This window comes from Leisingera sp. ABD4_442, assembly GCF_056160905.1.
In genome coordinates this window covers 1-112,142 of sequence record NZ_JBSWYB010000001.1, presented here as the reverse complement: position 1 = coordinate 112,142, position 112,142 = coordinate 1, and the positions used below count along the sequence as shown (strand labels likewise).

The window sequence follows — 112,142 nt, the reverse complement described above, 5'->3', positions numbered from 1 at the left end:
TTCTCGCCCATCTGGGGGCGGACAAGGACAAAGGCAGGCTGGGGCGTATCGGTGGGCATCGTGTTCTCCGGCAAAATCGGCCCTGCTGTACTGCCCGCGTAGCGGCGGGGCAAGGTCCAGTACGGGTTTGAGCTGCATTTACCGGGGCTTCACCCCCGCAAATCCTTGCGTCCTGCCGGAAATCGGCTAAACACCGTCCAATCGCCTGAACAATGGAGCACCGCCATGGGAAGCCCTGCTGACACACCAGAGCAGCCGCAGATCTATCTGATCTCCCCGCCGAGTTTCGAGCTGGGCAAATTCCCCGATCAGCTGGCCCGGGTGCTGGATGAGGTGGACGTGGCCTGTGTGCGCCTGGACCTGGCGAGCCGCGATCAGGACACGCTCAGCCGTGCGGGCGATGCGCTGCGTGAAGTGACCATGGAGCGTGACGTGGCGCTGGTGATCTCTGACCATCAGATCCTGGCAGAGCGGCTGGGGCTGGACGGCGTGCATCTGACCGATGCGTCAAAATCCATCCGCACCGCTCGCAAAGCGCTGGGGCCGGATGCGATTGTCGGCTGTTTCTGCGGCGCCTCGCAGCATGACGGCATGGTGGCCGGCGAAGCGGGTGCGGATTACGTGAGTTTTGGCCCGGTAGGCACCTCCGGCCTGGGCGACGGCGCGCAGGCGGAAGCGGACCTGTTCCAGTGGTGGTCGCAGATGATTGAGGTTCCGGTTGTGGCCGAGGGTGGCCTCACTGAGGACTTGGTGCGTGGCATTGCACCCTTCACCGACTTTTTTGGCATCGGTGATGAGATCTGGCACGCGGAAGACCCGCTGGCGGCGCTCAAGGTGCTGATGCGGGCGATGGACTAATGCCCTAGCGGGTGTTTACAGAAACACCCGCTCCACAAACCAGTAGCCGCCGATCATCGCGATGGTGACAGAGGCCGGGATAGCCACCCGGCCGCGGTATTTCGGGTGCCGCCCGAACCATAGGCGCACGCCCACGTAGGCAGCGGCAATCACCGCCAGCTGACCCAGTTCCACCCCGACGTTGAAACCGATGAGCGCGGGCAGGAACTGGTTAGGCGGCAATCCGAACGCCCCCAGCACAGAGGCAAAGCCCAGCCCGTGCAACAGCCCGAAGCCAAAGATCACAAAGCTGCGCCAGGTGTGCAGCTTGCGGGCAAAGATGTTCTCCACCGCAACGAAGACGATCGACAAGGCAATCAGCGGCTCGACAATCGCGGGGTTCACTTTGACCATGCCCAGCGCGCCCAGCGCCAGGGTGATGGTATGGGCGACGGTGAACAGGCTCACCTGCAAGAGCAGCGGTTTCACCCGCGGGCTGAGAAAGAACAGCCCCAATACGAACAGAATATGGTCCAGCCCCTTGGGCAGGATATGGGTGAAGCCGACGGGGATGTACTCCACAAAAGCCTCGACCGGCGTTTTGGCTGCGCCGCCATTCACTGGGATCGGCGGAGAGGTCTCCCCGCCTTGCAGATAGCCGGTATAGGGCTCCGCCACCCCGTTCTGCCGCAGTACTACACTGCCGGACCCTTTGGGCCAGGCAATGCGCAGGGTGCGTGATCCGGGTGGCACTTCGCCAGCCAGTTCCAGAAAGGAGGCGCGCGGCAGGCTTGCATCGCCAACTTCGGGGATAGTGACCCTGGTGACTTCCAGAGCAACCGGGCCGCCTGCGTGAATCGAGAACGTTTGCAGCCAGTCCTCTGCAAACAGTTGCACCATCGGTTCCAGTTCCCTCCGGTCCAGGGCCCGCAGCTCGTCATAGTCCGCGGCTTGAGCGGTCTGGTTGGTGTCAGAGAGCCCATCGAGGTTGATGCCCGCGACAAAAGCCTCCACGTTCAGGCGCAGCTCCAGCGTGATTTTGCCGTCCCTCACCATGAAATCGGCAATCGCCGGGGTGACCTCATGCGCGCGGGCAGGTTCGGGTGCTATTGCAACCACGCAGAACAGCAGCGCAAATAGTGTCCGCAGCCAAGTCACACTGCGCTCGACAGCCAAGGAACCCTTCATGCAATACCGCCTGTTCTGCTCAATTCTCTGTGCCGGGCTGACCCTGGGGCCCGCGCCGGTGTTATCCCACGAGTTTTGGATTGAGCCGCAGAAATATCAAGTGGATTCCGGGAACAAGGTGGTGGCGCGGCTGCGCAACGGGCAGGAATTCAACGGGGCGGAGCAGCCCTACCTGGATCACCGTATCGCGCGCTTTGAGGTGTTCCAGGCGGAAGCGGAGTTACCCTACCTCGGCCGGATGGGGGATATGCCCGCCTTTGCGGCCGAGACACTGCAGGATGGTCTGGCCGTGCTGATCCACCAGACGCAGCCGCAGACCATCACCTATGACAGCTGGGAAGAGTTCCAGGCTTTCATTGACCACAAAGCATTTGGCGATATTCGCACACCGCATCAGGCGCGCGGGCTGGCGGATGCGGGTTTCATTGAGCAATACACGCGCTATGCCAAGGCACTGGTGGCAGTTGGCGATGGCAGCGGGGCCGACAGCGCCACCGGTTTGGAAACGGAGATCATCGCCTTAACCAATCCCTACACGGATGATCTGACAGCGGGGCTTCCGGTCCGGGTGCTGTATCAAGGGACACCGCGTCCCAAGGCGCAGGTTGAGGTCTTTGCCAAGGCTCCGGACGGCACGGTGACCATAAGCAGTCAATTGACCGATCCCAATGGAGAGACTGTCGTCAACGTCATCCCGGACCATGCCTATCTGCTGGATGCGGTGGTCCTGCGCCCTGCCCCGGATGGCAAAGATTACGTTTGGGAAAGCCTTTGGGCTTCCTTGACCTTCGCGGTGCCCGCGCCGTGATGCCGCTTGCAGAGGCCCGTCAAAGGCGGCAATAGGTCATTATGACACAAGCCCCTAACTCTCAGACACCCGCCATCCTGTGCATCGGATCGGTCCTGTGGGACATCATCGGCCGCTGCACCAGTGAAATGCAGCGCGGTTCGGACATGCCCGGGCGCATCACCCGTTTGCCCGGCGGCGTCGCCATGAACATCGCCATGACCTTGTCGCGCTTTGGCGTGAAACCTGCGCTGCTGACCGCCGTGGGCCGCGACCCCGAGGGCGACGAGCTAATCCATGCCTGCGGCCACTTCGGCCTCATTACTGATCACATCTACCGCTCAGAGGATCTGCCCACCGACCGTTACATGGCGGTGGAAGGTGCCAACGGGCTGATTGCCGCCATTGCCGACGCGCATTCGCTGGAAGCCGCGGGCGACAAGATCCTGCGGCCGCTGTCCGACGGCTCACTGGGAACCGAGGCCGCGCCCTATGAGGGCCAGGTAGCACTGGATGGCAACCTGACCCTGTCGCTGCTGGATGACATCGTTGCCAGCCCGGCCTTTGCCAAGGCGGACCTGCGCGTGGCGCCTGCCTCGCCGGGCAAGGCGGAACGGCTGCGACCCTTTCTGACCCGCACCCGCGGCACGCTCTATGTGAACCTGGAAGAGGCCGGCATCCTGTGCCAGGCCGAGTTCACCGACAGCGAAACCGCGGCAAAAGCAATGCTGGATCGCGGTGCTGCGCGGGTGCTGGTCACCGATGGCGGATCCTCTGCCACTGTTGCTGATGCCGAGGGCACAATCACCCTTGTCCCGCCCCGCGTTACCGTCGCCCGGGTCACCGGAGCAGGCGACACTTTCATGGCCGCCCATATCGTTGCCGAGGCACGGGGCGAAGACCGCAAGACCGCTTTGGCCTCAGCCCTCAAGGCTGCGGCAACCTACGTTTCAGGAGAACCCCCGCTGTGATCGACATTCAGTATTCATCCGAAGTCCAGGCCGCCAAGGCCGATGGACAGGCTGTCGTTGCGTTGGAAAGCACCATCATCACCCACGGCATGCCCTATCCGCAGAATGTCGAGGTTGCCGCACAGGTGGAGCAAGACATCCGCGATGCCGGTGCCGTGCCTGCCACAATGGCGGTGATCGAAGGCGTGCTGCATGTGGGGCTTGAGCCTGATCAGCTGCAGGCGCTGGGACAGGCCAAAGGAGTCGCCAAGATCTCCCGCGCGGATATGCCCGCCTGCATCGCCACTGGCGGCACCGGGGCCACCACGGTTGCAGCGACCATGATCGCGGCGCGGCTGGCGGGCATTTCCGTCTTTGCCACCGGCGGCATCGGCGGCGTGCACAAGGGGGCAGAGACCACATTCGACATCTCCGCCGACCTGCTGGAACTGGCGCAGACCCCGGTGACCGTTGTGGCCGCGGGCGCCAAGGCAATCCTCGACCTGCCAAAGACCCTGGAAGTGCTGGAAACCCAGGGTGTGCCGGTGATTGCCTACGGGCAGGACAGCTTCCCTGCCTTCTGGTCGGCCCAGTCGGAGCTGAAAGCACCGCTGCGCATGGACACCCCTGCTGATATCGCCCGCGCCCACGCCACCCGTCAGGCGATGGATCTGCCCGGCGGCCAACTGGTGGCCAACCCGATCCCGGCAGATGCCCAGATCGCGGCAGAGGATCTGGCCCCGGTGATTGCCCAGGCCCAATCCGAAGCCGATGCCCAGGGTGTTGCGGGCAAGGATGTGACCCCCTTCCTGCTGAGCCGTATCTTCGAGCTGACCGAAGGCCGCTCGCTCACCGCGAACATCGCGCTGGTGCGCAACAATGCCCGGCTGGCGGCAAAGATCGCACAGGAACTGAACAAACTGACACAATGAGTTGAAATTAGGGGCGGAAGCCATTGCTCCGCCCCGAAACAGTGCCTAGGTTCCAATCGAAATTTCCGCAAAGCAGACACATGACCACGCCTTTCGACGAAGAACCGCACCGCCGCCCGGGACTGTTTGCCAGCCTGCGCGCTTCTTTCTTTACCGGCATCGTGGTTATCGCCCCTGTCGGGCTGACGGTCTGGCTGTTGTGGTCGGTGATGGGCTGGATCGACAGCGTGGTGCTGCCGCTGGTGCCGCATACCTTCCGGCCTGAGCAGTATATCGGCATCAACCTGCGCGGCGTCGGGCTGATCATCTTCCTGCTGTTTACCATCATCGTGGGCTGGATCGCCAAGGGCATCATCGGACGCTCGCTGATCACCTTCGCCGAAAGCCTGGTCGACCGGATGCCGGTGGTGCGCACGGTCTATTCCGGCATCAAGCAGATTTCCGAAACCGTCTTTGCCCAATCAGAGCGCAGCTTTGAAAAAGCCTGCCTTGTACAGTACCCGCGCAAAGGCATCTGGGCGATCGGCTTCATCTCCACCAACGCCAAGGGGGAGATTGCCAAGCGGGCCGAAACCAGCGGCGGGCTGGTCAGTGTCTTTCTTCCGACCACCCCGAACCCCACATCGGGCTTTCTGCTTTTCGTGCCGGAGGAGGACGTGATCGAACTGGAGATGTCGGTCGAGGATTCCGCCAAGCTGGTGATTTCCGCAGGTCTGGTCTACCCGAACCCCAAGGACCCGACCAAGCCGTTGGAAAACGGCAAGGCCGCAAAGGAGCTTGAAAAAGAAGACGCCTAGCCGAACATTTCAGGCAGATCTGCTGAGGAACGCACGCCGAGGTTTTCCCTGTTCTGCGCCAGAAACACTTCGGCCGCGTCCCGGCCTGCCTCTTTCAGCCGCGCCAGGATCTGCGGCACCGGGAACAGCTTTGTGGTGACTGACAGCTGAGTCATCAGATCATCGTCAGCGATCATGTGCACCCGCACCTGTTTCATCCGCCCCTGCTGAATGGTGCCATCGGCCAGCAGCCGTTGCACGAAGTTGATTGCCCTCAGTTCCCGCAGCAAGGATGAGTTAAAACTGATCTCATTCACCCGGTTGCGGATCTGCTGCGGCGTCTTGGGTATCTCGTCGCGCTCCAGCGGATTGATATTGACGATCACCACATCGCCCGGCAGCGCGTCGCGAAACAGCGGGAACAGCGCCGGGTTCCCGGTGTAGCCGCCGTCCCAATAGGCTTCCATGCGGCCGGTTTCCGGGTCTTCGATCTCCACCGCTTGAAACAGGTCCGGCAGGCAGGCAGAGGCCAGGACCGCGTCGGTGCTGATTTCCTCCCCCTCGAAAACGCGGATCTTACCGCTGCGCACGCAAGTGGCGCAGATGAACAGCTCTGGGCCTTCGCCCGCACATACCTCGGTAAAATTGAACTGCTCGACCACCTCGCGCAGCGGGTTTTTGTAAAACGGCCCGTAGTGATAGGGGGAGATTACCTGACTGAGGTTTTCCAGCGGCGAAAACGGCATTGCCGCCTCCAGCGCGCCCGCCCAGGCCACCGCATCAAACCGCGTCAGCCAATGATTGAACCGCATGTCGCCCACGGCGCCCATCCGCTTCCACAGCCCGTCCAGCGCCGCCTTGGCACCGGCGTGCCCGTCCTGCACCATGCCCGCCTTGAAAGCAGCCCCGTTCAGCGCCCCGGCGGAGGTGCCAGTGATCCCGGCAACCTCGATCCCCTCCTCCTCCAGCAGCCGGTCGAGCACGCCCCAGGTAAACGCCCCATGCGCGCCGCCGCCCTGCAGGGCCAGATTAATCCGTGTCACCAAACGCCACCTGCCTATTTCACCTTTGTGAAAATACTCCGGGGGTGAATTGCCCCGTCGGGGCAAGAGGGGGCTGGCCCCCTCCCGCCGTCACCGCACGCGTTTACAGCGCGGTCCAGCCGCCATCGACGCTGATGGAGGTGCCGGTGATCTGCGCTGCCGCGTCCGAACACAGGAACACAGCCGTGCCGCCCAGCTGCTCCACCGTGGCAAACTCGCGGCTCGGCTGGCGCTCCAGCATCACCTTTTTGATCACCTCTTCCCGGCCCATGTTGTATTTCTCCATGGTGTCGGGGATCTGCGCCTCCACCAGCGGAGTCAGCACATAGCCCGGGCAGATCGCATTGCAGGTGATCGGCTCCTCCGCGGTTTCCAGCGCCACCGTCTTGGTCATGCCCACCACCCCGTGTTTGGCGGCCACATAGGCGGCCTTGTAGGGCGAGGCGGTCAGCCCGTGCGCTGACGCAATATTTACGATCCTGCCCCAGCCAGCCGCGCGCATCCTGGGCAGTGCTGCCGCCATCGTGTGGAAGTTTGAGTTCATGTTGATCGCGATGATCGCATCCCATTTATCCTCGGGAAACTCATCAATCGGCGATACGTGCTGGATACCTGCGTTGTTTACCAGGATATCACAGGCCCCGGCCTTCTCGATCAGTGCCCGGCAGTCCGCGCCCTTGGACATATCGGCCTGGACATACTGGGCATTGACGCTGAATTCACGGGCGAGCTCTGCTGCCAGCGCGTGATCTTCCTCCCGGTCGGTGAAAGAATTCAGCACCACGTTCGCCCCTGCCCGCGCCAATTCGCGGGCCACCCCCAGGCCGATGCCTGAATTCGATCCGGTGATAACGGCGGTCTTGCCTTGCAATGTCATCGCTTTCTATCCCATGGCTGAATGAACCTGCCGCCACTGTGCCATGCTGCAGATGCAAAAGAAACGCGTAAGACTACGGATAACCCGCCCTTGTTTTCACAGGCGCATTCATCCAGAGGCTGCGGAGCAGTTTTGCAGAAAAAAACGCCCGCACAAGGCGGGCGTTAGTTATTGAGGCAGGTTTCATACAGGCAAGAAACCTATCGAGCAGTGACCCCTTTATAAGCAATTTCCGGCTTTCGTCCAAGCTAAAAGTTTGAAAAGACGAAAAAGCGCACGTAGCGTGCAGAAGCAAGAAAATAAGGGCAGAGCGGGATTGTTGTGAAATTGCGAAAAGAAAATTTCCGGAGTCTGGGATCGGCGCTGGCTGGAATCACCCTGGCTTTTGCCGCGAATTTTGCGCTAGCAGAATCGACCCATGGCATAGCTATGTATGGCGCCCCTTCCCTGCCACCGGATTTTGTGTCTTTACCCTATGCCAACCCCGATGCCCCCAAGGGCGGCAAGGTCGTATTTGGCAATACCGGAGGTTTTGACAGCCTCAACCCGTTCACCCTTAAGGGGACCTCCCCGTGGCAGCTCCGGTTCTGGGGATACGAGAGCCTGATGGGCCGGTCCTGGGACGAGCCGTTCGCGCTTTACGGTCTTTTGGCCGAATCGATTGAGGTGCCTGAGGACCGGTCCTGGGTCGAATTCACCCTTCGGCCGGAGGCCCGATTCTCTGATGGCAGCCCGGTGACGGCCGAAGATGTGGTCTGGTCCTACAGAACGCTGGGCACCAAGGGCCATCCACGGTACCGCGGGTTCTGGACCAAGGTAGAAAAGATTGAACAGACCGGACCGCGCCGCATCCGCCTGGCCTTCAATGTCGAAGACCGTGAATTGGCGCTGATCGCCGGCCTGCGCCCGATCCTTCAGAAGGCTCAATGGGAGGGCAAGGTTTTCGGTACGGACGAGATCGAAGGTGCCCCCATCGGCACCGGTCCTTATGTGGTCAGCGCCTTTGAACCGGGCCGCCATGTCACCCTCGCCCGTAACCCGGACTATTGGGGCAAGGATCTGCCCTTTCGCCGCGGCACCCAGAACTTCGACGAAATGCGCATCGACTTCTTTGGCGATGCAACCGTTCTTTTCGAGGCCTTCAAGGCAGGCGAGCTGAGCGCGGTGCGTGAGTTCAACGCCGACAAATGGGACAGCGCCTACAGCTTTCCAGCCATAACCCGCGGCGATGTGGTCAAAAGCGAGATCCCCCATCAGCGCCCGTCAGGCATGACCGGGCTGGTCATGAACACCCGCCGCGCGCCGCTCGACGACTGGCGGGTGCGCGAGGCGCTTCTGCTGGCATTTAATTTCGAGTACATCAACGGCACCGTTACCGGCGGCACCCAGCAGCGCATCACCTCCTATTTCTCAGGCTCGGTGCTGGGAATGCGCCCCGGCCCGGCGGAGGGCAAGACACGCACGCTGCTGGAACCTTTTGCGGACAGCCTGCTGCCCGGCACGCTGGAAGGTTACAGCCTGCCCCAGGGCGACGGCAGCAAGCGCAACCGCGGCAACCTGCGCAAGGCGATGAAACTGCTGGAAGAGGCCGGCTGGACCGTCAAGGGTGGCGTGCTGCGCAATGCGGAGGGCACCGCACTGGACCTCAGCGTTCTGATCCGCCAGGGCGATGGCGAGATGAAGACCGTCACCGAAATCTACGCCCGCGCGCTGGAGCGGCTGGGCATCACCCTGACGGCTGAAACCGTGGACAATGCGCAATACGCCGAACGGGAAAACGCCTATGAATTCGACCTTACCCGGTTCCGCCGGGAACTGTCGCTGAGCCCCGGTAACGAGCAGCGCTACTACTGGGGCAGCGAGGGCGTGGTTCAGCCCGGCAGCCGCAACCTGATGGGTATGGACAGCCCGGCGGCCGAGGCGATGATTGACGCCATGCTGACGGCAACAGAGCCGGAGGATTTCACCGCCGCGGTCCGGGCACTGGACCGGGTGCTGACCGCCGGTCGCTATGTCATTCCGTTCTGGAGCTTCGACACCGGCCGTATCGCCCATATCAAGGAAATGCGGTTCCCGGACAGGCTGCCGATTTACGGAGATCGCACCGGCTTCATGCCTGACGTCTGGTGGTATCAGGCCGACTAACCTGATGAGGCAGCGCTGCAACCGGTGTTAAGATCTGTTGACAGCAGTTATGTATTTCAGTATTTCGCGAATTATGGAAATAGAACTTTCAGATAAACTCGCCGCCCTGGCACACCCGAACCGTTTGGCGCTGTTCCGGCTGCTGATGCGGCGCTATCCGGACGGCGTGCCGGCAGGCGAAATCGCGCAGGCACTGGAGTTCAAGGCAAACACCGCCTCTGCTTATCTGTCAGCTCTGAAGAAAGCCGGTCTGATCACCCAGCAGCGCACCGGCACCTCGCTGATGTATGCCGCGGACTTGCCCGGCCTGCGCGGCATGTTCGACGGGCTGCTGTCCGGCTGCTGCCGGAACCGCCCCGGTATCTGCAGTCCGGTCATGAGTGAAGAGAAGATCATGCCAACGCCTGAGCGCCCGTTTAACGTCCTGTTCATCTGCACCGGAAACTCTGCCCGCTCCCTGATGGCCGAGGCCATTGTGAACCAGGAGGGCGGCGGCAGGTTCCGCGCCTTCTCTGCCGGAACGCAGCCCGCTGCGGGGCCGCGGCCTGAGGTGATGGCCTTGCTGCAAGCCAAGGAGATTGAAACTAGCGGCCTGCGCTCCAAGGAGCTGGATGAATTTTCTGCGCCGGATGCGCCGCAGATGGATTTCATCTTCACGGTCTGCGACCATGCCGCCAACGAGGAATGCCCGGCCTGGCCCGGCCAGCCGATGAGCGCCCATTGGGGCCTGGCCGATCCGGTCAAGGCCGAAGGCACCGACGCTGAACGGCGGCTCGCCTTCCAGCAGGCCTACGGGCTGCTGCGCAACCGGATCAGGGCCTTTGCGGCGCTGCCCTTTGAAACACTCGACCGCTTGTCGCTTCAGCACCGCGTTGACGGCATCGGCCGCTTGAACTCATCCGACTAAACCAAAGCACGGACATATAAAATGAATATTCTGGTCCTTTGCACCGGCAATTCCGCACGCTCCATCCTGCTGGAGTCGATCTTCAATACACTGGGGGCCGGCCGCACCCGCGCCTATTCTGCCGGCTCCAACCCCACCGGCAAGGTGCATCCGCAGTCGCTGATGCTGCTGGAGGAACTGGGCCACGACACGGCCGGCGCCCGCTCCAAGAGCTGGGACGAGTTCGCCGAAACTGATGCCCCGGAGATGGACCTGGTAATTACCGTCTGCGCCTCTGCCGCTGGTGAAACCTGCCCGGTCTGGCCCGGCGCCCCGGTGCGCGCCCATTGGGGGGTTGAAGATCCGGCAGCTGCAGATCAGCCGGAATGGGACAAGGCATTCCGCACCGCATATGCCGCGCTGGAAAAGCGCGCCAAGGCACTGCTGGAACTGCCATTTGAAACCATGTCCCCCGCCGAGCTCTCCCAGCAGCTCAAGCGGATTGGAGAAATCGTATGACCGCGCAGAAACTGCTGGCCGAGGGGCTGGGCACAGCCATGCTGCTGATTGGCGTCGTTGGCTCCGGCATCATGGCGGAGACGCTGGCGGATGGGAATGTGGCGCTGGCGCTTTTGGCAAATGCGATTGCCACCGGCTGCATGCTCTATGCCATCATCACCACGCTTGGCCCCATCTCGGGCGCCCATTTCAATCCGGCGGTCACGCTGGCCTTTGCCCTGCGGGGGGATCATTCCTGGAGCGCTGCAGCGCCCTATGTCCTGGTTCAGATCGGCGGCGGCATCCTGGGTGTCTGGGCCTGCCATGTGATGTTTGACCTTGCAATTTTGCAAAGCTCAACCACCATGCACCGCACCGGCACCGCGCAGTGGTTTTCTGAAATTCTGGCCACCTTCGGCCTATTGTTCGTGATCTTCGGGGGGCTGCGCTCGCGCCCCGAGGCGGTGCCTGCGCTGGTTGGCCTTTATATCACCGGCGCCTATTGGTTCACTTCCTCAACCAGTTTTGCAAACCCCGCTGTCACCATCGCCCGCGGCTTCAGCGACACCTTTGCCGGCATCTACCCGGGCCACATTCCGATGTTCATCGTGATGCAGGTGATCGCAGTTGGCATTGGCCATCTTGTTCTGCCGCGCCTGTTCGCGCGGCAGTAAGACCCGGCAAAATCCTGCCGACGGAGGCGGCCCCGGGTCCAGTGCCCTTGGCCGCCGTTACAAAAATGCCCGGAAAGTGTTACCATGAGGGTCCGAAAACCATAATCCGTTTGTCAGGGAGGCCCCCAATGCCTGTACAGACAGCAGCTGCCAGCTGGATTGACAGGATGCCCCGCATCAAACAGCGCTTTCCGCACCTGAAAGCCTCCAATGCGCCGTCGCTATTGGATGACCGGGACAAATTCGTCGCCTATCTGGCGCGCACCCACCACCTCACCTTGAATGAAGCCAAGGAAGAGGTTGACGATTTTCTCTATATCGAAAGCCTGCTGCGGGAACTGGACGGCCGCAAGCATTAGCCAATCACATCAGGCAAGCGACGTGACCCAGAGGATCATCGCGTCCTCGGGGCTGGTTGAGATGACATTGTGGCCCATGGCCGCATCGTAATAGGCGCTGTCGCCGCGGCGCATCTCGATTGGTTCGTAGAATTCCGTATAGAGCTTGACCACGCCGGTCAGCACATACAGGAACTCCTCACCGTCATGGCGGACCCAGCCGTCAAATTCTTCCATCGACCGCGCCCGCACACGCGCCCGGTAGGGCAGCATCTGCTTGCGCGACAGGCCATCGGCCAGCAGCTCATGCTCGTAAGTGGCAGTGGCATGAGCAGAGCCATCGCCGGATTTGGTCACGGTCATGCGGCCGTTCACCTGATCCCGCTGCGGCGGCGTGAACAGCTGCGGCACCGAGATTTGCAAACCCTCAGCCAGCTTCTTGAGCGCCTCGTAAGTCGGTGACATCTGGCCGTTTTCGATCTTGGACAGCGTCGAACGCGCCAGCCCCGCCTGGTTGGCGGCATGTTCCAATGTCCAGTCCCGCGCCTTGCGCAGCTCGCGCACGCGCGCGCCAAGGTCCAAGGGTTCAGCGTTATCCTCACCACCGTTTGCACGGGCAATGGTGATCAGGGATTTCGGGTCACGGGTCTTCATAGCCACTCTATAAGCCGCAGCCGCGCCGCTTGCAACGCAGGACGGTGCGGGATAGCCAATTGCCATGCTGTCGATATTTGATCAGGGGCCTTTCGAGCCCTGCCCTGCCCCCTTCAATCTTGCGGCCCATGTGCTGCGCCATGCTGCGAGGCTGGCGGACAAGACCGCGCTGTCTGTGCTTGATGGCGATGGATGCGAGGATTGGAGTTTTGCCCGGCTGGAGGCCGCCGTCCGCAGCACTGGCACCGGGCTGCTGCAGGCCGGGCTCAGGCCGGGTGGCATCGTGCTGATGCGGCTTGGGAACACGGTGGAGTTTCCCATCGCCTATCTTGGCGCCATTGCCGCAGGCCTGGTGCCAGTGCCGACCTCTGCCCAGCTGACAGCGCCGGAAACGGCCCGGATAATCGCCGATCTGGAACCGGCGGCTGTGCTGCGGGACCCGGCTGTCCCCTGCGCGAGTCACCGGTTGCAGATCAGCACGGCGGACCTGTTGGACATGCACGGACTGCCCCCTTGTGAGTACGCCTTTGGTGATCCTGAACGGCTTGCCTATGTGGTCTATACTTCCGGCACCAGCGGAAATCCGCGTGCGGTGGCCCATGCCCACCGGGCTGTCTGGGCGCGGCAGATGATGGTGGACGGATGGTACGGGCTGACAGAGGACGACCGGCTGCTGCATGCCGGCGCGTTCAATTGGACCTACACCCTGGGCACCGGCCTGATGGACCCCTGGGCCGCGGGCGCAACGGCATTGATCCCGGCCCCCGGAACCCTGCCGGAGGCGCTGCCAGACCTGCTGCGCAGCCACCGCGCCACGATCTTTGCCGCCGCCCCCGGAGTCTACCGCAAGGTCCTGCGCGGCGGAGCCTTGGTGCTGCCGGATCTGCGGCACGGGCTTTGCGCAGGTGAAAAGCTCTCCCGCCACTTGCATGAAACCTGGGAGGCTGCGACGGGACGCGGCCTTTATGAGGCCTTCGGGATGTCGGAATGCTCGACTTTCATCTCATCCTCGCCTGCGCACCCGGCGCAGGACGGCGCCCTGGGCCGGCCGCAGCCGGGCCGCAGAGTAGCGATTGCTGGCGCGGATGGCCCGGTGCCGATGAGCCAGGAAGGCACCATCGCCATCCACCGCTCCGACCCGGGGCTGATGCTGGGCTACCTGAACGCATCAGAGGAAACCGCGGCCCGCTATCAGGGTGATTGGTTCCTGACCGGCGATCAGGGCGCAATGTCTGAGGATGGCCAGATCCGCTATTTGGGGCGCAACGACGACATGATGAATGCAGGCGGCTACCGGGTCTCACCGATTGAGGTCGAAACGGCCCTCGCCGCCCATCCCGGCATCACCCAGGCCGGCGCCGCTGCAGTGGAGGTGAAAGAGGACACTTACATCATTGCCGCCTTCTACACCGGTCCCGAAGAGTTGAACGCAGCAGAGCTGCAGGCCTTTGCATCCCGGCGCTTGGCCCGTTACAAGCAGCCCCGCGCTTATGTCCACGTGGACGCTCTGCCCGCCGGCGCCAACGGAAAACTGCTGCGCCGCGCCCTGCCTGCCCTGTTCAAAGGATGACCCAAATGGCCACTGTCAAGCTCGACATCCTGTCCGACCCGATCTGCCCCTGGTGCTATATCGGCAAGACCCATCTGGACAAGGCGCTAGCGGAGGTGCCGGACCATCCATTCGTCATCGAATGGCACCCCTTCCAGCTGAACCCCGACATGCCGCGCGAGGGCATGGACCGGCGCGAATACCTGGAGCGCAAGTTCGGCGGCAAGGAGGGCGCGGTGAAGGCCTATGCGCCAGTGGTGGAGCACGCGGAGAAAGCCGGGCTGACGATCAATTTCGAAGCGATGCAGCGCACCCCCAACACGCTGGATGCACACCGGCTGATTCATTGGGCCGGGGTCGAAGGCAAGCAGACGCAGGTCGTGGACGCGCTGTTCAAAGCCTATTTCGTGGACGCCCGGGATATTGGCGACCACGCCGTCCTGGCGGATGTTGCGCAAGAGGCAGGCATGGAGGCGGATGTTGCCGCCCGCCTGCTGGAGGGCGACAGCGATGTGCAAGCGATCCGCGACCGCGACGCGCATTCCCGCAAAATGGGGGTGGGTTCGGTCCCGACCTTCATCGTTGCCAATCAGCACGCAGTGCCGGGTGCCCAGCCGCCAGAGCTGTGGAAACAGGTTATCGAAGATATCCTGCAGCAGTTGAAAGCAGCCGGGACTGAGTAAGCCGCCGCGAATTGCTTAGCATCGCAACTATGCACAGATTCCTGTGCAGCCGGGCGCTGGCCCGGCTGACGCATTTGTGATAGCGGATGCGGACGGCGCACAGACCGGCCCCGATCCCCGGGGGACCGCTTGCAGTGCCGCCCGAGGTTTCAAATGTCCCAATCCCAGGCCCAACACCCGGCCCACGGCATGGCCAAGGCCGAATTCATCGCGCTGATTGCGATGATGTTTGCCACCATTGCGCTGTCGATCGACGCCATGCTGCCTGCGTTGCCGGAAATCGGTCAGACTCTCAGCCCGGACAACATCAACCGGGCGCAGCTGGTGCTGACCTCCTTTGTGCTGGGCATGGGTCTTGGCACATTCTTCACCGGACCGTTGTCGGATGCCTTTGGCCGCAAGCCGGTGGTGGCTGCGGGCTGTGCCCTCTATGTGCTGGCCGCACTGACCGCCTGGCTGTCACCCTCGCTGGAGATCCTTCTGATCTCCCGCGTTCTGATGGGAATTGGTGCTGCCGGTCCGCGGATCGTGGGCGTTGCCGTTGTCCGCGATCTCTACTCTGGTCGTGAGATGGCGCGGCTGATGTCGATTGCCATGATGATCTTCATGATTGTTCCGGCCATTGCCCCCCTGATGGGCGCAGGCATTATCGCGCTGTCCAGCTGGCGCGCCATCTTCCTGCTGTTCGCGCTGTTTGCAGCGGTCATTGTCCTGTGGACCAGCTTCCGACTGCCGGAGACGCTGGCACGTGCAGACCGCCGTGCCTTTCGTGCACCGCTGCTGATGGCTGCAGTCAAGGAGATGCTGACACACCCGACAGTGCGCCTGTCGATCATGGTGCAGACGCTCTGCCTGGGCATGCTGTTCACCATGCTGACCATGGTGCAGCCGGTCTATGACATTATCTTTGGCCGCGGCGACAGCTTTCCTTACTGGTTCGGGCTGGTCGCAGTGATTTCCGGCACCGCCAGCCTGTTGAATGCCGCCATCGTGGTACGGATCGGTATGCGCCGCATTGTTACCGTTTCACTGGCCGCGCAAATCCTGATCACCGGCACGATGCTGCTGATCAGTGGCTGGAGCTTGCCGGATCCGTGGATGTTCGGCCTGTTTGTGGCCTGGCAGGCCAGCGTCTTTTTCATGGTTGGCACCACCGTCGGCAACCTCAATGCCATGGCGATGGAGCCGATGGGCCATATCGCCGGCATGGCAGCATCAGTGATCGGGGCGATCTCGACCGTTTTGGCCGCCGCCTTTGCCGCGCCTGTCGGGCTGCTGTTTGACGGCTCGCTGGTGCCGCTGGCTGCTGGGCTTTTGATCATGGCCTGCATTGCTTTCCTTCTGATGCTGCAAATGGCCAAAGCCGAGGCGCGTCTGCCCGCCGAATAACGGCCTTGTCCGGATAACGCCCTCTGCCTAACCTTCCCTTAAAAAAGGGGGAGGTTCTTCATGGGGTATGACTACGATCTTGGCAGCTACTCCTGCCCGGTTACCACGGCGGTGCCGGAGGCGCAGGTGTGGTTCGACCGCGGCCTGGTCTGGACCTATGGCTATAACCACGAGGAAGCCATAGCCTGCTTCCGCCGTGCGCTGGAGCACGACCCGGACTGCGCCATGGCCCATTGGGGCGCCGCCTATGCGGCAGGTCCGAATTACAACCTGCCCTGGGACCTGCGCGACGCCAAAAGCCGGGCTGAGGCGTTGGCAGAGGCCTATGACGCGGCACAATCCGCGCTGAAGTGTATCGACGGCTGCACCGAACCCGAACAACTGCTGATCCGCGCCATACAGGCCCGATACCCGCAGCGTGAACCAGGTGAGGACATGCACTCCTGGGATTATGATTTTGCCGAGTCGATGCGTGCCGCCTTTGCCGCCTGCCCGGATCATTTGGACCTGCGCACGGTCTATGCCGAGAGCCTGCTGAACCTGACGCCCTGGAAGATGTGGGATCTTAAAACCGGTTTGCCCGCCGAAGGCGCCGCCACGCTGGAAGCACAGGAGGTGCTGGAATGGGCAATGGAAAACGACCCTAACGCCATGCAGCACCCCGGCCTGCTGCATCTTTATGTGCACCTGATGGAAATGTCGCCCGCGCCCGAAAAGGCGCTGAAGGCCGCCGATGCCCTGCGCACGCTGGTTCCGGATGCGGGTCACCTGGTGCATATGCCGACCCACATCGACGTGCTGTGCGGCGATTACCGTAGCGTAGTCCATTGGAACCAGAAGGCAATCGAGGCAGACCTGAAATTCTATGAGCGCGAAGGCGCGTTCAACATCTACACCGGCTACCGCCAGCACAACTACCATTTCGTGATCTACGGCGCGATGTTCCTGGGCCAGCTGGAACCGGCGCTGGCGGCCAACCAGGGCATACTGGACACCACCCCGCCGGAAATGCTGCTGGTCGAAAGCCCGCCCATTGCGGATTTCTTTGAAAGCTACCTGGCGATGCACCCGCATATCCTGGTCCGCTTCGGGCGCTGGGAGGAGGCGATGGCGCTGGAGCTGCCGGAGGATCAAGACCTTTACTGCACCCTGACAGCCAACACCCATTACGCCCGCGCAATTGCCTATGCCGCCACCGGCCGCGTGGCAGAGGCCGAGGCCGAGGAGCAGGAGTTCCTGGCCGCCACGGCCCGGGTGCCGAAGTCCCGGCGGCTGCACAACAACAAGGTCGTTGATCTGCTTGAAATTGCAACGGAAATGCTGCGTGGAGAGGTAGAGTACCGCAAAGGAAACTATGACACAGCTTTCGCCCATCTGCGCCGCTCGGCTGAGTTGGACGACAACCTGCCTTACGATGAGCCTTGGGGCTGGATGCAGCCCACCCGCCACGCGCTGGGGGCACTGCTGTTTGAGCAGGGCCATAATGCGGAAGCCGAGGCCGTGTACCGCGCCGACCTCGGGCTGGACAGCACTCTGTCGCGCGCCTCTGTGCATCCCGGCAATATCTGGAGTCTGAAAGGGCTGCACGACTGCCTGAAGGCCCGCGGCGAAAGCGTTGAAATCCGGCACATAAAACAGCAGCTGGATCTGGCGCTGGCACGGGCGGACCGGGCCGTGGGCGCCTCCTGTTTCTGTGCTCAGGCAGCGATGAAGCCCAGCCCCTGCTGCGGCTGAGCAAATTTCTTGCGAAGAAATTTGCCAAGGAAATTCGAATTTCCTTGGCACCCGGGATCAGGCCTTGGCTTTCTTCTTCTCGGCCACAACCTTCTCTGCCAGGTCGCGGGCAATGGCGAAGGCGCCCTTGATCTTGTCGGCGTCCTTTTTCCAGTCGCGGCGCACGACGATCTTGTTGTCCTTCACCTTGGCCAGGCCGTTCTGGCCCTGGATGAACTCCACCAGCCCCTGCGGCGAGGCGAATTTGTCGTTATGGAACTGGATCGTCGCGCCCTTCGGCCCGCCATCCATCTTGGCGATGCCTGCGCGTTTGCACATCGCCTTGATCCGCACCACCAGCATCAGCGTGTTCACTTCCTTCGGCAGCTTGCCGAAACGGTCGATCAGCTCCGCCGCAAAGCCCTCCAGCTCCACCTTTGTCGACAGTGATGACAGGCGGCGGTAGAGACCCAGGCGCACATCCAGATCCGGCACGTAGTCCTCCGGGATCAGAACCGGAACGCCCAGGTTGATCTGCGGCGCCCATTGGTCGTCTGCATCAGAGAGGCCCTCCATCTCGCCCGCCTTGATCTTGGCAATCGCCTCCTCCAGCATCGACTGGTAGAGTTCATAGCCAACATCTCGCATCTGGCCCGACTGTTCCTCGCCTAGAAGGTTGCCGGCACCCCGGATATCAAGGTCTTGCGAGGCAAGGGTAAAGCCCGCGCCCAGCGTGTCGAGCGATCCGAGTACCCGCAGCCGCTTCTCTGCCGCCGGGGTCAGGCGCTGGCGCGGTTTGGTGGTGAGATAGGCATAAGCGCGGGTTTTGGAGCGGCCGACGCGGCCCCGGATCTGATAGAGCTGCGACAGGCCGAACATGTCGGCGCGGTGCACCACCATGGTGTTGGCGGTCGGAATATCCAGCCCGCTTTCCACGATCGTGGTGGCCAGCAGAACATCGTATTTGCCATCATAGAAGGCGTTCATCCGGTCGTCGAGTTCGCCCGACGCCATCTGCCCGTGCGCCACCACAAAGGTCAGTTCGGGCAGCTGCGCCTTCAGGAACTCTTCAACGTCCGGCAGGTCGGTGATCCGCGGCACCACATAGAAGCTCTGGCCGCCGCGGTAATGCTCGCGCAAGAGCGCCTCGCGGATGGTGACAGTATCAAACTCGCTGACATAGGTGCGGATCGCCAAACGGTCCACCGGGGGCGTGCCGATGATCGACAGATCCCGCACGCCGGTTAGGGACAGCTGCAAGGTCCGCGGGATCGGCGTGGCCGTCAGGGTCAGCACATGGATGTCGCTGCGCAACTGTTTCAGCCGTTCCTTATGGGCCACGCCAAAGTGCTGTTCCTCGTCGATGATCAACAGGCCGAGGTTCTGGAACTTGATATTCTTGGCCAGCACCGCATGGGTGCCGACCACGATGTCGACGGTGCCCTTGGCCAGCCCTTCGCGGGTCTGGCTCGCTTCCTTGGCACTAACAAAGCGCGACAACTGCCTGACCTGCAACGGGAAACCGCGGAACCGTTCAGCAAAGGACGCAGCGTGCTGGCGCGCCAGCAGCGTGGTTGGCGCAACCACCGCCACCTGCAAGCCTGACATGGCGGCAACAAAGGCCGCGCGCATCGCTACCTCGGTCTTGCCAAATCCCACATCACCGCAGATGAGCCGGTCCATCGGCTGGCCGGAGTGCAGATCCTCCATCACGTCCTCAATGGCGCGCAGCTGGTCGTCGGTCTCCTGATAGGGGAAGCGGGCGGAGAACTCCTCCCACGCGTGCGGCGGGGGATCCATCACTGGCGCCTTCCGCAACGCGCGCTCCGCCGCGATGCGGATCAGCTTGTCCGCCATCTCGCGGATGCGTTCCTTCAGCTTTGCTTTCTTGGCCTGCCAGGCACCACCGCCGAGCCGGTCCAGAAGACCCTCGTCGTGGCCGTATTTGGACAGCAGCTCGATATTTTCGACCGGCAGGTACAGCTTGGCTGCTTCGGCATATTCCAGCAGGATGCATTCATGCGCCGCACCGGCGGCAGTGACCACTTCCAACCCCTTGTAGCGGCCGATGCCGTGGTCCACATGCACGACCAGATCGCCGGGGCTGAGCGATTGAGTTTCGGTCAGGAAGTTCTCTGCTTTGCGGCGTTTCTTGGGTGCCCGGATCAACCGGTCGCCTAGCACGTCCTGTTCCGCGATCACCGTCATATCCGGCGCCTCGAAACCGTGCTCCAGCGCCCAGACCGCCAGATGAAGGCCGGACTTGCCGATGCGGGTGCCATCCATCACCGGGATGGCCACGGCCAGGCCTTCATCCTCGATCAGCCCTGTCAGACGTTCCCGCGCGCCTTCGGAGTAGGAGGCGATAAGGACCGGCCCCTCTTGCATCCGGGCCTTAATGTGGTCCGCCAAGGCACGAAAAAGGCTGATGTTTTCCTGCTGGCGCTCCGGCGCAAAGTTGCGCCCGATGCGCCCGCCCGCATCCGCGACACCGGGGCCGGAGGCCTGCGGCAGCGGGTGGAACTGAACAACGCGCATATCCGAGACCGCCGCCTCCCAAGCCGCATCGTCAAGGTAAAGCAGGCCCGGCGGTGTCGGTTTATAGACAGTGTCGATCCGCCCCTTCTGCTCCAGCGCGTGTTTGCGGGTGCCGTACTGATCCTCGATGCTATCCCAGCGCGCCAGCCGTGCGGGCGTAAGTTGGTCGTCCAGCGTAACGGTCGCCTGCGGCAAGTAGTCGAACAGCGTCTCCAGCTTCTCGTGGAAAAACGGCAGCCAATGCTCGATGCCCTGATGCTTGCGGCCTGCGCTGACGGCCTCATAGAGCGGATCATCGGTTCCAGCCGCGCCAAACTCAATCCGGTAGTTCTGGCGGAAACGGGTGATCGCCGCCTCGTCCAGGATCACCTCGGAAACCGGTGCCAGTTCCACCACTTCCAGCTTTTCTGTGGTGCGCTGGGTGGCGGGGTCAAAGCGGCGTGCGCCATCCAGCACATCGCCGAACAGATCCAACCGCACCGGGCCGCTTTCGCCCGGCGGGAAGATGTCGATGATACCGCCGCGAATGGCGTAGTCGCCCGGCTCCATCACCGTGGGGCTTTGGGAAAACCCCATGCGGACCAGGAAGTTGCGCAGCGCCTCTTCATCCACCCTTTGATCGACACGGGCGGTAAAGGCCGCCTCGCGCAGCACCTCGCGCGCCGGCACCCGCTGGCTGGCGGCATTAAGCGTGGTCAGCAGCACGAACTGGCTGGGCATCTGATGCACCAGTGCGGCCAGCGTCGCCATCCGCGCCGCGGAGATGTCCGCATTCGGCGACACCCGGTCATAGGGCAGGCAGTCCCAGCCGGGAAACACAAACACCGGCATGTCCGGCGCAAAGAAGGCCAATGCTGCCCGCATCGCCTCCATCCGCTTGTCATCGCGGGCTACATGCAGAACCGGCGCGCCGGATTTCTGCACTTCCTGCAGGATCAGCCGGGCGTCAAACCCTTCGGGCGCGCCGCCCATGGTGATTGCACGCTGTGCCATGCGTTGTCCTTTCCGGGAGAGTTCCTGGGGCCGTATTCCGGCCCGTCAAAAGGCTCCGATCGTGAGGTTCTGATACATGCCCCAGAAGGCCGTGACCACAATGGAGATCACACCGACAAACTGCACATATAGGCGGCAAAATGCCAAACGCTTGCGCAAGGTTTCCCCCGAGGCGCCCTCCCGTGCGATCCCCCGGGCGGTCAAATAGCTGATCAGACCGACCACGGACATCGGGAATGCCAGCAGGAACACCGCCTGCGCAATCTCAAGCAAATAGACAAAGCCAAGGGTCGCCAGGGCGGACAGCAAAAAGCAGGACAAGGCCACCAGCCAGGGGCCGGACACATCTGCAATATACAATAGCCGGTTCACATTGACCCGGGCGATATCCTCCAGATCACGCTCAGCCTGCCCGCCTTTGCGCTGTGCCCGGTGGACCATGTCATACGGCACGCCCAGAATCCAATGGCTGGCCGTCGACCACAGCACGGCCAGGGAGATCCAGTACCACAGGTTGGAGAATGACCGCAGCTCAATCATCTCATAGATTATGTGAAGTAGATCCACACCTGCCCCCTATTCCGCCTGCCCGATTGCAGACCCTCAGTCCTCAACCGGCCCTATATCAACCGGGACGCCCGCGCAGGCAAGCCCCGGCTGCGGCGCGGTTTTCCCGGCGCGGCGAATGTCCCCCTTGTTCCCGGGACCGCTTCCATGCCACCCATGGGCCAGACGAAACCCGGAGACCCGTATGAAACCGACCGTTGCGCCCTTTCCCGCCGCCCGCCTGCGCCGCACCCGTGCCACCCCGGCGATCCGCGATCTGGTGCGGGAAAACACCCTGACGCCCGCCGATTTCATCTGGCCTGTCTTTGTGCGCGACGGTGAAGGCCAGGAGGAACCCATTGCCTCGATGCCTGGTGTGATGCGCCGCTCAGTAGACAGGATTGCCGAAGCCGCAATTGAGGCGCAGGCGCTGGGGATTCCGGCCATCTGCCTGTTCCCCTACACCGATGCCGCGCTCAAGACCGAGGACTGCGCCGAGGCCTGGAACCCCGAAAACCTGACCAACCGCGCTATCCGCGCAATCAAGGACGCGGCGCCGGACATCGCGGTGATGACCGACGTGGCGCTGGACCCCTATAATATCAACGGCCACGACGGCTATGTGGTGGATGGCGAGATCGTCAACGACGCCACCGTCGAAGCGCTGGTCAAGATGACCCTGGCCCAGGCCGATGCCGGCGCCGACATCATCGGCCCCTCCGACATGATGGACGGCCGCATCGGCGCCATGCGCACGGGATTGGAACAGGCAGGCCATCACAATGTGGCGATCCTGTCCTACTCAGCCAAATACGCCTCTGCCTACTACGGGCCGTTCCGCGATGCGGTTGGCGCGTCGGGCGCGCTGAAGGGCGACAAGAAGACCTATCAGATGGACCCCGCCAACAGCGACGAGGCGCTGCGGCTGATTGAACGCGACCTGATGGAAGGCGCAGACATGGTGATGGTGAAGCCCGGCATCGCCTATCTGGACATCTGCCAGCGGGTGAAATCCGCCTTTGGCGTGCCGACCTATGCCTATCAGGTCTCCGGCGAATACGCGATGGTCCAGGCCGCGGCGCAAAACGGCTGGATCGACGGCGAAAAGGTGATGATGGAAAGCCTGATGGCCTTCAAACGGGCGGGCTGCAACGGCATCCTGACCTATTTCGCGCCAGCTGCCGCCAAGCTGCTGAACGGCTGACAGCCCCGCCGCGCCGGAACCCGGTCACGTCAGCGAGAAGCCGCCAATATCCACGCTGCAACGGATGACAGGCAGCGGTTTTCCGCGTATACACAAGGCCAGAGCCGGAGCATACCGGCCTTGGAGCAACCCATTACAGGCACCCGAAAAATGAGCAGTTCTTCCTCTTCCCGCATGACCCGCCGCGGCTTTGCCCTGGCCGCCCTGGCCGGTGCGGGCGTTACCGCAGCCTGCGGCAATGGCGTCGGCAACAGCAATGCGGCCAAGATCGACGCCCGTGTCGATGCGACGCTGAATCAGATGTTCAGCCAGTATCCCAACACCCGCACGCTGGCCGACAAGGCCACCGGCATGCTGGTGATGCCGCTGGTCACTGAGGCCGGCTTTGTCTTCGGCGGTGCCTTCGGCCGCGGCGCGCTGCGGATCAACGGCGTCACCGTCGACTATTACTCCACCCTCAAGGGCAATGCCGGCCTGCAGATCGGCGCGCAGCAATACGCCCATGTGCTGTTCTTCATGACCCAGGATGCGCTTGCAGGTTTCCGCCGCTCCACCGGCTGGGCTGCGGGTGCGGACGTGGAATATGTGATCCGCGACGAAGGCAACGCGCTGACCGCTGACACAAACACGCTCACTTCGCCGATCCTGGCCGTGGTATTCGGCCAGGCGGGCCTACGCGTCGGCGCGACCCTTGAAGGCACCAAATACACCCGTATCATCCCCTAAGGGCAGGCGGGGCCGGCCTCTGCGCGCGCCCCGGCTTCTTTCTGATCAAAAATACTCCCGCCGGAGGCATGGCCTTTCCACTAGGAAAGGCCATTTTTCTTGCGCCCTCAATCAGATGACAGCCCATCCAGTGCGCGCAGGCGCTTGAACAGCGACGACGTATCCCAGCGCCCGCCGCCCATTTTCTGAACGTCCTTGTAATACTGGTCGACCAGTGCCGTGGCCGGCAGGGTTGCACCATTGCGGTTTGCCTCATCCAGGCAAATGCCCAGATCCTTGCGCATCCAGTCGACCGCAAAGCCGTGGTCGAAATGATCCTCCAGCATGGTTTCATGCCGGTTCACCATCTGCCAGCTGCCCGCCGCCCCCTGGCTGATCACCTCCACCACCGCGCGCCCGTCAAGCCCTGCCTTTTCCGCAAAATGCAGCGCCTCGCTCAACGCCTGCACCAGCCCGCCGATGGCAATCTGATTGCACATCTTGGTCAGCTGGCCTGCCCCGCTTTCGCCGATCCGGCGGCAAATTTTGGCGTAGGCGCCGATCACAGGCTCAGCCCGCGCATAGGCGCCTTCTTCACCGCCGCACATCACTGACAGAACCCCGTTTTCCGCCCCGGCCTGACCGCCGGAAATCGGCGCATCAACAAAGAACACACCGCGCTGTTCGGCGGCAGCGTGCAGCTCCCGGGTGACGATCGCCGAGACCGTGGTGTGATCCACAAACACGGTGCCTTCCCCCATGCCGGCAAAGGCGCCGTCCGGCCCCAGGCAGACAGACCGCAAGTCGTCATCATTGCCGACACAGGCCATCACAAACTCCGCACCCGCCGCGGCTGCGCGCGGTGTCGCCGCGTAGTGGCCGCCATGCTGTTTGGTCCAGGCCTTAGCCCTGGACTCAGTGCGGTTGTAAACGGTGACCTCATGGCCCGCGGCCTGCAGGTGCCCGGCCATTGGATAGCCCATGACGCCAAGCCCCAGAAACGCGATTTTTGCCATCTGCTTTTCCCCTGATCTGTCTTCGCATATGTTGGCGGCAACCCTACCACCGCCGCCGCCGGGCGCAATCTGCCTTGCGGCTGGAAATGACAAAACCCAAGGGAAAACAACCGCTGATGGGACATCTTTTCCGCTGGCTGCTGCGCCTCGCTGCGGGGCTGATTCTGCTGAGCCTTATGGCCGCCCTGCTGGTCTACTACCTCGCCTCTCAATCGCTTCCGGAGTATGACAAAGAGATCGCCTTGCCGGGATTGTCCTCGCCGGTGGAAATCGTCCGCGACAACGCCAATGTGCCGCATATTTTCGGCAGCTTCGGCGCCAGCGACGAGGACGTCTACTTCGGGCTCGGCTATGCCCATGCGCAGGACCGGCTGTGGCAGATGGCGGTAATGCGGCGCACGGCACAGGGCCGCTTGTCAGAGATCTTCGGCACCCGCACGATAGAGACTGACACGTATTTGCGCCGTCTGGACCTGTACCGTCTGGCGCAGCAATCGGTGGCCGTGCAAACGCCTGAGGCGATCACCGCGCTCAAGGCCTATGCTGACGGGGTGAACGCCCGGCTGCAGGAAATCAACGAGGAGGCACTGGGGCGCGGTGCGCCGGAGATGTTCCTGTTCAACATGCCGGTTGCCCCCTGGCAGCCCGCCGACAGTATCGCGATCATGAAGCTGATGGCGCTGCAGCTCTCCGGCCATATGCGGGAAGAAATCCTGCGTGCCCGCACCTCGCTGGCGCTGAACGACGCGGACCGCATCAGGGACATTTTGCCGGATGCCCCCGGCAAAGGGCTGACGGCATTGCCGGAATACGCAGAATTGGTGCCCGGCGCCCGGCACTATGCGGCAGCGGCCCCCGCAGAGGAAGACAGCCTGCTGTTTCCCGTTGCCCCCCGCGGACTGGCCGGGGCCTCTAATGCCTGGGCAGCCGCGCCCAGCCGCTCTGCGGCAGGCGGCACGCTGCTGGCCAATGATCCGCACCTCGGCCTCAGCGCCCCGGGCGTCTGGTATCTGGCGCGGCTGGAGCTGGGCACAGGCGGGGTGATCGGCGGCACTATTCCGGGCATCCCTGCCGTGATCACCGGACGCTCCGACGTGCTGGGCTGGGGGGTCACCTCCTCTTACCTCGACGATCAGGACCTTTTCATTGAAAAGCTGAACCCGGAAAACCCGCAGGAATACCTGGGCACCGATGGGTACAAGAAATTCATCTCCCGTCCGTCAATCATCAAGATCAAGGATGAGCCGCCCGTCACGTTGACCCTGCGCTGGACCGATAACGGGCCGGTGCTGCCGGGCTCCATGTTCCGGCTGGCGGAAATCACGCCACCGGGCCACGTGGTGTCGCTCAGCTGGACGGTGCTCAGCCCGAAAGACACGTCGATGAGCGCAGCCCTGGAGCTGATGCGCAGCGCGTCGGTTCAGGAAGCCATTGCAGCAGGCGAAGGTTTCATCGCGCCTTCGCAGAACCTGACACTGGTGGACAAGGAAACCATTGCGCTCAAGACCGTCGGCGCCTTTCCGTTGCGCGATGCCGCCCATCAAAGCAAGGGCCGGATGCCCAGCCAGGGCTGGCACCCGGAAAACCACTGGCAGGGACGTGCGCCTTATTCGGAAAACCCGGAGTTCCTCAGCCCCGCAGGCGGCATTCTCGGCAATACCAACAATAAGATCCTGGACCGCCCCTTCCCGCAGCATGTGTCCTTTGACTGGGGGGATACCCAGCGAATCCACCGCTGGCAGAAGCTGATGCAGAACCGCGAAGTTCACACCCGCGACAGCTTCATCGAAGCCCAGCTGGACACCGTGTCCTATACTGCCCGCACCCTGCTGCCGCTGATCGGCGCCAACCTTTGGTTCACCGGTGAGGCAGCCCCCGCAGGCACCCGCGAGCGCCAGCGCCAGATCGCCCTGACTCTGCTGTCGGAATGGAACGGCGAGATGAACGAGCACCTGCCGGAGCCGCTGATCTACGCTGCCTGGCTGCGCGCGCTGCAGGCGCGGCTGATCACCGATGAGCTGGGTCCGGTTGCCAAGTCGTTCCGCCATGTGGAGCCCCTGTTTATCGAGCGCGTCTACCGCGATGTGGACGGAGCCTCAGCCTGGTGCGACGTACGCCAAAGCGCGCCGCAGGAAACCTGCACGGACATGGCCCGGCTGGCGCTGGATGACGCGCTGATCTGGATCGAAGAACGCTATGGCACCGCGCTTGAATCCCTGCGATGGGGGGACGCGCATCAGGCCACGCAGGACCACCCTGTGCTCGGCAAGGTGCCGGTCCTGCGCTACTTCGTGAATATCCGGCAGTCCACCAGCGGCAGCGACAATACCCTGCAGCGCGGCAAAAGCTCCGGCAAGGATCCGGATCCGTTTCAAAACACCCATGCTGCCGGCTACCGCGGGGTCTATGATTTCGCCGATCCCGACAGTTCTGTTTTCATCACCGCCACCGGCCAGTCCGGACACCCGCTATCGCGTTATTATGACGATATGGCCCAGCTCTGGCGCCGCGGCGAGTACATTCCGATGTCGCTGGACGAAGAATTGGCCCGCGCTGCTGCCGTGGGCGTAACAAGGATCACACCACGCTGACCAGGAAAGGGGGACAGCATTTAATCCATCGGTTTCCGGCCGCATTTCCGGCCGACAGCTTACCCGTTACCAGAGATTATTATTATGAAATTCCACACCCTCTCCGTCTCGCTGCTGGCTGCAGCCGCTGCCATCTATTTCCTGTCTCCTCGGCAGCCAGCGGCAGAGCGCCCCACTGAAAGCCTGCAAACGATGCCCGCGCCAAAAGGCGCACCCGCAGCAGGAGGCTTTGCCCGGGTCCAGCGCCAAGGTCTGCAGCATCCGGACCCCGCCAGCTACGAATACGCTCCCTCAGCCCAGGCCCGGCAGCTGGCCCGCGAACATAAGGACCTTGGCCAAACCTGGTACAGCTTTACCCCTCCCGGCGACGGGCCGGCGGCAACTGTCATCCTGCTGCACGGCTCCGGACGGTCCGGTCTGTCGATGATCGACATTTGGAAGGAGGCAGCCCAAAAACACGGCCTGATCCTGATCGCACCGAACGCCAAGGCGAAAAACTGGCAGCCGGACGATTTTTCGCAATCCCTGCTGGACAGGATGCTGTCAGAACAGGCACTGGGCCGCCCGGCTGGTCCTGTCTATCTATTCGGCCACTCGAACGGTGCGATCTTTGCCTCCATGCTGGTGAACCGTTTCGAAGGCCCCTGGCAAGCGGCCGCTCTTCACGGCGGCTTTGCCGATGCGCAGATTTTCAAACCAGCTGCCGATCCCAAGCCCGTCCGCCTGTACCTGGGGGATCGCGACCACATCTTCAGCAGCGAGGCCGCAGCCGCAGCAGGCAAGGCCATGGCCAGGGCCGGCCACAGTTTCACGCTCCAGCTGATTCCCCGCCACACTCACTGGGTGTATGAAATCGGCCCCAGAATTGCAGAGGACAGCTGGGCATGGTTCCGGTCACTTGGTGAGTGACCGGAATACTCAAAGTTTTTGGAACTTGGCCTTTTGCCGCTCCGTCCATAGCACGGTGATGGCGAAACCGCTCTCGGTCTGCTCCTCGCGCTGCACAAGGTCCTCCTTGAACAGCCAGGCGCGCTGCTTGCCTTGCGCGAAGGTGAGGTGCAAAACCTCCTCGTGACGCACGCCTTGAAGCTGCTCGGCAATATCAGTCAGCAGTGCCTCAAGCCCCTCGCCGGTCAGGGCGGAGATTGCATGAATGCCCTGCTCGCGCGCGGCACGCTGGCGGCGGGCATCAGCATCATCTTCCGGCAGCTGGTCCAGCTTGTTCCAGACCTCGATCCGGGCCCGGTTTTCATCCACGCCCAGCGAGGCCAGGATCGCTTCTACGTCTTCGGCCTGCTCTTCGCTTTGGTCATGGCTGATGTCGCGCACATGCAGGATCACATCCGCAGCCAGCACCTCTTCCAGAGTGGCGCGGAAGGCGGCAACCAGCTCAGTCGGCAGGTCCGAGATGAAGCCCACCGTATCGGACAGGATCACCTCCGGCCCGTCGGGGATCTGCACCCGGCGCATGGTCGGGTCCAGGGTGGCAAAGAGCATGTCCTTGGCCATCACCTCCGCACCCGTCAGCCGGTTGAAAAGCGTCGACTTGCCGGCGTTGGTGTAGCCCACCAGCGCGACAATCGGGTATGGCACCTTGGCGCGCGAGGCGCGGTGCAGCGTCCGGGTTTTCACCACCTTGTCCAACTGCCTGCGCAGCCGCACCAGCTGGTCATCAATGGCACGGCGGTCAGCCTCGATCTGGGTTTCGCCGGGTCCGCCGACAAACCCCAGGCCGCCGCGCTGGCGTTCCAGGTGGGTCCAGGCCCTGACCAGCCGCGTCCGCTGATAGCTGAGCGCCGCCATCTCGACCTGCAGCACGCCTTCCCGCGTCGCCGCCCGGTCCGAGAAGATCTCCAGGATCAGCCCGGTCCGGTCGAGGATCTTGACCTTCCAGGCCTTTTCCAGGTTGCGCTGCTGTACGGGGGAAACCGGCCCGTCGATCAGGACCAGTTCGATCTCATTCGCCTTCAGGGTGCCCGCCAGCTCTTCGATCTTGCCAGAGCCAAACAGCATCCCCGGATGCGCCTTGGGCAGGCGCACCACGTTTGAACCGATCACGTCAAGATCGGGCAAGGCCGCTGCCAGCGCAACGGCCTCCTCTAGCGCGGGAGCAGCCTCGCGGCGCCCGCTGTCTGATTTGATTTCCGGATGCAGGACCCAGGCGCGGGTCTGCTTCCTGTCATGCTCCATCAATTGGAGTCTTCACCCTCATAGAGACTGATCGGCTGGGCCGGCATGATGGTCGAAATCGCGTGTTTGTAGACCAGCTGCGACTGTCCGTCGCGGCGCAGCAGCACGCAGAAATTGTCGAACCAGGTGATCACACCCTGCAATTTGACCCCGTTGATCAGAAAGATTGTAACTGGAACCTTGGTTTTGCGAACGTGATTCAGGAAGGCATCCTGAAGATTCTGTCTGTCCGAAGCCATTTTTTATTATCTCGCCTTTGTTCTTGCCACGCGCTGCGGACCAGCACGCACGTTAAAATTCAGTATGGAGAAAGAAAAAATAAGTTTCCACCAGAAAAACACTTTTTCCCGTCAGGGCAGTCAGGCCCGCCAAAGGTTCGGCGATAGCAGCGCAATGAAGGCCAGCGTTTCCAGCCGCCCCAGAACCATCGCAACGCAAAGGATCAATTTGGCGGGCGCAGTCAGCAGTGCCAGCACAATGGGCGCGCTGCTGGCGGTTTCGGTCAAAGGCCCGGTTGTCGACAGTGCTGCAACAGCAAGAACCAGGGATTGTTCGAAATCCGTGCCTACCGCAGCCAGCGCCGTGCTGATCACCGCCAGCGACAGCGCAAACAGCATGAAAAAGATCCAGGCCACAAAGGCACCGTTCTTTTGCAGCCGCCTTGTTCGCCCGCCTTCGCCGCTGACAGAGCTGGGATGAACCAGCCGCTCCATTTCGCGCAGCCCGTTCAGGTACAGCGCATAGACCCGCAGCAGTTTGACCCCGCCCGCCGTGGTCGCAACTCCGCCGCCGAACACCGCCAGCCCCAGCAGGATCATGCCCGGCGTTTCCAGCCCGGACCAGGCCCGTGCCGCTTCCCAATGAGTGCTCTCGAACCCGGTGGTGGACAGGAAGGACAAGACGGTGAACAGGGTTCCCCAAAAGGCACGCAAGGCCTGCAGAATATCTTCGCCGGCATCCACCTCATAGGCCGCGAACCAATGGCGCAGAAACAAAAGCAGCGGCACACCGAAGACAATCAGCAGGCCGGTGCGGAACTCGGGGTCCTTGTCCAGCCGCCCCTGCCCGGCCGTCACGGTGTCGCTGGAGAAGGTCAGCCGCGACAGGGCAAAGAACATGAACAGGAACATCACCATTTCGCCGGCAATGCCGCTGGCTGCATCCTCCACCCCGCCGGTTGCGGAGATGCCCGAGGTCGCCATCACTGACATCGCGTGGCTGAGCCCCTCCAGCGCCTGCTCTCCGGTGATCATCAGCAGCAGCCACAGGACCAGTGTCAGCCCGGCATAGACCGGTGCCAATGTGCGGGTGACCAGCACCAGCTGCCGCCGCGGGTCGGCTTTCTCCATCTGCGCAGGGGCAAACGAACCGCCACCCGGCTCGCCCTTGGCTGTCACTTCAAATCCGCCCAGCGACATCGGCGCCAGCACGGCCGAGGCCGCGACCCACATCAAAAGCCCGCCAAGCCAGCCCACCATGGCCCGCCACAGGTGCACGCTGGGCGGCAGGCGGCCGGGGTCGGCCCAGATATCAGCGCCAGTGGTGGTGATGGCGCTCACCATATCGAAATAGGCGTTCAAGAACCGGGTGCTGACCAGTGCATCCTGCACCGGAACGGCCAGGAACAGCGGCAGCACGGTGAAGGTTGCCAGCAGCGACAGCAGCTGTCCCGGCATCCCGTAGCGGGGAACCTTGTTGCCCATCGACAAACCAATCAGCACAACCAGGATCAGCCCGGCCAAGCCGGCATAGAAGAAACTGCGCGAGGTGTGGTGATCGTCCAGCACCAGCGCGTGCACCGCCGGCAGCCACATTGCCAGCGCGGCAATGCCCCAGATCAGCAGGAACAGCGGCAGGCGCAGCACGCCGGCGGAGGCTTGGACCGGGCGGCGCATCTAGAAATAGTCGATCGACACCTGCAGCAGGCGTTCGACCTCCGGCACGTCATCCGCCATTGCAAACAGCGCGATCACATCGCCTTCTTCAATCCGCGTCTGGCCCGAGGGGCGCAGCATTTCGCCATTCTTCAGCACACCGCCCACCAGCACGCCTTCGGGGAAATCTGTTTCCCGGATCATCTGCCCGGCAATCGGCGAGGTCGACAGCACCTCTGCTTCGATCATTTCCGCCTCCGCATCGCCCAGCGAATAGACCTGCCGCACCCGGCCATAGCGGATGTGGCGCAGAATCGAGCTAACGGTGGTTGAGCGCGGGTTGATATAGGCGTCGATGCCGAGGTGCGGCAGCAGCGGCACCAGGGTCGGATCGTTGATCAGCGCAATAGCCAGCGGGCAGCCCTCGGCCTTGGCGCGCACAGCGGCCAGCATATTGGTTTTGTCGTCGTCGGTGACCGCCAGCATCGCGTCTGCCTTGTCGATGCCCGCTTCAATCATCAGCGACCGGTCCAGACCGTCGCCGTTCAGCACGATGGTGCGCTCCAGTTCTTCGGCGGCGCGTTCAGCGCAAGCCCGGTCCCGTTCAATCACCTTGGCCCGGATCCGCGCGGTGCTGCTTTCCAGCGCCTTGGCCACTTCCAGCCCGACGTTGCCGCCGCCCACCACAACAACCCGGTCCTGGCGCTTTTCATGCTTGCCGAAAACCTCGATGGTGCGGGGCACGTCATCGGCATGGGAAAACACATAGCAGCTGTCGCCCACAAAGAGCTGGTCGCCCGGTTCCGGCGCAAACAGGGTTCCGTCGCGCCGGACTCCCACCACAATGGCGCGCAGGGTCGAGAACAGGTCCGTCAGCTGGCGCAGCGGCGTGTTCACCACCGGGCATTCGGCGTCAATCTGAATGCCCAGCAGCTGCGCCTTGCCGCCCATGAAAGTCTCTGTGTCAAAGGCGGCCGGCGCCGACAACCGCTGCATCGCGGCCGCCGCCACTTCGCGCTCCGGGCTGATCACCACGTCAATCGGCAGATGCTCGCGCTGGTACAGATCGGAATAGATCGCCGTCAGATAGCTTTTGGCCCGCAGGCGCGCAATCTTGCGCTGGATCTTGAACACTGAATGCGCCACCTGGCAGGTCACCATGTTGACCTCGTCCGAATGGGTGGCCGCGATGATCATGTCCGCATCCCGCGCCCCGGCCCGGTCCAGAACATCCGGATAAGAGGCAAAGCCATGGATCCCCTGCACATCCAGCGTATCGGTCGCCCGCCGCACCAGCTCCGGGTTATTGTCGACAACTGTGACGTCATTGTGCTCGCCGGACAGGTGCCGGGCAATCTGCCAGCCGACCTGGCCTGCACCGCAGATAATGACCTTCATTTGCGTATCCCCTGCAGGCTCCTCTGGCGGCGTTTCGTCCAACGTGAATGACAGAAGCCGCTTTCACGGTCAATTTAATTGTAACTTCTTCAGTTTGCGGCCATTCTTGGGCCATGTGCCGCCATCTCAAATTCCGCGCAGGCCTAGCTTTAATGCTGGGCATGGCCGCCTGCGGCCCCCTGCCGGTCTACTACAAGCAAGGCGCGGAGGTTTCCCGCCTGCAATCGGATGAGCTTGGCTGCCAGACCCGGGCATTGAAGGATGCGCCGGTCGCCAATGAAATTCGCCAGCGTCCGCCGGTTTTCTATCCCGGACGCCAAGTATGCCACAGCGGCAAGTGCTACTACCGGCCCGGCTATTGGGTTGATGGCGGCATCTACACGGTGGATGTGAACAAGCCCCTGCGCCAGCGGCTGGAAAAATCCTGCATGGCATCCAAGGGCTACCAGCAGGTTGCCCTGAAACGCTGCACGCAGCGCGGCCCGGCGGTGCCGGCAAACGCCCGCCTTGCTCCTCTGTCAGAGAGCTCCTGCGCCCTGCGCAACAGGGATGGGACCGTCAGTATCGCCACTGGCGGCTGAGACCGGACGTTTCCGCTGGAAACCATTTTGCGGCGGGATATCTTTGATTTGCGGCGCCCCTTCAAGTAAACTGGGTTCCGGATTGTTTGTTGATCAGTTTTTTCGAAAGAAAGGTACCCCATGCGGATACACTTCCTGTTTGCCGCACTGCCCCTGGCCGCAGCGACGGCAGCATGCGACCCGTTGACCCCTATTGCCCCGCCGCCCTCAGCTGCTCCGGCTCCAGCCGCAGCTCCGGCACCAGCTACGTACACGGCTCCCGTGACGCGTCCCGCATCCACCGCGCCTGCACCGGTAATACCAGCCGAAGAAGCGCCTGAACCCGCGTATCAAGGTGGCGGCGGCGGCGGTTCGGGTGGCGGCGGCGGCGGCTCCGGCGGGGGTGGAGGCTGGGGTTAAACCCGGGATACCGTCATGACTTCCTCCCCCCGAACACCCGCTTTCCTCGCAGCCACCATGCTGGCCTGCACAGGATCCTTGACGGCACCGCCTGCTTTCGCCGCATATGAAACCAGCGAAGGCACGGCAGCCCCGGAAACCGCCATCGTTATTGGCATTCAGGATTATGACCATGTCACCGACCTGACCAACACGCGCAAAGACGCTGAGGCGATGGCGGATATGCTCAGGTCCTTCGGCTATACGGTCTATGAAGGCTATGACCTGGACAAGCGCGGGTTCGAGGCGCTGCTGCGCCAGGCCGCGCTCAATATCCGCGATGGCAGCCAGGTGTTCTTCTACTATGCCGGCCATGGCATTCAGCTGGGGCGGCGCAACTATCTGCTGACCAGCGATGCAGAACTGTCTGGCATCCACGACCTGCCCTTCCAGTCGGTTACATTGGACCGGGTATCCGCGATCATTGGCGGCAAGGCCGGCAGCCAGATCCTGATGCTGGATTCCTGCCGCGACAATCCGGTGCCAAACGTTAAGCTGAACGCCGAGGTTGGCGCGCAGCTGTATGAGGCCCGCGAAGGATTTGACGTGTTCCGCCCGCCGCTGAACACGCTGGTGGCCTTCTCAACCTCGCCCGGAGCCACCGCGCTGGACGGGGAGCCGGGCAGCAACAGCCCCTATACCGCCTCTGTGGTGCGCCATTTCCCCGACCGCCCGGATGAGGACGCGATGACCGTGCTCGCGGAGATCCGCGGCGACGTCTATGCTGCCACCGGCAACACCCAGGTTCCCTGGGAAAGCTCGACCCTGATGCAGAAAATCTACCTGCAGCCCCCGGAACGCTCCCTGAACATTGCCCAGGCGGCGCCGGCCTCTGCCCAGGCCAGCCTGGATCAGTTGCCAGCAGAATTGTCCGTCAAGGTTCCGCTGGGCCGGTCACTGGAACTGGCGCCCGAGATCAGCCCCTACATCCGTTCCGGAACCACCGTAACGATTGTTGAAACGCCGTCCTCCGGCGTCACCTCTCTGCAAAGCGGCGACGGTAGCGCGCTCAGCCTCAGCTATGCTCCGAAACTGGCAGAACTGCCAGCCCGCAAGGATGGCGGTCAGGTGCGCCGCGACCGGATGGTGCTGCGGCTGGCCCAGGCGGACACGGTGCGCGATGTCACTGTGAACCTGGAGATGATCGCCCGCCAATGCGACCTTGAGGCCGGTGACCTGCTGGATCCGCAGGGGGTCGGCCTGTTCCGCTACCCCAATGAAATTGACCTTAATGCCGCAGAGACAGCCTGCCGCGAGGCGGTGCAGGCTGCCCCGGACCTGGGCCGCCTGCATTACCAGCTGGGCCGCGCCTTGCAGGGCCAGGGCCGCTTGATCGAGGCGTATGAAGCTTTTGAACAGGCGGCCGGACTGGGCCACGTCCGCGCCTATAACGCGGTTGCCTATCTGCATGTGACGCCGAATGTGGACCGCGAAACGGTGCCGATCCCTTATGATCCCGACAAGGCCTTTGCACTCTGGGACAGGGGAATAGACGCTGGCGACCCCTTTTCCATGCACGCACGCGGCAAGCGTCTATTGCGCAAGAGCAGCACGCCAGAGGAAAAACAGCGCGGCTTTGACCTGCTCAGCCGCGCGGTGGAGCTAGGCCATACGTATGCGTTGAATGAGCTGGGCGTGTTTTTCCTGTGGAGCGGCGATGAACTGGCGCAGCCGGAACGCGGGCTGTCCTATCTGGAAGCCTCCGCAGGACGCGGCGACATCTATGGCACCGCAAATCTGGGTTATGTTTACCGCGACGGCGGCGCTGGGAAGGCAGTGGACAAGGAAAAGGCCCGTACCCTGTTTGCCGAGGCAGCAACGCTGGGCCATCCGCACGCCCCGGGTGAGATTGGCCGGATGATCATGAACGGCGATCTTCCGGGCAGCGATGCGGCAGAGGCATTGGAATGGTACGACATGGGGCTGTCCCGCGGCGATGCCTGGAGCGGCGCCAACGGTGCCTGGGTGGCATTGAACCGGCTGGCAGACCGGATCCCTGTCCATGCAGCAGCCGCCCGCGCGGGCAAGGCGATGGCACTGAACGATCCGGAGGCACGCGCGGCTGCGCGGGATCTGCTGTCCGGCATGCCGCAAAAAGACGTTGCAGCAGGCACCCAGTACATTCTGCGCCAGCTCGGTTCTGCAATTGCAATTGACGGGCAATTTGGCCCCGCTTCGCGCAAGCAGCTTGCCAATTGGGCGCGGCAGGCCGGGCTGCCGGCAACGGTCCCGCAGGACGCCGTCAGCCAGTTGCGGCTGGCAGCCCAGGTGCATTTCGCCTTGAACCCGATCCGTCAGGACCTGTTCTGACCTCTCCCCGCCCGGGGTCCTCCCGGGCGTGCGGGCAGGCTTTGATCAGGCCTGTTCTTCCTCGGCTTCCACATGCGCCACCCGGGCGCCTGCCTTGTTGGAGGTCACCACCCCCAGCGATTTCAGCTTTCGGTGCAGCGCCGAGCGCTCCATGCCGACGAAAGACGCAGTGCGGCTGATATTGCCGCCAAAGCGGTTGATCTGGGTCAGCAGGTATTCCCGCTCGAATGCCTCCCGCGCCTCGCGCAAGGGCAGCGTCGCCAGGGCGCCGGACAGAACCACCCGGCCCTCTTCCTGCGGCTTTTCCTCCTCCCGCGGCAGGTCCTTGGCCTCAATCGGGCCGCTGCCGTCGCCCAGGATCAGCACCCGTTCCACCAGGTTCTTGAGCTGGCGCACGTTGCCCGGCCACAACATGGTCTGCATCAGCGCCACCGCCTCCTCGGTCAGCTCGCGCAAAGGCAGGCCCTGGGCCTCGTTGAATTGTTCGATGAAATGTCCCGCCAGCAGCGGAATATCCTCGCGCCGGTCCGCCAGCGACGGCACCGCCACCGGCACGACATTCAGGCGGTGATACAACTCCTGGCGGAAAGTGCCTGCCTCGATCTCCGAATCCAGATCCTTGTTGGTCGAGGACACCACCCGCAGATCGACGCGGATCTTGTCCGAACCGCCAACCCGCTGGAACTGCTGATCCACCAGCACCCGAAGGATCTTGGACTGGGTGCCCAGCGGCATATCCGCCACCTCATCAAAGAACACCACCCCGCCATGGGCCTGTTCCAGCAGACCCGGCTCCACGCCGCGCTCAGCCGACTCGCGGCCAAACAGGACCTCTTCCATCCGGTCCGGTTCGATGCTGGCACAGTTCACCGTGATAAAAGGCGCCGACGCCCGGTTGGAATTGGCGTGGATGTAACGCGCAGCGATCTCCTTGCCGCTGCCCGCCGGGCCGGTCAGCATCACCCGGCCGTTTGATTTGGTCACCTTGTCCAGCTGGCCAACCAGGGTACGGAAGGCCGCTGAGGTGCCGATCATCTCGGCCGGGCCGGTGTCCTTGCGTTTGAGGTCGGTATTCTCGCGGCGCAGGCGCGAAGTTTCCATCGCACGCCGTATCACCACCATCAGCTGGTCGATGTTAAAGGGCTTTTCGATGAAGTCATAAGCCCCCTGCTTGATCGCGGCGACCGCGATTTCAACATTCCCATGGCCCGAGATGATCACCACCGGAATATCCGGCGTGTCGCGCTTCACTGCCTTCAGAATGTCGATCCCGTCCATCTGGCTGTCCTTCAGCCAGATATCGAGGATCATCAGCGCGGGTTCGCCCGCCTCCAGCTGCGCCATGCATTCATCGGAACTGCCCGCCTTGCGGGTGGCATAACCCTCGTCCTCCAGGATGTCCGAGATCAGCTCGCGGATGTCGCGCTCGTCATCTACAATCAGAATATCACTCATGTCAGACCTGCTTTCACTGTGCTCTTGTTTGGCGCCGCCATGCGGTTCGCAGCCGGCAGGCGGATGACCGCCATGGCGCCGAAATGCGTGTGCCCTTCAAACACCGGGGCATCTTCCAGCGTCAGCGTGCCCCCGTGCTCTTCGATGATTTTTTTGACGATCGGCAGCCCCAGCCCGGTGCCCGCATCCCGCGTGGTCACATAAGGCTCAAACAGCCGCGCCCGGTCCTCGGGCAAACCGATGCCATTGTCGGCAATCCGGACTTCGTAGAAATTCCCCGCCTTTTCCGCTGACACCCGGATTTCCGGCACCAGCCCCTGCGGGTTTTCTTTATTCTGCAGGCTTTCAATAGCTTCACCTGCGTTCTTGATCAGATTGGTCAAGGCCTGACCAATCATCGTGGCATCCAGATCCGAGGGCATCGCCGCCTCTGGCAGCGTGGCCTTGATCCGGACGCCGGGCTGGCCCTGCTGCTGCAGGATCACCGCGTCCCGCACCAGCTTGGCCAGATCCTCCTCGCGCCGCTCTGGTTCCGGCATACGGGCGAACTTTGAAAACTCATCCACGATCCTGCGCAGATCATTGGTCTGGCGCACAATTACATCCGTCATGGACTGCAGCTGATCGCTGTTCTCCTCGCCCAGCTTGGGCGCGAATTTTCGTTTGATCCGCTCAGCACTCAGCTGGATCGGGGTCAGCGGGTTCTTGATCTCATGGGCGATGCGGCGGGCCACATCCCCCCAGGCCGCCATCCGCTGGGCGCTGACCAGGTCGGTCACATCGTCAAAGGCCACCACATAGCCTTCCAGCCCGCCCTCCTCCGAGCGGCGCGGCGACATCCGCACCAGCAGGTTTTCCAGCCGGCCCTGGCGGGTCACCTTGATCTCTTCCTGCACCACCTCGCCGCCGGTCTCGATCAGCTCGTCAAACAGCGGCCCGAATTCCGGCACTGCAACCGCCAGCGCCAGCGACTGCTGATCCTCCTGCCAGTCCAGCAAGCGTTCCGCCGAGCGGTTCACAAAGGTCACCCGCCCGTCCGCGTCCAGGCCAACGACCCCGGAGGTAACCGAGGACAGAACCGAGTCAAACAGCCTGCGGCGGCGTTCGATTTGCCGGGTATTGTCGATCAGCCGCCCGTGCTGCGCCTTCAGCTCCCGCGTCATCTGGTTGAAATACTGGCCCAACTGGGCAATTTCGTCGCCGTCGCGTTCAACCGGCACCTGCACATCCAGATTGCCAGCGCCAACCCGCTGCGCCGCCACCGTCAGCCGCCCGACCGGGCGCGACAGGCGTTCGGCAAACCACATCCCCAGCCACATCGCCGCCAGGATCAGGATCACCGCAAAACCGATATAAAGCAGCGCAAATTCGAACAAAACCCTGCCGCGCTCGCTCTCCAGCTGCTGATACAGGTGTGCGGTTTCCTGGGTGTCGTCCAGCAGGTTCAGCAGCTCGCCATCCACATCCCGGCTGATGTACAGGAAACGGTCAACAAAGGCATCCAGCCGCACCAGCGCGCGGAACTCGCTGTTGTCCCAATCCTCGATCAGCAAAAAACCATCGTCGCGTGCAGTTCCGATCTGCCCGTCGCTCGGCTTTTCAAAGTCGAACTCATAGGAGCGCTCGCCCCGGGCCCTAATCAGCCCGGCGCTGTCAACGATATAGGCCTCGCGCAGGCCGCGCTGGATTTGCAGCTGCCCCTGAGACAGCACCAGCCGAAGCTCGGCATCGTTGATGAAGAAACTGCGCGCGCGGCTGTTGTCCAGATACCGCGCCAGCGCGCGGGCATCCTCTGTCAGATCGCCCTTCTGCTGCGACTGATAGGCCTCTGCCGCTGCCAATGAGCTGCCAATCACCTGCCGGACACGCTGAGAAAACCACCCCTCCAGCCCCACATTCACCGTCAGCACGGCAAATACCGCGACGATCACCGTCGGGATCAGCGCCAGAAAGCCAAAGGCCCCGATCAGCCGCAAATGCAGGCGGGATCCCGCCGATTTGGAGCGCCGCGCCGCAAACAGCCGCACGATCTGGGTCATCACCAGCGCTGCGATTGTCAGGATATAGACCAAATCGGCCAGCAGAATCAGCCGCAGCGATCTGGATGACGCCCCCTGCCCGAACGGACCGATAATCAGGAAGGTTGCCAGGGCCAGAACAGGACCCAGCAACACCAGGCCAATGGTGCCGATATTGCGCGCGCGGCGGGTTCTCCGCCACCGGTCCAAGGCCGCAAATGGCCCGTATGCCGCCCTCAGATGTGACTTATGCGCCACTTACTGCCCTCATCCTGATGTGCGACTCTTTGCGAGTCACCGCCATATCTCGTGGCCCTGCCTAGGAAATTCACGGCAATGCCACATTTCTGTGGCGATATTACATCAGTTTGCGGCGGCGTGTCACCTCAATATCCAGATCTGTGATCTTCTTCCGCAGCGTATTCCGGTTGATCCCCAGAAGTTCAGCGCATTTCGCCTGGTTGCCGCCAGTGGCAGCCAGGGCGATTTCGATCAGCGGCGTCTCCACCTCGCGCAGCAGCCGCATATAGAGGCCCGGCGGCGGCAGCATGTCGCCATGCAGGTCGAAGTAACGCTGCAGATGGCGCCCTACTGCTTCGGATAGTTTCTCATTAGCGAGACCTGCGGCCGCAGGCTGCGGTCCGGCTTGCGGCCCCAGAACAGCCTCGGCATCCGCCTGGGTGATTTCCTCGCTGCGCGAGGTCAACGCTAGCCGGCGGACGGTGTTTTCCAGCTGCCGGACATTGCCCGGCCAGGCAAAACGGCGCAACACTTCCCGCGCAGCTTCGCACAGCTCCCGGTGCGGCGCGCCTTCGTTCTCGGCCTTGATCAGGAAATGCTCCGCCAGCAGCGGTATGTCCTCCACCCGCTCCCGCAGCGCTGGAACATGCAGTTCCGATCCGCAGATCCGGTAATAGAGATCCTGGCGCAGCGCACCGCTTTCCATCGCCTTGGCCAGGTCCTTCTGGCTGGAGGCAATGAACCGCGGCGCATGATCCCCCGGCACATCCATCATCCGCACCAGCCGCGCCTGCGCTTCCTCCGGCAGGTCGGCAAGTTCGTCGACGACCAGGGTGCCCCCCTTCACTTGCGCCAACAGACGGGACGGGCCCTCCAGCGCAATCAGATCCGCCGCATCCGCATGCACAAACGGCAATGTCCGCCGGTCGGAAAAGTCATGTATTGCCTGCACGATCAGCGACTTACCAGTGCCGCTTTCACCTGTAACCAGCAGCGGCAGATCGGTGTTCATAACCCGCGCGATCAACCGGTACAGCGACTGCATCACCTCGCTGCGGCCAATCAAGGGAAGTTCCTCTGGACGCTCCTTTGCGTCGGAACGCGGCGCCGGCGCCACCCGTTTGGCCGCAAGCGCCTTGGCCGTGCGCTTCATCAGCTCCGGCAGGTCAAAGGGTTTGGGCAGATAGTCATAGGCCTCCGCCTCCTCTGCCTTGATCGCCGTCATAATTGTGTTCTGCGCCGAGATCACGATCACCGGCAGCCCGGGCCGGTCGGCCTGGATCTTGGGCAGCATTTCCAGCCCGTTCCCGTCCGGCATCATCACGTCCGAGATCACCACATCGCCCTTACCCTCGCCCACCCAGCGCATCAGCGTCGTGAGTGAAGAGGTCGCATGCACTTTGCAGCCCGCGCGGGTCAGCGCCTGGGTCAGAACAGTGCGGATGGTGCGGTCGTCGTCAGCGACCAGAACGGTGCCGTCCATGGATCAGCTCTCCTGCTTTGCGTCACGCGGCACGCGCGACAGCGACAGCCGGAACACTGTGCGCCCGGGAACCGAGCTAACAGAAATCCAGCCATTATGCTCCGAGACGATCTTGCTCACCAAAGCAAGGCCCAGCCCGGTGCCGTTCTCCCGGCCCGAGACAAACGGGTCGAAAATGTCATCCTTAATCTTGTCAGGAAGCCCCGGCCCGTCGTCGGTAATCTCGATCTGCAGGGGCAGCAACTTGCCGGTTCCGTCACTGCGGCGCAGCCGGAAGGAGTGCTCGTAGAAGGTTCGGACATGAATGCTTCCGCCCTTCGGATCAGCAGCTTCCGAGGCGTTCCTCAACAGGTTCAGCACCACCTGAAGCAGCTGATCCGCATCGCCCCAGGCCATCGGCAAAGAGGGGTCGTATTGTTCGGTGATGGTCATGTGGGCACCAAAGCCCAAGAGCGCAGACCGGCGCGCCCGGTCCAGAACATCATGCAGGTTCACCGGCTGGAATGCGGGCTCCGTCAGGTTGCCGAACTGCTCCACCTGCTCCAGCAGCTTCACGATGCGGCGGCCTTCGCTGACAATCAGGTCAGTCAGCTCCAGGTCTTCCGGTCCCAGCCCCATGCTGAGGAGCTGCGCCGCACCGGTGATGCCCGCCAGCGGGTTCTTGATCTCATGCGCCAGCATCTCCGCCATGCCAATGGCTGAGGCGGCGGCGGATTTGGCGGAATGGGTCTGCGTCATCCGCCCGGCCAGCTCCCGCGGGGTGACCATAAGCAGCATCACCCCCTCCTGCCCTTGCAGCGGTGCGATCTGCACCCCGCATTGCAGCGGCGCCCGGTTGCCGGAGCCAACGTCGATATCATTCACGAAAAGCGGCGTACTCTGCTCCCGGGCACGCACAAAAGCCTCCTCGATCGGTGCATCAATGGCCAGCGTGTCCCAGACCGGCTGCCCCACCAGCGCCTTGCGGGAGGCATTGAGAAACCCTTCACCGGCCGCGTTCACATCGGCAATCCTGTCCTGCGCGTCGATCAGAAACACCGGCACCGGAAGAGAGGCCCAGAGGGCGGCGCTGTCCATCATGCGGCAGCCTCCGGTCTTTCAACGCTTAGCGCCTCCGGCAACAGGGCCAGCACTTCCGCCGGATTCTTCTCTGTCAGCACTGCACGGCGCATGGCGGGGCCTGTCCCGGCCTCATCCATGTACCAGCCCAGATGCTTGCGCGCGACCCGCACCCCCAAGTCTTCCCCGTAGAAGTCGAGCATTGCCCGGTAATGGTCTGAAACCATTTGAATAAGCGCATCTCCCGCAGGCACATCCGGCGCCGGTGTGCCCCACAGGTGATGCGCCACTTCTGCCAGCAGCCAAGGCTTTCCTTCGGCCCCGCGCCCGATCATCACACCATCGGCGCCAGACTGCTCCAGCGCCCGCCGCGCAGAGGCAGTATCAACGATGTCGCCATTGGCCAGCAGCGGTACAGTCACCGCGTCCTTCACACCCCGGATTGCGGCCCAATCGGCGGAGCCCTTATAGAACTGGCAGCGGGTGCGGCCGTGGATCGTCACCATCTGCACCCCGGCCTCGCAGGCCCGGCGCGCCACATCCGGCGCATTCAGGCAGTTGTCGTCCCAGCCCAGCCGGGTCTTGAGCGTCACCGGCACATCGACCGCGCCCACCACTGCTTCGATCAACTTCAGCGCGTGGTCCGGCGTCTTCAGCAGGGCAGAGCCGGAATAGCCGTTGGTCACCTTCTTGGCAGGGCAGCCCATATTGATGTCAATGATCCGCGCGCCTTGGCCTGCAACCTGTTTCGCAGCCTCGGCAATCCAGTATTCGTCGCGGCCCGCCAGCTGCACCGCGGTATTTTCCACATCCGCGCTCAGCTCGGCCCGCTCGCGCACGCCGGGCTTGGCCTGCACCATTTCCTGGCTTGCCACCATTTCGCTCACCATCAGCCCGACGCCAAAGGAGCGGACCAGGTCCCGGAACGGCCGGTCGGTGATTCCCGCCATCGGCGCCAGCGCGATGGGCGGGGACATGGAGGTGGTTCCAAGCGTGAAGGACAACTGCCTAATCCTTGTGCAACTGAGAGGTTTTTACCCGAAGCTTCTGCTATGCAGCAATGAATTGCGCCTCTGCAAGCGGCTGCCGCACTTCATTTGCCTATTTTTTAATCACATTCCGCGGGGTGATTGCCACTTCCTGCGCCACCTCCTAAACAATGCGGGAACTTCCGCACGAGGACCGCATGACCACAGCCGCCCTGATCGTCGCCGCCGGACGCGGCACCCGCGCAGGCGGCGGAACGCCCAAGCAATGGCGCTCGCTCAAAGGGCGCCGGGTGATCGACTGGACCCTCGAAGCCTTTGCAAATGCAGGTGTGGACCTCACGGTTCTGGTGCTGTCACCGGATGACGCCCCCGCCTGGGAAGAATTCTCCGGCAGCCCCAGTCTGGTCCTCGCTGAAGGCGGCGCTGAACGGGCCGCCTCCGTCCTGAACGGGTTGAAGGCGCTGGAGCCGCACGGCGTGGACAAGGTGCTGATCCACGACGCCGCCCGCCCCTGTGTCAGCCCTGCCCTGATCCACAGCATTCTCAATGCCTTGGACGAAACACCTGCCGCAGCCCCGGCGCTTGCGGTGACTGATGCGCTGTGGACCGGTGCGGATGGCAGCGTCACCGGTACCCAGGACCGCAACGGGCTATTTGCCGCGCAGACACCCCAGGGTTTCCGGTTTCAGGACATTCTGGCGGCTCATCTTGCCCACCCGGGCGGGGCCGCTGACGATGTCGAGGTGGCGCGCGCTGCAGGCCTTGACGTCCGCATCATTCCGGGCGAGCCGGACAACATCAAAATCACCCGCCCCGAGGATTTCACCCGGGCGGAGCGCATTCTGGGAGCAGACATGGATATCAGGCTTGGCAACGGCTACGACGTGCACCGCTTCGGCCCCGGCGACAGCGTGATCCTGTGCGGAGTGGAAATCCCGCACGAGAAAACCCTGCAGGGCCATTCCGACGCTGATGTCGGCATGCATGCTGTCACCGATGCCATCTATGGCGCACTGGCACAGGGCGACATCGGTCAGCACTTCCCGCCCTCCGACCCGCAATGGAAAGGTGCCGCCAGCGAGATTTTCCTGCGCCACGCCGCCAATCTCGCGCGGGAGATGGGGTTCACCCTGTCGAACGTCGACTGCACGCTTGTCTGCGAATACCCCAAGGTTGGGCCGCATGCCGCCAAAATGCGCGCGGTGATGGCTGAAATCCTGGGCATCGGCGCAGACCGGGTGTCAATCAAGGCCACCACTTCAGAGCGCCTCGGCTTCACCGGCCGCGGCGAGGGTATCGCAGCGATTGCCACCGTGGCGCTGATAAAAGCATGACACTGGCCCAAGCAATCGGCACCGTCTGCGGCGTCGGCTATCTGCGCCCCGCGCCTGGCACCTGGGGCTCGCTGGCGGCGCTGCCGCTGGCCTATGCGCTGCACCAGCTGGGCGGCTTCCCGCTGCTGGCGCTGGCAACGCTGGCCAGCATCGCCGCAGGCCTCTGGGCGACCAAGGTGATGACCGCAGGCAGCAACAACCACGACCCCTCGGAAATCATCATTGACGAGGTCGCAGGCCAATGGATCGCGCTTTGGGCCATTTCCTACCCGGCCTGGAGCAAGGGCATCGAGATCACTGCGCTCTGGCCCGGCTGGGTCGCCGCTTTTGCCCTGTTCCGCCTGTTCGACATCTGGAAACCTGGCCCGGTCGGCTGGGCGGATCGCAAAAAGGGTCCGTTCGGCGTTATGATGGATGATGTCATCGCCGGCATCCTGGCCGCCTTCGGTGTGGTCCTGCTGGCCGGTTTCTCGCACGGGGTTCTGGGGTTATGAGCATCGACGTCTCCAAACTGATCGCTGAGGCCAAGGCGGCAGGCCTCACAATCGCCACCGCCGAGAGCTGCACCGGCGGTATGATCGCGGCAGCGCTGACCGGTATCCCCGGCTCCTCGGCCGTGGTCGACCGCGGCTTTGTCACCTATTCCAACGCCGCCAAGATGCAGATGCTGGGCGTGCGGGCTGAGACGCTGGAGGCCAAAGGCGCCGTCAGCGAAGAGGTTGCAGCGGAAATGGCCGAAGGTGCGGTAAAATACGCAGGCGTCTCGCTTGCGGTCTCGGTCACCGGCATCGCAGGCCCCGGCGGGTCGGACTTCAAACCCGAAGGTCGCGTCTGCTTTGGTCTCGCCCGCGCAAGCCACACAGCGATCACCGAAACCGTCGAGTTCGGTGCCCTGGGCCGCGCCAAGGTGCGTGAAGCCGCCCGCGACCATGCGCTTTCGCTGCTGATGCAGGCCCTTTCCTAAACCGGCCGCATTCCGGGCAAGACCCGCCAAAGCCCGCCCAAAAATTCAGCACTCCTGAAAAAGCCCCCATTTTGTGCGCCTTCCGCACGGCTGCCTCTTTTTTCTGCGCCGCCTTTCCGCTTTCCCATAGCCACCGTTTTCTCAAGGGGAAGGAACAAACGGATGAACGGAGCGGATACCGCATGGATCATTGTGGCCACGGCCCTGGTCCTCTTCATGACACTGCCAGGGCTCGCCCTGTTCTACGGCGGGCTGGTGCGTGCCCGCAATGTGCTCAGCGTCTTCATGCATTGCTATGCCATTGCCTGTTTGATGAGCGTTCTATGGCTGGCTTTCGGCTACACGATTGCCTTTGGCGGCGGCACTTCCGGCATCTGGGGCGGGCTGGACAAGATGTTCCTGAACGGCGTCACCGCCGACAGCCTGTCCGGCACCCTGCCCGAGGTTCTGTTCTTTGCCTTTCAGATGACATTCGCCATCATTACACCTGCGCTGATCGTCGGCGCCTATGTGGAGCGCGTGGGCTTTGGCTTCGTCCTCGTGTTCTCCGGCCTCTGGATGCTCCTGTGCTACGCTCCGGTGGTGCACTGGATCTGGGGCGGCGGCTTTCTGGCGGATGGCAGTATCTTCGGCGACGTGGGCGTCAAGGACTTTGCCGGCGGCATCGTCGTGCATGAAACCGCAGGCCTGGCCGCGCTGATCATCGCCTTCTTCCTGGGACCGCGCAAAAACCGGACCATTCCGCCGCATAACCCCGGCTATGTGATGATCGGCGCGGCGATGCTGTGGGTCGGCTGGTTCGGCTTCAACGGCGGTTCGCAGCTGGCCGCGGACGGCGGTGCGGCGATGGCGCTGACCGTGACCCATATCTCTGCTGCCACCGCGTCGCTCACCTGGGCGCTGTGGGAGAAAATCAAATACGGCAAGGCGTCCCTTGTGGGCCTGGTCACCGGCACCATCGCTGGACTTGCCTCGATCACCCCGGCCTCTGGCTTTGTCGGGCCTATGGAGGCACTGATCATCGGTGCCGTGGCAGGCGTGCTGTGCCAGGAGATGGTCAACCTGGTGCGCAACAAGATGCAGATTGACGACACCCTGGATGTGTTCGCAGTACACGGCGTCGGCGGCATCTTCGGCACCATCATGATCGCTGTCTTCGGCGCCGGCGCTTGGGCCGCGCAGCTGGGTGCGCTGGTGATCGTCGGCATCTTCACCGTGGTTGTGACCATTGCACTGGTTAAGATCTCCGCCTTGATCACATCCCTGCGCGTGGATCTTGAAAGCGAGACCAACGGCCTCGATCTCTCTGTTCATGGTGAGCGCGCATACGACATGAACAGCTGACCCCGGCTTTGACGAATGCCACCACTCAAGGCAGAAGGTGCATATTTCGCACCGGACGGGTCCCCTCGGGGACCCGTTTTACGTTTCAGGTCAACGGGGTTAGCAACCAGGCCTGTTCCAGCGCGTTGCAGCGCTCGCCGATCCGGCCGTCTGCGGGGCGCTCCCCGGCCAGATTGATCGCATGTGTGCCCCGGTAGAGCGTCTGCACAAGACTCCCAGGCACGGAAAACGGCGGTCCCTGCATCAGCGACTGGTCATAATCGAAACCGATCAGCAACTGCCGCGCGGTGCCTGTGATCCGGTTCAGATGCGCCGCATAAGCCATTCTGTCCTCAGGTTTTACCGCCACCAGCGCGGCCCGGTCATAAACTGCATCCGCGGCGCCGGCCTGCACGGAGGTGAGCGCAAAGAAGTCACCGGCAAACAACGTCAGCGCACCCGCCTGATACCGCAGGAGGTCCCCCTCCCGGACGACCTCCGGCTCAAGCCCCTGGCGGGCAAAGACCTCTTCAACAGCACCCTGGTTGAACTCCGCCCCCGTGACCCGCAGCCCCTGCGCCAGCAGCCAATCCAAGTCCAGCGCCTTGCCGCAAAGCGGGACAAAGACGGATTGGCCGGCTTTCAGGTCCAGCCGGGAAAAATGCTTGGTCAGCATAGAGTTGGGCGCCGCCTCGTGAAAGCCGATGCGGTTTTCGCGCCAGCGCGCCTGCCAGAATTCCTGCTCCATCTCGGGTCGTTCCTTCCATTGGAAATCTCAGTTCCCGGCGGTGATACGACTTGAAGCCCGCTTTAGGTCAAGCGGTTTCCGGCCTGCGGCCCCTTAGCCATACAGTTCCGCCGCGCGCCGTTCAAAGGCGCGCACGATCCGCTGCATTGCTTCGTTGAAGACAACGCCGATGATCCCCTGCAGCACCGCGTTCTTGAACTCGAAATCGACAAAAAAGTCGACGTCGCAGGTGCCGTCCTCGCGCGGGGTAAAAATCCAATGGGATTTCATGTAGCGGAACGGGCCGTCCAGATACTCGGTGTCAATTTTTCTCTCGCCAGGATAAAGGGTTACCCGGCTGCCGAACCGCTCGCGGAAGACCTTGAAGGAGATCACCAGATCCGCTTCCATCACCTCGGCCCCGCCCATCGGAGCACGGCTGCGGATACGGGCCGCGGCGCACCAAGGCAGGAATTTCGGGTACTGCGCGACGTCGGCAACCAGATCGTACATCTGCTGAGCCGAGTAAGGCATCTGGCGGGTTTCCGAGTGTGTGGGCATCTGTCCGCTGATTTTCTGCTACAATTACCGGGCGTGATGTCCTATGTACGCGCGGGAAATTCAAGGGGGCAGCCATGACACAGCGTCCATATGTCATTGATGTGATGATCTCGGCCAAGGCGATTGCCGCGCGGATCGAGGAGCTTTGCGCGGAAATCCATCGCGAATTCGGCGATACCGACAAGCTGGTTGTGGTCGGCCTGCTGCGCGGCAGTTTTGTGTTCATCGCTGATCTGGTGCGCGAGCTGGACCTGCCGATCGAGGTCGATTTCCTGGAAGCCTCCTCTTATGGCGATTCCATGGAAAGCAGCCGGGAAGTGCGTATTCTCAAGGACTTGCGTGGCGCCATTGAAGGGCGGGACGTGCTGGTGGTGGAAGATATCGTCGACACCGGCCACACGCTGAACCATGTGGTGAACCTGCTGAAAAGCCGTGAGCCCGCGCGGCTGAAGTCCATTGCCCTGCTGGACAAGCCGTCGCGGCGCGAGGTGGATTTCCGGGCCGACTGGATCGGCTTTGAGATCCCGGATGAGTTTGTTGTCGGCTATGGCATCGACTATGCGCAGCGCAACCGGAACCTTCCCCATATCGGCAAGGTGCGGTTCACCGGCGAGGGCTGAAGCGGCCACAGACCGGGGGTGACATGCGTGCACCCCCTGTGCACCCCCCGTACACCCCCTGCGCAGCGGATGTTCCGCGCTGTGCAAAAATACCACAAAAATCAAAAACCTGGGCACTTGCGGAAACCGGCGCAGCTTTGCTTGCCAGATGCCTGCCGCCGGCGTTTTTCAGCGTAGCGGATTTGCCTTTTCTGCCCGGCTCGATCAACTGATGGGCAGACGCAGTGACGACAGGACATCCGCGATGAACAAGATAGTGGCGGCAGCCGCAGCGGCAGCCATGAGCCTTGCCCTTGCCCCCGAAGCCTCGCACGCCGGACCGCCGAAATGGGCACCGGGCCACAAGAACAGCGCGGCCCATTATGCGCCGGGCCAGGTGAAGAAGCGCCACCGCGCTAAACACGGCCATGACCATGGCCATATCCAGGGCGGCGATTGGATTTATGTGGATGACTATCACCGCTGGGGGCTGGAGCCGCCGCGTGAGGGGCACCGCTATGTGCGCCAGGGCGACAAGATCTTTGAGGTGGTCAAGGACACGCTGGCGATCATCGGCGCGGTGGCCGTGGTCAATGCGCTGACCCAGTAAGGGTCAGCCGAGCAAGTTTTTGAGAACGTGCAAAAAGATCCCGGCCCCGGCCGGGATTGCTGCATCCGGAAAATCGAAATCCGGGTTATGCAGCTGCGGCTGATCCGTGCCGGAGCCCAGCCAGAACATCGCCGCCTTGGCCTGTTTGCCGAACTGGCCGAAATCCTCTGACCAGCGCTGAGGCCTGTCCTGCATCTGTGCCGGATGCCCCGCCGCGGCACAGGCCGCCTGCAAAAGCTCCACCGCCTCCGGATGATTGGTGCAGGCGTCAAAGACGTCGTCGAATTCAATCGAGACAGCCAGCCCCTCCGCCGCGCAGACCTGTTCGGCCAAACCCGTGGCATCTGCAATCAGCTGCTCCATGCGCGCGTCGGTGACGGTGCGCAGGGTGGCCCAGACCTCGCCGTAGCCGGGGGCGATGCCAAAGGTGGCCTCGCCCAGATGCGCATGGGTCAGGGTGACCAGGGCAAAATCCGGGCCTAAGTCACCGCCGCCGCCCAAGGCAATCAGGCCTGGCAGAAGCTGGGAAATGGCACCGGCAGGCGACACCCCGTCCTGCGGCGCGGCAGCGTGGGAGGTCTTGCCGGTGAGCCGGATCCGCATCCCCCGCGAGGCGCAGTTGGCCGGGCCGGAGCACAAGGCAACCTGCCCCACCGGCAGCCCCGGCAGGTTGTGGAGCGAAAAAGCATAGTCCGGAGCGATCTGCGCAAACGCGGGGTCGGCAATCACGGCAGGCGCGCCCTTGCCGGTTTCCTCGGCCGGCTGGAACAGCAGAACTGCGCGGCCTTTGGCCGGGCGGCTGGCAGACAGATCCTTTGCCAGCGCCGCCACCATCGTCATGTGGCCGTCATGGCCGCAAAGATGGCCGCGGCCTGCATGGGTGGAGCGGTAGGGCTGGCTGGAAAGTTCCTCAATCGGCAAGCCGTCGAGTTCGCAGCGGATAAGAACGGTAGGGCCGTCTTCCCTGCCCTCATAGACCGCCGCAACGCCATGGCCGCCGAGACCGGTCAGCAGTTGGTCAGGCTCATAGTGCCGCAGATGATCGACCACCATGGCGGCGGTCTTTTCCTCAGCGCCGGACACCTCGGGGATCTGGTGCAGGGCGTGGCGCAGCGCGGTAAGCTGCGCCAGACGGTCCGGCGTCATGCCAGGCCCAGCTTCTTGTTGCGCGCATCGCGCAGGCGGGCAAAGTCATCGCCCGCGTGGTAGGAGGAACGGGTCAACGGTGTGGCCGAGACCATCAGGAAGCCCTTGCCATAGGCGGCTTTCTCGTAAGATTTGAATTCCTCGGGCGTCACGAAGCGGTCCACGGCGTGGTGCTTGGGCGTCGGCTGCAGGTACTGGCCGATGGTCAGGAAGTCGACATCCGCCGCACGCATGTCGTCCATCACCTGCTTGACCGCCTGCGCATCCTCGCCCAGGCCGACCATGATGCCGGATTTGGTGAACATAGAGGGATCCAGTTCCTTCACGCGCTGCAAGAGCCGCAGGGAGTGGAAATAGCGCGCACCGGCACGGACTTCAGGGTAAAGGCCCGGCACGGTTTCCAGATTGTGGTTGAACACGTCGGGACGCGCCTCGACCACGGTTTCCAGAACCGAAGGATCGCATTTCAGGAAGTCCGGGGTGAGGATTTCGATGGTGGTATCCGGTGAGCGGTGGCGCACCGCGCGGATGGTCTGGGCAAAATGCTCTGCCCCGCCGTCCTCGATATCGTCGCGGTCAACGGAGGTGATCACAACGTGTTTCAGGCCCAGTTTCTGCACCGCATCGGCCACCCGGCCGGGTTCGAACACGTCCAGCGCTTCTGGCGGCTTGCCGGTAGCGATGTTGCAGAAGGAACAGGCGCGGGTGCAGACCTCCCCCATGATCATCATGGTGGCGTGGCCCTGGCTCCAGCATTCGCCGACGTTGGGGCAGCCGGCCTCCTCGCAAACCGTGGTCAGCTTATGCTCGCGCATGATCTTGTGGGTGTCCGCATAGCCCTGCCCGCCCGGCGCCTTGACCCGGATCCAGCTTGGCTTTTTCGGCTGAGCATTGTCGGGACGGTGCGCCTTTTCGGGGTGGCGCTGCTCCGGGATTTTCAGGTCTCGCACGTGGTTTTTCCCTTCCGGCTTCTGACTTGGCCAAGGTGTAACATAGGTTCCGGCCATTGACACCCGGCTATCGGCAACCCAGCCTTGCGTCCTTGACATGGCTCATACCGTGGATTTTTGCCGTTTTCCTTTGCCAAAATGCCGCTGCGGAACACATAGTCTAGCTGTGCAAGGCAAAAGCGCCGTTAACGAGTTCAGGGAGGGACCCATGGCCAAGGAGCTGGAGAAGTTCAAAGCGGAACATAAGAAACTGGCGGCAGGCACCAAGAAATACACCACCGCCGAAGGCGAAAAGCTGAAGAAACGTGTCGGCATTTCGCTGGGCAACGCCTGGGAGGGCGAGGATTACTTCCGCGAAAGCCTGGCCAAGGCGCGCAAGGACGGGGTCGAGTCCAAGAAGATGGCCGACCTGCAGAAGAACAAGCATTTCAAGGACGGGCTGACCACCTGGAACAAGGCGGTGGACATTCATCAGCAGGAGCTGGATGCGATGCTCGGCTTCTGCAAGGAGGCGCAGGCGCATCTGGCGAAGATCCAGAAACTGGCCGGCGATATCGACAAGGACCTGAAGAAACGCTCCAAATCCTCTGCTTCCAAGAAGGATATCGAGGCTTTGCGCGATACCCTGGCCAAGGAAGCCGCCGAAGTGAAGAAGGCCGTCCAGTATGAGGGCAAGCTGAACGCGGCGCAGAAATTCTATGCCGCGAACTTCCAGAAGACGGCCGACAAGATCCTCAAGGAAAGCGACGGCAGCCACGACAAGAAGCTGGATGCGACTGAGCTGCCGCAGCTGCTGGTGGACCGGAACCTGAAGAAATACACCAACCGGGTGGGCGCGCTGGTGAAAGCGATCAATGGCCATTGCGTGGCGGCAATCGAGAAGGCCGGCGAGGATCTGAAGGCCGCCGCGCCGGACCTGAAGGCGGCAGCGGCGAAGTTCAAGGATCTGAAGAAGATCAACGACCAGTACCAGAGCGTGAAGAAGAAGTTTCCGGGCGCCATCAATGACTCCAAGGACAAGAAGAAGCTGCTGGCCACCCTCAAGAAGTTCAACGATCTGACCACCGCCGCCGAGCGCAAGGTCCGCGGCACCACGGTGACGATCAAGAAGGCTGCGGCCTAGATTTCAGCCCTCATGGCATAGGGTTACGGCAGCAATGGCCTGCCGCGTTCCGCCGGTCCGGCGGCGCATTTGCGCCGCCCGCTGCGGCGTTTGTGCAGAACCTTCAAAACAAGCTCACGCAAATGTTGATACCAGCTTAGAATCATTTTAAGCCTGCGCGCCGAATGACATTCCACCTTCAGGAGCATCCCGAAATGAAAGCTGGCGTTAAGCTGCCCGACGTGACCTTCCACACCCGCGTTCGCGACGAGTCGATCGAGGGCCCGAACCCGTTCCGCTGGGAAGACAAGACCACCGCTGACTACTTTGCAGGCAAGCGCGTTGTGCTGTTCTCGCTGCCGGGCGCCTTTACCCCGACCTGCTCCACCTACCAGCTGCCGGGCTTTGAAAAAGGCTTTGGCGACTTCCAGGCCGAAGGCATCGACGCGATCTACTGCATGTCGGTGAACGACAGCTTTGTAATGAACGCCTGGGCGCGCGCGCAGGAGCTGGAAAACGTGGATGTGATCCCGGACGGCTCCGGCGAGTTCACCCGCAAGATGGGCATGCTGGTCGCCAAGGACAACCTGGGCTTCGGCAACCGCTCCTGGCGCTATGCGGCCATCGTCAACAACGGCGTGGTCGAAGCATGGTTCGAAGAGCCGGGCCTGTCCGACAACCACGGCGAAGACCCCTATGGCGTCTCGGCACCGGAAAACGTGCTGAAGCACCTGAAAGAAGCCAAGGCAGAAGTCGCCGCCTAAGGCTGGCTGCAGCTTCCGGACATTCTGCGGGCCCGCCAAGTGCGGGCCCGTTTTTGTTGCGCGGCCTGCGTGATCAGCCGATCAGCTCTGTCTCCTGCGGGCCGCTGACGCCGTAATAGTCCGCCAGATGCTGCAGCGCGATGCGCAGGACCACCTTGCCGGAACGGGCCGGCCAGCCAAGGTTGCGCTCCGCGGTTTCCATCCCTTCCAGATGACAGCAGCAGCGCAGGGCGATGTCGCCCAGCCCGGTGCCAAGCGCCTGCAGTGCCTCTGTCATCCGTTTATGCGCGGCGGCCGCGGCTTCGTGGCTGTTGCTGCGCAGCTCCTGGCGGTCCGGGGAGAAATAGAGTTTCTCCTGCATTACATGGCTGCTGATCTGGGCCAGTTCAAAATCTTCCCTCAGGCGTTTGCCGGCCCGGACCATCCCCGGTGTCAGAAACGGTTTCCCGTCCTTGTCCGAGAGGCGGGCCAGCATTTCCAGCGGCGTTTCTGATCCGCTGTAGCGCGCCCTGCGGCCATAGGCTGCCTTGTCCGGGTCCTCGGCAGGCATAAACGGCGCCTGGGCTTCGGCGAATCCGCCTTCCAGCCGGGCGCGGGCCCGGTTCTCCTGATCGGCAATGATCCGCTTTAGCGCATTGCGCCCCGCTGTGGTGATGGCATAGCGGCTGATCCGGCCCCGGCGGGCGCAGGAAATCCACCCCATCAGGGCCAGCGCCCCGGCCAGCGGCCGCGAGACCGCGACCTTCTGGCCGTCTGCCTCTGCGCCTTCCCTGACCACAACGGCCATTTCCATGCCCTCTGCCGCCGCCAGGACCGCCCCGCCGCGGCTCAGCAGGGTCAGGACACTGGCTGCCTCCTGCTCAAAGCCGGAAACCAGCCCGCGGCCGCCCCGCCCGGCCGGCGGCTTGCCCGGCGCCGCAGAGTCTGTCTGGTAGCGTCCGGCAAGATAGGTCAGCACCTCGTCTATCAGCGGATCGTCCCGCAGGGTTTCCACCCGCCGCACCTGCCGCAATATGGTAGAGGGATGGCACCCCGCCTTGCGCGCCAGCTGGCGGATCGGCCTGCCGGCCTCTGTGTGCAATAGATAGCGGCATGTCTCAAGCGGCACCCAGCCAGGCAGGGACGCGTGCGGTATGTTTTGCATTTTTCAACCCCGGTCGTCAGCCAGGCCGCCGGTCAGCCGCAATCAGATACGCCTGAGGCTTGTGCAAGAACGCCTGACTGTAAGTGAACGAAAGAACGGTTCAGGCGGTATTGTTTCCAGAAAATAAATAATCATCACAAAACGTACCGTTCGCCGGTAGCGCCCTCCCCGCAACACCACGATAAGTTGTGTTATAGCAGAGCCGGCACAGAGTTAGGAAAGGAGAGCATAATGCAGGACATATTCACCCGGCTGACGTTGCTCCGGCGCCCGCGGATTCTGTCCCGGGCTGCCCGGCTTGGCGTACAGAATTATTGCCGCCAGCGCGATCTGCGCCGGATCCTGGGCTATGGGACGCTGCCCAAGCCCGCGGCGGCAGCCATGCGTCTGCTGGAGATGGAAGAGGAGATAAACGCAGCGCGCAAATCCGGCGCGGCCGGGTATTCGATGATCCGCCATGTGGACATTCTGATCGCGCTGGCAGGCGAAGCGGCGCTGCTGCGGACCCGGTCGCAAGCAAAAACGGCGGCCCGCCAGGACCGCCGTTCCGCCCCGGCAGAGGGAGCGTCCCCCTGCCCGGTTTCCGTTTCAGCTGCGATTACATGAAGGCGTCAGGCATCGAGGCCTTTTTCTCAGCCACGTATTCGTCCAGCGCCATCTTGATCGACGGATCGAGGGCCGGCTGTTCATAGGTGGCCAGCAGTTTCTCAACCCGGTTGGTGGCCAGCGCATAGGTGTCGCGCGCGCCTTCCTCTTCCCACTGCTCAAACGGTTTGTAGTCGAGCAGGTCGGTTTTCCAGAAGGCCGATTTGAAGTTCGCCTGGGTGTGTTCGCAGCCCAGGTAATGGCCGCCGGGGCCAACTTCGCGGATGGCGCCCATCGCCTGGGCGTTTTCGTCCATCGAAACCCCCTTGGCCAGGCCGTGCAGCACGCCCAGCTGGTCGGCGTCCATCACGAACTTCTCGAAGTCGGCAACCAGGCCGCCCTCAAGCCAGCCGCAGGAGTGCAGCATGAAGTTCACGCCGGACAGCAGGCCCATGTTGAGCGAGTTGGCGGTTTCATAGGCTGCCTGCGCATCGGGCAGCTTGGAGCCGCAAAAGGAGCCGGCCGAACGGAACGGCAGGTTCATGCGGCGGGCCAGCTGGCCTGCGCCATAGGTGATGTGCGAGGCCTCGGGGGTGCCGAAGGTCGGCGCGCCGGAGTTCATGTCGATCGAGGTCACCATGGCGCCAAAGATCACCGGGGCGCCGGGGCGGACCAGCTGGCTGTAGGCAACGCCTGCCAGCACTTCGGCCAGCACCTGCGTCAGGGTGCCCGCAACCGACACCGGCGCCATGGCGCCGCCGACGATGAAGGGCGAGATGATGCAGGCCTGGTTGTTCTTGGCGTAGACTTCCAGCGAGCCCATCATCACGTCGTCGAAGGTCATCGGCGAGTTGATGTTGGTCAGCGAGGTCATCACGGTGTTGTTCTGCACGAACTCCTTGCCGAACAGGATGCCGGCCATATCGACGGAATCCTGGGCGCGGCTGGGTTCGGTGACAGAGCCCATGAACGGCTTGTCGCTGAGGGTCATATGCGCCATCAGCATGTCCAGGTGGCGCTTGTTGACCGGGATGTCGGTGGGCTCGCAGACGGTGCCGCCGGAGTGGTGCAGCCACTTGGACATATAGGCCAGTTTCACGAACTTGCTGAAGTCGTCCATGGTGGCATAGCGGCGGCCGCCCGCGGCGTCGCGCACAAACGGCGGGCCGTAGACCGGTGCCAGCACCAGGTTCTTGCCGCCGATAACCACCGATTTCTCGGGGTTGCGGGCATGCTGGGTGAATTCCGACGGTGCTGTGGCGCACAGCTTGCGGGCCAGGCCGCGGGGAATGCGCACGCGCTCGCCCTGAACGTCTGCACCCGCTTCACGCCAGCGCTCCAGTGCGGCCGGGTTGTCAACAAAATTGACGCCGACTTCTTCCAGGATGGTGTCCGCGTTGTACTCGATGATTTCCAGCGCTTCATCGTTCAGAACTTCGAAGTTCGGGATGTTGCGCTGGATGTACTTGGCGGTCTCGATCTTGACGCTGGTGCGTTCGGCGCGGCGGGCTGCGCCGCCGCCGCCCCGGGCGCGACGGCGCGGTGCTGCTTCTGTCATGGTTTATCCTCACCACAGGCATTTCATTGCGATGGGTATTATAGCCAGCGCACGGCCCCGCGCCGCAGGATAACGGCCATTCAAGTTGAAAAGCGACATTGGCGGGGCATTTTCCACCGCGCCTGCAGACAACTGCTTCGTTTCTGCGGGCACAGGCGGGACCCCGTGAAAATCGGCAGCGCCTGCCCTTGAACCCCCAATTCCTCTTGCAGAAATTGCGATCCTGCCCTATGGCGCGTGCATGACAGAGACATCCCATGACCGCCTTCTCATCATCGACTTTGGCAGCCAGGTCACGCAGCTGATTGCGCGCCGCCTGCGCGAGCTGAACGTCTATTGCGAAATCCACCCCTATCAGAACGTCACCATGGACTTTGTGCGCAAGCTGGCGCCCAAGGCTGTGATCTTCTCGGGCGGGCCGGACAGTGTGACCCGCGAGGGCAGCCCCCGGGCACCGCAGGAGATTTTCGACTATGGCGTGCCGATCCTGGGCATTTGCTATGGCCAGCAGGTGATGATGCACCAGCTGGGCGGCAAGGTGGAAAGCGGCCATGGCACCGCCGAATTCGGCCGCGCCTATGTGACCCCCACGGTGGAAACACCGCCGCTGCTGGAAGGCTGGTTTGCCAATGACAACGACCGCGAGCAGGTCTGGATGTCGCATGGCGACCACGTCAGCAAGATCGCCCCGGGGTTCGAGGTTTACGGCACCTCCCCCAACGCGCCTTATGCCATCACTGCCGATGTCAGCCGCAACTTCTATGCGGTGCAGTTCCACCCGGAAGTGCATCACACGCCGAACGGTGCCAAACTGTATGAGAACTTCGTGCGTCTGGCCGGGTTCGAAGGCGACTGGACCATGGGCGCCTACCGCGAGCAGATGATCGAGAAGATCCGCGCGCAGGTCGGCGACAAGAAGGTGATCTGCGGATTGTCCGGCGGTGTGGATTCGTCCGTCGCGGCGATCCTGATCCACGAGGCGATCGGCGACCAGCTGACCTGTGTGTTCGTGGACCACGGCCTGCTGCGCAAGAACGAAGCGGAAGAAGTCGTCTCGATGTTCCGCGACAACTACAACATCCAGCTGATCCACGCGGATGAGAGCGATCTGTTCCTGGGCGAGCTGGACGGCCAGTCCGACCCGGAAACCAAGCGCAAGATCATCGGCAAGCTGTTCATCGACGTGTTCCAGAAACACGCCGACACCATCGACGGCGCCGAGTTCCTGGCGCAGGGCACCCTGTATCCGGATGTGATTGAATCCGTGTCCTTCTCGGGCGGCCCTTCGGTCACCATCAAATCGCACCACAATGTGGGCGGCCTGCCGGAGAAGATGGGCCTGAAACTGGTCGAGCCGCTGCGCGAGCTGTTCAAGGACGAGGTCCGCGCTTTGGGCCGCGAACTGGGCCTGCCGCAGAGCTTCATCGGCCGCCACCCCTTCCCCGGGCCGGGTCTGGCGATCCGCTGCCCCGGCGAGATCACCCGCGAGAAGCTGGAGATCCTGCGTGAAGCGGATGCGATCTATATCGACCAGATCCGCAAGCACGGCCTGTATGACGATATCTGGCAGGCCTTCGTGGCGATCCTGCCGGTCCGCACCGTTGGCGTGATGGGCGACGGCCGCACCTATGACTATGCCTGCGCCCTGCGCGCGGTGACCTCTGTCGATGGCATGACCGCGGATTACTACCCGTTCAGCCATGAATTCCTAGGCGAGACCGCCACAAGGATCATCAACGAGGTGAAGGGCATCAACCGCTGCACCTATGACATCACCTCCAAGCCTCCGGGCACCATCGAGTGGGAGTGATCCGGCAATTGATCTGCCCCGGCCCCAAGCGGCCGGGGTTTTCTTTTCAGGCAATCCGGCATCGAATTCAGGCCGTTGCCCGTTTGGTTAACCAATCCGTCAGGTGTTTTTGAAATAATTCCTCAAACACCGCCGGTATTGGAGAATCCAATGATCATTTGCCACCCGCTGAAACTCATCTTCATCAAGACCAAAAAGGTCGGTGGCACTTCATTTGAAATCGCCTTGTCCAGTTTCTGCGACGAGGCCAGCGTCATCACGCCGATTTCTCCGGAAGATGAGGCCCTGCGCGAATCGCTTGGCTATCCAGGTGCACAAAACCATCAGCAACAAACCTGGCCGGACGGCTCGCAGACCAAGGCGAATCTGTACAATCATGTAACCGCCGCGCTGATCAAAGAGCAGATTCCACAGGAGATCTGGGACAGCTACACCAAGGTCACAATCTGCCGGGATCCCTATGACGCGATGATCTCCCGCTACTATTGGGAAAGGATGGAAGCGCGGGGGATCACGTTTGGACAGTTCGTAAGCTGCTTCCGCAGTATGCTGTGCGAAAACCGCCGTATTGCGCCGCTGGAAGGTCCTGGCGCGCTGGATGTCTACCTGCGCTACGAGCATCTTGAGGAGGACATCGCTGCCTTGGGCATTGATGGGCTGTGGGAACGGTTCTCCGGCTTGCGCGCCAAGGGGGCATTCCGCCCTAAAGCCGGTGCCGATCCGAAAACCATGTACACAGAATATCCCGAGGCCGCAGGCATCGTGGCCCGGCAATGCGCCAAGGAAATCCGTAAATTCGGCTACCGGTCTCCTATCGTGGCCGTGGCAGCAGTCAAACCCGCAGAGCCAAGCAAAAGCGACTTCATCTTTACGCTCTCCGCCGGACGCACCGGCACGGCCTGGCTGGCACAATTTCTTGGCGACAACCTGAGGGTCAATTCGGTGCACGAACCGCTGGGCATTGATGATTTCGGCACGGCAATGCCGGAAATCCGCCATATGCGCACCTTCAACACCGTTGGCATGGACGGGGTGATGTGGGATTTCTGGGAGGACAAGCTGGCCTCGCTGCAAGCCCCATATGCGGAATCCAACCACACGCTGGGAAAATGCGGGCTGATTGAGGCCTTGTCCGAAAGCAGTCTCCGCCGCCGCAGCACCGTCATCATTCTGCGGCGCGACCTGGCCAAGCAATGCGCCAGCTATGTCGGCCGCAACGATTTCCAGAACATCACCATACGTTGGCAATGGTATCTGGACATGCTCTACAGCAACAAGATCGTGAACCCGGCGCCCTTCCAGCAGATGGGGCAGATAGGCCGGGCCATGTGGTACGCGATGGAAATGGAAGCCCGCTATGCCTATTACCAGCAGAAATACGGGGACCGCATCAACTTTGTAGAAGCGCAACTGGAAGAGGTCTCCAAGCCGGAAGGCGCAGCCCGTCTGCTGGAGGCCCTGGGCCATAGCGGCGATCCTGTGCTGCCAGAAAAGAAAAACGCCACCCGGAACCAGCCGGAGGTCATCCAGGCACTGACCGCGGAAATCCGTACCCTGCTGACCCGGATGCGCTTTGACGCAAAGAAAGTGGCTGCAGGATATATCCAAAGCGGCAAATCCTTGGCCGCGCCTGCAATCACGACCCAGTTGGCGCATGCTGCCGCCTGAACCCGGCCCTGCCGGCCTCAAGCCTGTCTAGCAGGCGCCCCGGAGCCACCCGGGGTGCTTCTGCTCGCTTGACCTGCGCCGCCAAATGCCCCTTTTCTCTCCCTGCAGCGGAACCTTGGGGCAGCCATGACAGACAAAGAAGCACGCGCGGGGCTTGCAGCCCTTTGGATGGTCGGCGCTATCGTGTCCTTTTCCACGATGGCGATTGCCGGGCGCGAGGCAGGGCTGACGCTGGACACCTTCGAAATCATGACTTACCGCAGCCTGGTGGGGCTGCTGATCGTGCTGGCAGTGCTGACGGCCACCGGGCGCTGGCATCAGGTGAGCCGGTCCCGGCTCAGCGTCCACCTGCTGCGCAACCTGTTCCATTTCACCGGCCAGAACCTGTGGTTTCTGGCTGTGACGCTGGTGCCGCTGGCACAGGTTTTTGCGCTGGAATTCACCTCACCCCTTTGGGTGATCATCCTGTCGCCGCTGCTCTTGGGGGAAGTGCTGACCCGGCGCCGACTGCTGGCTGTGGGGCTGGGGTTTGCCGGGATCCTGATCGTTGCCCGCCCCAGCCCGGACAGCTTGAGCCTGGGACTTACCGCCGCCGCCTGTTGCGCAATTTTCTTTGCACTCACAGCTATTCTGACCAAGCGGCTGACTGTGCATGAGAAAACCGGGTCGATTCTGTTCTGGCTGACCTCGATGCAGCTTGTCTTTGGCCTGCTGGCGGCGGGCTGGGACGGCGACATGGCGCTGCCGGACGCCGCCACCCTGCCCTGGCTGGTGCTGATCGGCATTGCCGGGCTCACCGCGCATTTCTGCTTGACCACTGCCCTGTCGCTGGCCCCTGCCAGCACCGTCGTGCCGGTGGACTTTGCCCGCCTGCCGGCCATCGCGATCCTGGGTATGATGATCTATGGCGAGCCGCTGGATGCCTGGGTACTGAGCGGGGCTGCGGTTATCTGCATTGCAAATTATCTTAATCTAGTTGCAGGAAGACCTGTGAAAACTGCCGGAAATTGATCGATTCCCGCAGGTTTCCCCATCGTTAGCATTGATTTGCCGAAATTCTGCTGGTTACGGTTCTGTGACAAGAAGCCGGAAAGGCTTTCGTACAGGGAGGAACATATGAAAAAGATACACGCTGCGCCGCTGGCGCTGGCGCTGCTGCCCGGTGTTGCCATGGCAGGCGGTGTCGACCGCTCCGGCCAGACCCTTGGGGCGCTGTTCGAAGAAGGCAGCTATGCGGAGTTTTCCTTTGGCCATGTGAGCCCGGACGTGTCGGGAACGGCGCTTGGCGTGGGCTCGGGCGACATGGTTGGCTCGCATCTGCAGCTGGGCGCGGCCTATAAGCGCGACATCAATGACCGGTTGAGTTTCGCACTGATCTTTGACCAGCCCTTTGGTGCTGATGTCGAATATCCGGCGGGCACCGGCTATGTGTTCCAGGGGGCAACGGCGGAACTCAACTCGAATGCCATCACCGGCGTGCTGCGCTATAAGTTCAATGAGAATTTCAGCGTCCACGGCGGCGTCCGGCTGCAGACGATGGAGGCCGAGGTCTCCATCCCTGTGTTCGGCAACTATGCCGCAACCGGCGACCGGGACGAGAGCTTTGGCTACCTGGTGGGCGTCGCCTATGAACGCCCCGACATCGCCCTGCGGATTGCGCTGACCTATTTCTCTGAGATCGACCACGATGTCAGCACAGTGGAAACCGGTGGCGGCCTGCCTGCGGGCCTGTCCTCGACCACTGCGATCAACACGCCGCAGGCGGTGAACCTTGATTTCCAGACCGGTATCGCCAAAGACACCCTGCTGTTCGGCGGCGTGCGCTGGGTCGAATGGTCCAAGTTCAACATCTCTCCGACCTTTTACACCGGCACCCTGATCGGCGCCCCGCTGGTGTCCTTTGCGGACGACCGTTACACCTATACCCTGGGTGTCGGCCGTAAGTTCAATGAGAACTGGTCCGGCTCGGTTTCTGTCAGCTACGAGGAAACCCTGGGCGGCTTCCAATCCAACCTCAGCCCGCAGGACGGGCGTCTGGGCCTGACCATCGGCGCCAAATACAAGCAGGGCAACATGAGCGTGTCGGGCGGTGTGAACATCACCCGTGTCGGCAGTGCGCAAACCGTTGTGAGCCGCGCGCCGTTTGCCACCTCGCAGTTCGGGGACAACACATCGGTCGGGGTCGGCTTCAAGGTTGGCTATCACTTCTAAGGCGGCCTGACCTTCGCCTCTGCTGCCCCGCCCTGTTTCAGGGCGGGGTTTTCTTTTGCCGCAAGAAACGGGTCGCTTGCCTGCAGGGGCCGCGCTAGCTGAGGCGCATGAGCCCGCAAAAGACCATATCCCCCCGCGCCTGGGCCGAGCTGATCCTGCTCGGCGTGATCTGGGGCGGATCGTTTCTGGCGATCCGCATTGCCCTGGATGAAATTCCCGTTGCCACCCTGGTTCTGCACCGCTGCGGCTGGGCGGCGCTGCTTCTGTGGGCAGTGGTCTGGATGATGCGGCTGCCGGTGCCCAAAGAGCCGCGCATATGGGGTGCCTTCCTGGTGATGGGGCTGCTGAACAACGTGATCCCGTTCGGCCTGATGGCCTGGGGGCAGCTTTACATCGAGACCGGTCTCACCTCGATCCTGAACGCGGCCACCGCGATTTTCGGCGTTGTCGTGGCAGCCCTGATCTTTGCCGACGAGAGGCTGACGGCACGCAAGGCGCTGGGGGTTGGCCTGGGCTTCCTGGGCGTCGCCACTGCCATCGGGCTGGAGCAATTTGCCAATTTCGACATCCGCAGCACGGCGCAGCTGGCGGTTCTTGCAGGCACGGTGTCTTATGCTCTGGCCAGCGCCTGGGCGCGGCTGAGGCTGTCCGGCCTGGCGCCGCAGGTGGCGGCGGCGGGGATGCTGACGGGGTCGGCGGTTTGCCTGCTGCCAGCCGCGCTGCTGATCGACGGGCCGGTCTCCTTTGCCCTGGAAACCGGCACCTGGGTCTCCATCGCTTATTTCTCGCTGATCGCCACTGCGGGGGCTTATCTGCTCTATTACCGTGTGCTGGCGCTGGCGGGCAGCGGCAATCTGATGCTGGTCACGCTGATCATCCCGCCGGTGGCGATTCTGCTGGGGGCCTGGGTGCTGGGCGAAGCCTTGCGGCCGCAGGCCTATGCGGGCTTTGCCCTGTTGGCCGCCGGGCTGGCGGTTTTGAACGGCAAGCCCAACTTGCGGCCCAAGCGCGCACGGAATTGACCCAGCCCGCGCGGGCGATTAGCAAGGCGTGAACTCTACAGGGACTTGGAACGCCAATGCTTTATTCTTCCGCTCAGGACTGGCGCGATGCGCCCAGCAAACGGGTGCTGTTCTTTGGCATGTCCGGGCTTGGCAAAACCTATGTCAGCAATATCCTGCGCGGCGCGGGCAGCTGGTTCCACTACTCGATCGATTACCGCATCGGCACCCGCTATATGGGCGAATACATCGCCGACAACGCCAAGGCCGAGGCGATGAAGGTGCCGTTCCTGCGCGAGCTGCTGCTGACGGATTCGATCTACATCGGCTCCAACATCACGTTCGAGAACCTGACCCCGGTGGCCTCCTATCTGGGCAAGCCGGGCGACGAGGCCAAGGGCGGGCTGCCGATCACGGAATACAAGCGCCGGCAGGAGCAGTTCCGGGTGGCCGAGATCCGCGCGCTGCTGGATACCGAGTATTTCGAGGGCCGTGCGCAGCAGCTGTATGGCTATCCCAATTTCATCTGCGACACCGGCGGGTCGATCTGCGAATGGGTCGATGCCGGCAATCCCAATGACCAGATCCTGTCGGAACTCAGCAAGCACACGCTGATGGTCTGGATCAAAGGCAGCGAGGCCCATACCGAGGAGCTGGTGCGCCGGTTCGACCGTGCCCCCAAGCCGATGTCCTATCAGCCCGAGTTCCTGGACCGGGTCTGGCAAGAGTATCTCAAGGAAAACAAGATATCCGAGAGCGATGTGGACCCTGATGCCTTTATCCGCTGGACCTATGCCCAGGCGCTGGCGCACCGCCAGCCGCGCTATCAGATGATGGCGGACAATTGGGGCGTCACCGTCACCGCCGACCAGATTTCAGCCGTCAAGGATGAGGCCGGTTTCATAGATTTGATCGCAACAGCCCTTGAGGCGCGCAGCTAACCGGCTTATCTGACTGCCTCCGCCATAACGCACAACTTTCCGCAAATCAGGACACTGACATGCCCATCAAGATCCCCGCAGACCTGCCCGCCTATGACGTTCTGAAGAACGAAGGCGTGATGGTCATGTCGCCGGATCAGGCGGCCCGTCAGGATATCCGGCCGATCCGCATCGGGCTGCTCAATCTGATGCCCAAGAAGATCCAGACCGAGAACCAGTTTGCCCGGCTGATCGGCGCCACGCCCCTGCAGATCGACCTGAACCTGATCCGGATGAGCGAGCACCGCACCAAGAACACCGCCGCCGCGCATATGGCCGAGTTCTACCGCCCCTTCCAGGAGGTGAAGCACGAGAAGTTCGACGGGCTGATCATCACTGGCGCCCCGATTGAGCATCTTGAGTTTGACGATGTGACCTATTGGGAGGAGCTGCGCGAAGTGATGGATTGGACCCAGACCAACGTGCATTCCACCTTTGGCGTCTGCTGGGGCGGCATGGCGATGATCAACCATTTCCACGGCGTGAAGAAACACATGCTGGAGCACAAGGCGTTTGGCTGTTTCCGGCATCAGAACCTGGCGCCGGCCTCGCCCTATCTGCGCGGGTTCTCGGATGATTTCGTGATTCCGGTCAGCCGCTGGACCGAGATGAAGCAGGAAGAAATCGACGCTGCGCCGGGGCTGACGACGCTTCTGGGCAGCGACGAGGTTGGCCCCTGCCTGGTTGAGGATCCCGGCCACCGGGCGCTCTATATCTTCAACCACTTCGAGTATGACAACGATACGCTGAAGCAGGAATACGACCGCGACGTGGCCAATGGCACCCCGATCAACGTGCCGGGCAACTATTACCCGGACGATGATCCCAGCCGCCCGCCGCTGAACCGCTGGCGCAGCCATGCGCATCTTCTGTACACGAACTGGATCAGCGAGATTTATGAAACCACGCCGTATGACATCAACCGGATCGGCGTCGAGATGACGGACCTGCGCGCCTGAGAAAAGCCGTGGCAATAAGCGCTTCCCTGCTCTTGCTGGCCACCCTGGCCTGGGGCGGCACCCAATGGAAGGCGGCCGTCAACGAAGCGCGGGCCGAGGCTGCCTATCCGCCGCAAGGAAAGTTTCTTGAGGTCGGCGGCCATCGGCTGCATGTGGTCGAGATGGGCCAGCCGCGGGGCAGCGCGCCGGATCTTGTGCTGATTCACGGCTCCAACGGCAGTACGCGCGACATGACCTTCCGGCTGGCGCCGGCGCTGGCGGATGAGTTCCGCATCCTGATCTTCGACCGTCCCGGCCTGGGCTATTCAGACCGCATCAACCGGACCGGTGCCACCATTCGCCAGCAGGCCGCGCTGCTGCGCCAAGCCGCCGCGCAGATGGGAGCGGACAGGCCCGTTGTGCTGGGGCACAGCTATGGCGGCGCTGTGGCGCTGGCCTGGGCTGTTGACCACCCTGAGGGGCTGTCTTCGCTGGTACAGGTGGCCGGGGTCTCACATCCGTGGGACACCCCTTTGGACTTGCTCTACCGGGTGACCTCTTCCTGGGCGGGAAGCGCGGCCGCCGTCCCGGCCCTCACCGCATTTGTGCCGCCCCGCACCGTGGCAGAGACGCTGGAGGCTGTATTTGCCCCTCAGCAGGTGCCGGAGGGCTATGCCGAGCATTTCGGTGCCGGCCTGGCGCTGAGACGCAGCTCGCTGCGGGCCAATGCCCGGCAGCGCGCCAATCTGCTGGCAGAGGTAATGGCCCTGGCGCCGCTCTACAACAGTATCGCCGTGCCGGTGGAGATCATTCACGGCACCGCCGACGACACCGTAAGCCCGGACATCCATGCCCGGCAGCTGGCCCGTGATGTGGCAACCGCCCGTCTCACCCTGCTCGACGGCATCGGGCATATGCCGCATCACGCCGCCACCGAAGATGTGGCCGCCGCAACCCGCCGCGCCGCAGCCCGCGCAAATTTGCGTTAAGGTGATTCACATTCCATACTCTCTTCCCATATAAGGGATTGAGGACAGAAGGGTTTTGCTTATGACGCTGCCATTTGACGGGGCCATCAGCCGGTTTTTCGAAACCGGCGCGCCGGAGGAAATCCGCAAGGCCATCAAAGGTGCGGACAAGGATGAAATCCTCTCCCCCAGCTATCCGCACCGCAAACGCATGGCGCGCAAGAAATACGAGAAAGAGCTGGAAGCGCTGCAGATCGAACTGGTCAAGCTGCAGGCCTGGGTGAAATCCAGCGGCGCCCGCATTGCCATCGTCTTTGAAGGTCGCGACGCGGCCGGCAAGGGCGGCACCATCAAGCGGTTCCGCGAGAATCTGAACCCGCGCGGCGCCCGGATTGTGGCGCTGTCCAAGCCGACCGAGGCGGAGCAAAGCCAATGGTATTTCCAGCGCTACGTCCAGCAGCTGCCGTCGGGCGGTGAGATCGTGTTCTTCGACCGCAGCTGGTACAACCGCGGTGTGGTCGAAAAGGTATTCGGCTTCTGCACCGATGCGCAGCGGGAGCGGTTCTTTCATCAGGTTCAGGGGTTTGAACAGGCGCTGGTGGAGGACGGCGTGCAGCTGTTCAAGTTCTGGCTCAACGTCGGCCGGGCCGAGCAGCTGCGCCGGTTTCTGGCCCGTGAATCCGATCCGCTGAAGCAATGGAAGCTGAGCGGGATTGATGTAAAAGGACTAGAGAAATGGGACCAGTACACCGCCGCCATTTCCGAAACACTTGAGCGCAGCCATTGCGCAGAGGCCCCCTGGACCATCATCCGCTCAGATGACAAAAGACGGGCCCGGCTGATGGCGATCCGCAGGGTGCTGAGCGCTGTGGAATATGACAACAAGGATGCAGGGGCGATTGGCGCCCTGGATCCGGAAATTTGCGGAGGCCCGGACATCTGGGATGCCTAAACGCGGTTATCATCACGGCAACCTGCGCCAGGCGCTGGTCGAGGCCGCCCTGCACCTGATCGAGGCCAAGGGCCCGACCGGCTTTACCCTGTCGGAGGCGGCCAAGCAGGCAGGCGTTACACCCGCCGCGGTTTACCGCCACTTCAAGGGCCGCGAGGACCTGATCGCGGAGGCCGGGCGCCAGGGCTATGTGATGTTTGCAGACCTGATGCAGCACGCCTATGACAAGTATCAGCCCTCGGCGCTGGCGGCGTTTGAGGCCACGGGCCGTGCCTATCTGGCCTTTGCGCGCAAGCATCCGGGCCATTACATCGCGATGTTCGAAAGCGGAATTTCGGTGAACCGGACACCGGAACTGGCCGATGCAGCCGCGCGCGCACGCGCCATTCTGGAACGCGCAGCGGCCGACCTCAGCCAGCACATCCCGGCAGAGAAACGGCCGCCCGCCTCGATGTTCTCAGCCCATGTGCTGGCGATGAGCCACGGCGTGGTCGAGCTTTATGCGCGCAATTCCCCCGGTGCGGCCTCCCCCTTTCCGCCGGAGGATCTGCTGGAGAGCGGCATCGGCATCTATTTGCGCGGGCTGGGGCTGATTGCCCCGGACAGCTGACCCCGTACGCCTAAAAGCGGCTGGCCGGCTGCGGCGTGCTGAGCTCGTCGCCGACATTGACCAGGAACACCTCGCCGATGCCCTTGATGTCTTCCAGGCCGATGTCGGTGACGCGGAATTCTTCGGACAGCGCGTCTTTCATTTCCTCCGGCGCCACGATTTTCATCGGCCTGGCAAAAACTTGCAGCCGGGAGGCCAGGTTCACCGCAGGGCCAAAGACGTCATAGACGTACTTTTGGATCCCCACCACCGAGCCGACAGCCGACCCGGTGCCCAGACCGATCCGCGCCTCCCATTTGTGCTGATGGCTTTGGTTGCGCCGCTCCAGGTAGCGCAGAAAGCGGGTGGCGCAATGGGCCACCGCGGTGGCGTGGTCCGGCGTTGGCTCAGGCATCCCCGCGACCGCAAGGTAGGCGTCGCCAATGGTCTTGATCCGCTCGCAGCCGTATTGCTCGACGATGCGGTCGAAGGCGGTGAAGACGTCGTTCAGCTCCCCCAGGGTGACAGTAGGATCGGTGCGGGAGGCGAAATCAGTGAAATTCACGAAATCCAGCATCACCACCGACACCTTGGGGTATAGCTGCGGAGTGACCACGCCAAAGGTCTTGAATTCCTCATAGACCGTGCGCGGCATCAGGTTCAGCAGCAGCCGCTCTACCCGCTCCTTCTCGCGCTCCAGCTCGCGGGTGTTGCGCTCCACCATGGCGGAGTAGCTGTCGATCATGCTTTCCAGTTCGCGGATTCGGGTGATGTTCTGGCATTCCACCACCAGAAGCGCCTCGTCCAGATGGCTGGCCTGCGAGATGTTGATGGCAAAGACCAGCGTGCGGCGCTTGCGCTTGATCTTCAGCTCAGCGGAATAGCGCAGCCCCTCATCGCAGAGCGGCCCAAGATCCTTAGGCTGTAAGCCCTCAATGGCATCGGTCAGTGCAGCATCCGGGCCGGGCGTGCCGAACCATTCCGCAAAGGGCTGGTTGTGAAAGACAAACCCAAGGTCCGAGGCCCGCACAACCGCCACCCCCACGCCAATCGCCCGCAGCAGCTGTTCGTTGATGGCGGCAATGCTCATGCCGCATCCCGGGTGACGATGATGCTGCGTTTGCCTTCGATAGCGCTGAGCGTGGTGCGGATGTCCGGCTCAGACAGCCCATGCTGTTCCAGCGCCTCTTTCAGCAGCGCGCCCATTTCATCGAAATCCTCGTGAGTGATGCCAAGCGCCCGGTGCACCGCCTCCAGCCGCTCATCGCTGAAGGACGCGGGCCCGCCCAGCAGCGAGGAAATGAATTTGGTCTGGTGGTCGATCAGACGGGCCATATCCACATCGGCGAAGTAATCGCCGATCTGATCGGAATCGAGCGCCATCTCGTAAAAGGTCATCACCACGCGGCTGATGGCGCTGAACCCGCCGTATTTTTCATAGATCGTTTGCGGCATGTCAGCAGTCCCCCATCGGGTACAGTGCCGCCCATGTTACGATAATTTTGCGGAAAAGTTAACGGTGCGGCGTTTGCCTTAGCCCGCAAACCGAAAAGGCCGCCCATTGGGCGGCCTTTCCAAAGCTCTGTTTCCGAAGCTTAACGCTTGGAGAACTGGAACGAACGGCGGGCTTTGGCCTTACCGTATTTCTTACGTTCCACAACGCGGCTGTCGCGGGTCAGGAAGCCTGCGGCTTTCAGCGCGCCGCGCAGGGCGGGATCATAAAGCTGCAGGGCTTTGGAGATGCCGTGCTTGACCGCACCGGCCTGACCGGACAGGCCGCCGCCCTTGACGGTGGCATAGACGTCGAACTCGCCTTCGACGCCGGCAACCTGGAACGGCTGGCGCAGGATCATCTGCAGCACCGGACGGGCGAAGTACTTGTTGATTTCCTTGCCGTTCACCTCGACCTTGCCGGAGCCCGGCTTGATCCAGACGCGGGCAACAGCGTCTTTACGCTTGCCCGTGGCATAGGAGCGGCCCAGTTCGTCACGAACCGGCTCACGCGCGATGGTTTCCTCAGCCGCTGCTTCCACACCGGTTGCAGCTGCGAGCTCTTCAAGAGTGTTGATCTGATCAGCCATCGGTATCAGCTCCGGGTGTTTTTCTTGTTCATGGACTTGACGTCCAGAACTTCAGGGGCCTGGGCTTCATGCGGGTGCTCGGCACCGGCATAAACGCGCAGGTTGGTCATTTGCTGACGCGACAGGCGGTTGCCCGGCAGCATGCGCTTGACGGCTTGGGTCACAACGCGCTCCGGGTGTGCACCTTCCAGGATCTCCTGCTTGGTGCGCGACTTGATGCCGCCCGGGTGGCCAGTGTGCCAGTAGAAGTGCTCATCGCGCTTCTTGCCGGTCATCTGCACCTTGTCGGCGTTGATGATGATGACGTTGTCGCCCATGTCCATATGCGGAGTGAAGGACGCTTTGTGCTTGCCACGCAGGCGCATGGCAACGATCGAGGCAAGACGGCCCAGAACAACGCCCTCGGCGTCGATCAGGATCCACTTCTTCTCGATGTCTGCCGGAGTAGCAGAGAAGGTTTTCATGGCAGGTCAATCCTGTTTGTCGTGAAGGCAGAATCCCTGACGGGAAACGCCTGAATGCGATGGAGGGGGTTTACGGGCAACCCAAGCTTCAGTCAACACCGGCAAACAACATTAAACCGTTTCAAATCAATGGGTTAAAAAATAGGTATAATAATACCCCACCACACTACACGCTGATCTGTTCTGGCGGGTTGTCCAACAGCGCACGCAGGCGCAGCATTGCTTCCTCAAACTGCTTCAGCGGCACATGCGCGTTGATGGCGATGCGCACCGCGTGGGGCGCACGCCCATCGCGCAGGGCGAATTCGTCCGCGGACCGGATCTGCACCCCATTGGCCTCAGCGGCACGGGTAAAAGCGGCCGCGCGCCAGCCGGACGGCAGTTTCAGCCAAAGGAAAGGCACCTCAGGGTTCCAGGTCAGCTCGAACCCGCCAAGCGCATTGACCGCCACCCGCACGTAGCGGGCCATCTCCCCGCGCACGTCTTTTACAAGCCCCGGCAGCCGGGGATCGGTGAGCAGAATCCGCACCAGTTCCGCCAGCGGCTGCGCCAGGCCAAAATAGCCGTATTCTGCAACCCGGCGCAGGTCCGCGGCCCGCCCCTCAGGCGCCAGGGCAAACCCCACCCGCAGCGCAGGGGTCAGAATCTTGGAAATCGAAGACACATGCCAGGCCAGCTCCGGCGCCAGGGCGCGGTAGCTGGGCGCCCGCGCCTCCCCCAGGCGGTAACAGTCGTCCTCGACGATCTGCACCCCGTGGCGGCGGGCGATCCGCACAATCTCCTTGCGCCGTTCCAGCGGCGTGAAAAGCCCGGTCGGGTTATGCACCTCAGGGCTGGTGCACAAGACAGTGGCGCCGCTTTTGCGGATCGCCAGTTCCATTGAATCCGGGCGGATGCCCTGTTCGTCCATGGCGACCTCGACCACCTGCGCCCTGAGCAGCTCTGCCGCGCGGCGGAATCCGGCGTAGGTCAGATCCTCGACCATGATCACCGGCTGAGGCCCCTCCAGGATGGCCTGAAGCACCACCATCAAACCGTTCTGTCCGCCGTGGGTCAGGACAATGTCACTCTCTGTCACGGCACCTACCGGCGATTGCGCCACCCAGGCAGCAGCGGCCCGGCGCACCGGCAGATAAGCATCGCGAGTCGGGTAGTTCAGGAATTTGCGCGCCTCGCTCTCAGCCACCTTGTGCAGGGCTTCGCGCACCGCAGCCACCTGCCCCATATCGGCAATCCGCGGGCTGAACAGGCTGACGTGGCCGGGATCGCGCGCCTCCAGCAGATGCAGCTCCCGCGACCATACGTCATCGGGCACCGGCTTTTTCTTTTCGGCTACAAAGGTGCCGCGCCCGACCTCGGCCTCCAGCACGCCCTCATCGGTCAGGATGCTGTAGGCGCGGGCGACTGTGCCGGGTGTAATGCTCAACTGATACGCGAGGTCCCGCACCGGCGGCAGCTTTGTACCAATTTTCAAACTGCCCGTTTCGACAGCAGACCGGATTGTATCTGCTACTTTTTTATACTTGGGACCTTTTGCCTCACCCAGACTTTGCGGCCAAATTGTACCCATTACAATCCATCCTTGGACAATTGATCACCCCCTTTGTATCAAAACAACACGACAAATCAACAGGATTGTATCAACACAAAATCTAAGGAAGCCTCCCATGGTACAGCACGCACATATGGCACAATCGAACATGTCCTTTCTGAACAGCCGCCCGGCCCTGCCGGTGCTGGCGCAGTGGGCCGTTGCCTTTGCCGTTCTGGTAACCAAGTGGAGCCTGCGCCACCGCACGCGAACCCATCTGAAACATCTTAGCGATGCGCAGCTGAAGGACATCGGGCTGAGCCGGCAGGACGCCCATTATGAAGCCACTCTTCCGTTCTGGCGCCCATGATCCCCTGGGCAAAAGAACAACCTGACGGCCGGGGTTCGCCCCGGCCCTTTTTTTAAGCGCCGCCCTGGCCCGCAGGACGCAGCCGGCTGGGTGTTACCTGCTATGCAGAAATTAAAGGTTGATCGAATCTTTCATGGGTCCTACATGCCCCTCACTTTCGGTACCGATCCCAACCCCGGACTCTTATCCGGGGGGGCGCTAAGGGCCGGCTGGATTGTCATCTACTGGAACGAAGGGGAGTGTCATGAAAGACGCCAACCTCTTCCAACTGGGGATCGGTCTGGAGACAGGCGCCCATGAGGAAGATACCGCCCGCGGTGTAACTGCTGCGAATCTCGATGCTGTTGCTGATTCCGACCGCGAAGACCATTTCATCCGCAAGGATGGCAAGGTATTCGCCGGCACCCATCTGATCATCGAAGTGATGAAAGGCACCGGCCTGGATTGCGAAGAGCGCATCCAGAACGCCTTCCGCAAATGTGTTGAGGTCTGCGGCGCCACGCTGCTGCACATCCACACCCACAAGTTCTCGCCTCAGGGCGTGTCCGGCGTGGCGGTGCTGGCCGAAAGCCATATCTCCGTCCACACCTGGCCGGAAATCGGCTATGGCGCCTTTGACGTCTTCATGTGCGGCGATGCAGAGCCCTGGAAAGCCGTCGGCGTGCTGAAAGAGGCCTTCTCGACCGATATGGTGGAAGTGCGCGAACTGCTGCGCGGGGAGGAGCTGATCGCCAAAGAGGTGGCGGCATGAGCGGTGCCGACAAATCCGAATGGGTGACTGAAGGCCTGCACGCGCATTACGCCCAGCGTCTGCGCGTGGACGAGATGCTTTATGACAGCAACACCGAACACCAGCGCCTGAAAGTGTTCCAGAACGGCCAGTTCGGCCGCATCCTGACGCTGGACGACGTGGTGCAGACCACCGAAGGCGACAACTTCATCTACCACGAGATGCTGACCCATGTGCCGATCCTGGCGCATGGCAATGCAAAACGTGTGCTGATCATCGGCGGCGGCGACGGCGGCATGGCCCGCGAGGCGCTGCGCCACACCTCGGTCGAACATGTCACGATGGTGGAAATCGACGCCGGTGTGGTGGATTTCTCGAAAGAATACCTGCCGATGCTGAGCGACGGCGCCTTTGACGACCCGCGCCTCAACCTGGTGATCAACGACGGTGCGCTCTTCATGAAAGAGAACACCGAGAAGTTCGACGTGATCATTGTCGATTCGACCGACCCGATCGGCCCCGGCGAAGTGCTGTTCACCGACACATTCTATGGCCACGCGGCGCGCTCGCTCACTGAGGACGGCATCATCGTCACCCAGAACGGCGTGCCCTTCATGCAGGGCGACGAGCTGACCGGCACCCTGCGGGCGTTCCAGGCGCTGTTTGCAGATGCCTCCTGCTACCTGGCTTCGGTGCCGACCTATGCCGGCGGCCCGATGGCCTTTGGCTGGGGCAGCCACTCGGACAAGGCCCGCAACGTGAGCCTGGCCGAGGTCGAGACGCGTTACGCCGCCGCCGGGATCGAGACCGGGTACTACAACCCGGAAATCCACAAGGCTGCCTTTGCCTTGCCGAACTACGTGAAAAAGCTGTTCCCGTAAGGGCAGACGCAAGGGGGCTTCGGCCCCCTTTTCTTTTGCGCGGGTTTTGCGCTTGCGGCCCGCACCCTGCCCGGCTGACAGTGCGCGCAGCATGGGGAGCAGCGCATGGCACATGTCAACAAGGTCATCAAATCGGTCAATCTGGACGGTGAACTGGTTTGCACCGATATTTTCCAGCGCCCCGATGGCACCTTTGGCTTTGACGAGTTCCGCCGCGACCCCGGAGACGGGCGCGGCTGGTACAGCATCGGCCATTACGGCGGCCAGGTCTTTGCAGATACCGAGGCAGCAATTGCAGCGGCCAAGGCGCAGATCCACTGGCTCGCTGGCAAGCTCCGCTAACGCTCCCCACCCGCAGAGCCCGCCCCAATGCCGCCAGCTGCCGCTTCTTTCTGGTTCAAAATACTCCGGGGTGAATTGGCCAAAGGCCAAGAGGGGCAGCGCCCCTCATCCCCGATTGCCGCATATTTCCCCCTTGGCCCGCGCTCCGCTTCTTGCTAGGCGCGGCGAAAGTTTCATCAGACCTGGCAGGCCAAATGCAGCGCGACCCGATCCTAGTTGTTGACCGCGAGACCGGCGAGACCTTTGAAGAGGTCGTCCTGGGCGAGAAATGGATCCGATGGGCCTATCAGAACGCCAGCGCAAAGCCGGTGGAGAAGCTGCTGTTCCGCTCCGCCGCGGTCAGCCGGCTGATGGGCGCCTGGTTCGGCTCGCGGTTTTCAAAGGGCAAGATCCATGCGGTAATCGGCGAGCTGTCCATCGACATGAGCGAGGCCACCGCGCCTGCGGAAAGCTATGGCTGTTTCAACGACTTCTTTGTGCGAAACTTGAAGCCGGAAGCCCGCCCCTATAGCGACGATCCAAAGGACATCGTTTCCCCGGCAGACGGCCGGGTTCTGGTGTTTCCGGAACTGGCGGAAGACGTCTTTGTCCCGGTCAAGGGCTGCCCGATGTCAATCAGCACCATGCTGCCCGGCATCGCTGACCGCTTTATAGGCGGCGCGCTGGCCATCGTGCGGCTGTGCCCGGCGGATTACCACCGCTACCACTTCCCCGCTGCCGGGCGGATCGCGGGCGCACAGGACATCGACGGCGCGCTGCATTCGGTGAACCCGATTGCGCTGGGGGCCGGGCCGGATGTGTTTGGCGAAAACAAACGCAGCTGGACGCTGGTCGAGACCGATACCTGCGGCACCTATTGCTTTGTTGAGGTCGGCGCCTTCGGGGTCGGCTCCATCGTCAACACCCGCACCGAAGGCGCGGTGCAGAAGATGGACGAGAAGGGTTATTTCAAGTTCGGCGGCTCCACCGTGGTGGTGGTGTTTGAGCCGGGCAAAATCCGCTTTTCGGACGATTTGGCGGCCAACAGCGCTAAGGGCCGGGAAACCCTGGTCAAGGTCGGCCAGCCCTTTGCCACCGCGCTTTAGGGTCTGGACCCTAACGCTTGGGCGGGATCGAATAGGTCATCGAGGCGCGGGCCACCGGCTCTGCCAAGCCTTCGGAATACATCAGCACATCGGCCACCGCCAGAACCCGGCCCAGCTTCAGCAGCCGTGCCTCGGCGATCACGTCGGCGCCCGCCACCGGTTTGCGCATGAAATCCAGCGAACAGTTGGTGGTCACCGCCAGCGCCTCGCGCCCAAGCCGCGACAGGATCAGCGCATAGATCGCGCAATCGGCCAGCGCAAACATCGACGGCCCCGAGACGGTGCCGCCGGGCCGCAGGTGCCGCTCCGCCGTCAGCAGCCGCATCCGCAAGCCGTGTTCATCCATCGCGTCGATGGCAAAATCCTCGCGCACCTGCGGGAAGATCTCGTGCAGGTACTCCGTCAGACCTGCGACATCAAATGCCAGTGCCATGCTTTTCCTTTCGCTTCGCGCTGTCTAGAGTTGCCGCAGGATTTGGAAGGAGAGCAAGATGGCAATTCTGGAACGTTGCGACACCGGCGGCATTGCCCGGCTGACCATGAACACGCCGGAAAAGCTGAATGCGCTCTCGGATGAGATGCTGGCAGCCCTGCAGGCGCAAATTGATGCCTTGCGCGAGGACAGCAGCATCAAGGTGGTGATCCTGTCCGGCACCGGCAAAGGGTTCTGTGCGGGCCATGACATCAAGCAGATGACCGCAGGCCGCGCCGCGGAAGACGGCGGCAAGGCCTATTTCCAGGATCTGTTTGCCCGCTGCACAAGCGTAATGACCGGCCTGCAGTCCCTGCCCCAGCCAGTGATCGCCCAGGTCCACGGCATCGCCACGGCGGCGGGCTGCCAGCTGGTTGCCTCTTGCGATCTGGCGGTGGCAGCAGAAGGCACCAGGTTCGGGGTCAATGGCGTCAACATCGGGTTGTTCTGCTCCACCCCGATGGTGGCGCTGTCGCGCAACATCCCGCGCAAGCAGGCGTTTGAGCTGCTGACCACAGGTGAGTTCGTGGACGCGGACCGCGCCGTCGACCTGGGCCTGGCCAACCGCGCCGTGCCGCTGGAGGAACTGGAAGCAGAGACCACCCGGCTGGCCGAAACGATCGCCTCGAAACTCGGCGCCGCGGTCAAGATCGGCAAGCAGGCGTTCTATGAGCAACTGCAGATGCCGGTCGACCAGGCCTATGCCTATACCAGCGGCGTGATTGTCGAGAACCTGATGTACCGCGACACCATCGAGGGCATGGCCGCCTTTATCGAAAAACGCGCCCCTGATTGGCAGGACTGAAGTTTTCCGAAAATTTTTTGAAAGCTTTAGTCTTTGTTTACCAATCGGAACGTATTGTTTCCTCAAGACGCGCATCAACCGCCTTTCAATTCGGGCGGAAAGATGGCAAAGATTGGGCACGGCCGCTGAGCAATCACAGGCCGGCACAATTTGGGCTGCTGCTGCGGAAGGGTCCCTCCAACCGGTTCTCTCACCCCGGTGTACCATCCCCGCAGCGGCGGCCCCAAATTTCCCCCTCTCCCGGTCAGGCTGCCGCACTGCGTGAACTGCAGCGGCATTGCGGCAGCCCTGCGGCACGCCTTTGCCCCCCATATCTGTTGCACCGGCCCGCGCCCTGCCCTATGTGGCGGGCATGACAGATCATTCGGCACAAACACTGCATATCGTGGGCGGCGGCATGGCCGGGTCCGAAGCCGCCTGGCAAGCGGCAAACATGGGCGTCAAGGTGGTGATCCACGAAATGCGCCCAAAGGTCGAGACCTTTGCCCATCAAACCGGCAACCTGGGCGAAATGGTGTGTTCGAACTCCTTCCGCTCGGATGATGACGAGCAGAACGCCGTGGGCCTGCTGCACTGGGAAATGCGCGCCGCCAATGGTCTGATCATGACCACAGCTGATGAGCACCGCCTTCCCGCCGGCGGCGCCCTGGCGGTGGACCGCGACCCCTTTGCCGAAACGGTGACCGCCAAGCTGAAGGCGCATCCGAATGTCACTGTTTCTTATGAAGAAATCACTGAGCTGCCCGCAGACGGCCACTGGATCTTTGCCACCGGCCCGCTGACCTCGCCCGAGCTGGGCAAGGCGATCCAGGCGGAAACCGGCGCCGAAGCGCTGGCTTTCTTTGATGCCATCGCGCCGATTGTCTACGCCGAGTCGATCGACATGTCGAAGGCCTGGATGCAGTCGCGCTATGACAAGGGCGAAACCGAGGAGGAGCGCACCGCCTACCTCAACTGCCCGATGGACAAGGACCAGTACGAGGCCTTTATCGACGCGCTGCTGGCCGCCGACAAGACCGAGTTCCACGAGGGCGAAACCGCAGGTTATTTCGACGGCTGCCTGCCGATCGAGGTGATGGCCGAACGCGGCCGCGAGACCCTGCGCCACGGGCCGATGAAGCCGGTGGGGCTGACCAATCCGCACCAGCCGGACATCAAGGCTCATGCGGTGGTGCAGCTGCGCCGTGACAATGCGCTGGGGACGCTGTTCAACATCGTCGGCTTCCAGACCAAGATGAAATACGGCGCCCAGACCGAGGTCTTCAAGATGATCCCAGGGCTGGAGAACGCCAGCTTTGCCCGTCTTGGCGGTATTCACCGCAACACCTTTCTGAACTCGCCCACCCTGCTGGACAGCCAGATGCGGCTTAAGTCCCGGCCCAATATCCGTTTTGCCGGCCAGATCACCGGGGTTGAGGGCTATGTGGAAAGTGCCGCCATGGGTCTGCTCGCTGGCCGCTTGGCCGCGGCAGAGATCCAAGGCCGGGAGCTGCCGGAGGTGCCGCAAGACAGCGCCATGGGCGCGCTGATCCATCACATCACCGGCGGCGCCGAGGCCAAGACCTTTCAGCCGATGAACGTGAACTTCGGCCTGTTCCGCCCTGTCGATGGCCTCAAAGGCGGCCGCCGCGGCCGCAAGGACCGCTACAAGGCCTATACCGACCGCGCCAAGGATGTCTGGCAGGACTGGCTGAAAAACTTTTCCTAGACGGAAAGCCCTGCCCGCGCCTAAACTTTTCCCATGAGCGAAAAGTTTCTGGACAAGGCCTACGGCCTTGAAACACCGGAAGCGACCCTTGAACACTATGACCAATGGGCCGCTTCCTACGACGCCGAGATTGCCGAAAACGGTTACGCGACACCGGGGCGGATTGCCCAGGCATTGGCACAATACCAATCGGATATGAGCGAGCCCGTGCTGGATTTCGGCTGCGGAACCGGCTTGGCTGGCCTTGCGCTGCGGCTCCAGGGATTTGAAACCGTGGACGGTATGGAACCCTCTGAGGAAATGCTGTCCCAAGCCAGAACCAAAGGCGTTTACCGCAGGCTGACCCGGATCGCCGCCTCAGCGAAACAGCCGATCCCGCGCGGTGCCTACCGCCTGATCACCGGCTGCGGCGTTCTGGGAACGGGTGCAGCGCCGCCTGCCGTATTCGACACGATCATGCATGCCTTGCCGCGCGGTGGATTGTTCGCCTTTTCCTATAACGACCACGCTTTGGCCGACCATGCCTATACCGGCAAGCTCAATGAATGGCTGGACTGTTCGGCGGCACGGCTGCTATTTCGGGAACACGGGGACCACCTTCCCGGAATCAACCTGAAGTCCACCGTTTATGTAATTGAGAAAGCGTGACATTCACCACCCGCTTTGCGCCTTCGCCAACCGGCCCCCTGCACCTGGGCCACGCCTATTCCGCCATGCTGGCGCATGACATGGCGGTGGCTAACGGCGGCACCTTTCTGCTGCGCATCGAAGACATCGACCAATCCCGAGCGCGGCCCGGATGGGAAGCACAGATCTATGAGGATCTGGAGTGGCTGGGCCTCTCCTGGCCGCAGCCGGTGATGCGTCAGTCAGAGCGGCTGCACCGTTACCGCGCCGCGCTGGAACAGCTCACCGCAATGGGCCTCACCTACCCCTGCTGCTGCAACCGCGCCGATATCGAGGCTGCGGCCGGCGCACCGCAGGAAGGGGTGCCGCAATTCGGCCCCGACGGCCGCATCTACCCCGGCACCTGCCGCAGCCGCCTGATGGCCGAAGCAGCCAGCCAGGACGTGATCCGGCTGAACATGGAAAAGGCCGTGCGCGCCACGGACCTTCCCAGCTTTACCGAGACCGGACCGGAGTTCGAAGGCCGGCACCAGCTGGACCCGGACCGGCTCATCTCAACAGTCGGAGATATCATCCTGGTGCGCCGCAACATGGGCAGCTCCTACCATCTCTCGGTTGTTACCGATGATGCGGACCAGGGCATCACCCATGCGGTACGCGGTGCAGACTTGTTTGAGGCCACCCAGATCCACGTGCTGCTGCAAAGCCTGCTGGGCCTGGCAATGCCCGTCTACCACCACCACCGCCTGATCCGCGACGATCAGGGTAAACGCCTCGCCAAGCGCGACGACGCCCGCGCTATCGCCAAATACCGTGCCGAGGGCGCCACCCCGCAAGACATCCGCGAAATGGCCGGGCTTCCGCTTCTTTCTGGTTAAAAATACTCCCGCCGGAGGCACGGCCCGCCAGGGCCGTTTCCCAATTCAGCCCATCGGCTTCATCAGTTCAACCTCTTCCCCGTCCCGCACCGCGGTATAGAAACAGGTCCGCCGGTTGGTGTGGCAGGCCGCACCGGTCTGGCGCACCAACGCCAGCAGGCAATCCCGGTCGCAATCCACCCGCAGGTCCACCAGTTCCTGCACGTGGCCGGAGGTTTCGCCCTTGATCCAGAACGACTGGCGCGAGCGCGACCAATAGGTGACCCGGCCGGTTTCCAGCGTGCGCGCCACCGCGTCCGCATTCATCCAAGCCATCATCAGAACCTCGCCTGAGGCTTCGTCCTGCGCGATACACGGGATCAGGCCCGCATCGTTATACGTCAGGCTGGCGGGATCGAAAGACATGCTAAAAACCTTTTGCATCTGCTGTTTGGCTCCCTATGTATGGGGAACGGTGAAACAGGGAAACCCCGGGAAGCACATGTCTGGCGACTCCGATCTGATCAAGCTCTATTCCTCCCGCATTCTGGCGCTGGCGGCAGATATTCCGCGTCTGGAGCGGCTGCAGTCCCCGGACGCCACCGTCAAAAAACGCTCGCCGCTCTGCGGCTCTGCGGTGACCATCGACATCAAGGTCGAAGACGGGCGAATCGCGGATTTCGGCCAGGACGTGAAGGCCTGCGCACTGGGGCAGGCATCGGCCGCAGTGGTTGGCGCCAATGTGGTCGGCCGCTCGCTGGAGGAGGTCGAGACCGCCCGCGATCAGCTGAAGGCAATGCTGACCCAGGACGGCCCGGTGCCGGATGCGCCGTTTGACGGGCTGGAAGTGCTGCAGCCCGCGCGTGAGTTCAAGAACCGCCACGCCTCGATCATGCTGGCGCTGGAGGCAACCCTGGAAGCCATGCAGACCGCCGCCAAGGAACAATGCGCCTGAGGCCTGACTCTGCCGCAGCTTTAAAAAATGCAATGCGCGGTCCCGCGCCGGGACGGAAAACAAGCGCCTGACTCCCTATTTAACATGAAAAAACCGCCGCACATCCGGGCAGGATGGCGGCGGCAGTCATGCTCTGCTGTGCGGGACCCGGGCAGGCCAGGCTGGATCTTGAGGCAATCCATTCGGGGATCGGGACAGGCGGTTGATCCCTGGGGCAGTCCGGGACAGGAAAGGGCCGGCCCGGCACAGCAAAGGCATTCAGGAAAACGGACGGCGGGTCAGAGCAGGCCCGGCAGGTGCAGCGCCGCGACCAGCATCACCATCAGCGAGGCCGCGCCGATGGCGTCCTGCAGCAGGGTTGAATGGGCATTCTGCATGGTGGTCTTGATCTGTGCAATCATGGCTCGGGCCTCCTCCAGTCTGTCTCGCTGCTCTCTGGCAATCTTGTTGCCCCTTTGTTCTCATTTTTAGGAACACCTGTAAAGAACTTTTTGAGAACATTTGCGAACAGAGGAGAACACCCTAGCGGAACAGCCGTGGGACTGCAGCTTAACCCACTGAAATCAAACGGATCGCCTGGTCCTGTTTCATCAGCCACAGCAGAACACGCGCCGCCTCGCCGCGCGCGCCTTCCAGTTTGGGATCAGCGGCCAGCAGCGCCCGCGCATCGCTTTGCGCCACCGCCATCAGCCCGGCCTGGCGTTCCAGATCGGCAATCTGGAATCGAGGCAGACCGGATTGCGCGGTGCCAATCATATCCCCTGCCCCGCGCATCTGCAGGTCAGTCTCCGAGATCCGGAACCCGTCCTCAGTCTCGCGCAGCACCTCCAGCCGCTTGCGTCCGCCCTCAGTCAGCGGCGGCTGATACATCAGGAGACAGGTCGACTCGGCACTGCCGCGCCCCACACGCCCGCGCAACTGGTGAAGCTGGGCGAGGCCGAAGATCTCCGCCCGCTCGATAACCATGATGGAGGCATTGGGCACGTTCACCCCAACCTCGATCACCGTGGTGGCCACCAGAACCTTGGTCTTACCCGCGACAAAGGCGGCCATCGCCGAGTCCTTTTCGGCGGGCGGCATCTGGCCGTGCACCAGCCCAACCGTGCCATCACCAAGAATGGCGCGCAGATGCTTGAAGCGCACCTCCGCCGCGGTCAGATCGCTCAGCTCGGATTCGTCAACCAGCGGGCAAACCCAATAGCACTGCCGCCCCTCGGCAATCGCCTTGCGCAGGTGATCGACCACCTCCTGCATCCGTTCCGTGCTGATAACGGCGGTTTTCACGGGCTTGCGCCCCGGCGGTTTCTCATCCAGCACCGAGACGTCCATGTCGCCGTATTGTGCCAGCGCCAGCGAGCGCGGGATCGGCGTTGCGGTCATCACCAGAACATCGGCGCCCTTGCCCTTTTCTGCCAGTTCCATCCGCTGGCGCACACCAAAGCGGTGCTGTTCATCAACGATGGCAAGCCGCAGGTCACGGAATTCCACGTCATTCTGGAACACTGCATGGGTGCCGACCAGAATATGGATATCGCCGCGCGCAAGCGCCGCAAGCTTGGCCTTGCGCTCGGCGCCCTTGTCGCGGCCCGTCAGGATCTCGATCACCACGCCCGCGTCTTCGGCCAGCGGTGCAAGACCTTCCATATGCTGCTGCGCCAGGATGCCGGTCGGGGCCATCATTACACCCTGCCCGCCCGCTTCAACTGCTACCAGCAAGGCCATGAAAGCAACTAGTGTTTTGCCAGCACCCACGTCGCCCTGCAACAGACGGTTCATGCGCCTGTCCGAGGCCATATCCGCGGAGATTTCCTCGATCGCCCGGGCCTGTGCATTGGTCGGGCGGTAGGGCAGCGCCTGCAGCACCTTGGATTGCAACCGGCCTGTGGCCGCGCTCTGGATGCCGCGGACTTTACGCTCTTTCTGGCGGGCCAGCGCCAAGGTCAGCTGATGCGCAAACAGCTCGTCATACGCAAGGCGCGCCCGCGCCACCGCCTGCGGGCTGAGGTCATCAGGCCCCTGCGGCGCATGGGCAGACTGCAGCGCTTCGTGCCAGGCCGGCCAGTTTTCCCGCAGCATCTGCGCCGGGTCGATCCATTCGGCCAGTTCCGGCATCCGCGACAGCGCGCTTTGCGCCGCCTTATACATGGTCTTTTGCGTGACCCCGTGGGTCAAGCTGTAGACCGGCTCAAACTCCGGGATCCCATGCGCCTCTTCCACCGCCAGCATGTGGTCCGGGTGCACCATCTGCGCGAGGCCGTCGAACAGTTCCAGCTTGCCCGAGACCACCCGGCGGGCCCCTTCGGGCAGCTGCGCCTCAAGGTACCGGCTGCGGCCGTGGAAGAAGACCAGCTGAAACTCTGTCTCCGCGTCCTCCACATGAATGCGGTAAGCGCCGCCGCGGTTGCGCGCCGGACGGTGGCGGCCAATGGTCACCTCCACCGTCACCGTGGCAGGCAGGTCGACCCCGCGGATGGTGTCGCGGCGGCGGCGGTCCACCACCGAATAAGGCAGCGAAAACAGCAGGTCGCGCGGCGTTTCGATATCGATCTGGCTGAGGTTCTGCGCCGTCTTCGGGCCGACACCCTGCAGGGTCTCGGCGCCGGCAAACAACGGAAACAGGATCTCGGGACGCCCGCTCATGCCTCTGCGATCAGCTCCAGCCAGCCGTCTTCGTCCATAGTCCGGATGCCCAGTTCCGCCGCCTTCTTGGCCTTGGAGCCAGCGCCCGGACCTGCCACCAGAATGTCGGTCTTTTTGGAGACAGAGCCGGAAACCTTGGCCCCCAGCGCCTCTGCCCGCGCCTTGGCTTCGGCCCGGGTCATCTTCTCCAGAGTTCCGGTGAAAACCACGGTCTTGCCGGCCACCGGGCTGTCCGCGGCGGGGGCATCTGGCGGCACAATGGTCAGCTTGGCGATCAGCCGGTCGAAGGCTGCGCGCTCTTCTGTGTTGGCAAAGGCGTCAGACAGGGACAAGCCCAGAACCGCACCGATCCCGTCCACGCCGATAAGGTCCGCCCAGGCTGCAGAGGCCTCCGCCGGAACCTCGCAGGCTGCCACGGCTGCGGCCCGGGTTTCCGAGATCTTCGCGCGCCGGCCCTCAGCGGCAGCTTTTTGGCGCTCCGCCTCTTCGGCCTCGTCCGCGGCCCGGTGCGCCAAGGCAGCCGGCCGGGCGGCGTCGATAGCGTCCGTCATTATCTGCCAATCCCGGTAGTGCAGCGCCAGATCGCGGCCTGCGACCTCACCCGCGTGCCGGATACCCAGGGCAAAGATCAGCTTGGCCAGCGGGATGGTGCGTTTTTCCTCAATCGCTGCAAACAGGTTCTCGGCAGATTTGTCGCCCCAGCCCTCGCGATTCTTCAGCTGCTGCAAACCGGAGCCATAATTTGCTTTCAGATCAAAGATATCGGCGGGTTCTTTGATCCAGCCGTCACTGTGAAACTGTTCCACCTGCTTGGCCCCCAGCCCCTCAATGTCGAAGGCCGCGCGAGAGACGAAATGCTTCAGCTTCTCCACCGCCTGAGCCGGACAGATGATGCCCCCGGAACAGCGGCGCACTGCATCGCCCTCCTCGCGTTCCGCCGGGCTGCCGCATTCCGGGCAGATGTGCGGAAACTGGTAAGGCTCTGCCGCATCCGGACGCTTGGCCAGGTCCACATCCGCGACCTTCGGAATCACGTCGCCGGCACGGTAAATCTGCACCCAGTCGCCGATGCGGATGTCTTTGCCGTCACGGATTTCCTCACCCTTCGAATCGCGCCCCTTGATGTAATCCTCATTGTGAAGCGTCGCATTGGACACCACCACCCCGCCCACGGTCACCGGCGCAAGCCGCGCCACCGGGCTCAGCGCACCGGTGCGGCCGACCTGAATGTCGATCGCCTCCAACCGCGTCCAGGCGAGCTCAGCCGGGAATTTATGCGCTATCGCCCAGCGGGGCGTGGTGGAGCGGAACCCCAGCCGGGCTTGCAACCCCAAGTCGTTGACCTTGTAGACCACACCGTCGATGTCATAGCCCAGCGTCGCGCGCTGTTCCTCGATGCTGCGGTAATGCGTGATCATCTCTTCGGTCGCCGCGCACAGCCGGGTCAGCGGATTGGTTTGAAAGCCCAAGGACTTCAGACGGGCAATTGCCTCCATCTGGGTCTCTGCCAGCGGTGCGCTAAGCTCCCCCCAGCTGTAGGCAAAAAACCGCAAAGGGCGCGCACGGGTGATTTCCGCATCCAGCTGCCGCAGCGAGCCGGCCGCCGCGTTGCGCGGATTGGCAAAAGTCTTACCACCGCGCTCCTCGTGCCGGGCATTCAGCGCCTCGAAATCCGCGTGGCTCATGTAAACTTCGCCGCGCACCTCCAAAACCTCCGGCGCGCCTTCCAGCTCATGCGGGATATCCGCAATGGTGCGGGCGTTGGCTGTCACATTCTCGCCAATGCTGCCATCGCCGCGCGTTGCCGCTTGGATCAATTTGCCGTTTTCATAACGAAGGGACAGCGACAGCCCGTCAATCTTGGGCTCCGCCGTGAAGGACAGTTCATCCGCCGGGCCTAGGCCGAGGTATTTGCGGATACTGCGGTCGAAGTCGGCAACGTCTTCATCCTCAAATGCGTTGCCCAGCGACAGCATCCGCACCGAATGGCTGATCTTGCCAAATCCAGAGGCCGCTGGTGCGCCGACCGCGTCCAGTTGCGCGGCTCCTTCTGCCAGGTCAGGAAAGGCGTCCGCCAATGCCCGGTAACGCCGTTTCAGCGAATCATAGTCTGCGTCGCTGATTTCGGGCGCATCGTCCCGGTGATAGGCCAGGTCCGCCGCTTGCAGCTGCTCCTCCAGCTTCAGAAACTCTGCCCTTGCGTCCTCTGCCGTCAGGCTGGCCACGTCTTTTTCTGTCATTCTTGCCACGCGCGGTCCCTCTTCGTTCTCCCTTCCGGTGATAAGGTGCCGCGCAGGCCGCGTCCAGCGTATCCATCAGCGGGCTTGCGGAAGCCGCCTAAACAAAAAGACCCGCCCCACGGCAGGTCTTTGCAACCGGTGGCGCAGGCTAAGCGCCACCCGGGTCATCATCCTTTCAGGCGCCGACAGCCATCCGCTGACCGCCTGCCATGTGATCTTCCTGCGGATCGCGCAGAACATACCCGCGGCCCCACACAGTTTCGATATAGTTCTCACCACCGGTGGCATTGCTGAGCTTCTTGCGCAGCTTGCAGATGAAAACGTCGATGATCTTCAATTCAGGTTCATCCATGCCGCCGTAAAGATGGTTCAGGAACATCTCCTTGGTCAGCGTGGTGCCCTTGCGCAAGCTCAGCAGCTCCAGCATCTGATATTCCTTGCCGGTCAGATGCACAGCCTTGCCATCGGCCTCCACCGTTTTGGCGTCCAGGTTGACCGCAATCTTGCCGGTCTTGATGATCGACTGCGAATGCCCCTTGGAGCGGCGGATGATCGCATGGATCCGCGCCACCAGTTCCTCCCGGTGGAAGGGTTTCGTCAGGTAATCATCCGCACCAAAGCCGAACCCTTTGATTTTATTATCGGTATCGTCGGCGCCGGACAGGATTAGAATGGGGGTTTCGATGCGGGACATGCGCAGCTGGCGCAGCACCTCGTGGCCGTTCATATCGGGCAGCCCCAGATCCAACAGGATCAGATCGTAATCGTAAAGTTTCGCCAGATCGATGCCTTCTTCCCCCAGATCCGTCGAATAAACGTTCAGGTTGGCATGGGTCAGCATCAGCTCGATGCTTTTGGCCGTGGTCGGATCATCCTCAACCAGCAGAATGCGCATATTATTTTCTCCGCCTGTACACTGTTTCCCTCAGGTCGCGTTAACCTTGGTGGAAAAAAGTTAATGCCTCGTTACCATGATGGTTAATTTACGAATGCAACTCAAGGGTGGCCCAATCTATTTTGCGTCCGGGCTGCGGAATTTCTTCAGCTGTGTCGTTTTCAGGGCCTCTTCGCCATGGTCTGCGACGGCAGCAACCCAGCTTCGGAATTCCTCCTCGCTCAGGCCATAGCGGCGCATCGCCTCCTTCTGCGGCAAGAGGCCGTAGAGCACGCCGCGCACCACAGCCGCCTTGCGCGAGGCCACCCAGCGCCGCGTGGTCTCCGGCGGCAGATCCGCCCGGGTCATAATAGTGCCGTCCGGCAGGGTCACCGCCCGCGGCCCGTCGACTTTTTTCAAAAACATAGTGCCATCCCTTTGACGGTCTTCTTTCTTAGGGTGCGCCAAGAATTTCCGATCAGGCTTAACGGCGCGTGAACCACGCCCCTTGAGAGTCTTTAGGATTTTCCTATATTCTGCGGCGCCTGCCCCCTTGCCTTTAGGAGCTGCCCCATGGCGCTGGACCAAGACCTGGAACTGAACTCGCTCGGCTTTGCCAAACCGCCCTCGGAAACCCGGGTGGTTGTGGCCATGTCCGGCGGCGTCGATAGCTCTGTTGTTGCTGCATATTTGGCCGATCAGGGCTATGATGTGGTCGGCGTCACGCTGCAGCTTTATGATCACGGCGCAGCACTGGCGAAAAAAGGCGCCTGCTGTGCGGGCATTGATATCCATGATGCAAGGCGTGTCGCGGAGGAACGCGGCTTTCCGCATTACGTTCTGGATTATGAGAACATTTTTAAGGATGCGGTGATTGACGAGTTCGCCGACAGCTATCTGGCGGGCGCGACCCCGGTGCCCTGCATCCGCTGCAACGAGCGGGTGAAGTTCAAGGACCTCTTGGAAACCGCCAAGGATCTGGAGGCCGACTGCATGGCGACCGGCCACTACATCCAGCGCAAAATGGGTGAGTACGGGCCGGAGCTGCACTCAGCCGAGGACGCCAACCGCGACCAGAGCTATTTCCTGTTCTCCACCACCCCGGAGCAGCTGGACTACCTGCGCTTCCCGCTGGGCCATCTGCCGTCCAAGGATGCCACCCGCGAGATGGCGGCCCAATACGGCCTTGCGGTGGCCGACAAGCCCGACAGCCAGGACATCTGCTTTGTGCCGGACGGCAACTATGCCTCTGTAATCGAGAAACTGCGCCCCGGGGCTGCAGAGCCGGGCGAGATCGTGCATTCCGATGGCCGGGTGCTGGGCAGCCACGAGGGTGTCATCCATTACACCATCGGCCAGCGCCGCGGCCTGGGCATCGGCGGCCTCAGTGAACCGCTCTATGTGGTGAAGCTGGATGTGGACAAGAAACAGGTTGTCGTTGGGCCCAAGGAACTGCTGGCCACCCGCACTATCCCGGTGCGCGAAATCAACTGGCTGGGCGACGAGCCTTTTACCTCACGCGAGGAATGGCACCTCAAAGTCAAGGTGCGCTCCACCCGCCCCCCGCGGGAGGCGATCATCCGGCCGCTGACAGAGACCACTGCCGAGGTAGAGTTGCTGACACCGGAGGAAGGCGTGTCACCCGGCCAGGCGTGCGTGTTCTATGCAAATGAGGGCAGCCGCATTTTCGGCGGCGGCTGGATCTGGCGCGGCTACTGATACCCCGCCAGCCGGGTCAAGGGAGGCAGAGCCTCCGTGCGGCACGCGCGGCTAGCCCTTGACGCGGCATATCTTTCTAAAATGGACTGCGCGCCTAAGGGCAGTCCTGCCTTTAGGCGGTTCTCAGCATAAAAAATCCCGGCATTTGTACTTTTGCCAGCCGTCTGCGTTCTGCGGCTGTGCAGCGGCGCACTCCGCGCGGGGGCGCAGCGCCCGCGCCACCAGAAGCCGCGCGGCGGAGGCTTTGCATCCGGCGCGCCCGGTTTACCTGCCGGGCAGCCGGTCGAGTACGGCCCGCGCGGCCCGCAACCCAGGGGCTTCCCCGCCCTGGCCCAGGCGCTCCATGATCAGCACCATCGCCTCCAGCTGCGCTCCCGGGTTCGCAGCCACCGCTTCCAAGCCGGCAGCGATTTTTTCAGGCGTGCAGTCAGGCCCCAGGCATTCCGGAACCACACGGGTGTCGCTTACCAGATTGACCAGCGTCACCGTGTCGATCAGCGCCGCCCGCTTCATGATCTGCCAAGTGAGCCATTGAAACTTATAAGCAATCACCATCGGCGTGCGGGCTGCAGCCAGTTCCAGCGAGACTGTGCCAGAGGCGGCCAGCGCCAGGCTGGCTGAGGCAAAAGCCGCGCGTTTAAAGGCCTTGGCGCGCCCGGCCTCATACCGGTTCGGATCCACCATGACAGTGCCCCGCGGCCACTCCTGCAGCGCCTCTTGCACAAGCCCTGCAACAGGTGCAGCGGCGGGAACCACGATCCGGCAGTCTGGATGCGTGGAAGTGAACTGCTCCAGCGCCTTTCCGAATACCGGGGCTAACCGCGACACTTCGGACCGCCGCGATCCAGGCAGCGCCAGCACAAATGGCGCATCCCCCATGCCAAATTCACTGCGGAAGGCGGCTATCTCCGCTTCCGTTGCCTGCGGCTCCGCCACCACCGGGTGGCCGGCGAAATCGCAGTCCATGCCTGCGGCTTCCATATAGGGCGGCTCGAACGGCAGCAGCGCCAGAACGTGATCAATGACCTCTGCCATCTTCTGCGCCCGCTTGGGCCGCCAGGCCCAGACCGAGGGCGCCACGTAATGCACGGTGCGGATGCTGCTGCGATCCTTGACCAGCCGCGCCACGCGAAGGCTGAAGTCCGGGCTGTCGATGGTGATCAGCAGATCCGGTTTAGCCTCCAGCACGGCATCCGCTGTTTCCCGGATGCGGCGCTTCAGGTGGCGGTACTTGGGCAGCACCTCTGCCAGCCCCATCACCGACAGCTCTTCCATGGGAAAGCGCGAAGCCAGCCCCTGCTCCGCCATCAGCGCGCCGCCGATGCCGTCAAAGCTGACGCCAGGTTCCAGCTGTTTAAGGCCTGCCATCAGCGCCCCGCCCAGCCGGTCGCCCGAAGGCTCACCGGCCAGGATGAAAACCCGCAGGCTCATGCCTCACGCAGCCAGAGGAACAGCCCCAGCCGGTCGCAGGCCGCAATCACCGCATCCTGATCCAGCACGATGACGCCGCCCGCCTCCAGCACGATACCGGAAAGCCGGGCCTTGGCGGCCGCTTCAACCGTCCCCACGCCAATCGTGGGAAGGTCGGCGCGGCGGTCCTGCGCCGGTTTCGGCGCCTTGAACAACAGGCCGCCCTGCCCGTCTGGACGATTTTTCAGCGAAGTCAGCATCCAGTCAGTGCCAAACAGGTTCTCGACCGCAATCGCCTGCTGCTTGCGCACGGCGCAGGACTGGCCGATGTCAGCCGCAGACATGGCAGCGACGATCTCGGCGCCGCGTTCTGCATCCGCCTTGTCCAGCTCCCCCGGCTGCACCTTAGTCGGCACGCCCGCGGCCATCAGCAGATCCGGCGCCACCTCATGGGCGGCGCGGACGGCAAAGCCTGCCTGTTCGAAGATCCCGATAATCGCGCGCAAAGCGCCATCGTCACCCGCCGCCAGCGCCGCTTGCAGCACTGGAACCAGCGGCATCGTGGCTGCATCAATCGAAGAAGGGTCAATATGCGGACGGCGCACCGCTCCGGCCAGACAGATTTCTGTCACCTCCGCCGCCTTCAGCCGCTCCAGAAAGCTGCCGAACTGTTCAAAACGGAAGGTGATCTCCGGATCGACCATATCCGGCTCCGCCCCGGCCATCGCGCAGATCAGCGGACGGCCCGGCGCGTGTGCGGCCACCTCAGCCGGCAGCGCGCCGGTGCCTGCAATAACTGCCAGCATCGCGTCAGCCCCCCGGGGTCAGGAAAGAACGGTCGCTTCCACCGGTGATAAAGGCAACAATACGCTGGACGTATTCACTGTCGGTCTCATCCCCAAGCCGCTTGGCGCGCTCCTGAAAGGTGCCCTCGCCCTGGGCCAACATCTGAAAGGCCGCGCGCAAAGCGGTGATGTCGCTGCGGGCGACGCCGCGGCGCTTGAGCCCCACCAGGTTCAAGCCGTCCAGCTCGCCGCGCTGCGCCTGCACCAAGCCATAGGGAATCACGTCATTGGTCACCATTGTGACCGCACCGATGATCGCACCCTTGCCGATCCGCACCCATTGATGGATGCCGGACAAGCCGCCGATGATCACATCATCCTCCAGCACGCAATGGCCCGCCACCGCGGCGGAATTCACAACGATCACCCGGTCGCCGACCTGAGCGTCATGGGCAATGTGGCAGCCTGCCATGAACAATCCGTCATCACCGATCTTGGTCACACCGCCGCCGCCCTCAGTGCCGGCATTCACCGTCACATGCTCGCGGATGCGGTTGCGCTTGCCGATTACAGTCTTGCACTTCTCGCCCTTGAATTTCAGGTCCTGCGGGATCTCGCCCAGCACGGCAAAGGGGAAGACCACGGTTTCGTCGCCGATTTCGGTATCGCCGGTGACAATCACATGGGATTTCAGAACAACCCGGTCCCCCAGAACAGCCTCAGGGCCAACCACGCAGAAGGGACCGATCTCGCAGTCTTTCCCTAGCTTGGCGCCCTCTTCAATCACGGCACTGGGGTGGATCTTGCTCATCTCAGCTTTCCTCGGCCTGGCGGTCGACCATTGCGGTAAACTCTGCTTCGGCAGCCACTTCGCCCTCGACCGTTGCCCGGCCCAGAAACTTGAAGATCTTGCCGCCCGGCTTGCCGCGCAGAGTTTCCACATGCATCTCCAGCACGTCACCCGGCACCACCTTGCGGCGGAATTTGCACTTGTCGATGTTCATGAAGTAGATCAGCAGATCGGTGTCGACCATATCCATGCCGACGCCCAGCATCACGCCGGCAGTCTGCGCCATCGCCTCGACGATGGTCACGCCCGGCATGATCGGCGTGCCGGGGAAATGACCCTGGAAATGCGGCTCGTTCATGGTGACATTCTTGATGCCGCGGGCCGATTTGTAACTGTCGATATCGACCACCTTGTCGACCAGCAGGAACGGATAACGGTGCGGCAGGATCCGCTGGATCAGTTGAATGTCAGCGCTTTGCAGCTCGGTGGTCATGCGTGGTTTCCCATTTACGTCAAGATTACTGCGCTGTCCCTAGCAAGCGGGCAGCGTTTCGGCAAGCTCGGGCGCTCAGCGCTCGCTGTCCTCATCCCCGGCTCCGTCACCGAGAACCGCGTCAATCCGGGCGATTGCCAGCGCCGTCACATCTGCCGCATCAGCGCTTAGAAACACAGAGGCATGATCCAGAATCGCCCCGGCCCCGGTTTCGCGCATGATCTGCTGCAGGACCGGCAGCGAAGCCGTAATGAATTCACGCCGGGCGTCTTCACCCATCTGATTGATTTCGCGCAGCTTCTGATCCTGGCGGCGGCGGGTTTCCTGAACTTTCTGATCAAAGGCGTCCGCCAGAGCGCGGAACGCGTCCGGCGCCATTTCGCTGCGCCGCTCTGTCAGGTCCAGTTCCTCGGCGCGCAGCTCCGCTTCAATCCGCCGGTTCTCGGCGGTCAGAACCGCGCCTTCGGCCTCGATCTCGCGTTCGACCCGCTTGCCAAAGGCGCTTTCTGAGAACAGCCGGTCCGGCTGAATGGTGAGGATGCCGCTTTGCGGCAGCCCCAGCTGGTACTCGGCACCCGGATTAGGTGCCAGCGGCGCCGGTTCCTGGGCGGCGGCAGGCGCGGCGCCGATGCAGGGCAGCATCAGGGACAGGCCAATTGCAGCCCGCCGGCAGGGCGCCAGCTGCCGCACCAGATCAGAACCTCGCCTGCAAGGTCAGGTCGAAGCTTTGCTCCTGGTCAAAGTCTTCTTTCCGAAGCGCCTTGGAGAAGTTGAACCGCAGCGGGCCGATGCCCGTGGTCCACAGAACCGAGACGCCAAGAACGTGGCGGAATGACCTGCCGCGGCCAACGATCCCGTTGCCGGTGTTCACACCGGCCGTATCGACATCCTGAAGCCCCCAAAGGCTTCCGACATCATAGAAAAGTGCTCCGCGCACTCCCAATTCCTCTGGCAGCCCCAAGGGGAATTCCGCATCAAAACGCGCCACAGCATAGTAGTTGCCGCCCAGGAAGTCATTGTAGTTCCCTGTCCCGCCTGTCACCTCGGACTGATCCCGCGGGCCAATACCGCCGGGTTCGAAGCCGCGCAGGATGGAGGGGGTCAGAACGAAACGGTCGATCGACCGGCTGAAACCACTGCCCTGCCACTGGAAGGCGCCCGCCTCCAGCGTTGCCCTCAGAGTGACCTCTTCATTCAAGATCCGCTTCTGAGCGACCAGCTTGGTTGTCGCCTTGATGTATTCGGAATCCCCGCCAAGGCCAGCATAATCGGCGCCGACTTCCACCAGAAAACCGGCATTCGGATCCAGACCGGTCAGGCGGCTGTCATACCGGTAGGTAAAGCCAATTGTGCTGGAGGACCGCTCCCCCTGGGCGATTTCCCTTTGAATAACCGGGCTGGCCAGGAATGTAGAGGGATCATCATCCTCATTATCGCTGAACAGCATCTCGTCCTGATCCCAGGTATAGCGGACCTGAAGGGAGGTATTCTCTCCGGTATTGAATGTCAGCGCCGGCTGGAAGAAGATACGTTTGGTCCGGTATTCAGAGAAACTGGAATCCGTCTCGTTCAGACCCAGGTCCAAATCGAACCGCAAATCGCGGCCCAGCAGGTATGGTTCGCTGAAGCCCAGCACATAGGAATCCGCCTCCGTAGCAGTCGCGATGTTAAACGACAGACGCTGGCCTCGGCCCAGAAAGTTGTTTTCGGACAAGCCTACCGTGACACCAAAGCCATCAGTCACAGAATAGGCACCACCAAGGTTCAATGAGCCGGTTGTTTGTTCCTCGACGTCGACATCGACAATCACCTGATCGGACGAACTGCCTTCGCGGGTTTCCACATCCGAAGTGGAAAAATACCCCAGCGCCCGGATCCGCTCCGCACTGTTGCGGATAGAACGCGGGTTGAACGGGTCGCCTTCAACTGAGCGGAACTGCTGACGGATCACCCGGTCCAGCGTGGTGGTGTTGCCCTCAATGTCGATCCGCTCAACAAAGACCCGCGGTCCGCGCTTCAGCACAAACTCAATGTCCAGGGTCAGATCTCTTTCATTGCGGGTCACCCGCGGTTCAACCCGCAGAAAGTCGATCTCGTTGCGGACAGCCAGGCCCTCCATACGGTCGATGGAGTTCTCTACCAGGGTCGGTGAAAACACCACACCCGGCTTGATCCTCAGCACCGACCGGAACAGATCGGCATCCGCCTCAGGCATTTCGCTGGTGACAGAGATTTCGCCGAACTTGAACTGCTGGCCCTCGGTCACATCCACAACCAGGAACACAGCGTCCCGCTCCCGCGTCACTTCTGCGTTGGTGCTGTTCACCCGGAAATCCACGTACCCGCGCGACAGGTAGAAATCGCGCAGAACCTGCTTGTCGAATTCCAGCCGGTCCTCGATCAGCGTATCCGCATTGATAAACGCCCGCAGGAATCCGGCCTGCTTGGTTTCCAGCACGCGGCGAAGGCGGCGGTCGGAATACACCCGGTTACCGGTAAAGGAGACGCGCTCCACCTCGATGGTGTCGCCTTCGGAAATCTCAAACACCAAGTCGACGCGGTTGTTGCTGCGGCGGATAATCCGCGGCGTCACCCGGGACGCCAGGCGCCCCTGCACGCTGTAGGCCTCCGCGATCGCCGCGGCATCGCGTTCGGCCTGCGAAGGGCTGAAAACCCGGCGCGGCGCAGATTCGACAATCTGCTCCAGCGCATCGTCCTTCAGCCGCTTGTTGCCCTCAAAGCTGATCTGGCTGATGGTCGGAAACTCGGTGACTTTGATCACCAGCGTGCTGCCGCGCGGCACCAGTTCAACTGTTTCAAATACGCCACTGTCAAGGATGCGCTGGTAGGCATCGTTCAACTCGCCTGCGCTGACAGACTGGCCCCGTTCAATGCCGGTATAGGCGACAACCGTCGATGTCTGGATACGCTGGTTGCCTTCAACCTGAACCGAATTGAAGCGGAAGCTCTGCGCCCCTGCCGGCAGCGGCAGAACCGCGAAACCCAGCGCAACTGCCAGAGAAATGGCAGAAACTTTCCGGTACAAGATGTTGATGCCCGATTTACGCTCACCACAGGACTTGCCTGCGACCTTCCCCCAAACCATTTTTCAGAACCCGATTATTATAGCAGCTTTGGGATGTGCGTACCGGGTTTGCAAGCGCTTGTCAAAACCAACAAAGCGCATTCTGGCAGCAACCGGCGCGGCAGATTTGCGCGCCGGTTGCAGGAATCACAATGTGGCGAGCCAAGTGCCTGCAGTCAGCGCCCCCAGAATGGCAAAACCAGTCAGTGCCCGGTCCCAGTTCAGCCGGATCAGCAGGCCAAGCCCGCGATAGGAATGCGAAAGTGTCTGCATCGGATATTCCCCCAGTTCGGTCCACCATCGCGCAAAGGCAGCCAGAGACAGCCTGCGCGGATTGATAAAACGTTAACGGGGGAATGTGGCAGCACTTGGGCGGCAGCGTGGCCGCCCTGTGCCGTTTCACATGGCCGCGATCTTAGCAGAACAGGTCATTGCCAAGCGCAAACACCATCAGCGACAGCACGATGGCGATGCCCAGCGACATCAGCACGCGCACAGCCCGGTCGCTGGGCGGGCGGCCTGCAACGGCCTCATAGGCATAAAACATCAGGTGGCCGCCATCCAGCGCCGGAACCGGGAACAGGTTCAGCAGGCCCACAGCAGTCGACAGCACCGCAATAAAGCGGATAAAGCTTTCTGCCCCCTGACTTGCCATTGCGCCGGAAGTTTCGGCAATGCCGATCGGCCCTGACAGGTTACAGGTGCTGATGGCGCCCGTGATCATGTGCTTCAGCCCGGACAATGACGTCTCAACCACCGCCCAGACCTGATAGGTGCCTGCTGCCACAGCGGCGCCGAAACCTGCAGATTCGGTGGCCGGCTCAAAGGCCAGCCCTCCAATGATCCCGATCCGCCATTGAGTGGCAAAACCGCCATCCGGCTGCGGCTCGTCGGTGCGCCGCGGCGCCAGGGCCATTTCGACCATCTGGCCCTCGCGCCAGACATCCAGCACCAGAACCTTGCCGTCAGCCGCTTCAACATGCGCCTTCAGCTGGTCAAAGGAGACAACCGGCTCATCATCCATGGCGACGATCACATCGCCAGGCTCCAGCCCGGCATCCGACGCCGCGCTGCGCGGCACCACTCCGCGCACATAGGGCGGGTACAGATAGGGGCCGCTGACGCGGATCTCCGCCCCGTCGCGGCGCACCAGATACTCCAGCACCTGCTCCTGCGGCAGCGTTTCGCGGAAGACATCCCAGGCATCGCCGTCCAGATAGTCCGGCACTGCGATTCCGCCTGCGGAAACCAGCTCGTCACCGCTTTGCAGACCGTTTTCGATCCCGGGCAGCGGTGCCAGGCTGCCAATAGTCAGCGGATCCCGCATGGTGCCCTGCGACAGGGCCACTGCGGTGAAAATGATCGCTGACATCACGAAGTTGAACACCGGCCCCGCCGCAACTGTCGCCGTACGCGCCCACAGCGGTGCGCCATGCATGGTCCGGCGCAGCGCCGCCGGATCCTGCGCCGCAGCCTGCATTGCCTGCTGATCCTTGCCCGAGGCCGCATCGGCATCGCCCAGGAACTTAACAAAGCCGCCAAAAGGCAGCGCTGCCACCTGCCAGCGGGTTCCCCGCTTGTCCACCCGGCTCCACAAAACCGGACCGAACCCGAGCGAGAACACTTCCGCGTGGATTCCGGACCAGCGGCCAACGATGTAGTGGCCGTATTCATGTACGGCGACGATCACCGACAGCGCGATGACGAAGCTGGCGATTGTATAAAGAAAACCGCCAAACTGCGGGACAAAAGCAAGTATGTCCAAAGATCTACCCTATGCGTTCTTCTGCGGCCCTGGCGGCCTGTTTCCGTGCCAGATGGTCAACACGGGTCACGTTATCAAGTGTCATTGCGGCATCTATGAGGCCGCCGTCAGCCGTAAACCGCTCCAGAACCGTTTCCGTCACTGCCGCCATATCCGTGAAGCGGATGCGGCCGGCGATGAATTCATCCAGCACCTGTTCCTTGGCAGCGTTGAAGGCCGCCCCCATCAGCCCGCCCCGCGCCATCACCTCATAGGCCAGCCGCAACGCCGGATAGCGTGCCGGATCAGGGGCGCGGAAGTTCAGCTGGCCGATGCGCGCCAGATCCAGCCGTTCCACCGGCAGGTGCTGCCGGTCCGGCCAATGCAGCGCATAACCGATGGCATGGCGCATATCCGCAGCCCCCAGATGCGCCATGATCGCGCCGTCGTTGAAGCCGACCAGCGCATGCACCAGCGACTCGGGATGCACCAGAACCTCGATCTGATCCGGATGCACCCCAAAGTATTCCCGGGTTTCAATAACTTCCAATGCTTTGTTAAACATTGACGCACTGTCGACGGTGATCCGCTGGCCCATGTCCCAATTGGGGTGCGAGGACGCCTGTGCCAATGTGGCATTGGGCAAATCCTCCAGCGGCCAGTCGCGAAAGGCACCGCCAGAGGCGGTGATGATGATCCGTTCAACCGCGCTGCTGTCCTCACCCGCAAGCCCCTGGAACACGGCTGAATGCTCGCTGTCCACCGGCAGCAGCCGGGCGCCATGTTTCTTTGCCGTTTCCAGCAGCAGTTTCCCCGCGCAAACCAGCGATTCCTTGTTGGCCAGCGCCAGCGTGGTGCCCTGCTTCAGCGCCTCAAGCCCCGGCGCCAGACCTGCCGCACCAACAATGGCCGACATGATCCAGTCCGCCGGACGGGCCGCGGCCTCCACCAGGGCCGCCTGCCCTGCCGCCGCTTCCACGCCAGAGCCCTCTAGCGCCGCGCGCAGATCCGGCAAACGGTCCTCATAAGCGGTAACGGCGATCTCAGCCTGCAGCGCAATGGCGTCTTCCGCCAGACGCGCAATATTGGCGCCGCCGGTCAGCGCCACCACATCGTAGGCGTCAGGCGCGCGGCGGATCAAGTCGATGGTGTTCTGGCCAATCGACCCGGTGGCGCCGAAGATCGAAACTTTCCGCATGTTCTTTCCTGCCTGGTTATCCCCAGATGGCGGTCACGGCCAGGAACATGGCCGCCGCCCCCAGCATTCCGTCAAAGCGGTCAAACAGACCGCCATGGCCCGGGATCAGCGCGCTGGAATCCTTGACGCCCATCTTCCGCTTCAGCGCACTCTCGGCAACGTCGCCCGCCTGGCTGGCCATTGACAGAAGCACCGAAAGCAGCACGAAACTGAACCCCAGATCCATCCGTGCGGCAAAGACAGCCCCCACGATAACCGCGGCAATCCAGCCCGCTAAAGTGCCGCTCCAGGTTTTCTTGGGACTGACCCGCGGCCAGAATTTCGGCCCGCCAATCGCCTTGCCCGCAAAATACCCCGCGATGTCAGTGGCCACCACGATGCAGATCAGCCACAGCATCCACACCAGGCCCAACTGGCCGCGCAGCCAGATAAAGCCGAAACCGGCCAGCATCACCCACAGGGCAAAGCTGACAAAGTGGCGCCGCCGCTCGCGGAACTGGCCGAAGCCTGCCGCAACCGGCGCGGCCAGCAACGGCAGCACCCAGATCACCGGTAGCAGCGAGGCCAGCAGAACCGCAACGGCCGAAATCGCGCCCAGCTGCAGCGCGGTGCCGCTGCGCTCCGGCGCCAGCATCCGCACCAGCTCCCACACCATGCCGCCGCAGCAGAGCGCAATCAGCAGGTTGAACACCAGCCCGCCTGCCCAGACAGCATAGCCGCCCGCGGTCACCATCACCACGGCAGACAAGGCCCGCGGCAGCAGGTCCGACCAGCGGCCCTTGGCCCCGCTCATGTCTTGACGGCCCCGAACCGCCGGTCGCGGCGGCCGAAGCTGCTGCACAGCCGCGCCATTTCTTCGCTGGTAAAATCAGGCCACAGCGTGTCGATGAACTCATACTCTGCGTAAGCAGACTGCCACAGCAGGAAGTTCGAAATCCGCGCCTCGCCGCTGGTGCGGATCACCAGATCCGGATCCGGCAGCACATGGGTGTCCAGGTAGCGCGGCAGAGTTTCCTCATCGACGTCATCCGGATTCAGCCGCCCCTCAGCCACATCCCGGGCCAGCCGTTTCGTGGCACGCGCCACCTCGTCACGGCCGCCGTAGTTCAGCGCAATGGTCAGCTGGGTTCCGTCATTGCCTTCGGTTTTCTGCTCCAGCTTGTCCATCAGATCAATCAGCTTGGCATCCAGACGCACCCGGTCGCCGATAAAGCGCACCCGGACGTTCTTTTCTGCCAAAGCGTTCATTTCCTTGGAAATATAACGCCGGAACAGGCTCATCAGACCGGCCACTTCGGTCTGTGTGCGCTTCCAGTTCTCAGTCGAGAAGGCAAAGATGGTCAGATATTCGACGCCCAGACCCGGGCAGCACTCGACAATTTCACGCACCCGCCGCGCGCCGGCATGGTGGCCGAACAGCCGCGGCCGTCCCCGGGCCTGCGCCCAGCGGCCATTGCCGTCCATGATGATGGCCACATGGCGCGGGCCAGAGCGGGCCGCCGGAGCTTCTCCGGCAGCGCGCGCTTGCGGTTTCAGATCTCCGGGCATCCTGCGCCGTCAGACCTGCATAATCTCGGCTTGCTTGGTCTCAAGCGCCTCGTCCACGACCTTGATCATCTGGTCGGTCAGTTCCTGAACCTCAGCTTCCCAGAACTTCTGATCGTCTTCAGACATGCCGTCGGCTTTCGCCTTCTTGATCTGGTCCATGCCGTCGCGGCGCACGTTGCGGATCGACACACGGGCGTGTTCGGCATACTGGCCGGCAACCTTGCCCAGCTCGCGGCGGCGCTCTTCGTTCAGCTCGGGGATCGGCAGCATGATGATGGTGCCGTTGAGCTGCGGGTTGATGCCCAGGCCAGACTCGCGGATCGCCTTTTCCACCTTGCCGACCAGCGACTTGTCCCAGACATTGATGGTCACCATGCGCGGCTCCGGCACGTTCACGGTGCCCACCTGGTTGATCGGCGTCATTGAGCCGTAGGCATCCACCATCACCGGCTCCAGCATCGAGGCCGAGGCACGGCCCGTCCGCAGCGAGGCAAACTCGGTGCGCAGGTTGGCCATCGCGCCTTCCATGCGGCGTTTCAGGTCGTCGGTATCCAGTTCGAAATCATCAGACATGCTGCTCTCTCCCCTTATCTGAGGCGGTCTTCCATTGGCTCTTAAGCCATTGGCGGGCCGATGTATAGCGATCTTGCGGAGGATTTGCCGCGGCAAACCCGGCAAATTGCGCCGGAAAACAGCTTTCCCCATCAGGCAAGAAATAGCCCTGCGGCGTCAAATGTCCCGGCTGCAGCCAGCGGTGGAGGCACATCGCGCCCTTCACCGCCACCGCAACAGAGAAAGCGCCTCCCGCTTACCCTGCCTTCGGGTAATGGCAGAACGGCGGACGTGCTACGCCTTTGGAGTTGGCGCCTATGCCTTCATACCAGCCTGCCGCCATAGCAATGATGTTATATTCAAACCAGAGCCAGGCATTTCTGTTCATTTCCCCGATCTGCTCCTGAGCATAGATCCATCCCAAAGGCAGTTCTTCGCAGGTTACATTTTCGAACATGTAGCGCACGGCACTGCCAAAGTGCTTCTCGAAAGCCGGAAAATTGCCCCGCATGTCCTGTGCTGCGGGAAGGCTGGCGCAAAACTCGCTGGGCACAACAATAAAGCCATAAGCTGACCGCAATGGCGAAATGTCAAAAAAGCCTAACCTGCCTGCAATCATCTCTGCGGAAAGGAACTCTATGTAGGCTAGAAACCCTTGGTCCTCCGTCAGTCCGGGCAGGTTTTGAAACGCTTTCCAGCCGTCCCGCAGGTAGCAGCCTGGCCTCGCGTCTTCAGTCTCCACGACAAATGATTTGATGCTGGACGCAAGAAACGCGTCCTTGCTGCTGTAAAGCGTCTCGATCCGAGGCAGCTGAATCTCGCAAATGCTGCGGTCCAGAACCACCCAATCGCCTTCCCGCTGCGCTTTCCCTCTGGACAAGGTGTTTTCCGCCAACTGGCCGAACTCCACAGCAGAAAACCCGTGCTTTTCAGCCTCTTCAATAACGGGCGCCCCGATGGTGCAGCCCTCATATTGCAGGAAATCTATCAATTAGGCCTCTCCCGTGGCCGCAGCCGCAGGAGCCAGCCAGCCAAATGCCAGCTTACATAAAAGCTTCATCCGGCACCTTGGGTCAGCCGTGAACTTTGGTATAGGTTCCCTCACCGGCCAGAATACCGCGGAAACCGCCCGGCTCATCCAGCGGGAACACGATCAGCGGCAGGTTGTTGTCACGCGCCAGCGCAATCGCAGAGGCATCCATCACCTTCAGGCGTTTGGCGAACACATCATCATAGCTGATTTCGTCATAACGGACGGCGTCGTCATGCTGTGCCGGATCTTTGTCGTACACACCATCCACCCCGTTCTTGCCCATGAAGATCGCCTCGCAGGCCATTTCATTCGCACGCAGGGTCGCCGCTGTATCGGTGGTGAAATAGGGGTTGCCGGTGCCCGCCGCAAAGATGCAGACCCGCTTCTTCTCCAGGTGGCGCACGGCGCGGCGGCGGATGTAAGGTTCAGCCACTTCATCCATGCGGATCGCCGAGATCACCCGGGTGAAGACGCCCAGGCCTTCCAGCGCCGATTGCATCGCCAGCGCGTTCATCACGGTAGCCATCATCCCCATATAGTCGGCGGTGGTGCGCTCCATCCCCTGGGCCGAGCCAGAGAGGCCGCGGAAAATGTTGCCGCCGCCGATTACCATGCAGATTTCCACCCCCATGTCGTGCACGGTCTTCACCTCGCGGGCGATGCGCTGCACGGTCGGCGGATGCAGACCGAACCCCTGATCGCCCATCAATGCCTCGCCCGAAATTTTCAGCATGACGCGTTTATAGGCGGCGGCCGGATCCAGCTCCGGCTTGTCTTGCGGTTGAGGCATGTTGCGCTCCAGAAGATGTGAGGGTTAATTTGCGCGCAAAATGGAATAAATCGCTGCCGGTTTCAATCCGCGCAGCGCGGTTTCCGCACAGTTTTGCGGAACTGGCCTTATAGACGGACGCCTGAATGAAGCTGCCCGACATCAACCCGGACCTGCCTGTGCTGATTGCAGGCCCGACAGCCTCGGGCAAATCCGCCCTGGCACTTGAAATTGCAGAACGCCAAGGCGGCGTCATCGTCAACGCCGATGCCAGCCAGGTCTATGATTGCTGGCGGGTGATCACCGCCCGCCCCTCTGCTGATGAAGAAGCGCGGGCGCGCCATGCGCTTTATGGCCATGTGGCCTATGACGCCGAATATTCGGCCGGCCATTGGCTGCGCGAGGTGCTGCCGCTGCTGAACGGGCCTGAACGGCTGATCATCGTCGGCGGCACTGGCCTCTATTTCACGGCGCTGACCGAAGGCATGGCGGAAATCCCTGCCACCCCGCCCGCGGTCAGGGCAGAAGGCGACACGCTTACGCTGGAGGCGCTGCGGGCGGACCTCGACCCGCAGACCGCCGCCCGTATCGACCTGCAGAACCGCGCCCGGGTGCAGCGGGCCTGGGAGGTGCTGAAGGCCACCGGGCGGTCCTTGGCCAGCTGGCAGGAGGAAACCCCGGATCCGGCGCTACCGCTGCAGAACTGCACGGCGATGGTTCTGAACTCGGACAAATCCTGGCTGGAGGCGCGGATCCGCAAACGCTTCGGGCAGATGCTGGACCAGGGCGCCCTGGCAGAGATTGAAGCAATGCGCGACCGTTATGACCCGGCCCTGCCCTCCTGCAAGGCCATCGGCGTGCCAGAGCTCACAGGCTATATTCAGGGGCAGCTCACCCTGGAAGAGGCAGAGGAACGTGCCGCCATTGCCACCCGTCAGTTTGCCAAACGCCAGCGCAGCTGGTTCCGCGCCCGGATGAAAAACTGGCAGCAGATCGCCTTGGGCTGAAGTCCGCCTGCAGCAGTGACAGCCCGTTTTCACCTTAATTTACTTAAACTTGCCAGAATCGCCATTTCGTGCCTTGTTGCGCCGGAATTTATGTTGCCGCAGTCCAAGATAGCTGATGCCATTTGATCCGAACCTTTCCGGCGGGATTGCCGCCGCCCCGCTGCTCAGACTGGCGCCGGACGGTGCCTGGCAGACCGGGCTGGCCCATACCCGACGCGAGCATCTGCTGATCTGGATCACGCGCGGCCAGGGGCGGATCTGCGTCAACGGCGGGCAGCGCGGCTTTGGCCCCCATTGCGCCATCTTCATTCCGGCGGGCACCCTGTGGTTCGCCGATTTTACCCGTCAATGCCTGGGCCAGGTCCTGACAGTCTCAGGTCCCCTGCCGCCGCCGTTTCCCGATACTCCCGTCCACAAGCGCATCACCGGCTTGCAGGATCAGACCCGGCTGACCGCGATATTCGAATCCATCAGCCGGGAGCAGGCCGGGCAGGAACACCATTGGCGCCGCGCCGTTCAGGCCCATTGCGAACTGGCGGCGATCCTGCTGCAGCGGCAGACTGAAACCGTCAGCCAGCCGGCCAGGCAAACCGCCGCGCAACGCCTGTGCCAGGCCTATTGCCTCCGGGTTGCCGCGCTTCAGGACAGCCAGATCAGCATGGCAGGCCACGCCGCAGCCCTGAATGTGACGCCCACCCATTTGACCCGGGTCTGCAAAGCCCAGACCGGCAAGACAGCCGCCGCCTTGCTGACCGAACGCCAGCTCCACGCCGCCCGGGCGCTGCTGATCGGCTCGGAGCTGCCGATCCGTGATATTGCGGCCCAGCTCGGGTTTCGCAGCGCAGCCTATTTCACCCGCTTCATTTCCCAGCACACCGGGCAAACCCCCAGCGCGCTGCGCAAGGCAGCCCGGCTGAAACAGAAATAGACCAGCCGCCTGCAGATTCTTGCATGTTTTCCGCCGGGTGCAGATATCCGGCGATCACTGGGCAGTTTTGAACAGTATGCAGCGGCATTCTGTATCCAAACAGAAAAGCGACGCTAAAAATGTCGTATTTTTACCCCTAAACGCCGAAACTGTGCATTGACGAAACGGCGTATCTCTGCCCGAATGAGGCCATGGGGAAACTTTAAGCCGCAACACCAAATTCATGAGCCTGGCAGACGCCGGGCCAAAAACCGTTTCGCAAAACAAAGAACCGAACGGTACAACAGGGAGACCTAAATGACCAAAGACACAATCAACGGAGCACCGGTACACTGGGCAGCCAAGATGCACGCGAAAGAAGTGCTTGACGGCAAGCTCGACCGCCGGGAGTTCCTGACCCGCGCCACCGCGCTGGGTGTGACCGCAACCGCGGCCTATGGCATGATCGGCATGAGCGCTCCGGCAAAAGCCGCCGAAGGCATGCAGGACGGCGGCACCCTGCGCGTTCAGATGAGCGTGCGCCCGCTGAAGGACCCGCGCACCTATGACTGGTCGGAAATGGGCAACCAGACCCGTGGCACCATGGAATACCTCGTCGAATACAACAGCGACGGCTCCTTCAGCCCGATGCTGCTGGAAAGCTGGGAAATCAACGAAGACGCCACCGTTTACACCCTGAACGTCCGCCAGGGCGTCAAATGGAACAACGGTGACGATTTCACCGCCGAGGATGTCGCCCGCAACATCGCCGGCTGGTGCGACAAGTCGATGGAAGGCAACTCCATGGCCGGCCGTTTCGGCACCCTGGTGGATGCAGACTCCGGCCAGGCAATCGAAGGCGCCATCGAGGTGGTCGACAGCCACACCGTGAAACTGAACCTGCCGAATTCGGACATCTCGCTGATCGCAGGCATGTCGGATTATCCGGCGGCCATCGTGCACTCCAGCTACCAGACCGACGACTTCCTGAGCAACGTCGGCACCGGCCCCTACCTGCTGACCGAGCTGGAAGTGGGCGTGAAGGCAACGCTGGAACGCAATGCTGACCATGCCTGGTGGGGCGAGTCGGTATTCGGCAAGCCGGCACTGGACCGCATCGAATACATCGACTTTGGCACCGACCCCTCCTCCTGGATGGCGGCGCTGGAATCCGACGAAGTTGACATGCTGCACGAGTCGGTTGGTGAATTCATCGACGTGCTGGACGGTCTCGGCTACCAGCGTTCCGAAGTGGTCACCATGGCGTCCATCGTCATCCGCCCCAACCAGCTGGCGGAAATCGACGGCAAGAAAGTCTATGCTGACAAGCGTGTGCGCCAGGCGATCCAGAAAGCCGTAGATAACTCGGTCTGCCTGGAACTTGGCTATGGCGGCCGCGGCGCGCCTGCGGAAAACCACCATGTCGGCCCGATTCACCCGGAATACGCCGAATTGCCTCAGCAAAAAGCCGATCCGGCTGCTGCCAAGGCACTGATGGAAGAAGCAGGCATGATGGATTTCGAGCACGAGCTGCTGTCCATCGACGACGACTGGCGCCGCAACACCACCGACGCCGTCGCCGCGCAGCTGCGCGATGCCGGTTTCAAGGTGAAGCGGACTGTGCTGCCCGGGTCGACCTTCTGGAACGACTGGGCCAAGTACCCGTTCTCTTCGACCAACTGGAACCACCGTCCGCTGGGCGTGCAGATCTGGGCGCTGGCCTACAAGTCCGGCGAGGCTTGGAACGAATTCGGCTGGGAAAACGCAGAATTCGACGCCCTGCTTGCCGAGGCCCTGTCGATCGCCGACGCCGACAAGCGCCGCGAGATCTCTGCCAAGGGACAGGCCCTGATCCAGGAAGAAGGCGTGACCATTCAGCCCTACTGGCGCTCGCTCTACCGCCACACCCGTGAAGGCGTGGCCGGTGCTGACATGCACATCTCCTTCGAGCACCACCACTACAAGTGGGGCTGGGCTGCCTAAACGGCACCAACCCGGCATTTAAAATGTCAGGCACCGCCCCGCCAGGGGCGGTGCACTCCAGCTAAGACATCAAGAGACCCGCACATAAAGCCGGGTCCGATCCGCCAGACTGACAGGGGACCCCAATGGGACTTTTCATTCTCCGACGTTCGGGCGTGATGCTGCTGACGGCCTTGTGCCTGACGTTCATCGTGTTCTTTCTGACGAACCTTTACCCAAACCTTGAGAAACTCGCCAAGACACAAGGCAACTTCCGGATGTCGGACGAGGCCGTGGCCAGCTGGCTTGACGCCAATGGCTATGGGGGGTCGATGGTGTCCAAGTACGGCCAGTGGCTGGGCGTGCTGCCGGGCTGGACCCGCGAAACCGAAGAAGGGTTCACCGGCCGCTGCATGACCGGCACCCTGAGCGCCGAAGAGGCGGCAAACGCCGCCACGTTCTGCGGCATCCTGCAGGGCGACTGGGGCTATTCCACCCGCTTCAAGGATGAGGTCTCCACCATTGTGTCCGAACGGCTCGGCAACACCGGCCGCCTGATGTTCTGGGTGCTGGTGCTGATGGTGCCTTCGGCGCTGATCATCGGCGTGCTGGCAGGGATGCGCGAAGGCTCAGCCACCGACCGCAGCCTGTCGACCGCCTCGATCCTGACGACAGCGACTCCTGAATATGTCTCCGGCGTGATCTTTATCGCTGTCTTCACCTCCTCCACCGTGGGTCTCAAGTGGTTCAAGGGCACCGCCACCTCGGCGATGGACAACCCGAACTTTGAAAACTTCTTCCTGCCGGTGCTGACCATTGCGCTCTACGGGATGGGCTATATCGCCCGGATGACCCGCGCCTCGATGACCGAAGTGATGACCGCGCAATACATCCGCACCGCCCGCCTCAAGGGTGTAAGCTTCCACAATATCGTGCTGAAGCACGCGCTCAGGAACGCGCTGATTGCCCCCTTCACCGTCATCATGCTGCAGTTCCCCTGGCTCCTGAACGGCGTCGTGATCGTCGAGACCCTGTTCAACTACAAGGGCTTCGGCTGGGTGCTGGTGGAAGCCGCAGGCAACAACGACATTGAACTGCTGCTGGCCGTCTCTGTGGTCTCAGTCTTCGTGGTGCTGATCACACAGCTGATTTCCGACATCGGCTATGTGTACCTGAACCCGCGTATCCGGATCTCTTAAGGAAGGCAGCAGAGCATGGAACCTCTTAGCGGTATCGAAATTACCGGGCGTATCATCTACCAGCTGTCCCCTGTTTGGATTTCCCTGGTGATCCTTTACGCCTTCTCCATCGGCTTTAAACGGCGGCTGGGCCTCTACGGCAAACTGTTTGACAGCCCCATCGGCATGATCGGCTTTGGCCTGGTGATGTTCTGGGTGTTCACCGGCATCTACGGCGCCATGGATATGATCATCACACATGACCCGCTGACCCAGGTCTCGGGCATGAAGAACAAGGTCCCCGGCACCCCGCTGCGCGGCGCCGAGGAAGGCGACTATGCCTATTACCTCCTGGGCGGCGACAACCTGGCCCGCGACGTCTTCAGCCGCCTGGTCAAAGGCGCCTGGGAAGTCATCAAGATTGCCCCGATGGCGGCTGTGTTCGCCTTCATGGTGGGGATCACCCTGGGCCTGCCCGCTGGCTACTACGGCGGCAAGCTGGACACTGCCCTGTCCTTTGCGGCAAACCTGATCCTGGCCTTCCCGGTGATCCTGCTGTTCTACCTGCTGGTAACGCCCGAGATCGTGGCGACCGGCGTGCCGAACTATATGGCGATTGTGCTGTTCATCTTCCCGATCATCTTTGTCGGCGTTCTGCTGAACTCGCGCTATTACACCCGGCCCAAGCTGCGCAACTGGCTGCTGCCGGTGGTGCTGGGCACGATCATCTGGTTCTACCTGCAGCTGGTCTCCAACGGCGGCTACCTGATCAACACGCCGGCCTATGCGATCTGGGGCCTGCCCCAAGCGATGGATCTGTTCGACATTCCCGGCGGTATCCTGGTGGTCTTTGTGTCGGTGGTCTTCGTCAACTCGCCCACGGTGTTCCGCATCGTGCGCGGCCTGACGCTGGACATCAAAACCCGCGACTATGTGGCTGCCGCCCAGACCCGCGGCGAGGGCCCCTGGTACATCATGCTGTGGGAGATCCTGCCCAACGCCCGCGGGCCGCTGATCGTCGATTTCTGCCTGCGCATCGGCTACACCACCATCCTCTTGGGTACCCTCGGCTTCTTCGGCCTTGGCCTGCCGCCGGAAAGCCCGGACTGGGGATCGACCATCAATGACGGCCGCAAGCTGCTGTCGATCTACCTGCACCCGGCCCTGCCGCCTGCCTTTGCGCTGCTGACGCTGGTTCTGGGTCTGAACCTGCTGGCCGATGGTCTGCGCGAAGAGAGCCTGAAAGACTGATCCAAACCGGCGGGACCGGGGGCCAGCCCCCGGACCCCCGGGATACTTGAGGCCAGAAGAAAGGGATCCGGTCCCTTCCAGCCTCAACAGGGAGACAAAAAATGAGCAAACTGGCAGACTATGACGGCCCGATCCTCGAGATTGACAAGCTGTCGATCTCCTTCTTCACCCGCCTGCGCGAAATCCCCGCAGTGATGGATTTCTCTGTGGCCGTGCAGCCCGGTGAGGCCGTGGGCCTGGTGGGTGAATCCGGTTGCGGCAAATCCACCGTGGCGCTTGGCGTCATGCAGGATCTTGGCAAGAACGGCCGCATCGTCGGCGGCACCATCAAGTTCAAGGGGCGCGACCTCAGCGAGATGAGCGCCGAGGAGCTGCGCGACATCCGCGGCAACGAGATCGCGATGATCTATCAGGAGCCGATGGCCTCGCTCAATCCGGCAATGAAAATCGGCAAGCAGCTGATGGAAGTGCCGATGATCCACGAGGGCGTCAGCGAAAAGGAGGCCTATGCCCGCGCGCTGGAAGTGGTGACCGACGTGCGCCTGCCCGACCCGGAGCGGATGCTGAACTCCTTCCCGCACCAGCTGTCCGGCGGCCAGCAGCAGCGGATCGTGATTGCGATGGCGCTGATGTCCAAGCCGTCGCTCCTAATCCTTGATGAACCCACCACCGCGCTCGACGTTACGGTCGAGGCTGCGGTGGTCGAACTGGTCAAGGATCTGGGCAAGAAATACGGCACCTCGATGCTGTTCATCAGCCACAACCTTGGCCTGGTGCTGGAAACCTGCGACCGGCTGTGTGTGATGTATTCCGGCGAAGCGGTGGAGCGCGGCTCGATCAAGGATGTCTTTGACGAGATGCAGCACCCCTATACCCAGGCGCTGTTCCGCTCGATCCCGCTGCCGGGCGCCGACAAGAACTCGCGCCCGCTGGTTGCGATCCCCGGCAACTTCCCCCTGCCCCACGAACGCCCGCCAGGGTGCAACTTCGGGCCGCGTTGCGACTATTTCGAGGAGGGGCGCTGCGATCAGGACCGGGTCATCCCGATGTCGCCGGTGCACGGCAACGACCGCCACGAGACCCGCTGTCTGAAGTTCGAGGAAATCGACTGGAACGCACCTATCACCGTGGGCGAACAGAAGGAAAAGACCGCGCCGGGCAAAGTTGTTCTCAAGATGGACAACCTCAAGAAATACTACGAGGTTGCTGCCAACGCGCTGTTCGGCGGCGGTGAGAAGAAGGTGGTCAAGGCCAACGAAACGCTGAGCTTTGAGGCCCGCGAATCCGAGACCCTCGCCATCGTCGGCGAGAGCGGCTGCGGCAAGTCGACCTTTGCCAAGGTGCTGATGGGGCTGGAAACCGCCACCGACGGCCAGATCCTGCTCGACAACCGCAATATCGAGCAGATCCCGATCGAGGAGCGCGACACCCGGACCGTCTCCGACGTGCAGATGGTGTTCCAGAACCCGTTTGACACGCTGAACCCCTCGATGACGGTCGGCCGCCAGATCATGCGGGCGCTGGAAATCTTTGGCATCGGCAATTCCGAAGCCGAGCGCAAGAAACGGATGCTGGAGCTTCTGGACCTGGTGAAGCTGCCCCGCGCCTTTGCCGAGCGGATGCCGCGGCAGCTGTCAGGCGGCCAGAAGCAGCGGGTGGGCATCGCCCGCGCCTTTGCCGGCGGCGCGCGCATCGTTGTCGCGGACGAGCCCGTGTCGGCGCTGGACGTGTCGGTGCAGGCGGCGGTCACCGACCTGTTGATGGAGATCCAGCGTAACGAGAAGACAACGCTCTTGTTCATCTCCCACGACCTGTCGATCGTTCGTTATCTATCCGACCGCGTCATGGTGATGTATCTCGGCCATGTGGTCGAGCTTGGCGACACCGACCAGGTGTTCTCGCCGCCCTACCACCCCTATACCGAGGCGCTGCTGTCGGCGGTGCCGATTGCCGACACTTCGGTGGAGAAGGAGCATATCGTTCTGGAAGGCGACATCCCTTCGGCGATGAGCCCGCCCCCGGGCTGCCCGTTCCAGACCCGCTGCCGCTGGAAGTCCGAAGTGCCGGGCGGGCTGTGCGAGCGCGACGTGCCGCCGGTGCGCACCCTGGAGGGCGGCCACCAGATCAAATGCCACCTCAGCGACGAGGTGCTGGAGCAGATGAAGCCGGTGATCAAAATCGCGGCGGAATAGACTCCTAGCATTATCAGCCGGAAAACCGGAAAAATAAAAGCGTCAGAGTAGCATCCGGCGCTTTTTTTCTAAGGATCTTGTGGCCTAAATCCCCTGGAAAATGCCTAGGCAGCTGTGAACTGCCCGCTGTAGGCTGCGTTTCTGTCCATTTGCTGCCACTCGTCAACCCAACGTTGCCCTCCTAGTCCTTCGACCAGCGGCTGCAGCTGCTTTTCAAATGATTTCCACTTGCCAAGTCCTTCAAAATTAATCTCTTTCCGCACTTGAATCTGTGAGGCGGTGTTAACGAAGCCGGTAGGGGCACCGGGAGTCAAGCAGGCCTCCTCCCACTCCAGGCCGCAATGCTCCAGCACGGAGCGGGTTTGCGTCTCCGGATTTCGGAGCAGTGCCTCGAAGGACTGCACACGCATTTGGCTGCCCAGCTTTTGCTGATAATCCGCCGCTGACCTGAAAACACTTGCCGTCATCCGGCCCAGCCAGTCCAAGCGGCTTCCATAGGGCATGGGTTCATCGAAGGCTATAGAGAAGATTGACAAGCCGACATCCAACGGGTGGCGGGACATGAAGATGAACTTTGCTCCCGGAAGCAAAACATGTGCAAGGCCAAGGTGCAGACAGTTCATCGGCATTTTGTCGACAACGACGGCCCCCTTATCATTGCCTTGCAAAGCTGCGGCGTAATAGTACTGGCGGAAAACCGAAATTTCCTTGTCGCTCAAGCTGCCGAACCAAGACCATAGATTTTCTCCGCGTCCCACTTCCGAACAGTATCTGTTAATCTCCTTCAGAGTATTTGTCAGCGCTCTGCTTTCTCCAATCGTTCCGATCTTGGAGTGACGCGTCAGAATGGTTTCCATCAAAGTGGTGCCAGACCGGGGAAGCCCGCAGATAAAGACCATCCTTGGCCCGTCCACCGGCTGTTCCTCCGCATCTCCAGCCGAGAAGATTGCGGTTTGAAGGTCAATTGCCAAGTCAGCTTCATCAGGGTCAAACTTGGCACCAAGCACCTCTTTGGATTTAGAGAAATAGTGCATGGCGGCCGCCGGTTTCCCCCGCTGCCTTTCTATCGCGCCTATGGTATTGAACACCACCGCCGCATCTTTAGGGGCAAGACCGGCCCGGCTCTCCAATTCGTAAAGCCTAGCAGCATATTCGCTGCCGGCTTCGTAAGGCTCAAGCATGTACAGCCCAAACAGCGCCCTGACCAGAAACGGGTCCAGTGCCAGTGCATCCTTGAAGTTCCTAACAGCGGCATCGCTGTCACCAGCCGCCATCTGCATGCCCGCAAGTTTTGCAGGGATTGCGGCGTTCTCAGGCATACGCTCCCGCATGATCTTCAAAAGCGAGATGGCTGTCCCCGCGTCTCCAAGGCTGAAAAAGCACATAGCTGCGCGCTCAAGTATCCTTGGGTCCAGATCCCCCATTCTCAGGCGAGGTGACAGGATCGAGAGCGCCCCTTTATAGTCACCCTTATTCCGCAACTGATCAGCTTTTGACAGCAAGCTTTCCACGGCGCCCGGTCCAGTAGTAGAAATACCCGAAATCTGCTTCATCTGCTCACTCACTCTAGGAGAACAGTTTCAGGTAAGCGCAAATTGGTAAACGCCCGATAAAGGGCCTGCAGCCGGGCTGCCTAGCAGTGCATCCTAGCTTACGGCGGTCAAGCCTGGGGTCAATTTGCAACTTGCCGCCGGAAATACGGGGAAACCCCCACAGTGACGGCGGGACTGGTTTGAGGCCGCGCGGATCTTTTTGCCCCCATTCCCACCCCTGAGGAAAAAAGCAACGCAGGAAACGAACCCAAACACCCAAGAGGGGTATCTGGG

107 protein-coding genes (1 of these 107 running past the window's edge) are annotated in these 112,142 nt (G+C 62.3%); 57 read left to right on the top strand and 50 right to left on the bottom strand.

The window, feature by feature from the left end; translation table 11 throughout:
* Positions 1–59, bottom strand: the 5' end (the start) of a protein-coding gene (locus ACXAHG_RS00535) for an RNA methyltransferase (protein WP_475043367.1). 694 nt of this gene lie to the left of the window's left edge; the window shows 59 of its 753 coding nt (coding positions 1–59); the start codon lies at positions 57–59; its stop codon lies off the left edge, out of view.
* A 166-nt stretch (positions 60–225) separates the two neighbouring features.
* Here ACXAHG_RS00535 and ACXAHG_RS00530 point away from each other — a divergent pair, with 166 nt between their 5' ends.
* Complete coding sequence (locus ACXAHG_RS00530; RefSeq protein WP_475043369.1) at positions 226–858, top strand: thiamine phosphate synthase; 633 nt, start codon at positions 226–228, stop codon at positions 856–858.
* 15 nt (positions 859–873) lie between these two features.
* Here the strand turns inward: ACXAHG_RS00530 and ACXAHG_RS00525 are convergent, their stop codons facing one another.
* The gene (locus ACXAHG_RS00525; protein ID WP_475055371.1) at positions 874–2,025 is read right to left on the bottom strand and encodes a HupE/UreJ family protein; all 1,152 of its coding nucleotides are present in this window, start codon (positions 2,023–2,025) and stop codon (positions 874–876) included.
* Between ACXAHG_RS00525 and ACXAHG_RS00520 the strand changes: the two genes are divergently transcribed.
* From ACXAHG_RS00520 to ACXAHG_RS00505, 4 genes are all read left to right on the top strand, one after another.
* Entirely contained in the window at positions 2,024–2,833 is an 810-nt protein-coding gene (locus ACXAHG_RS00520; protein ID WP_475043371.1) for a DUF4198 domain-containing protein, read from the top strand. The two genes, ACXAHG_RS00525 and ACXAHG_RS00520, sit on opposite strands and share 2 nt — an antisense overlap.
* Before the next feature lie 41 nt (positions 2,834–2,874).
* Complete coding sequence (locus ACXAHG_RS00515) at positions 2,875–3,783, top strand: PfkB family carbohydrate kinase (RefSeq protein ID WP_475055370.1); 909 nt, start codon at positions 2,875–2,877, stop codon at positions 3,781–3,783.
* A complete protein-coding gene (locus tag ACXAHG_RS00510) occupies positions 3,780–4,694 on the top strand; it encodes a pseudouridine-5'-phosphate glycosidase (RefSeq protein WP_475043374.1) in 915 nt (304 codons plus the stop codon). Before ACXAHG_RS00515 ends, ACXAHG_RS00510 begins: the two co-directional genes overlap by 4 nt.
* Positions 4,695–4,774: 80 nt before the next feature.
* Entirely contained in the window at positions 4,775–5,491 is a 717-nt protein-coding gene (locus tag ACXAHG_RS00505; protein ID WP_475043376.1) for a DUF502 domain-containing protein, read from the top strand.
* Here the strand turns inward: ACXAHG_RS00505 and ACXAHG_RS00500 are convergent.
* Positions 5,488–6,516, bottom strand: coding sequence for a patatin-like phospholipase family protein (locus tag ACXAHG_RS00500; RefSeq protein WP_475043377.1), 1,029 nt, complete (start codon positions 6,514–6,516; stop codon positions 5,488–5,490). The genes ACXAHG_RS00505 and ACXAHG_RS00500 overlap by 4 nt on opposite strands.
* A gap of 100 nt (positions 6,517–6,616) precedes the next feature.
* Positions 6,617–7,390, bottom strand: coding sequence for a 3-hydroxybutyrate dehydrogenase (locus tag ACXAHG_RS00495; RefSeq protein WP_475055368.1), 774 nt, complete (start codon positions 7,388–7,390; stop codon positions 6,617–6,619).
* 327 nt (positions 7,391–7,717) lie between these two features.
* Here ACXAHG_RS00495 and ACXAHG_RS00490 point away from each other — a divergent pair, with 327 nt between their 5' ends.
* The 5 genes from ACXAHG_RS00490 to ACXAHG_RS00470 all read left to right on the top strand — a co-directional run bounded on the left by ACXAHG_RS00490 (position 7,718) and on the right by ACXAHG_RS00470 (position 11,952).
* Positions 7,718–9,535, top strand: a complete 1,818-nt coding sequence (locus ACXAHG_RS00490) for an extracellular solute-binding protein (protein ID WP_475055615.1) — start codon at positions 7,718–7,720, stop codon at positions 9,533–9,535.
* Between the two features lie 73 nt (positions 9,536–9,608).
* Positions 9,609–10,442: an arsenate reductase/protein-tyrosine-phosphatase family protein gene (locus ACXAHG_RS00485; RefSeq protein WP_475055366.1), complete on the top strand. Its 834-nt coding sequence runs from the start codon at positions 9,609–9,611 to the stop codon at positions 10,440–10,442.
* 21 nt (positions 10,443–10,463) lie between these two features.
* Positions 10,464–10,940 carry an arsenate reductase ArsC gene (locus tag ACXAHG_RS00480; RefSeq protein WP_475043383.1) on the top strand — a complete coding sequence of 159 codons (477 nt, stop codon included), beginning with the start codon at positions 10,464–10,466 and terminating at the stop codon, positions 10,938–10,940.
* A complete protein-coding gene (locus tag ACXAHG_RS00475) occupies positions 10,937–11,593 on the top strand; it encodes an aquaporin (protein WP_475043384.1) in 657 nt (218 codons plus the stop codon). Before ACXAHG_RS00480 ends, ACXAHG_RS00475 begins: the two co-directional genes overlap by 4 nt.
* A gap of 128 nt (positions 11,594–11,721) precedes the next feature.
* Positions 11,722–11,952 (top strand): hypothetical protein, encoded by a 231-nt coding sequence (locus tag ACXAHG_RS00470; protein ID WP_475043385.1) that lies wholly within the window; start codon positions 11,722–11,724, stop codon positions 11,950–11,952.
* 9 nt (positions 11,953–11,961) lie between these two features.
* Here the strand turns inward: ACXAHG_RS00470 and ACXAHG_RS00465 are convergent, their stop codons facing one another.
* Positions 11,962–12,585 (bottom strand): helix-turn-helix domain-containing protein, encoded by a 624-nt coding sequence (locus ACXAHG_RS00465; protein WP_475043386.1) that lies wholly within the window; start codon positions 12,583–12,585, stop codon positions 11,962–11,964.
* Between the two features lie 64 nt (positions 12,586–12,649).
* Between ACXAHG_RS00465 and ACXAHG_RS00460 the strand changes: the two genes are divergently transcribed.
* From ACXAHG_RS00460 to ACXAHG_RS00445, 4 genes are all read left to right on the top strand, one after another.
* Complete coding sequence (locus ACXAHG_RS00460; RefSeq protein WP_475055364.1) at positions 12,650–14,155, top strand: class I adenylate-forming enzyme family protein; 1,506 nt, start codon at positions 12,650–12,652, stop codon at positions 14,153–14,155.
* A complete protein-coding gene (locus ACXAHG_RS00455; RefSeq protein ID WP_475055362.1) occupies positions 14,152–14,817 on the top strand; it encodes a DsbA family oxidoreductase in 666 nt (221 codons plus the stop codon). The genes ACXAHG_RS00460 and ACXAHG_RS00455 overlap by 4 nt, the downstream gene beginning before the upstream one ends.
* Before the next feature lie 153 nt (positions 14,818–14,970).
* Positions 14,971–16,206 carry a multidrug effflux MFS transporter gene (locus ACXAHG_RS00450; protein WP_475055360.1) on the top strand — a complete coding sequence of 412 codons (1,236 nt, stop codon included), beginning with the start codon at positions 14,971–14,973 and terminating at the stop codon, positions 16,204–16,206.
* 60 nt (positions 16,207–16,266) lie between these two features.
* Positions 16,267–17,940 carry a tetratricopeptide repeat protein gene (locus ACXAHG_RS00445; protein ID WP_475055358.1) on the top strand — a complete coding sequence of 558 codons (1,674 nt, stop codon included), beginning with the start codon at positions 16,267–16,269 and terminating at the stop codon, positions 17,938–17,940.
* Positions 17,941–17,997: 57 nt separating this feature from the next.
* Here the strand turns inward: ACXAHG_RS00445 and mfd are convergent, their stop codons facing one another.
* Positions 17,998–21,450, bottom strand: coding sequence for a transcription-repair coupling factor (gene mfd, locus ACXAHG_RS00440; RefSeq protein ID WP_475055357.1), 3,453 nt, complete (start codon positions 21,448–21,450; stop codon positions 17,998–18,000).
* A gap of 45 nt (positions 21,451–21,495) precedes the next feature.
* The gene (locus tag ACXAHG_RS00435) at positions 21,496–22,017 is read right to left on the bottom strand and encodes a component of SufBCD complex (protein WP_475043393.1); all 522 of its coding nucleotides are present in this window, start codon (positions 22,015–22,017) and stop codon (positions 21,496–21,498) included.
* Positions 22,018–22,201: 184 nt separating this feature from the next.
* On the opposite strand from ACXAHG_RS00435, the gene hemB reads away from it, so the two are divergent.
* Complete coding sequence (hemB, locus tag ACXAHG_RS00430) at positions 22,202–23,200, top strand: porphobilinogen synthase (protein ID WP_475043395.1); 999 nt, start codon at positions 22,202–22,204, stop codon at positions 23,198–23,200.
* A 150-nt stretch (positions 23,201–23,350) separates the two neighbouring features.
* Positions 23,351–23,926 (top strand): lipid-binding SYLF domain-containing protein, encoded by a 576-nt coding sequence (locus ACXAHG_RS00425; RefSeq protein WP_475043397.1) that lies wholly within the window; start codon positions 23,351–23,353, stop codon positions 23,924–23,926.
* 107 nt (positions 23,927–24,033) lie between these two features.
* Here the strand turns inward: ACXAHG_RS00425 and ACXAHG_RS00420 are convergent, their stop codons facing one another.
* Positions 24,034–24,951 carry an NAD(P)-dependent oxidoreductase gene (locus ACXAHG_RS00420; protein WP_475045290.1) on the bottom strand — a complete coding sequence of 306 codons (918 nt, stop codon included), beginning with the start codon at positions 24,949–24,951 and terminating at the stop codon, positions 24,034–24,036.
* Between the two features lie 86 nt (positions 24,952–25,037).
* Here ACXAHG_RS00420 and ACXAHG_RS00415 point away from each other — a divergent pair, with 86 nt between their 5' ends.
* A complete protein-coding gene (locus ACXAHG_RS00415) occupies positions 25,038–27,512 on the top strand; it encodes a penicillin acylase family protein (RefSeq protein ID WP_475055355.1) in 2,475 nt (824 codons plus the stop codon).
* Positions 27,513–27,596: 84 nt separating this feature from the next.
* Positions 27,597–28,421 (top strand): alpha/beta hydrolase, encoded by an 825-nt coding sequence (locus tag ACXAHG_RS00410; protein ID WP_475055354.1) that lies wholly within the window; start codon positions 27,597–27,599, stop codon positions 28,419–28,421.
* A gap of 9 nt (positions 28,422–28,430) precedes the next feature.
* On the opposite strand, the gene hflX is transcribed toward ACXAHG_RS00410, so the two are convergent.
* From hflX to trkA, 4 genes are all read right to left on the bottom strand, one after another.
* On the bottom strand, positions 28,431–29,702 hold the full coding sequence (gene hflX, locus ACXAHG_RS00405) for a GTPase HflX (RefSeq protein ID WP_475043402.1): 1,272 nt from the start codon (positions 29,700–29,702) through the stop codon (positions 28,431–28,433).
* The gene (gene hfq, locus ACXAHG_RS00400; protein ID WP_005611588.1) at positions 29,702–29,941 is read right to left on the bottom strand and encodes an RNA chaperone Hfq; all 240 of its coding nucleotides are present in this window, start codon (positions 29,939–29,941) and stop codon (positions 29,702–29,704) included. Before hfq ends, hflX begins: the two co-directional genes overlap by 1 nt.
* A gap of 120 nt (positions 29,942–30,061) precedes the next feature.
* Positions 30,062–31,597 carry a TrkH family potassium uptake protein gene (locus ACXAHG_RS00395; protein ID WP_475055353.1) on the bottom strand — a complete coding sequence of 512 codons (1,536 nt, stop codon included), beginning with the start codon at positions 31,595–31,597 and terminating at the stop codon, positions 30,062–30,064.
* Complete coding sequence (trkA, locus tag ACXAHG_RS00390; protein ID WP_475043405.1) at positions 31,598–32,974, bottom strand: Trk system potassium transporter TrkA; 1,377 nt, start codon at positions 32,972–32,974, stop codon at positions 31,598–31,600.
* A 113-nt stretch (positions 32,975–33,087) separates the two neighbouring features.
* Here trkA and ACXAHG_RS00385 point away from each other — a divergent pair, with 113 nt between their 5' ends.
* The 3 genes from ACXAHG_RS00385 to ACXAHG_RS00375 all read left to right on the top strand — a co-directional run bounded on the left by ACXAHG_RS00385 (position 33,088) and on the right by ACXAHG_RS00375 (position 36,303).
* Positions 33,088–33,555, top strand: a complete 468-nt coding sequence (locus tag ACXAHG_RS00385; RefSeq protein ID WP_475055351.1) for a hypothetical protein — start codon at positions 33,088–33,090, stop codon at positions 33,553–33,555.
* Positions 33,556–33,728: 173 nt separating this feature from the next.
* Positions 33,729–33,875 carry a hypothetical protein gene (locus ACXAHG_RS00380; RefSeq protein ID WP_475055350.1) on the top strand — a complete coding sequence of 49 codons (147 nt, stop codon included), beginning with the start codon at positions 33,729–33,731 and terminating at the stop codon, positions 33,873–33,875.
* A gap of 94 nt (positions 33,876–33,969) precedes the next feature.
* Positions 33,970–36,303, top strand: coding sequence for a caspase family protein (locus tag ACXAHG_RS00375; RefSeq protein WP_475055348.1), 2,334 nt, complete (start codon positions 33,970–33,972; stop codon positions 36,301–36,303).
* Between the two features lie 45 nt (positions 36,304–36,348).
* Here ACXAHG_RS00375 and ntrX read toward each other — a convergent pair whose 3' ends face one another.
* The 5 genes from ntrX to dusB all read right to left on the bottom strand — a co-directional run bounded on the left by ntrX (position 36,349) and on the right by dusB (position 43,562).
* Entirely contained in the window at positions 36,349–37,758 is a 1,410-nt protein-coding gene (gene ntrX / locus ACXAHG_RS00370) for a nitrogen assimilation response regulator NtrX (protein WP_475043410.1), read from the bottom strand.
* Positions 37,755–40,034, bottom strand: a complete 2,280-nt coding sequence (locus ACXAHG_RS00365; RefSeq protein ID WP_475055346.1) for a sensor histidine kinase NtrY-like — start codon at positions 40,032–40,034, stop codon at positions 37,755–37,757. Before ACXAHG_RS00365 ends, ntrX begins: the two co-directional genes overlap by 4 nt.
* Before the next feature lie 100 nt (positions 40,035–40,134).
* Entirely contained in the window at positions 40,135–41,499 is a 1,365-nt protein-coding gene (locus tag ACXAHG_RS00360) for a response regulator (protein WP_475055344.1), read from the bottom strand.
* A 3-nt stretch (positions 41,500–41,502) separates the two neighbouring features.
* Positions 41,503–42,579 carry a two-component system sensor histidine kinase NtrB gene (locus ACXAHG_RS00355; RefSeq protein ID WP_475055343.1) on the bottom strand — a complete coding sequence of 359 codons (1,077 nt, stop codon included), beginning with the start codon at positions 42,577–42,579 and terminating at the stop codon, positions 41,503–41,505.
* The gene (gene dusB, locus ACXAHG_RS00350; RefSeq protein ID WP_475043416.1) at positions 42,576–43,562 is read right to left on the bottom strand and encodes a tRNA dihydrouridine synthase DusB; all 987 of its coding nucleotides are present in this window, start codon (positions 43,560–43,562) and stop codon (positions 42,576–42,578) included. The genes ACXAHG_RS00355 and dusB overlap by 4 nt, the downstream gene beginning before the upstream one ends.
* A gap of 182 nt (positions 43,563–43,744) precedes the next feature.
* Between dusB and ACXAHG_RS00345 the strand changes: the two genes are divergently transcribed.
* The 4 genes from ACXAHG_RS00345 to ACXAHG_RS00330 all read left to right on the top strand — a co-directional run bounded on the left by ACXAHG_RS00345 (position 43,745) and on the right by ACXAHG_RS00330 (position 47,189).
* Positions 43,745–44,881, top strand: a complete 1,137-nt coding sequence (locus ACXAHG_RS00345) for a bifunctional 2-C-methyl-D-erythritol 4-phosphate cytidylyltransferase/2-C-methyl-D-erythritol 2,4-cyclodiphosphate synthase (RefSeq protein ID WP_475055342.1) — start codon at positions 43,745–43,747, stop codon at positions 44,879–44,881.
* Entirely contained in the window at positions 44,878–45,375 is a 498-nt protein-coding gene (locus ACXAHG_RS00340) for a phosphatidylglycerophosphatase A family protein (RefSeq protein ID WP_475055340.1), read from the top strand. Before ACXAHG_RS00345 ends, ACXAHG_RS00340 begins: the two co-directional genes overlap by 4 nt.
* A complete protein-coding gene (locus tag ACXAHG_RS00335) occupies positions 45,372–45,845 on the top strand; it encodes a CinA family protein (protein WP_475055338.1) in 474 nt (157 codons plus the stop codon). Before ACXAHG_RS00340 ends, ACXAHG_RS00335 begins: the two co-directional genes overlap by 4 nt.
* A 162-nt stretch (positions 45,846–46,007) precedes the next feature.
* Positions 46,008–47,189, top strand: coding sequence for an ammonium transporter (locus tag ACXAHG_RS00330; protein WP_475055336.1), 1,182 nt, complete (start codon positions 46,008–46,010; stop codon positions 47,187–47,189).
* Between the two features lie 85 nt (positions 47,190–47,274).
* Here ACXAHG_RS00330 and ACXAHG_RS00325 read toward each other — a convergent pair whose 3' ends face one another.
* Positions 47,275–47,916, bottom strand: a complete 642-nt coding sequence (locus tag ACXAHG_RS00325) for a class I SAM-dependent methyltransferase (RefSeq protein WP_475055334.1) — start codon at positions 47,914–47,916, stop codon at positions 47,275–47,277.
* A 93-nt stretch (positions 47,917–48,009) separates the two neighbouring features.
* Positions 48,010–48,456, bottom strand: coding sequence for a type II toxin-antitoxin system RatA family toxin (locus ACXAHG_RS00320; RefSeq protein WP_475043426.1), 447 nt, complete (start codon positions 48,454–48,456; stop codon positions 48,010–48,012).
* Positions 48,457–48,530: 74 nt separating this feature from the next.
* On the opposite strand from ACXAHG_RS00320, the gene hpt reads away from it, so the two are divergent.
* Both hpt and ACXAHG_RS00310 read left to right on the top strand, forming a co-directional pair.
* Positions 48,531–49,076 (top strand): hypoxanthine phosphoribosyltransferase, encoded by a 546-nt coding sequence (gene hpt, locus ACXAHG_RS00315; protein WP_475043428.1) that lies wholly within the window; start codon positions 48,531–48,533, stop codon positions 49,074–49,076.
* Between the two features lie 244 nt (positions 49,077–49,320).
* Positions 49,321–49,665, top strand: a complete 345-nt coding sequence (locus ACXAHG_RS00310) for a hypothetical protein (RefSeq protein WP_475043429.1) — start codon at positions 49,321–49,323, stop codon at positions 49,663–49,665.
* Between the two features lie 3 nt (positions 49,666–49,668).
* On the opposite strand, the gene ACXAHG_RS00305 is transcribed toward ACXAHG_RS00310, so the two are convergent.
* Entirely contained in the window at positions 49,669–50,811 is a 1,143-nt protein-coding gene (locus ACXAHG_RS00305) for an amidohydrolase (RefSeq protein WP_475055333.1), read from the bottom strand.
* A complete protein-coding gene (gene lipA, locus ACXAHG_RS00300) occupies positions 50,808–51,761 on the bottom strand; it encodes a lipoyl synthase (RefSeq protein ID WP_475043431.1) in 954 nt (317 codons plus the stop codon). The genes ACXAHG_RS00305 and lipA overlap by 4 nt, the downstream gene beginning before the upstream one ends.
* A 208-nt stretch (positions 51,762–51,969) precedes the next feature.
* Between lipA and ACXAHG_RS00295 the strand changes: the two genes are divergently transcribed.
* A complete protein-coding gene (locus ACXAHG_RS00295; protein ID WP_475055331.1) occupies positions 51,970–52,884 on the top strand; it encodes a hypothetical protein in 915 nt (304 codons plus the stop codon).
* Positions 52,885–53,078: 194 nt separating this feature from the next.
* Positions 53,079–53,627: a redoxin family protein gene (locus ACXAHG_RS00290; protein WP_475055330.1), complete on the top strand. Its 549-nt coding sequence runs from the start codon at positions 53,079–53,081 to the stop codon at positions 53,625–53,627.
* 73 nt (positions 53,628–53,700) lie between these two features.
* Here the strand turns inward: ACXAHG_RS00290 and ACXAHG_RS00285 are convergent, their stop codons facing one another.
* Positions 53,701–54,771: a DUF6456 domain-containing protein gene (locus ACXAHG_RS00285; RefSeq protein ID WP_475055328.1), complete on the bottom strand. Its 1,071-nt coding sequence runs from the start codon at positions 54,769–54,771 to the stop codon at positions 53,701–53,703.
* 231 nt (positions 54,772–55,002) lie between these two features.
* On the opposite strand from ACXAHG_RS00285, the gene ACXAHG_RS00280 reads away from it, so the two are divergent.
* Positions 55,003–55,377, top strand: a complete 375-nt coding sequence (locus tag ACXAHG_RS00280; RefSeq protein WP_475055327.1) for a DUF6477 family protein — start codon at positions 55,003–55,005, stop codon at positions 55,375–55,377.
* Here ACXAHG_RS00280 and ACXAHG_RS00275 read toward each other — a convergent pair.
* The gene (locus ACXAHG_RS00275; RefSeq protein ID WP_475043441.1) at positions 55,370–56,914 is read right to left on the bottom strand and encodes a trimethylamine methyltransferase family protein; all 1,545 of its coding nucleotides are present in this window, start codon (positions 56,912–56,914) and stop codon (positions 55,370–55,372) included. The genes ACXAHG_RS00280 and ACXAHG_RS00275 overlap by 8 nt on opposite strands.
* A 241-nt stretch (positions 56,915–57,155) precedes the next feature.
* Between ACXAHG_RS00275 and guaA the strand changes: the two genes are divergently transcribed.
* The 10 genes from guaA (at position 57,156) to ACXAHG_RS00225 (ending at position 68,052) form a co-directional block, all read left to right on the top strand.
* Positions 57,156–58,724: a glutamine-hydrolyzing GMP synthase gene (gene guaA, locus ACXAHG_RS00270; RefSeq protein WP_475043443.1), complete on the top strand. Its 1,569-nt coding sequence runs from the start codon at positions 57,156–57,158 to the stop codon at positions 58,722–58,724.
* 150 nt (positions 58,725–58,874) lie between these two features.
* Entirely contained in the window at positions 58,875–60,392 is a 1,518-nt protein-coding gene (locus tag ACXAHG_RS00265; protein ID WP_475055325.1) for a hypothetical protein, read from the top strand.
* A gap of 126 nt (positions 60,393–60,518) precedes the next feature.
* Positions 60,519–61,403: a DMT family transporter gene (locus ACXAHG_RS00260; RefSeq protein WP_475055323.1), complete on the top strand. Its 885-nt coding sequence runs from the start codon at positions 60,519–60,521 to the stop codon at positions 61,401–61,403.
* 105 nt (positions 61,404–61,508) lie between these two features.
* Positions 61,509–62,603 (top strand): OmpP1/FadL family transporter, encoded by a 1,095-nt coding sequence (locus ACXAHG_RS00255; protein WP_475055321.1) that lies wholly within the window; start codon positions 61,509–61,511, stop codon positions 62,601–62,603.
* Between the two features lie 107 nt (positions 62,604–62,710).
* On the top strand, positions 62,711–63,625 hold the full coding sequence (locus ACXAHG_RS00250; RefSeq protein WP_475055320.1) for a DMT family transporter: 915 nt from the start codon (positions 62,711–62,713) through the stop codon (positions 63,623–63,625).
* A gap of 56 nt (positions 63,626–63,681) precedes the next feature.
* On the top strand, positions 63,682–64,545 hold the full coding sequence (locus ACXAHG_RS00245; RefSeq protein ID WP_475055318.1) for an ATPase: 864 nt from the start codon (positions 63,682–63,684) through the stop codon (positions 64,543–64,545).
* 59 nt (positions 64,546–64,604) lie between these two features.
* Positions 64,605–65,543 (top strand): homoserine O-acetyltransferase MetA, encoded by a 939-nt coding sequence (metA, locus tag ACXAHG_RS00240; RefSeq protein WP_475031521.1) that lies wholly within the window; start codon positions 64,605–64,607, stop codon positions 65,541–65,543.
* A 14-nt stretch (positions 65,544–65,557) separates the two neighbouring features.
* A complete protein-coding gene (locus ACXAHG_RS00235; RefSeq protein WP_475055613.1) occupies positions 65,558–66,511 on the top strand; it encodes an alpha/beta fold hydrolase in 954 nt (317 codons plus the stop codon).
* Positions 66,512–66,572: 61 nt separating this feature from the next.
* Positions 66,573–67,442: a polyphosphate kinase 2 gene (gene ppk2 / locus ACXAHG_RS00230; RefSeq protein WP_475055317.1), complete on the top strand. Its 870-nt coding sequence runs from the start codon at positions 66,573–66,575 to the stop codon at positions 67,440–67,442.
* Positions 67,435–68,052 (top strand): TetR/AcrR family transcriptional regulator, encoded by a 618-nt coding sequence (locus tag ACXAHG_RS00225; protein ID WP_475043454.1) that lies wholly within the window; start codon positions 67,435–67,437, stop codon positions 68,050–68,052. The genes ppk2 and ACXAHG_RS00225 overlap by 8 nt, the downstream gene beginning before the upstream one ends.
* A 10-nt stretch (positions 68,053–68,062) precedes the next feature.
* Here the strand turns inward: ACXAHG_RS00225 and ACXAHG_RS00220 are convergent, their stop codons facing one another.
* The 5 genes from ACXAHG_RS00220 to ACXAHG_RS00200 form a co-directional block, all read right to left on the bottom strand.
* Positions 68,063–69,121, bottom strand: coding sequence for an adenylate/guanylate cyclase domain-containing protein (locus ACXAHG_RS00220; RefSeq protein WP_475055316.1), 1,059 nt, complete (start codon positions 69,119–69,121; stop codon positions 68,063–68,065).
* Positions 69,118–69,486 carry a group I truncated hemoglobin gene (locus tag ACXAHG_RS00215; RefSeq protein ID WP_475043457.1) on the bottom strand — a complete coding sequence of 123 codons (369 nt, stop codon included), beginning with the start codon at positions 69,484–69,486 and terminating at the stop codon, positions 69,118–69,120. The genes ACXAHG_RS00220 and ACXAHG_RS00215 overlap by 4 nt, the downstream gene beginning before the upstream one ends.
* A gap of 140 nt (positions 69,487–69,626) precedes the next feature.
* A complete protein-coding gene (rpsI, locus tag ACXAHG_RS00210) occupies positions 69,627–70,112 on the bottom strand; it encodes a 30S ribosomal protein S9 (protein ID WP_475043458.1) in 486 nt (161 codons plus the stop codon).
* A gap of 5 nt (positions 70,113–70,117) precedes the next feature.
* The gene (rplM, locus tag ACXAHG_RS00205) at positions 70,118–70,576 is read right to left on the bottom strand and encodes a 50S ribosomal protein L13 (protein ID WP_039133077.1); all 459 of its coding nucleotides are present in this window, start codon (positions 70,574–70,576) and stop codon (positions 70,118–70,120) included.
* Positions 70,577–70,742: 166 nt separating this feature from the next.
* Positions 70,743–72,146, bottom strand: coding sequence for an aminotransferase-like domain-containing protein (locus ACXAHG_RS00200; RefSeq protein WP_475043460.1), 1,404 nt, complete (start codon positions 72,144–72,146; stop codon positions 70,743–70,745).
* 97 nt (positions 72,147–72,243) lie between these two features.
* On the opposite strand from ACXAHG_RS00200, the gene ACXAHG_RS00195 reads away from it, so the two are divergent.
* From ACXAHG_RS00195 to asd, 5 genes are all read left to right on the top strand, one after another.
* Positions 72,244–72,477 carry a DUF1127 domain-containing protein gene (locus tag ACXAHG_RS00195; RefSeq protein ID WP_475043461.1) on the top strand — a complete coding sequence of 78 codons (234 nt, stop codon included), beginning with the start codon at positions 72,244–72,246 and terminating at the stop codon, positions 72,475–72,477.
* A gap of 244 nt (positions 72,478–72,721) precedes the next feature.
* Positions 72,722–73,228 (top strand): adenosylmethionine decarboxylase, encoded by a 507-nt coding sequence (gene speD, locus ACXAHG_RS00190; RefSeq protein WP_475055315.1) that lies wholly within the window; start codon positions 72,722–72,724, stop codon positions 73,226–73,228.
* Positions 73,225–74,088 carry a polyamine aminopropyltransferase gene (gene speE, locus ACXAHG_RS00185; RefSeq protein WP_475055313.1) on the top strand — a complete coding sequence of 288 codons (864 nt, stop codon included), beginning with the start codon at positions 73,225–73,227 and terminating at the stop codon, positions 74,086–74,088. Before speD ends, speE begins: the two co-directional genes overlap by 4 nt.
* Before the next feature lie 105 nt (positions 74,089–74,193).
* A complete protein-coding gene (locus tag ACXAHG_RS00180) occupies positions 74,194–74,430 on the top strand; it encodes a hypothetical protein (protein WP_475055311.1) in 237 nt (78 codons plus the stop codon).
* Positions 74,431–74,624: 194 nt separating this feature from the next.
* Positions 74,625–75,515, top strand: a complete 891-nt coding sequence (asd, locus tag ACXAHG_RS00175) for an archaetidylserine decarboxylase (protein ID WP_475055309.1) — start codon at positions 74,625–74,627, stop codon at positions 75,513–75,515.
* A 10-nt stretch (positions 75,516–75,525) separates the two neighbouring features.
* On the opposite strand, the gene ACXAHG_RS00170 is transcribed toward asd, so the two are convergent.
* Positions 75,526–75,948: a PaaI family thioesterase gene (locus ACXAHG_RS00170; protein ID WP_475055307.1), complete on the bottom strand. Its 423-nt coding sequence runs from the start codon at positions 75,946–75,948 to the stop codon at positions 75,526–75,528.
* 58 nt (positions 75,949–76,006) lie between these two features.
* On the opposite strand from ACXAHG_RS00170, the gene ACXAHG_RS00165 reads away from it, so the two are divergent.
* The 4 genes from ACXAHG_RS00165 to gluQRS all read left to right on the top strand — a co-directional run bounded on the left by ACXAHG_RS00165 (position 76,007) and on the right by gluQRS (position 80,005).
* On the top strand, positions 76,007–76,792 hold the full coding sequence (locus ACXAHG_RS00165) for an enoyl-CoA hydratase (protein WP_475055305.1): 786 nt from the start codon (positions 76,007–76,009) through the stop codon (positions 76,790–76,792).
* A 352-nt stretch (positions 76,793–77,144) separates the two neighbouring features.
* Complete coding sequence (trmFO, locus tag ACXAHG_RS00160) at positions 77,145–78,500, top strand: methylenetetrahydrofolate--tRNA-(uracil(54)-C(5))-methyltransferase (FADH(2)-oxidizing) TrmFO (protein ID WP_475055303.1); 1,356 nt, start codon at positions 77,145–77,147, stop codon at positions 78,498–78,500.
* 33 nt (positions 78,501–78,533) lie between these two features.
* Positions 78,534–79,148 (top strand): class I SAM-dependent DNA methyltransferase, encoded by a 615-nt coding sequence (locus ACXAHG_RS00155; protein WP_475043475.1) that lies wholly within the window; start codon positions 78,534–78,536, stop codon positions 79,146–79,148.
* Positions 79,145–80,005, top strand: coding sequence for a tRNA glutamyl-Q(34) synthetase GluQRS (gene gluQRS, locus ACXAHG_RS00150; protein WP_475055301.1), 861 nt, complete (start codon positions 79,145–79,147; stop codon positions 80,003–80,005). The genes ACXAHG_RS00155 and gluQRS overlap by 4 nt, the downstream gene beginning before the upstream one ends.
* A 45-nt stretch (positions 80,006–80,050) precedes the next feature.
* On the opposite strand, the gene hisI is transcribed toward gluQRS, so the two are convergent.
* Entirely contained in the window at positions 80,051–80,428 is a 378-nt protein-coding gene (gene hisI / locus ACXAHG_RS00145) for a phosphoribosyl-AMP cyclohydrolase (RefSeq protein ID WP_475055299.1), read from the bottom strand.
* Positions 80,429–80,486: 58 nt separating this feature from the next.
* Here hisI and ACXAHG_RS00140 point away from each other — a divergent pair, with 58 nt between their 5' ends.
* Complete coding sequence (locus tag ACXAHG_RS00140; RefSeq protein ID WP_475055297.1) at positions 80,487–80,939, top strand: iron-sulfur cluster assembly scaffold protein; 453 nt, start codon at positions 80,487–80,489, stop codon at positions 80,937–80,939.
* Positions 80,940–81,217: 278 nt separating this feature from the next.
* Here the strand turns inward: ACXAHG_RS00140 and ACXAHG_RS00135 are convergent, their stop codons facing one another.
* The 5 genes from ACXAHG_RS00135 to sciP form a co-directional block, all read right to left on the bottom strand.
* The gene (locus ACXAHG_RS00135; RefSeq protein WP_475043480.1) at positions 81,218–81,340 is read right to left on the bottom strand and encodes a hypothetical protein; all 123 of its coding nucleotides are present in this window, start codon (positions 81,338–81,340) and stop codon (positions 81,218–81,220) included.
* A gap of 148 nt (positions 81,341–81,488) precedes the next feature.
* Positions 81,489–83,579 (bottom strand): ATP-dependent DNA helicase RecG, encoded by a 2,091-nt coding sequence (gene recG / locus ACXAHG_RS00130; RefSeq protein WP_475055295.1) that lies wholly within the window; start codon positions 83,577–83,579, stop codon positions 81,489–81,491.
* A complete protein-coding gene (gene ligA, locus ACXAHG_RS00125; RefSeq protein WP_475055294.1) occupies positions 83,576–85,819 on the bottom strand; it encodes an NAD-dependent DNA ligase LigA in 2,244 nt (747 codons plus the stop codon). The genes recG and ligA overlap by 4 nt, the downstream gene beginning before the upstream one ends.
* 175 nt (positions 85,820–85,994) lie before the next feature.
* Positions 85,995–86,714 carry a response regulator transcription factor CtrA gene (gene ctrA / locus ACXAHG_RS00120; RefSeq protein WP_475043485.1) on the bottom strand — a complete coding sequence of 240 codons (720 nt, stop codon included), beginning with the start codon at positions 86,712–86,714 and terminating at the stop codon, positions 85,995–85,997.
* A 117-nt stretch (positions 86,715–86,831) separates the two neighbouring features.
* Positions 86,832–87,119, bottom strand: a complete 288-nt coding sequence (gene sciP, locus ACXAHG_RS00115; protein ID WP_475043487.1) for a CtrA inhibitor SciP — start codon at positions 87,117–87,119, stop codon at positions 86,832–86,834.
* A 147-nt stretch (positions 87,120–87,266) separates the two neighbouring features.
* Here sciP and mnmA point away from each other — a divergent pair, with 147 nt between their 5' ends.
* Positions 87,267–88,412, top strand: coding sequence for a tRNA 2-thiouridine(34) synthase MnmA (gene mnmA / locus ACXAHG_RS00110; protein ID WP_475055292.1), 1,146 nt, complete (start codon positions 87,267–87,269; stop codon positions 88,410–88,412).
* Between the two features lie 264 nt (positions 88,413–88,676).
* On the opposite strand, the gene lpxB is transcribed toward mnmA, so the two are convergent.
* The 14 genes from lpxB to pyrH form a co-directional block, all read right to left on the bottom strand.
* Positions 88,677–89,843, bottom strand: coding sequence for a lipid-A-disaccharide synthase (gene lpxB, locus ACXAHG_RS00105; protein WP_475055291.1), 1,167 nt, complete (start codon positions 89,841–89,843; stop codon positions 88,677–88,679).
* A complete protein-coding gene (locus ACXAHG_RS00100) occupies positions 89,840–90,628 on the bottom strand; it encodes an LpxI family protein (RefSeq protein ID WP_475043491.1) in 789 nt (262 codons plus the stop codon). The genes lpxB and ACXAHG_RS00100 overlap by 4 nt, the downstream gene beginning before the upstream one ends.
* Before the next feature lie 4 nt (positions 90,629–90,632).
* The gene (lpxA, locus tag ACXAHG_RS00095; RefSeq protein ID WP_475055289.1) at positions 90,633–91,418 is read right to left on the bottom strand and encodes an acyl-ACP--UDP-N-acetylglucosamine O-acyltransferase; all 786 of its coding nucleotides are present in this window, start codon (positions 91,416–91,418) and stop codon (positions 90,633–90,635) included.
* Position 91,419: 1 nt separating this feature from the next.
* A complete protein-coding gene (fabZ, locus tag ACXAHG_RS00090) occupies positions 91,420–91,890 on the bottom strand; it encodes a 3-hydroxyacyl-ACP dehydratase FabZ (RefSeq protein ID WP_019296164.1) in 471 nt (156 codons plus the stop codon).
* 75 nt (positions 91,891–91,965) lie between these two features.
* A complete protein-coding gene (locus ACXAHG_RS00085; RefSeq protein WP_475055288.1) occupies positions 91,966–92,532 on the bottom strand; it encodes an OmpH/Skp family outer membrane protein in 567 nt (188 codons plus the stop codon).
* A gap of 52 nt (positions 92,533–92,584) precedes the next feature.
* Positions 92,585–94,996 carry an outer membrane protein assembly factor BamA gene (gene bamA, locus ACXAHG_RS00080; protein WP_475055286.1) on the bottom strand — a complete coding sequence of 804 codons (2,412 nt, stop codon included), beginning with the start codon at positions 94,994–94,996 and terminating at the stop codon, positions 92,585–92,587.
* Between the two features lie 126 nt (positions 94,997–95,122).
* Positions 95,123–95,248, bottom strand: coding sequence for a hypothetical protein (locus tag ACXAHG_RS00075; protein ID WP_475043496.1), 126 nt, complete (start codon positions 95,246–95,248; stop codon positions 95,123–95,125).
* A gap of 142 nt (positions 95,249–95,390) precedes the next feature.
* Entirely contained in the window at positions 95,391–96,740 is a 1,350-nt protein-coding gene (rseP, locus tag ACXAHG_RS00070) for an RIP metalloprotease RseP (RefSeq protein ID WP_475043497.1), read from the bottom strand.
* 4 nt (positions 96,741–96,744) lie between these two features.
* The gene (gene dxr / locus ACXAHG_RS00065) at positions 96,745–97,917 is read right to left on the bottom strand and encodes a 1-deoxy-D-xylulose-5-phosphate reductoisomerase (RefSeq protein ID WP_475055285.1); all 1,173 of its coding nucleotides are present in this window, start codon (positions 97,915–97,917) and stop codon (positions 96,745–96,747) included.
* A gap of 16 nt (positions 97,918–97,933) precedes the next feature.
* Entirely contained in the window at positions 97,934–98,710 is a 777-nt protein-coding gene (locus ACXAHG_RS00060; protein WP_475055283.1) for a phosphatidate cytidylyltransferase, read from the bottom strand.
* Positions 98,707–99,465 carry an isoprenyl transferase gene (locus ACXAHG_RS00055; RefSeq protein ID WP_475055281.1) on the bottom strand — a complete coding sequence of 253 codons (759 nt, stop codon included), beginning with the start codon at positions 99,463–99,465 and terminating at the stop codon, positions 98,707–98,709. The genes ACXAHG_RS00060 and ACXAHG_RS00055 overlap by 4 nt, the downstream gene beginning before the upstream one ends.
* 9 nt (positions 99,466–99,474) lie before the next feature.
* Positions 99,475–100,038 (bottom strand): ribosome recycling factor, encoded by a 564-nt coding sequence (gene frr / locus ACXAHG_RS00050; protein WP_475055280.1) that lies wholly within the window; start codon positions 100,036–100,038, stop codon positions 99,475–99,477.
* 235 nt (positions 100,039–100,273) lie between these two features.
* Positions 100,274–101,008 (bottom strand): hypothetical protein, encoded by a 735-nt coding sequence (locus ACXAHG_RS00045; protein ID WP_475055278.1) that lies wholly within the window; start codon positions 101,006–101,008, stop codon positions 100,274–100,276.
* An 82-nt stretch (positions 101,009–101,090) separates the two neighbouring features.
* Entirely contained in the window at positions 101,091–101,840 is a 750-nt protein-coding gene (gene pyrH, locus ACXAHG_RS00040) for a UMP kinase (RefSeq protein WP_475043506.1), read from the bottom strand.
* Positions 101,841–101,965: 125 nt separating this feature from the next.
* Between pyrH and miaA the strand changes: the two genes are divergently transcribed.
* The 6 genes from miaA (at position 101,966) to ACXAHG_RS00010 (ending at position 110,316) form a co-directional block, all read left to right on the top strand.
* Positions 101,966–102,826 carry a tRNA (adenosine(37)-N6)-dimethylallyltransferase MiaA gene (gene miaA, locus ACXAHG_RS00035; RefSeq protein ID WP_475055277.1) on the top strand — a complete coding sequence of 287 codons (861 nt, stop codon included), beginning with the start codon at positions 101,966–101,968 and terminating at the stop codon, positions 102,824–102,826.
* Between the two features lie 115 nt (positions 102,827–102,941).
* On the top strand, positions 102,942–103,754 hold the full coding sequence (locus ACXAHG_RS00030) for a helix-turn-helix transcriptional regulator (RefSeq protein WP_475055275.1): 813 nt from the start codon (positions 102,942–102,944) through the stop codon (positions 103,752–103,754).
* Between the two features lie 297 nt (positions 103,755–104,051).
* Positions 104,052–105,716: an ABC transporter substrate-binding protein gene (locus ACXAHG_RS00025; RefSeq protein ID WP_475055273.1), complete on the top strand. Its 1,665-nt coding sequence runs from the start codon at positions 104,052–104,054 to the stop codon at positions 105,714–105,716.
* Positions 105,717–105,841: 125 nt separating this feature from the next.
* Positions 105,842–106,894, top strand: coding sequence for an ABC transporter permease (locus tag ACXAHG_RS00020; RefSeq protein ID WP_475055271.1), 1,053 nt, complete (start codon positions 105,842–105,844; stop codon positions 106,892–106,894).
* A 15-nt stretch (positions 106,895–106,909) separates the two neighbouring features.
* Positions 106,910–108,124: an ABC transporter permease gene (locus ACXAHG_RS00015; RefSeq protein WP_475043515.1), complete on the top strand. Its 1,215-nt coding sequence runs from the start codon at positions 106,910–106,912 to the stop codon at positions 108,122–108,124.
* Positions 108,125–108,225: 101 nt separating this feature from the next.
* Positions 108,226–110,316 carry a dipeptide ABC transporter ATP-binding protein gene (locus tag ACXAHG_RS00010; RefSeq protein WP_475055270.1) on the top strand — a complete coding sequence of 697 codons (2,091 nt, stop codon included), beginning with the start codon at positions 108,226–108,228 and terminating at the stop codon, positions 110,314–110,316.
* Between the two features lie 104 nt (positions 110,317–110,420).
* Here the strand turns inward: ACXAHG_RS00010 and ACXAHG_RS00005 are convergent, their stop codons facing one another.
* Positions 110,421–111,869: a sulfotransferase family protein gene (locus ACXAHG_RS00005; RefSeq protein WP_475043518.1), complete on the bottom strand. Its 1,449-nt coding sequence runs from the start codon at positions 111,867–111,869 to the stop codon at positions 110,421–110,423.
* Positions 111,870–112,142: the final 273 nt, after the last annotated feature.

Bases quoted from the DNA above. Each gene is read 5' to 3' on its own strand.
- ACXAHG_RS00530 (WP_475043369.1), top strand. From the start codon at position 226: ATGGGAAGCCCTGCTGACACACCAGAGCAGCCGCAGATCTATCTGATC.
- ACXAHG_RS00520 (WP_475043371.1), top strand. From the start codon at position 2,024: ATGCAATACCGCCTGTTCTGCTCAATTCTCTGTGCCGGGCTGACCCTG.
- ACXAHG_RS00525 (WP_475055371.1), bottom strand. From the start codon at position 2,025: ATGAAGGGTTCCTTGGCTGTCGAGCGCAGTGTGACTTGGCTGCGGACA.
- ACXAHG_RS00515 (WP_475055370.1), top strand. From the start codon at position 2,875: ATGACACAAGCCCCTAACTCTCAGACACCCGCCATCCTGTGCATCGGA.
- ACXAHG_RS00505 (WP_475043376.1), top strand. From the start codon at position 4,775: ATGACCACGCCTTTCGACGAAGAACCGCACCGCCGCCCGGGACTGTTT.
- ACXAHG_RS00495 (WP_475055368.1), bottom strand. From the start codon at position 7,390: ATGACATTGCAAGGCAAGACCGCCGTTATCACCGGATCGAATTCAGGC.
- ACXAHG_RS00485 (WP_475055366.1), top strand. From the start codon at position 9,609: ATGGAAATAGAACTTTCAGATAAACTCGCCGCCCTGGCACACCCGAAC.
- ACXAHG_RS00480 (WP_475043383.1), top strand. From the start codon at position 10,464: ATGAATATTCTGGTCCTTTGCACCGGCAATTCCGCACGCTCCATCCTG.
- ACXAHG_RS00475 (WP_475043384.1), top strand. From the start codon at position 10,937: ATGACCGCGCAGAAACTGCTGGCCGAGGGGCTGGGCACAGCCATGCTG.
- ACXAHG_RS00470 (WP_475043385.1), top strand. From the start codon at position 11,722: ATGCCTGTACAGACAGCAGCTGCCAGCTGGATTGACAGGATGCCCCGC.
- ACXAHG_RS00465 (WP_475043386.1), bottom strand. From the start codon at position 12,585: ATGAAGACCCGTGACCCGAAATCCCTGATCACCATTGCCCGTGCAAAC.
- ACXAHG_RS00460 (WP_475055364.1), top strand. From the start codon at position 12,650: ATGCTGTCGATATTTGATCAGGGGCCTTTCGAGCCCTGCCCTGCCCCC.
- ACXAHG_RS00455 (WP_475055362.1), top strand. From the start codon at position 14,152: ATGACCCAAATGGCCACTGTCAAGCTCGACATCCTGTCCGACCCGATC.
- ACXAHG_RS00450 (WP_475055360.1), top strand. From the start codon at position 14,971: ATGTCCCAATCCCAGGCCCAACACCCGGCCCACGGCATGGCCAAGGCC.
- ACXAHG_RS00445 (WP_475055358.1), top strand. From the start codon at position 16,267: ATGGGGTATGACTACGATCTTGGCAGCTACTCCTGCCCGGTTACCACG.
- mfd (WP_475055357.1), bottom strand. From the start codon at position 21,450: ATGGCACAGCGTGCAATCACCATGGGCGGCGCGCCCGAAGGGTTTGAC.
- hemB (WP_475043395.1), top strand. From the start codon at position 22,202: ATGAAACCGACCGTTGCGCCCTTTCCCGCCGCCCGCCTGCGCCGCACC.
- ACXAHG_RS00425 (WP_475043397.1), top strand. From the start codon at position 23,351: ATGAGCAGTTCTTCCTCTTCCCGCATGACCCGCCGCGGCTTTGCCCTG.
- ACXAHG_RS00415 (WP_475055355.1), top strand. From the start codon at position 25,038: ATGGGACATCTTTTCCGCTGGCTGCTGCGCCTCGCTGCGGGGCTGATT.
- ACXAHG_RS00410 (WP_475055354.1), top strand. From the start codon at position 27,597: ATGAAATTCCACACCCTCTCCGTCTCGCTGCTGGCTGCAGCCGCTGCC.
- hflX (WP_475043402.1), bottom strand. From the start codon at position 29,702: ATGGAGCATGACAGGAAGCAGACCCGCGCCTGGGTCCTGCATCCGGAA.
- hfq (WP_005611588.1), bottom strand. From the start codon at position 29,941: ATGGCTTCGGACAGACAGAATCTTCAGGATGCCTTCCTGAATCACGTT.
- ACXAHG_RS00395 (WP_475055353.1), bottom strand. From the start codon at position 31,597: ATGCGCCGCCCGGTCCAAGCCTCCGCCGGCGTGCTGCGCCTGCCGCTG.
- trkA (WP_475043405.1), bottom strand. From the start codon at position 32,974: ATGAAGGTCATTATCTGCGGTGCAGGCCAGGTCGGCTGGCAGATTGCC.
- ACXAHG_RS00385 (WP_475055351.1), top strand. From the start codon at position 33,088: ATGTGCCGCCATCTCAAATTCCGCGCAGGCCTAGCTTTAATGCTGGGC.
- ACXAHG_RS00380 (WP_475055350.1), top strand. From the start codon at position 33,729: ATGCGACCCGTTGACCCCTATTGCCCCGCCGCCCTCAGCTGCTCCGGC.
- ACXAHG_RS00375 (WP_475055348.1), top strand. From the start codon at position 33,970: ATGACTTCCTCCCCCCGAACACCCGCTTTCCTCGCAGCCACCATGCTG.
- ntrX (WP_475043410.1), bottom strand. From the start codon at position 37,758: ATGAGTGATATTCTGATTGTAGATGACGAGCGCGACATCCGCGAGCTG.
- ACXAHG_RS00360 (WP_475055344.1), bottom strand. From the start codon at position 41,499: ATGGACGGCACCGTTCTGGTCGCTGACGACGACCGCACCATCCGCACT.
- ACXAHG_RS00355 (WP_475055343.1), bottom strand. From the start codon at position 42,579: ATGATGGACAGCGCCGCCCTCTGGGCCTCTCTTCCGGTGCCGGTGTTT.
- ACXAHG_RS00345 (WP_475055342.1), top strand. From the start codon at position 43,745: ATGACCACAGCCGCCCTGATCGTCGCCGCCGGACGCGGCACCCGCGCA.
- ACXAHG_RS00340 (WP_475055340.1), top strand. From the start codon at position 44,878: ATGACACTGGCCCAAGCAATCGGCACCGTCTGCGGCGTCGGCTATCTG.
- ACXAHG_RS00335 (WP_475055338.1), top strand. From the start codon at position 45,372: ATGAGCATCGACGTCTCCAAACTGATCGCTGAGGCCAAGGCGGCAGGC.
- ACXAHG_RS00330 (WP_475055336.1), top strand. From the start codon at position 46,008: ATGAACGGAGCGGATACCGCATGGATCATTGTGGCCACGGCCCTGGTC.
- ACXAHG_RS00325 (WP_475055334.1), bottom strand. From the start codon at position 47,916: ATGGAGCAGGAATTCTGGCAGGCGCGCTGGCGCGAAAACCGCATCGGC.
- ACXAHG_RS00320 (WP_475043426.1), bottom strand. From the start codon at position 48,456: ATGCCCACACACTCGGAAACCCGCCAGATGCCTTACTCGGCTCAGCAG.
- hpt (WP_475043428.1), top strand. From the start codon at position 48,531: ATGACACAGCGTCCATATGTCATTGATGTGATGATCTCGGCCAAGGCG.
- ACXAHG_RS00310 (WP_475043429.1), top strand. From the start codon at position 49,321: ATGAACAAGATAGTGGCGGCAGCCGCAGCGGCAGCCATGAGCCTTGCC.
- ACXAHG_RS00305 (WP_475055333.1), bottom strand. From the start codon at position 50,811: ATGACGCCGGACCGTCTGGCGCAGCTTACCGCGCTGCGCCACGCCCTG.
- ACXAHG_RS00295 (WP_475055331.1), top strand. From the start codon at position 51,970: ATGGCCAAGGAGCTGGAGAAGTTCAAAGCGGAACATAAGAAACTGGCG.
- ACXAHG_RS00290 (WP_475055330.1), top strand. From the start codon at position 53,079: ATGAAAGCTGGCGTTAAGCTGCCCGACGTGACCTTCCACACCCGCGTT.
- ACXAHG_RS00285 (WP_475055328.1), bottom strand. From the start codon at position 54,771: ATGCAAAACATACCGCACGCGTCCCTGCCTGGCTGGGTGCCGCTTGAG.
- ACXAHG_RS00280 (WP_475055327.1), top strand. From the start codon at position 55,003: ATGCAGGACATATTCACCCGGCTGACGTTGCTCCGGCGCCCGCGGATT.
- ACXAHG_RS00275 (WP_475043441.1), bottom strand. From the start codon at position 56,914: ATGACAGAAGCAGCACCGCGCCGTCGCGCCCGGGGCGGCGGCGGCGCA.
- guaA (WP_475043443.1), top strand. From the start codon at position 57,156: ATGACAGAGACATCCCATGACCGCCTTCTCATCATCGACTTTGGCAGC.
- ACXAHG_RS00265 (WP_475055325.1), top strand. From the start codon at position 58,875: ATGATCATTTGCCACCCGCTGAAACTCATCTTCATCAAGACCAAAAAG.
- ACXAHG_RS00260 (WP_475055323.1), top strand. From the start codon at position 60,519: ATGACAGACAAAGAAGCACGCGCGGGGCTTGCAGCCCTTTGGATGGTC.
- ACXAHG_RS00255 (WP_475055321.1), top strand. From the start codon at position 61,509: ATGAAAAAGATACACGCTGCGCCGCTGGCGCTGGCGCTGCTGCCCGGT.
- ACXAHG_RS00250 (WP_475055320.1), top strand. From the start codon at position 62,711: ATGAGCCCGCAAAAGACCATATCCCCCCGCGCCTGGGCCGAGCTGATC.
- ACXAHG_RS00245 (WP_475055318.1), top strand. From the start codon at position 63,682: ATGCTTTATTCTTCCGCTCAGGACTGGCGCGATGCGCCCAGCAAACGG.
- metA (WP_475031521.1), top strand. From the start codon at position 64,605: ATGCCCATCAAGATCCCCGCAGACCTGCCCGCCTATGACGTTCTGAAG.
- ppk2 (WP_475055317.1), top strand. From the start codon at position 66,573: ATGACGCTGCCATTTGACGGGGCCATCAGCCGGTTTTTCGAAACCGGC.
- ACXAHG_RS00225 (WP_475043454.1), top strand. From the start codon at position 67,435: ATGCCTAAACGCGGTTATCATCACGGCAACCTGCGCCAGGCGCTGGTC.
- ACXAHG_RS00220 (WP_475055316.1), bottom strand. From the start codon at position 69,121: ATGAGCATTGCCGCCATCAACGAACAGCTGCTGCGGGCGATTGGCGTG.
- ACXAHG_RS00215 (WP_475043457.1), bottom strand. From the start codon at position 69,486: ATGCCGCAAACGATCTATGAAAAATACGGCGGGTTCAGCGCCATCAGC.
- rpsI (WP_475043458.1), bottom strand. From the start codon at position 70,112: ATGGCTGATCAGATCAACACTCTTGAAGAGCTCGCAGCTGCAACCGGT.
- rplM (WP_039133077.1), bottom strand. From the start codon at position 70,576: ATGAAAACCTTCTCTGCTACTCCGGCAGACATCGAGAAGAAGTGGATC.
- ACXAHG_RS00200 (WP_475043460.1), bottom strand. From the start codon at position 72,146: ATGGGTACAATTTGGCCGCAAAGTCTGGGTGAGGCAAAAGGTCCCAAG.
- ACXAHG_RS00195 (WP_475043461.1), top strand. From the start codon at position 72,244: ATGGTACAGCACGCACATATGGCACAATCGAACATGTCCTTTCTGAAC.
- speD (WP_475055315.1), top strand. From the start codon at position 72,722: ATGAAAGACGCCAACCTCTTCCAACTGGGGATCGGTCTGGAGACAGGC.
- speE (WP_475055313.1), top strand. From the start codon at position 73,225: ATGAGCGGTGCCGACAAATCCGAATGGGTGACTGAAGGCCTGCACGCG.
- ACXAHG_RS00180 (WP_475055311.1), top strand. From the start codon at position 74,194: ATGGCACATGTCAACAAGGTCATCAAATCGGTCAATCTGGACGGTGAA.
- asd (WP_475055309.1), top strand. From the start codon at position 74,625: ATGCAGCGCGACCCGATCCTAGTTGTTGACCGCGAGACCGGCGAGACC.
- ACXAHG_RS00170 (WP_475055307.1), bottom strand. From the start codon at position 75,948: ATGGCACTGGCATTTGATGTCGCAGGTCTGACGGAGTACCTGCACGAG.
- ACXAHG_RS00165 (WP_475055305.1), top strand. From the start codon at position 76,007: ATGGCAATTCTGGAACGTTGCGACACCGGCGGCATTGCCCGGCTGACC.
- trmFO (WP_475055303.1), top strand. From the start codon at position 77,145: ATGACAGATCATTCGGCACAAACACTGCATATCGTGGGCGGCGGCATG.
- ACXAHG_RS00155 (WP_475043475.1), top strand. From the start codon at position 78,534: ATGAGCGAAAAGTTTCTGGACAAGGCCTACGGCCTTGAAACACCGGAA.
- hisI (WP_475055299.1), bottom strand. From the start codon at position 80,428: ATGCAAAAGGTTTTTAGCATGTCTTTCGATCCCGCCAGCCTGACGTAT.
- ACXAHG_RS00140 (WP_475055297.1), top strand. From the start codon at position 80,487: ATGTCTGGCGACTCCGATCTGATCAAGCTCTATTCCTCCCGCATTCTG.
- ACXAHG_RS00135 (WP_475043480.1), bottom strand. From the start codon at position 81,340: ATGATTGCACAGATCAAGACCACCATGCAGAATGCCCATTCAACCCTG.
- recG (WP_475055295.1), bottom strand. From the start codon at position 83,579: ATGAGCGGGCGTCCCGAGATCCTGTTTCCGTTGTTTGCCGGCGCCGAG.
- ligA (WP_475055294.1), bottom strand. From the start codon at position 85,819: ATGACAGAAAAAGACGTGGCCAGCCTGACGGCAGAGGACGCAAGGGCA.
- ctrA (WP_475043485.1), bottom strand. From the start codon at position 86,714: ATGCGCATTCTGCTGGTTGAGGATGATCCGACCACGGCCAAAAGCATC.
- sciP (WP_475043487.1), bottom strand. From the start codon at position 87,119: ATGTTTTTGAAAAAAGTCGACGGGCCGCGGGCGGTGACCCTGCCGGAC.
- mnmA (WP_475055292.1), top strand. From the start codon at position 87,267: ATGGCGCTGGACCAAGACCTGGAACTGAACTCGCTCGGCTTTGCCAAA.
- lpxB (WP_475055291.1), bottom strand. From the start codon at position 89,843: ATGAGCCTGCGGGTTTTCATCCTGGCCGGTGAGCCTTCGGGCGACCGG.
- ACXAHG_RS00100 (WP_475043491.1), bottom strand. From the start codon at position 90,628: ATGCTGGCAGTTATTGCAGGCACCGGCGCGCTGCCGGCTGAGGTGGCC.
- lpxA (WP_475055289.1), bottom strand. From the start codon at position 91,418: ATGAGCAAGATCCACCCCAGTGCCGTGATTGAAGAGGGCGCCAAGCTA.
- fabZ (WP_019296164.1), bottom strand. From the start codon at position 91,890: ATGACCACCGAGCTGCAAAGCGCTGACATTCAACTGATCCAGCGGATC.
- ACXAHG_RS00085 (WP_475055288.1), bottom strand. From the start codon at position 92,532: ATGCTGCCCTGCATCGGCGCCGCGCCTGCCGCCGCCCAGGAACCGGCG.
- bamA (WP_475055286.1), bottom strand. From the start codon at position 94,996: ATGGTTTGGGGGAAGGTCGCAGGCAAGTCCTGTGGTGAGCGTAAATCG.
- ACXAHG_RS00075 (WP_475043496.1), bottom strand. From the start codon at position 95,248: ATGCAGACACTTTCGCATTCCTATCGCGGGCTTGGCCTGCTGATCCGG.
- dxr (WP_475055285.1), bottom strand. From the start codon at position 97,917: ATGCGGAAAGTTTCGATCTTCGGCGCCACCGGGTCGATTGGCCAGAAC.
- ACXAHG_RS00060 (WP_475055283.1), bottom strand. From the start codon at position 98,710: ATGAGCGGGGCCAAGGGCCGCTGGTCGGACCTGCTGCCGCGGGCCTTG.
- ACXAHG_RS00055 (WP_475055281.1), bottom strand. From the start codon at position 99,465: ATGCCCGGAGATCTGAAACCGCAAGCGCGCGCTGCCGGAGAAGCTCCG.
- frr (WP_475055280.1), bottom strand. From the start codon at position 100,038: ATGTCTGATGATTTCGAACTGGATACCGACGACCTGAAACGCCGCATG.
- pyrH (WP_475043506.1), bottom strand. From the start codon at position 101,840: ATGCCTCAACCGCAAGACAAGCCGGAGCTGGATCCGGCCGCCGCCTAT.
- miaA (WP_475055277.1), top strand. From the start codon at position 101,966: ATGAAGCTGCCCGACATCAACCCGGACCTGCCTGTGCTGATTGCAGGC.
- ACXAHG_RS00030 (WP_475055275.1), top strand. From the start codon at position 102,942: ATGCCATTTGATCCGAACCTTTCCGGCGGGATTGCCGCCGCCCCGCTG.
- ACXAHG_RS00025 (WP_475055273.1), top strand. From the start codon at position 104,052: ATGACCAAAGACACAATCAACGGAGCACCGGTACACTGGGCAGCCAAG.
- ACXAHG_RS00020 (WP_475055271.1), top strand. From the start codon at position 105,842: ATGGGACTTTTCATTCTCCGACGTTCGGGCGTGATGCTGCTGACGGCC.
- ACXAHG_RS00015 (WP_475043515.1), top strand. From the start codon at position 106,910: ATGGAACCTCTTAGCGGTATCGAAATTACCGGGCGTATCATCTACCAG.
- ACXAHG_RS00010 (WP_475055270.1), top strand. From the start codon at position 108,226: ATGAGCAAACTGGCAGACTATGACGGCCCGATCCTCGAGATTGACAAG.
- ACXAHG_RS00005 (WP_475043518.1), bottom strand. From the start codon at position 111,869: ATGAAGCAGATTTCGGGTATTTCTACTACTGGACCGGGCGCCGTGGAA.